Origin of the sequence: Luteolibacter sp. Y139 (assembly GCF_038066715.1) — a bacterium.
In the GTDB taxonomy this organism is placed as follows: domain Bacteria; phylum Verrucomicrobiota; class Verrucomicrobiia; order Verrucomicrobiales; family Akkermansiaceae; genus Haloferula; species Haloferula soli.
This window is the reverse complement of record NZ_JBBUKT010000004.1, coordinates 1-115343: the sequence shown is the minus strand read 5'-3', so window position 1 is coordinate 115343 and position 115343 is coordinate 1. Positions and strand designations below refer to the sequence as shown.

General features: G+C 62.6%; 82 protein-coding genes (1 of these 82 running past the window's edge). 42 read left to right on the top strand and 40 right to left on the bottom strand.

Annotated features, from left to right (window positions below; all coding sequences use genetic code 11):
• Together WKV53_RS11640 and WKV53_RS11635 are read right to left on the bottom strand one after the other, a co-directional pair.
• On the bottom strand, window positions 1–243 hold the start of the coding sequence (locus tag WKV53_RS11640) for a FecR domain-containing protein (RefSeq protein WP_341404763.1). The gene continues 1098 nt to the left of window position 1, outside the view; only the first 243 of its 1341 coding nucleotides appear in the window; the start codon lies at window positions 241–243; its stop codon lies off the left edge, out of view.
• Window positions 240–773 carry a sigma-70 family RNA polymerase sigma factor gene (locus tag WKV53_RS11635; protein WP_341404762.1) on the bottom strand — a complete coding sequence of 178 codons (534 nt, stop codon included), beginning with the start codon at window positions 771–773 and terminating at the stop codon, window positions 240–242. Before WKV53_RS11635 ends, WKV53_RS11640 begins: the two co-directional genes overlap by 4 nt.
• A 129-nt stretch (window positions 774–902) precedes the next feature.
• Between WKV53_RS11635 and WKV53_RS11630 the strand changes: the two genes are divergently transcribed.
• From WKV53_RS11630 to WKV53_RS11600, 7 genes are all read left to right on the top strand, one after another.
• Window positions 903–2147, top strand: coding sequence for a GNAT family N-acetyltransferase (locus WKV53_RS11630; protein ID WP_341404761.1), 1245 nt, complete (start codon window positions 903–905; stop codon window positions 2145–2147).
• Between the two features lie 150 nt (window positions 2148–2297).
• Window positions 2298–3512 (top strand): M29 family metallopeptidase, encoded by a 1215-nt coding sequence (locus tag WKV53_RS11625; RefSeq protein WP_341404760.1) that lies wholly within the window; start codon window positions 2298–2300, stop codon window positions 3510–3512.
• A 64-nt stretch (window positions 3513–3576) separates the two neighbouring features.
• Window positions 3577–4071 (top strand): rhodanese-like domain-containing protein, encoded by a 495-nt coding sequence (locus WKV53_RS11620; protein WP_341404759.1) that lies wholly within the window; start codon window positions 3577–3579, stop codon window positions 4069–4071.
• Window positions 4072–4084: 13 nt separating this feature from the next.
• Window positions 4085–4783 carry a response regulator transcription factor gene (locus WKV53_RS11615; RefSeq protein WP_341404758.1) on the top strand — a complete coding sequence of 233 codons (699 nt, stop codon included), beginning with the start codon at window positions 4085–4087 and terminating at the stop codon, window positions 4781–4783.
• Window positions 4780–6669: a sensor histidine kinase gene (locus WKV53_RS11610; RefSeq protein WP_341404757.1), complete on the top strand. Its 1890-nt coding sequence runs from the start codon at window positions 4780–4782 to the stop codon at window positions 6667–6669. Before WKV53_RS11615 ends, WKV53_RS11610 begins: the two co-directional genes overlap by 4 nt.
• A 58-nt stretch (window positions 6670–6727) precedes the next feature.
• Window positions 6728–8455 carry an ABC transporter ATP-binding protein/permease gene (locus tag WKV53_RS11605; protein ID WP_341404756.1) on the top strand — a complete coding sequence of 576 codons (1728 nt, stop codon included), beginning with the start codon at window positions 6728–6730 and terminating at the stop codon, window positions 8453–8455.
• Between the two features lie 44 nt (window positions 8456–8499).
• A complete protein-coding gene (locus WKV53_RS11600) occupies window positions 8500–9498 on the top strand; it encodes a D-2-hydroxyacid dehydrogenase (protein ID WP_341404755.1) in 999 nt (332 codons plus the stop codon).
• A 7-nt stretch (window positions 9499–9505) separates the two neighbouring features.
• On the opposite strand, the gene WKV53_RS11595 is transcribed toward WKV53_RS11600, so the two are convergent.
• Complete coding sequence (locus tag WKV53_RS11595; RefSeq protein WP_341404754.1) at window positions 9506–10042, bottom strand: helix-turn-helix transcriptional regulator; 537 nt, start codon at window positions 10040–10042, stop codon at window positions 9506–9508.
• Between the two features lie 148 nt (window positions 10043–10190).
• Between WKV53_RS11595 and WKV53_RS11590 the strand changes: the two genes are divergently transcribed.
• From WKV53_RS11590 to WKV53_RS11575, 4 genes are read left to right on the top strand one after another with little or no spacing between them, the layout of a single operon-like run.
• Window positions 10191–11360, top strand: coding sequence for an ABC transporter substrate-binding protein (locus WKV53_RS11590; protein ID WP_341404753.1), 1170 nt, complete (start codon window positions 10191–10193; stop codon window positions 11358–11360).
• A gap of 1 nt (window position 11361) precedes the next feature.
• Window positions 11362–12372: an ABC transporter permease gene (locus WKV53_RS11585; RefSeq protein ID WP_341404752.1), complete on the top strand. Its 1011-nt coding sequence runs from the start codon at window positions 11362–11364 to the stop codon at window positions 12370–12372.
• A complete protein-coding gene (locus WKV53_RS11580) occupies window positions 12366–13163 on the top strand; it encodes an ABC transporter ATP-binding protein (protein WP_341404751.1) in 798 nt (265 codons plus the stop codon). Before WKV53_RS11585 ends, WKV53_RS11580 begins: the two co-directional genes overlap by 7 nt.
• Window positions 13164–13178: 15 nt before the next feature.
• Entirely contained in the window at window positions 13179–13439 is a 261-nt protein-coding gene (locus WKV53_RS11575) for a biotin/lipoyl-containing protein (RefSeq protein WP_341404750.1), read from the top strand.
• 4 nt (window positions 13440–13443) lie between these two features.
• Here WKV53_RS11575 and WKV53_RS11570 read toward each other — a convergent pair whose 3' ends face one another.
• Complete coding sequence (locus tag WKV53_RS11570; RefSeq protein WP_341404749.1) at window positions 13444–14109, bottom strand: hypothetical protein; 666 nt, start codon at window positions 14107–14109, stop codon at window positions 13444–13446.
• 18 nt (window positions 14110–14127) lie between these two features.
• Complete coding sequence (locus WKV53_RS11565; RefSeq protein ID WP_341404748.1) at window positions 14128–14589, bottom strand: hypothetical protein; 462 nt, start codon at window positions 14587–14589, stop codon at window positions 14128–14130.
• 77 nt (window positions 14590–14666) lie between these two features.
• Here WKV53_RS11565 and WKV53_RS11560 point away from each other — a divergent pair, with 77 nt between their 5' ends.
• Window positions 14667–15110, top strand: coding sequence for a pyridoxamine 5'-phosphate oxidase family protein (locus tag WKV53_RS11560; protein ID WP_341404747.1), 444 nt, complete (start codon window positions 14667–14669; stop codon window positions 15108–15110).
• Here the strand turns inward: WKV53_RS11560 and WKV53_RS11555 are convergent.
• Together WKV53_RS11555 and WKV53_RS11550 are read right to left on the bottom strand one after the other, a co-directional pair.
• Window positions 15107–15508 carry a tellurite resistance TerB family protein gene (locus WKV53_RS11555; RefSeq protein ID WP_341404746.1) on the bottom strand — a complete coding sequence of 134 codons (402 nt, stop codon included), beginning with the start codon at window positions 15506–15508 and terminating at the stop codon, window positions 15107–15109. The genes WKV53_RS11560 and WKV53_RS11555 overlap by 4 nt on opposite strands.
• A 52-nt stretch (window positions 15509–15560) precedes the next feature.
• Window positions 15561–17285, bottom strand: coding sequence for a hypothetical protein (locus tag WKV53_RS11550; protein WP_341404745.1), 1725 nt, complete (start codon window positions 17283–17285; stop codon window positions 15561–15563).
• 167 nt (window positions 17286–17452) lie between these two features.
• Here WKV53_RS11550 and WKV53_RS11545 point away from each other — a divergent pair, with 167 nt between their 5' ends.
• From WKV53_RS11545 to WKV53_RS11505, 9 genes are all read left to right on the top strand, one after another.
• Window positions 17453–18073 (top strand): pilus assembly FimT family protein, encoded by a 621-nt coding sequence (locus WKV53_RS11545; RefSeq protein WP_341404744.1) that lies wholly within the window; start codon window positions 17453–17455, stop codon window positions 18071–18073.
• Window positions 18073–18582, top strand: coding sequence for a type IV pilus modification PilV family protein (locus WKV53_RS11540; RefSeq protein WP_341404743.1), 510 nt, complete (start codon window positions 18073–18075; stop codon window positions 18580–18582). The genes WKV53_RS11545 and WKV53_RS11540 overlap by 1 nt, the downstream gene beginning before the upstream one ends.
• On the top strand, window positions 18579–19349 hold the full coding sequence (locus WKV53_RS11535) for a PulJ/GspJ family protein (RefSeq protein ID WP_341404742.1): 771 nt from the start codon (window positions 18579–18581) through the stop codon (window positions 19347–19349). Before WKV53_RS11540 ends, WKV53_RS11535 begins: the two co-directional genes overlap by 4 nt.
• Window positions 19342–22317 (top strand): type IV pilus modification PilV family protein, encoded by a 2976-nt coding sequence (locus tag WKV53_RS11530; RefSeq protein WP_341404741.1) that lies wholly within the window; start codon window positions 19342–19344, stop codon window positions 22315–22317. The genes WKV53_RS11535 and WKV53_RS11530 overlap by 8 nt, the downstream gene beginning before the upstream one ends.
• On the top strand, window positions 22301–23005 hold the full coding sequence (locus WKV53_RS11525; RefSeq protein ID WP_341404740.1) for a hypothetical protein: 705 nt from the start codon (window positions 22301–22303) through the stop codon (window positions 23003–23005). Before WKV53_RS11530 ends, WKV53_RS11525 begins: the two co-directional genes overlap by 17 nt.
• A gap of 71 nt (window positions 23006–23076) precedes the next feature.
• Entirely contained in the window at window positions 23077–23895 is an 819-nt protein-coding gene (locus WKV53_RS11520) for a hypothetical protein (protein ID WP_341404739.1), read from the top strand.
• Between the two features lie 15 nt (window positions 23896–23910).
• Window positions 23911–24675, top strand: a complete 765-nt coding sequence (locus WKV53_RS11515; protein WP_341404738.1) for a hypothetical protein — start codon at window positions 23911–23913, stop codon at window positions 24673–24675.
• Window positions 24672–26240, top strand: a complete 1569-nt coding sequence (locus tag WKV53_RS11510) for a sensor histidine kinase (RefSeq protein ID WP_341404737.1) — start codon at window positions 24672–24674, stop codon at window positions 26238–26240. The genes WKV53_RS11515 and WKV53_RS11510 overlap by 4 nt, the downstream gene beginning before the upstream one ends.
• Window positions 26237–26911: a response regulator transcription factor gene (locus WKV53_RS11505; protein WP_341404736.1), complete on the top strand. Its 675-nt coding sequence runs from the start codon at window positions 26237–26239 to the stop codon at window positions 26909–26911. Before WKV53_RS11510 ends, WKV53_RS11505 begins: the two co-directional genes overlap by 4 nt.
• Before the next feature lie 39 nt (window positions 26912–26950).
• On the opposite strand, the gene WKV53_RS11500 is transcribed toward WKV53_RS11505, so the two are convergent.
• From WKV53_RS11500 to WKV53_RS11480, 5 genes are all read right to left on the bottom strand, one after another.
• Window positions 26951–28906 carry a hypothetical protein gene (locus WKV53_RS11500; protein WP_341404735.1) on the bottom strand — a complete coding sequence of 652 codons (1956 nt, stop codon included), beginning with the start codon at window positions 28904–28906 and terminating at the stop codon, window positions 26951–26953.
• 14 nt (window positions 28907–28920) lie between these two features.
• Window positions 28921–29322, bottom strand: coding sequence for a hypothetical protein (locus WKV53_RS11495; protein ID WP_341404734.1), 402 nt, complete (start codon window positions 29320–29322; stop codon window positions 28921–28923).
• Window positions 29323–29466: 144 nt separating this feature from the next.
• Window positions 29467–31263 (bottom strand): ABC transporter ATP-binding protein/permease, encoded by a 1797-nt coding sequence (locus WKV53_RS11490; protein WP_341404733.1) that lies wholly within the window; start codon window positions 31261–31263, stop codon window positions 29467–29469.
• Window positions 31264–31359: 96 nt separating this feature from the next.
• Entirely contained in the window at window positions 31360–31767 is a 408-nt protein-coding gene (locus tag WKV53_RS11485) for a hypothetical protein (RefSeq protein WP_341404732.1), read from the bottom strand.
• Window positions 31768–31836: 69 nt separating this feature from the next.
• Window positions 31837–32295, bottom strand: a complete 459-nt coding sequence (locus WKV53_RS11480; RefSeq protein ID WP_341404731.1) for an iron-sulfur cluster assembly scaffold protein — start codon at window positions 32293–32295, stop codon at window positions 31837–31839.
• Window positions 32296–32469: 174 nt separating this feature from the next.
• Between WKV53_RS11480 and WKV53_RS11475 the strand changes: the two genes are divergently transcribed.
• The 3 genes from WKV53_RS11475 to folD are packed head-to-tail and all read left to right on the top strand — an operon-like array spanning window position 32470 to window position 35515.
• Window positions 32470–33963 carry an FGGY family carbohydrate kinase gene (locus tag WKV53_RS11475; RefSeq protein ID WP_341404730.1) on the top strand — a complete coding sequence of 498 codons (1494 nt, stop codon included), beginning with the start codon at window positions 32470–32472 and terminating at the stop codon, window positions 33961–33963.
• On the top strand, window positions 33963–34646 hold the full coding sequence (locus tag WKV53_RS11470; RefSeq protein ID WP_341404729.1) for a lysophospholipid acyltransferase family protein: 684 nt from the start codon (window positions 33963–33965) through the stop codon (window positions 34644–34646). The genes WKV53_RS11475 and WKV53_RS11470 overlap by 1 nt, the downstream gene beginning before the upstream one ends.
• Window positions 34643–35515, top strand: a complete 873-nt coding sequence (gene folD, locus WKV53_RS11465; protein WP_341404728.1) for a bifunctional methylenetetrahydrofolate dehydrogenase/methenyltetrahydrofolate cyclohydrolase FolD — start codon at window positions 34643–34645, stop codon at window positions 35513–35515. Before WKV53_RS11470 ends, folD begins: the two co-directional genes overlap by 4 nt.
• 48 nt (window positions 35516–35563) lie before the next feature.
• Here folD and WKV53_RS11460 read toward each other — a convergent pair whose 3' ends face one another.
• Window positions 35564–36628 (bottom strand): efflux RND transporter periplasmic adaptor subunit, encoded by a 1065-nt coding sequence (locus WKV53_RS11460; protein WP_341404727.1) that lies wholly within the window; start codon window positions 36626–36628, stop codon window positions 35564–35566.
• Window positions 36629–36689: 61 nt separating this feature from the next.
• Window positions 36690–39890 (bottom strand): efflux RND transporter permease subunit, encoded by a 3201-nt coding sequence (locus WKV53_RS11455; RefSeq protein WP_341404726.1) that lies wholly within the window; start codon window positions 39888–39890, stop codon window positions 36690–36692.
• Between the two features lie 198 nt (window positions 39891–40088).
• On the opposite strand from WKV53_RS11455, the gene WKV53_RS11450 reads away from it, so the two are divergent.
• Window positions 40089–40757, top strand: coding sequence for a 3-keto-disaccharide hydrolase (locus WKV53_RS11450; RefSeq protein ID WP_341404725.1), 669 nt, complete (start codon window positions 40089–40091; stop codon window positions 40755–40757).
• Between the two features lie 167 nt (window positions 40758–40924).
• Here the strand turns inward: WKV53_RS11450 and WKV53_RS11445 are convergent, their stop codons facing one another.
• The 8 genes from WKV53_RS11445 to WKV53_RS11410 all read right to left on the bottom strand — a co-directional run bounded on the left by WKV53_RS11445 (window position 40925) and on the right by WKV53_RS11410 (window position 59728).
• Window positions 40925–43432, bottom strand: a complete 2508-nt coding sequence (locus tag WKV53_RS11445; RefSeq protein ID WP_341404724.1) for a VWA domain-containing protein — start codon at window positions 43430–43432, stop codon at window positions 40925–40927.
• Between the two features lie 6 nt (window positions 43433–43438).
• Window positions 43439–45181, bottom strand: a complete 1743-nt coding sequence (locus WKV53_RS11440; RefSeq protein ID WP_341404723.1) for a BatA domain-containing protein — start codon at window positions 45179–45181, stop codon at window positions 43439–43441.
• An 88-nt stretch (window positions 45182–45269) separates the two neighbouring features.
• Window positions 45270–46166, bottom strand: coding sequence for a DUF58 domain-containing protein (locus WKV53_RS11435; RefSeq protein ID WP_341404722.1), 897 nt, complete (start codon window positions 46164–46166; stop codon window positions 45270–45272).
• 102 nt (window positions 46167–46268) lie between these two features.
• Entirely contained in the window at window positions 46269–47249 is a 981-nt protein-coding gene (locus WKV53_RS11430; RefSeq protein WP_341404721.1) for an AAA family ATPase, read from the bottom strand.
• 48 nt (window positions 47250–47297) lie between these two features.
• Window positions 47298–48920 (bottom strand): hypothetical protein, encoded by a 1623-nt coding sequence (locus WKV53_RS11425; RefSeq protein WP_341404720.1) that lies wholly within the window; start codon window positions 48918–48920, stop codon window positions 47298–47300.
• A gap of 127 nt (window positions 48921–49047) precedes the next feature.
• A complete protein-coding gene (locus WKV53_RS11420; protein ID WP_341404719.1) occupies window positions 49048–57867 on the bottom strand; it encodes a tetratricopeptide repeat protein in 8820 nt (2939 codons plus the stop codon).
• Window positions 57868–58238: 371 nt separating this feature from the next.
• Window positions 58239–58637, bottom strand: coding sequence for a hypothetical protein (locus WKV53_RS11415; protein ID WP_341404718.1), 399 nt, complete (start codon window positions 58635–58637; stop codon window positions 58239–58241).
• Between the two features lie 281 nt (window positions 58638–58918).
• Entirely contained in the window at window positions 58919–59728 is an 810-nt protein-coding gene (locus WKV53_RS11410; RefSeq protein ID WP_341404717.1) for a hypothetical protein, read from the bottom strand.
• Window positions 59729–59892: 164 nt separating this feature from the next.
• On the opposite strand from WKV53_RS11410, the gene WKV53_RS11405 reads away from it, so the two are divergent.
• Window positions 59893–60624, top strand: coding sequence for a hypothetical protein (locus WKV53_RS11405; RefSeq protein WP_341404716.1), 732 nt, complete (start codon window positions 59893–59895; stop codon window positions 60622–60624).
• Window positions 60625–60654: 30 nt separating this feature from the next.
• Here the strand turns inward: WKV53_RS11405 and hrpA are convergent, their stop codons facing one another.
• The 5 genes from hrpA to WKV53_RS11380 form a co-directional block, all read right to left on the bottom strand.
• Window positions 60655–64317, bottom strand: coding sequence for an ATP-dependent RNA helicase HrpA (gene hrpA / locus WKV53_RS11400; RefSeq protein WP_341404715.1), 3663 nt, complete (start codon window positions 64315–64317; stop codon window positions 60655–60657).
• Between the two features lie 35 nt (window positions 64318–64352).
• The gene (locus WKV53_RS11395; RefSeq protein ID WP_341404714.1) at window positions 64353–64802 is read right to left on the bottom strand and encodes a nucleotidyl transferase AbiEii/AbiGii toxin family protein; all 450 of its coding nucleotides are present in this window, start codon (window positions 64800–64802) and stop codon (window positions 64353–64355) included.
• Window positions 64803–65287: 485 nt separating this feature from the next.
• The gene (locus tag WKV53_RS11390) at window positions 65288–69142 is read right to left on the bottom strand and encodes a beta strand repeat-containing protein (RefSeq protein ID WP_341404713.1); all 3855 of its coding nucleotides are present in this window, start codon (window positions 69140–69142) and stop codon (window positions 65288–65290) included.
• A 200-nt stretch (window positions 69143–69342) separates the two neighbouring features.
• Window positions 69343–70212 (bottom strand): hypothetical protein, encoded by an 870-nt coding sequence (locus tag WKV53_RS11385; protein ID WP_341404712.1) that lies wholly within the window; start codon window positions 70210–70212, stop codon window positions 69343–69345.
• Complete coding sequence (locus WKV53_RS11380) at window positions 70209–73034, bottom strand: glycoside hydrolase family 32 protein (RefSeq protein ID WP_341404711.1); 2826 nt, start codon at window positions 73032–73034, stop codon at window positions 70209–70211. The genes WKV53_RS11385 and WKV53_RS11380 overlap by 4 nt, the downstream gene beginning before the upstream one ends.
• A gap of 355 nt (window positions 73035–73389) precedes the next feature.
• Here WKV53_RS11380 and WKV53_RS11375 point away from each other — a divergent pair, with 355 nt between their 5' ends.
• Window positions 73390–74508: a substrate-binding domain-containing protein gene (locus WKV53_RS11375; RefSeq protein ID WP_341404710.1), complete on the top strand. Its 1119-nt coding sequence runs from the start codon at window positions 73390–73392 to the stop codon at window positions 74506–74508.
• Window positions 74509–74559: 51 nt separating this feature from the next.
• On the opposite strand, the gene WKV53_RS11370 is transcribed toward WKV53_RS11375, so the two are convergent.
• The 6 genes from WKV53_RS11370 to WKV53_RS11345 form a co-directional block, all read right to left on the bottom strand.
• Window positions 74560–76692: a glycoside hydrolase family 32 protein gene (locus WKV53_RS11370; protein ID WP_341404709.1), complete on the bottom strand. Its 2133-nt coding sequence runs from the start codon at window positions 76690–76692 to the stop codon at window positions 74560–74562.
• Window positions 76693–76707: 15 nt separating this feature from the next.
• Window positions 76708–77694: an ROK family protein gene (locus tag WKV53_RS11365; RefSeq protein WP_341404708.1), complete on the bottom strand. Its 987-nt coding sequence runs from the start codon at window positions 77692–77694 to the stop codon at window positions 76708–76710.
• Between the two features lie 37 nt (window positions 77695–77731).
• Window positions 77732–79831: a DUF2961 domain-containing protein gene (locus WKV53_RS11360; protein WP_341404707.1), complete on the bottom strand. Its 2100-nt coding sequence runs from the start codon at window positions 79829–79831 to the stop codon at window positions 77732–77734.
• Window positions 79828–81396 (bottom strand): sugar porter family MFS transporter, encoded by a 1569-nt coding sequence (locus tag WKV53_RS11355; RefSeq protein ID WP_341404706.1) that lies wholly within the window; start codon window positions 81394–81396, stop codon window positions 79828–79830. The genes WKV53_RS11360 and WKV53_RS11355 overlap by 4 nt, the downstream gene beginning before the upstream one ends.
• A 129-nt stretch (window positions 81397–81525) precedes the next feature.
• On the bottom strand, window positions 81526–82374 hold the full coding sequence (locus tag WKV53_RS11350; RefSeq protein ID WP_341404705.1) for a fructosamine kinase family protein: 849 nt from the start codon (window positions 82372–82374) through the stop codon (window positions 81526–81528).
• A complete protein-coding gene (locus WKV53_RS11345) occupies window positions 82371–83075 on the bottom strand; it encodes a hypothetical protein (RefSeq protein WP_341404704.1) in 705 nt (234 codons plus the stop codon). The genes WKV53_RS11350 and WKV53_RS11345 overlap by 4 nt, the downstream gene beginning before the upstream one ends.
• 127 nt (window positions 83076–83202) lie before the next feature.
• Between WKV53_RS11345 and WKV53_RS11340 the strand changes: the two genes are divergently transcribed.
• A complete protein-coding gene (locus WKV53_RS11340) occupies window positions 83203–83637 on the top strand; it encodes a hypothetical protein (protein ID WP_341404703.1) in 435 nt (144 codons plus the stop codon).
• Between the two features lie 16 nt (window positions 83638–83653).
• Here WKV53_RS11340 and WKV53_RS11335 read toward each other — a convergent pair whose 3' ends face one another.
• A complete protein-coding gene (locus WKV53_RS11335; RefSeq protein ID WP_341404702.1) occupies window positions 83654–84649 on the bottom strand; it encodes an MBL fold metallo-hydrolase in 996 nt (331 codons plus the stop codon).
• Between the two features lie 208 nt (window positions 84650–84857).
• On the opposite strand from WKV53_RS11335, the gene WKV53_RS11330 reads away from it, so the two are divergent.
• From WKV53_RS11330 to WKV53_RS11310, 5 genes are all read left to right on the top strand, one after another.
• Window positions 84858–89033 carry a beta strand repeat-containing protein gene (locus tag WKV53_RS11330; RefSeq protein WP_341404701.1) on the top strand — a complete coding sequence of 1392 codons (4176 nt, stop codon included), beginning with the start codon at window positions 84858–84860 and terminating at the stop codon, window positions 89031–89033.
• Between the two features lie 89 nt (window positions 89034–89122).
• Window positions 89123–89884, top strand: a complete 762-nt coding sequence (locus tag WKV53_RS11325) for a class I SAM-dependent methyltransferase (protein ID WP_341404700.1) — start codon at window positions 89123–89125, stop codon at window positions 89882–89884.
• A 50-nt stretch (window positions 89885–89934) separates the two neighbouring features.
• A complete protein-coding gene (locus WKV53_RS11320) occupies window positions 89935–90486 on the top strand; it encodes a GNAT family N-acetyltransferase (protein WP_341404699.1) in 552 nt (183 codons plus the stop codon).
• 52 nt (window positions 90487–90538) lie between these two features.
• Window positions 90539–91684 (top strand): metabolite traffic protein EboE, encoded by a 1146-nt coding sequence (gene eboE, locus WKV53_RS11315; RefSeq protein WP_341404698.1) that lies wholly within the window; start codon window positions 90539–90541, stop codon window positions 91682–91684.
• Between the two features lie 168 nt (window positions 91685–91852).
• On the top strand, window positions 91853–94294 hold the full coding sequence (locus tag WKV53_RS11310; protein WP_341404697.1) for a LamG-like jellyroll fold domain-containing protein: 2442 nt from the start codon (window positions 91853–91855) through the stop codon (window positions 94292–94294).
• Between the two features lie 29 nt (window positions 94295–94323).
• On the opposite strand, the gene WKV53_RS11305 is transcribed toward WKV53_RS11310, so the two are convergent.
• The 4 genes from WKV53_RS11305 to WKV53_RS11290 all read right to left on the bottom strand — a co-directional run bounded on the left by WKV53_RS11305 (window position 94324) and on the right by WKV53_RS11290 (window position 102080).
• Window positions 94324–96180: an alpha-L-fucosidase gene (locus tag WKV53_RS11305; RefSeq protein WP_341404696.1), complete on the bottom strand. Its 1857-nt coding sequence runs from the start codon at window positions 96178–96180 to the stop codon at window positions 94324–94326.
• 81 nt (window positions 96181–96261) lie between these two features.
• Window positions 96262–99186 carry a beta strand repeat-containing protein gene (locus tag WKV53_RS11300; protein WP_341404695.1) on the bottom strand — a complete coding sequence of 975 codons (2925 nt, stop codon included), beginning with the start codon at window positions 99184–99186 and terminating at the stop codon, window positions 96262–96264.
• Between the two features lie 147 nt (window positions 99187–99333).
• The gene (locus WKV53_RS11295; protein ID WP_341404694.1) at window positions 99334–99972 is read right to left on the bottom strand and encodes a response regulator transcription factor; all 639 of its coding nucleotides are present in this window, start codon (window positions 99970–99972) and stop codon (window positions 99334–99336) included.
• Window positions 99969–102080: an ATP-binding protein gene (locus tag WKV53_RS11290; protein WP_341404693.1), complete on the bottom strand. Its 2112-nt coding sequence runs from the start codon at window positions 102078–102080 to the stop codon at window positions 99969–99971. The genes WKV53_RS11295 and WKV53_RS11290 overlap by 4 nt, the downstream gene beginning before the upstream one ends.
• Window positions 102081–102353: 273 nt before the next feature.
• Between WKV53_RS11290 and WKV53_RS11285 the strand changes: the two genes are divergently transcribed.
• A complete protein-coding gene (locus WKV53_RS11285) occupies window positions 102354–102572 on the top strand; it encodes a hypothetical protein (protein WP_341404692.1) in 219 nt (72 codons plus the stop codon).
• 144 nt (window positions 102573–102716) lie between these two features.
• Entirely contained in the window at window positions 102717–103703 is a 987-nt protein-coding gene (locus WKV53_RS11280; RefSeq protein ID WP_341404691.1) for a UbiA family prenyltransferase, read from the top strand.
• A gap of 23 nt (window positions 103704–103726) precedes the next feature.
• Here the strand turns inward: WKV53_RS11280 and WKV53_RS11275 are convergent, their stop codons facing one another.
• Both WKV53_RS11275 and WKV53_RS11270 read right to left on the bottom strand, forming a co-directional pair.
• Complete coding sequence (locus WKV53_RS11275; RefSeq protein WP_341404690.1) at window positions 103727–104206, bottom strand: asparaginase domain-containing protein; 480 nt, start codon at window positions 104204–104206, stop codon at window positions 103727–103729.
• A gap of 15 nt (window positions 104207–104221) precedes the next feature.
• Window positions 104222–105103 carry a uracil-DNA glycosylase gene (locus WKV53_RS11270; RefSeq protein ID WP_341404689.1) on the bottom strand — a complete coding sequence of 294 codons (882 nt, stop codon included), beginning with the start codon at window positions 105101–105103 and terminating at the stop codon, window positions 104222–104224.
• A 154-nt stretch (window positions 105104–105257) separates the two neighbouring features.
• Here WKV53_RS11270 and WKV53_RS11265 point away from each other — a divergent pair, with 154 nt between their 5' ends.
• The 7 genes from WKV53_RS11265 (at window position 105258) to WKV53_RS11235 (ending at window position 115015) form a co-directional block, all read left to right on the top strand.
• The gene (locus WKV53_RS11265; protein WP_341404688.1) at window positions 105258–106001 is read left to right on the top strand and encodes a PspA/IM30 family protein; all 744 of its coding nucleotides are present in this window, start codon (window positions 105258–105260) and stop codon (window positions 105999–106001) included.
• 43 nt (window positions 106002–106044) lie between these two features.
• Entirely contained in the window at window positions 106045–106410 is a 366-nt protein-coding gene (locus WKV53_RS11260) for a YkvA family protein (RefSeq protein ID WP_341404687.1), read from the top strand.
• 96 nt (window positions 106411–106506) lie between these two features.
• Window positions 106507–107034, top strand: a complete 528-nt coding sequence (locus WKV53_RS11255; RefSeq protein ID WP_341404686.1) for a sigma-70 family RNA polymerase sigma factor — start codon at window positions 106507–106509, stop codon at window positions 107032–107034.
• The gene (locus WKV53_RS11250) at window positions 107024–108484 is read left to right on the top strand and encodes a FecR family protein (RefSeq protein ID WP_341404685.1); all 1461 of its coding nucleotides are present in this window, start codon (window positions 107024–107026) and stop codon (window positions 108482–108484) included. Before WKV53_RS11255 ends, WKV53_RS11250 begins: the two co-directional genes overlap by 11 nt.
• A 155-nt stretch (window positions 108485–108639) precedes the next feature.
• On the top strand, window positions 108640–112503 hold the full coding sequence (locus WKV53_RS11245; protein ID WP_341404684.1) for a sulfatase-like hydrolase/transferase: 3864 nt from the start codon (window positions 108640–108642) through the stop codon (window positions 112501–112503).
• 43 nt (window positions 112504–112546) lie between these two features.
• The gene (locus WKV53_RS11240) at window positions 112547–114022 is read left to right on the top strand and encodes a sulfatase (protein ID WP_341404683.1); all 1476 of its coding nucleotides are present in this window, start codon (window positions 112547–112549) and stop codon (window positions 114020–114022) included.
• Between the two features lie 180 nt (window positions 114023–114202).
• Entirely contained in the window at window positions 114203–115015 is an 813-nt protein-coding gene (locus tag WKV53_RS11235) for a protein-disulfide reductase DsbD domain-containing protein (protein WP_341404682.1), read from the top strand.
• Window positions 115016–115343: the final 328 nt, after the last annotated feature.

The following is a 115343-nucleotide window of genomic DNA, read 5'->3' as shown; positions in this document are numbered from 1 at the left end:
CAGCCACACCGGCCTCCGCCCGCGACTCCCGGCCTTCTCACTCGCCGCTGACGCCACCGCCCACTGCTCAAGATGTTGCCGCTTCAGCGAACGGCGCAGATCCGCCTGCAGCAGCGCACGGTCCGCCAGATAGCCAACCGCTTCCGGATCACCATCGATCCGTTCCATCAGCCGTGCGGCCTCCTCATCCGGCAGCTCTCCATCCAGATACAGGTCCACCAATTGCCGGTCGGCGTCGTTCATCGCGCCTCCTTCCCGAGTTCGGTCTGAATGCACCCCGCCAGCAGGTTGCGAATCCGGAACAACATCACCCGCACCGCCGCCGCCGTGGAATCCACCGCCGCCGCCACCCGCTCCATGGAGGAACCTTCTTCATAGCGCAGCTCCAGCAACTGCCGCGACTTCTCTGGCAGTTTCGCGATGCACCGCTCCATCGCCGCCTGCCGCGCGCTGCCCTCCGGCTGCCGCTGCACCAGCGCGTCCGCCATTTGATCCAGCAAGGTCTCGGAAAACACCAGCCGGTCCCGGCCCTGCTTCCGGAAATGATCAATCACCCGCGATTTCGCCAGCCACAGCGCCCACCCCACGAAAGGCCGCTTCTCGTCGTATTCTTCGAACCTCCGCGCCACCGTCAGCGCCACCTGCTGCACCACGTCCTCCGCGTCATGAAACGCGCGCACCGCCGCGAACACATACGCCCGCACCGCCGGCTCCGACTCCAGCCAGTGCCGGGTCAGCCGCTCGCGCGCGTCGAGTTCAGAATCGTGGTTCACACCCCTATGCCGCGCGAGGCGGCAGGACGTTAACAGGAAAAATCGATTTGTTCCTCCATCCGGCGGATCGCTCCGGACACTGCAAGCCGGGGGTTGAGTCCGCCAGAGGCATCTGTCAGAAAGACCTCCATGAAACTCATCCGCAAGGCGCTCGAGGTCCGGGACATGCTGGCCGAGCGCAAGCGCCTTCGCGGCCCGGCGGAGCTCCAGTATGCCATCGCCGACCGCATCGGGATGTTGGATGCGGGCACATGGAATTCATTGGCGGAGAGCGCGGGGTTTTTCATGTCGCGCGACTACCTGCTGGCCCTCGAACGCGTGCTGCCCGCCAACATCCAGCCGCGTTACGCCCTCATTTACGACGCCGGACACCGGCCGGTCGCTGCGGTTTGCATGCAGCTCGTCGACATCAGCGTCGGCCAGGTGCGGAAACCAAAGGAGCCTGCGCCGGAAGCGTGTTCATGTGCGGCGCTGGAAAAGCTGGCGGGCAAGGTGAGCCAGCGGGTGCTGATCTGCGGGAACCTGCTGAGCTACGGCCAGCACGGCGTCGCTTTCGTGCCTGATTTCCCGGAGGAAACCATCTGGCATGGAGTGGCCGAGGTCCTCTACCGCGTCCGCACGGCGGACAAGCTGCGCGGCACCACCCACTTCGTCATGATCAAGGACGTCCACGAGCCTTTCCACAAGGGAGTCTCGTCGCTCGCCAACCTGAGCTACCGCTACGTCGAAACGGAGCCCAACATGGTTCTCACCCTTGATGCCGCGTGGAAATCCCATGACGACTACCTCGCCAGCCTTTCGTCGAAATACCGCGCCGGGATCCGCAACAATGTCCTCAAGCCCATCGAACAGGCGGGCTGCAGGGTCGGGCTCCTCCCGGAAATCGATTCCCTCCAAGACCGCGTGCACGAACTCTATCGTGCGGTCCAAAATAATGCGGACTTCCGGCCCTACGAGCTGAGACCGGAGTATTTCCCTGCCTTGCAGCAGGCCTCCGGCGACCGCCTGCGCTGCAGTGGGATCTGGCGGGGAGACGAGCTGCTGGGATTCCTGATCACCCTCGCAGACGGGGAAACCGCGTTCGCCTACCACATCGGATTCGACCGCGAGGCCGCGGCCGGGCTGCCGGTCTACCTGCGGCTGCTGCATGCCGGCATCGCCGATGCCATCGCACTGGGGTGCAGGCGGATTTCCTTTGGCCGCACGGCGCTGGAGCCGAAGGCCGCGCTCGGCGCGAAGCCGGAACCCTTCGGCGTCATGCTTCGCCACCGGCAACCGGTGCTTAACAAGTTGATCAAGAGGCTGCTGCTCTGCGTGGAGCACGACGAGGCGCCGGAGCGGAATCCCTTCAAGAGCGCGGCGAAGGCCGGTTGACGCCAAGCGTCAAAGGCTTGGCCCTCGTTCCGTGGGGACTTTTCCTGCCACCCCGCGCATTTTCCCCGGTCCGGTGCCGGAGACGCCACTGATTTTCATGCCAGAAATCCCCCCTTGCGCGGTCCGGCACCAATCCTAGTTTCTGGCCCTATGCCTCCTTGCGCCAACCTCCCCGCCTACCTGTCCGAGGAAATCCTCCTCCATCCGGAGAATCGAGATTTCCCGCCCTTCGACCTCGTCCGCCTGCTCGGCACCGTCTTCAAGCCGACCCAGGGCTGTCGCGTCTGTATCCTGACCGACTTCGACGAACCCGCCGGCCTCATCAAGGACTTCAACTTCCTCCAACAGCCCGGCTTCCCGGTGCAGAAGAAGGCCCACGAAGCCTTCTACCAGGGCCTGAAAAACGGCGCGATGAAGTCCCTCGGCATGTCCGGCGGCGAAATGTTCGCCTACAAGACCACCCACGGCTCAAACCTCGATCTCGAGGACGAGGTCTGGGACACCAACGGCAAGCAACTCTCCCTGGATGCGGACATCTATCAGAAGTACGACCTCATCCTCTGCATCTCCACCTTCTCCGCCACCGCGCCTCTAACGGCGAAGGCGAAGGAGTTCGGCTTCCGCGGCGCCACGCTGCACGGCCTCAATGACATCATCCTCGGCTCCGGCCTCGCGGTCGACTATGAGGACGTCTCGAAGGACGCCGAAAAGCTGCGCCTCGCCCTGACCAAGGCCGACGACATCGAGATCGATTTCGCCCTCGAAGACGGCCGCGTCCTCACCGCCTGGCTCGGCCTCGGCGGCCAGGAAGCGCAGAAGTCCCATGGCCTCTGCCAAGGCGAGAAGCCGGACATCGCGAACCTGCCAGCCGGCGAAGTCTACTTTGTGCCGAAGGACGCCCGCGGTCACTTCCCGATGAAGTACGAGGACGGCACCCTCGGTGTGCTGACGGTGGAAAACCGCAACATCATCAAGTCCGAGCTGATCTCCGGCAATCAGGCCACCATCGACGCCCACAATGCCCGTCTTGCCGACGACCCGATGACCGGCACGCTCGGCGAACTCGGCTTCGGCACCCAGGTGCTGCCGGTTTCCGGCGCGGACATTCAGGACGAGAAGGTGCTCGGCACCTGCCACCTCGCCACCGGCCGCGATGACCATCTCGGCGGCGACATCGTCCCGGACATGTTCAAGAAGCACGAGAACTCGACCCACGACGACATCCTCTTCGCGCCGCACAAGACCCCGAACTTCAACATCAAGCAGGTCCGCATGAAGCGCGGCAACCAGCGCGAAGTCCTCATCGAGAACTTCCGCCCCGCCCGCTACCTGATGGACGCCCTGGCGGGAAACGGCGGGTGCTGAATTGACCTGAATTTACGTGCCGTTGACGGACAGCGGCACGATTCCGGGATAGGAGGTTTTCGAGATGAAAACCTCCTTTCTTTATGTCCTCACGGCCGGCCTTGCCTTCGCCGCCGAACCACCGAACCCGAAAATCGACTTTGATCGCTTCAGGGCCATTTCCCTGGAAGTCGCGAAGCTACGAGAAACCCGCCGGATCTCCGAGGATGACTTCCTGCGCCTCGCCGCAGAGCCAGGAACCGTTGTTCTCGATGCCCGCAGCCGTGAGAAATACGATCAGCTTCACATCAAGGGAGCCGTCCACCTGAATCTCTCTGACTTCAGCGAGGTCGCGCTGAAGGAAGTGATCCCGGCGAAGGACACCCGCGTGCTGATCTATTGCAATAACAACTTCGAGGGTGAGGAGCGCTTCTTCGTGAGTAAGGCAGCCCCCGCCGCTCTGAACATCCCGACTTTCATTTCGCTACACAGCTACGGTTACACAAACGTCCACGAACTCGGGCCGTTGCTGGACATCAAGACGACAAAGATTCCCTTCGCCGGAAAATCGGTTAAATAAATTCGTTAGCAACATGCCCGATACCACCATCCTCGTGATCGAAGACGACGCCGCCATCCGCCGCGGCGTGGTCGATGCACTGGAGTACGGCGGCTATCGTACCTTGGAAGCCGGCGAAGGCCACGGCGGTCTCGATCTCGCACTCCGCGCAAACTACCGCCTCCTCCTGCTGGACCTCGTACTCCCCGGCCGCGACGGCTTCTCCATCCTCTCCGAGCTGAAGAAAAAGCGCCCCGGCCAAGCCGTCATCATCCTCTCCGCCCGCGGCGAGGAAAACGACCGCGTCCGCGGCCTCGGCCTCGGCGCGGACGACTACGTCATGAAGCCCTTCAGCGTCCGCGAACTATTGGCCCGCGTCGAAGCCGTGCTCCGCCGCACCTGCGAACGCCCCGCGCCCTCCGAAGAACGCGAACTTCCCGGCGGCAAGGTCGACCTCACCTCCGGCAAGATCGCCTTCCACGATGGCGATGGCGTCGAGCTCTCCGAACGCGAGGCCGGCCTCCTGCGCTACCTGTTAGACGCCGCTGGCCGGGTCGTCTCGCGCGATGAAATCCTCCGCCACGTCTGGGGCCTCGATCCCGAGCGCACCGAGACCCGCACGCTGGACATGCACATCATGCACCTGCGGACCAAGCTGCGCGACCGCGACCAACAAATCCTCGTGACCGTCCGCGGCAAGGGATGGAGATTCCACGGGATTCCCGTATCATGAAGCGTTCCTCAGGCCTGCTGATTTGCGACCTGCTCGGAAAAATTTCACAGGAGTGCCGTGACATGAAGCGTTCCCGCAGCCTGCTCGTCTGGGCCCTCCTCGGCCTCTGCGCCGCCACGGTGCTGGGGGCCATGACCGCCCTGACCCGCAGCGTGCTCGATGCCGGAAAAACCCGCGCCGAAGCCGAAGCCAAAGCTGACCTGGAAGAACGCACCCGCCTCGCCCTGTGGCGTCTCGACTCCGAAGGCGCTTCCGTGCTGCTCGCCGAAAACCGCGCCGCCCCCGGCGACTATCAATCGGGTGCCGTCGTCGCGAACCGCGACCCGGCGATCTACCTCCACTTCAGCGGTTCTAACAACGACCCCCTGTCCTCGCCGGAACTCCACCCACCCGCCGAACCGGGAGCGCGGGAGAAATTCGAGCGCTTGAAATTCCTGCTGCGGGTGCACCCGCTGCCACTCGAAAATGGTGAAGTCCTCACCTGCGCGCTCGCAGAAGGCGAAGCCTCATGGAACGCCATTCCCAAAGAGGCGCTTTCCCAGAAAAACTTCAATACCAACATTCTCCAGAGCAAGGGGGGCGTCGAAGCCCGCAAGGAGCAGGTCTATTTGGAGAATGCCAACGGAACGGAGCGTGCCCAACGGGCGAAGGTCGTCGATCAGGCGTTGGAGAATACCAAACAGTCCGGCCAGGCTAGAATCCAGCAGCAAGAGACGCCACAACCCGCGCCGCAGGAATTACAGCAAGTAGTTCCACTGAATGAGATCACCATCCCGATTACTCCCGCCCGCGCCGAAATCGTCGACATCGGCCAGATGCGCGCGGTTTGGATCGGCGGTGAATTGTTCCTGCTGCGCCAGATCCGCCAGACCTTGCCCGGCCTGCCTTCCCAAATCCGTGTCGTCCAGGGAGCATGGGTCGATGCCGCGGTTCTGCGCACTCGATTGTTAGACGAAGTGCGGGATCTCTTGCCGGCCGGAAATCTCGTCCCGGTGGCCGGCGCAGACAGCATGGCCGCCGCGTCTGCGGAAGACCCGCTCGCCTTGGTCTCGTTTCCCTTTCGCTTGGAGCGCAATGAATCGCCACCCCCGCTAACAGTCGGAATCGGACGCCCTCTGGCCGTCGCGTGGGCCGCGGTGATCATGGCACTCGCAGCCTCGGCCGTGCTGGTCGGCGGCATCCTGCGGCTGAGTGAGCGCCGCGCCTCCTTCGTTTCCGCGGTCACCCACGAGCTGCGCACACCGCTGACCACCTTCCAGCTCTACTCCGACATGCTGCACAGCGGTGCCGTGAAGGAAGAGAAGCGCGGCGACTACTTCCGCACCCTCCAGCGCGAAGCCAGCCGACTTTCCCACCTCGTGGAAAACGTCCTCGCCTTCTCACGCATCGAACGCGGCAGCGCTCGCGCGACTCCGCGTGAGGTCGCAGTGGGCCGCCTGGTAGAGCCAATGCTCCAGCGCTTCGGCGAGCGTTTGTTAGACGCCGGGCTCTCGCTCCAGGCCGATCTCTCCGCCCCCGCATGGCAAGCCATCGTGAAGGCGGATGTCGCCGCGACCGAGCACGTGCTGTTCAACCTCATCGACAACGCCGCCAAGTACGCCGCCGGCTCCTCGCCGCCGGAAGTACATCTCGAAGCCGCCATCACCGGCCGCTACCTCGAACTGCGGGTGCGCGACCACGGCACCGGCATTTCCGCGAACGAGCGTCGCCGCGTCTTCCGCGCCTTCCACAAGTCCGCAGCCGCAGCCGCCGAAAGCCGCCCCGGCGTCGGCCTCGGGCTTTCCCTCTCCCGCCGCCTCGCCCGCGCCAATGGCGGCGACTTGCAGTTGGCGGACACGGAAGGCGGCGCCTGCTTCATCCTGACGCTCCCACTGGCGGTAAAATGACCCTCAAGATTTTCGCTCGCTAAATTCACTATCGTGGACGACTGGGTGGGAATTATTCATGGATGAGGCCCCCAAGTTCACCCGCCACGTTTGGAAACAGCTCTGGCGGCTAATCCGACCCTATTTCTTCGGCAAAACCTGGGGACGCGCATGGGCCCAGCTCGGCACCCTGATCACCCTCTCCATCGCGGTGACCTGGGTGTCGATCTTCTCGCTGCGGGTCATGCGCGACGTCATGACCGCGCTGGAGAAGCAGGACACGGACGCCTTCCACCGCGCCATCTGGTTCTACATCGGCACCTTCGCCGCGAGCATTCCGTTAGCCGCATTCTATCGATACGTCGAGGAACGCCTCGCCCTGAACTGGCGGGACTTCCTCGCCCGCACCTTCATGATCCGGTACTTCTCCAACCGGGCCTACTATCGCCTTCAGGGAAACGAGGAGATCGACAACCCCGACCAACGTATCTCGGAAGACGCCAAGAACTTCACCGTCACCTCGCTGTCGTTCTCGCTGTTAGTCATTAATTCCGTGATCCAGATCCTCGGCTTCGCCCGTGAGCTGTGGATGATCTCCGGCACGCTGGTCGCCGTCCTGATCAGCTATGCCGTCATCGGCACTGTGGTTGCCTTTCTCATCGGCCGCCGCTTGATCGGATTGAATTACCTCCAGTACGAGCGCGAGGCGAACCTGCGCTACGGACTGGTTCGCGTGCGCGACAACGCGGAATCGATCGCATTCTTCCGCGGAGAGCGGAAGGAACTCCGCGACCTGCGCAAGCGCCTCGGCGGCGTGGTGGGAAACATGATGGTGCTCATCAAGTGGAACCGGAATCTCGCCTTCTTCTCCACCGGCTACAACTCGCTCGCCATGATCCTGCCGCTGATGATCGTCGCACCCCTCTTCCTCCAGGGAAAGGTCGAGTTCGGCACCATCACCCAGGCCATGGGCGCCTTCGCCGCCTTCCTCGCCGCGGTCTCGCTCTTCATCACCCAGTTCGAACGCCTCAGCGCCTTCGCCGCCGGAGTCACCCGCTTGGGATCACTGTGGGAGTTCCTCGATGAACGCGACGCGGAAGACAACCTGGAAGTCGATACCGAAGAACAGATCGAAATCAGCGAGGAAGAAAAGACGGTCGCCTTGGAAAACCTCACCGTGGCTACGCCCGGCGGCGAGCGGACCTTGCTGCGCGACGTGAGCTTCCGCCTCCCACCCGGAAAGAGCCTCCTCATCATGGGCGAAAGCGGCTCGGGCAAGAGTTCGCTCCTGCGCACCATCGCCGGCCTCTGGAATTCGGGCGATGGCAAGATCGGCCGCCCTCCCTATCGCAACATGATGTTCCTCCCCCAGCGTCCCTATATGGTGCCGGGCAGCTTGCGGACACAGCTCGACTATCCCGAGGCGCGGCGCGACACCGATCCCACCGCCCTACAAGAGGTGCTCGAAACCGTGAACCTCCCCGATCTCGCCGACCGCGTGGAAGGCGATTTCGACCGCGAGGCCGATTGGGCGAACATGCTCTCACTGGGCGAGCAGCAGCGGCTTTCGTTCGCCCGCCTGCTCATGAAGAAACCTGCGGTTGCCTTCCTCGACGAATCCACCAGCGCGCTCGACGAGCCGAATGAGGAACACCTCTACGAATACTTGAAGGAGCACCGCTACACCTACGTCAGCGTCGGCCATCGCTCCACCTTGCTGAAATACCACGACTGGCTGATGCGGATCGGCAAGGACGGTTCGTGGGAGGTCATCGAGACCGCCAACCTGGAAGACGCCCCCTCGTGATTCCTTGTTTCGTGGCGGCTGCCATTCGCGTATAGGACCGGATCATGAAAGCCGTCCTCGCCTTCGCCTGTCTGCTAGGCGCCGCGTCCGCCCAATCCGTGCTGCTGCCGGACTCGATGAAGGAAGAGGTCGCCCAAGTGGCCAAGGAGAACCCCTCGCTCAAGCTCGAGTTCTATTCAAACTCCCGCGACGCGAGGGAAAAGATCGCCACCGCGGAAGGCTACATCGGCTCACCGGATGAAGGCCTGCTGGAAGCCGGTGCCAAGCTGCGCTGGGTCCACGTCCACGGCGCGGGCGTCGAACGCTATGCCAGCTTCGCGAAGATCAAGGACGGCTCGGTCACCCTCACGAATTTCAAGATCCAGCAGGGCCCGGAAATCGCCGATCACGCCTTCGCCCTGCTGCTGTCCCTCACCCGCAACATGGCCGCTTTCCATCGCGCCCAGGAAAAAGGCGCGTGGGGTCAGAACGACGCGAGGCTCCCGATGATCGAACTCCGTGGCCGCACCCTGATGGTCATCGGCTACGGCGGCATCGGCACTCAGGTCGCCGAGCGCGCGAAGGCCTTCGGCATGAAAGTCATCGCCATCGATCCCAAGGACCTGCCGATTTCCCAGACCCTCGATAAAACCGGCAAGCCCGATGAGCTGAACGAACTCCTCCCCGAAGCCGACGTCGTCGTGAGCTGCGTTCCTCTCACGCCTCAAACCGAAAAGATGCTCAGCACCGCCCAATTCGCCGCGATGAAGAAAGGTTCCTACGTCATCAACGTCTCTCGCGGCAAAGTCGTCGATACGGACGCCCTCGTGAAGGCCCTCCAGGAAAAGAAGCTCGGCGGAGCCGGCCTCGACGTCACCGATCCCGAGCCCCTGCCGCAGGACCATCCGCTGTGGAAAATGCAAAACGTCGTCATCACGCCCCACCTGGCGTGGGCCTCCGACCAGCGGGACGACCGGCAGGATGACCTCATTCTAACAAATCTCTCCCGCTTCGCCCACGGCGTGACCCTGAAGAACCGCGTGGACCCGGCCAAGGGTTACTGAACGCGGTTCAGTCGGCGAATGCATTCCCGTCCTGCCAGCGCTTGCCGCGTTTGGCACGGCGCGGCTGAACCGGTTCGACCCGCGCGGGCACCAATTGCCCGGACCCATACGAAAGCTCCGGCGGCACCTCACCGACAGTTGCCTGGACGAATGTCAGCCCCGGAGGCGGCAGGCTGCCAGCCGTCCCCGGGATGGAGACGATCCGTGGCCGGCTTTTCCAGACGCTGGGAAGCTGTCCCGTTTCCTCCACGAAAGCCTTGGTGAAATGGCTCACGCTGCCGTAACCCACTGCCTTCGCGACATCTCCTACCTTCTTGGTCCCGCTGGAGAGCAGCTTGGTCGCGTGATGAATCCGGATTTCCCGCTGCTTGAGCCGGATCGTCGTGCCGGAACGCTCGCTATAGAGACGGCAGAGGAGAAAACGGGTGATACCGATTTCCTTCGCCAGTCCCGGTAGGTCGATCGGCTCCCGGAAATTTTTCTTCAGCCACCGGTCGACGGTGGCGGTCAGGTGGGCGTGTTGGTCTTTCGAGAGGCGAGGCATCGCTAAACGGAATCGGCGGAACGCAGGGATTGTAACCCAGAGGCTCAACAACAAGCAAGTCGCGGGCCACCAAAAAGTGCAATCCAGCGCTACCCCTGTCGTTATAAAAAAATTGCAAACCCAAGGCCGCTGCGGTTCCTTCCCGTCCATGTGGAACACTCGCTCCCTCCTGCGATTCCTGGGCTCGGTCGCCATCGGCTCCTTCTTGCTGGCCGGTTGTAACAAGAAGACTGCCCAAGCGGAAAAGACCTCGGACGGCCTCACCAAGATCAAGGTCGGCTACATCGGTCTGACCTGCGAGGCACCACTCTACGTCGCTTACGAGAAGGGCTACTTCAAGGAGCAGGGCATCGATGCGGAACTCGTGAAATGCGAGTGGGGCGTGTTCAAGGATCTCGTCGGCATGGGAACCATCCACGTGGTCCAGCAGCCGATCATGGCCTTCCTCAAGCCAATCGAGGAAGGGCTGGATGTGAAACTCACCGCTGGCATTCACCGCGGCTGCCTCCGCGTCCAAGTGCCGCTGGGTAGCAGCATGAAGACCGTTCAGGACCTCAAGGGCAAACGCATCGGCGTCCCCGGCATGGGCACCCCGCCCTTCATCTTCGCCAACCGCGTCCTCGGCGACAATGGCCTCGATCCCCGCAATGACGTCCAGTGGAAGGTCTTCCCCTCGGCTGAGCTCGGACTGGCGCTCGAAAAGGGTGAAATCGATGCTCTCGCCTGCTCCGAGCCGATCGGCCTGCTCCTGCTCTCCGAGAAGAAGGTCCAGAACATCGTCGATCAGACCACCGACGAGCCCTACGCCTCGGAATATTGCTGCGACGTGATCGTGAACGGCAAATTCGCCGACACCAATCCCGAAGCCACCGCGGCGCTGACCAAGGCCATCATGAAGGGCGCCAAGTGGGTCGAGACCAATCCCCGCGCAGCCGCCATCATGTCGGTCGAGAAGAAGTACATCGCCTCCAATCCCGAGCTGAATGCCGACGCGATCAGCCGCCTCCGCTACGTGCCGAGCATCGAAGGCGGCAAGGTCGCCATCCGCCGCGCCGCGGAAGGCATGAAGCGTGCTGGCATCCTCAAGCCGGACATGGACATCGATAGCTCCATCAAGAAAATCTACCGCGAGTATCCAGGCGTGAACGACGAATGGATCAAGAGCCTCGTCGTCGAAGAAGTCGCCATGGGCCAGGTCCAGCCGAACCAAGGGCAACTCGTCCAACAGGAACTGATGACCATCGGCAGCCCGACCGAGATCAGGACCTGCTGCAACCCGGCCAGCAAGGCCATGGCAGCCAAGACCACCACCCCGTAAGATGGCTGAGTCATCCTCCTCCGTCGCCCCCGCCAGCGCCGAGTCCATTACCGTCGCTCCCGCCCTCCACAAGGGCTGGCTGGCCAAGATCGGTTTCCCGCTGGCCGTGGCCATCGCCTATGGCATCCACGCCGCGATTTCCAAGGAAGAGCCGGCGCTGGAGACCCGGAATTATTCGACCTTCCTGGCCATCCTGGGTGGCCTCGGGCTCTTCGCCGGGGTATTGCAGTTTTTCCTGACCGGCTTCCGCCGCTGGATGCAGGACATGTGGCCGATCCTTTCGGCTGCCGTTCTGGTCTTCGCCACGATTGAATTCGTCACGACCGGTGTGCGGTTGCTCCCCCTGCCCTATTTCCCCAGCCCGCCGAAGGTCCTGCAGAGCGCCATCAATGATCGCGTGCTGATCTGGGAAAGCACCTACCACTCGCTGTTCCTGCTGCTCCGCGGCTATCTGCTCGGCGGCCTGCTGGGGGTCATCACCGGTGTCTGCATCGGCTGGTTCAAGACGGCCCGCTATTGGGGCATGCCGGTGATGAAAATCGTCGGCCCCATCCCCGCCACCGCGTGGATTCCCCTGGCCCTGATCCTCTCGCCTTCCGCCACGCTTTCGGCCATCTGCCTCATCGCCATCGCCGTGTGGTTCCCGGTGACCATGCTCACCGCTTCCGGCATCGCGAACACCCGTTCGTCTTATCTGGACGTGGCCAAGACCCTCGGCGCAGGCCCCTCCTACCTGATCTTCCGCGTGGCGATTCCTGCCGCGATGCCGAATATCTTCCTCGGCCTCTTCATGGGTCTCGGTGCCGCCTTCCTCACCCTCGTGGTCGCGGAAACGGTCGGCGTGAAATCCGGCCTCGGCTGGTATCTCGGTTGGTCACGCGAGTGGGCCGAGTATGGCAAGGTCTTCGCCGCGCTGGGCATCATGGCCATCTTCTTCTCCACGATCATGACCGGGCTCTTCGCCCTGCGTGACCGGGTACTGGTTTGGCAGAAAGGAACACTCAAATGGTAACTGCCATCCCCAGTCCCAGCCATATTTCGGAAGGTGCCGCACTGCGCGTCAATGGCGTCAGCAAGCGCTTCATCTCGCCGGACCGCAGCGAATTCACCGCGCTCGACAATGTCTCCCTGTCGGTGCGTCCGGGCCAGTTGGTCTCGCTCGTCGGCCCCAGCGGCTGCGGCAAGTCCACCTTGCTGCGGATGATCGCCGGCCTCGAAACTCCCGACAGCGGCGAGCTGTTGGTCGGCAGTGAAAAGATCACTGGACCCAATGCCAGCCGCGGCCTCGTCTTCCAGGACCCCAATCTCTTCCCGTGGCTCACCGTCCGGAAGAACGTCGAAGCCGGCCCTCTCGCCCGCGGCGTGCGCAAGGACACCCGCAAGGAGGTGGAAGAGTTCATTCGCCTCGTCGGCCTGGAGAACTTCGCCGATGCCTTCCCGCATCACCTCTCCGGCGGCATGGCCCAGCGCGTCGCCCTCGCCCGCGCGCTGATCAATCACCCGCAGATCCTCTTGTTAGACGAGCCGCTCGGCGCACTCGACGCCTTCACCCGCATGCGCATGCAGGATGAGGTGCTCCGCCTCTGGCAGGCCCGCGGCACCACGATGATCTTCGTCACCCACGACATCGACGAGGCCATCTACATGAGCGACTCGATCGTCATCATGACTCCCCGCCCGGGAAAAATCGAAGAGATCATCCCCGTTGAACTCGAACGCCCCCGCGACCGCAGCTCCGAGGAGTTCCTCGCCCTGCGCGCGCGCATCCTCAAGATGCTGCACTTCGCGGGTGACGAGCATTGAGCAATAAGTCTCCGCATGAGCACGGCCATCCCCGGCGAGCTATGCTTCCATCATCTGGACGGTCCACCGGAGACCTACATTCTCAAGAAGTGGTTTGTCCAACCCGGGGATCCAGTTGACGCGCCACAGATAGTCGCCGCCATTGAATCCGCTTCGTTCTCCCTCGAAATCGAAGCCTTCGATAGCGGCACTATTTCCGAACAATGCTTCCGCGAAGGCCAAGTAATCCCTGACGGGGTGATCATCGCCCGCATTCACCTTTCAAGATCTCGCTAGGACCTCACCCCTTCGACGTCTCCGCCACCAGCTTCTGCAGCAGCCCCGCAGCCGCATGAATCAAGGGCCCGGCCATGCCATCGCGCGAAAACGTCTCCATCGGCCCTTCGCCGAAATAGAGCCCGTCGGAAACCAGGAAGTTGAGCCGCACCATCTCCGGCCTTGGCGGCGGACGTCGCTCCTGATCCCAAGGCCCGATCGCTTGCACGATCGGCTTCGATGCCGCAAGCACCGCAGCGGTCTCCACTTCAAAAAGCGCCGTCTTCCCTTCCACCACCGACATCCGCTCGGTGTGGTTGATGTAGCGCACGCTGTGGTCGCCAAAGACCGCCATCACATCGAGTCCCTCGTTCAAGCCGACTTCCACGATCGTCGCCAAATGGATCTTGGGCGTCACCGGTTTCCCGGCAGCTCTCAGTCGATTGAACGCCAGCACACGCAAGCGCGACTCCGCCGTTTCATCCATCGCCAGCTTCTCAAGCGCCGCCCAATCGGGCTCCTCCGCAAATAGCACCGCCCAAGCCCCTCCGGATTCCGCCTGTTTCGCGAACATCTCCGGCCGGTCACAAAAGAGCAGCTGATAGATGAAGTTCGTCGCCGGATCGCGATACGGCCCTTGCTCCGCAGGTGAGGGAGTAGGAGATCCTGAGCCAAAGAGTTTCTTGAACATGGCGTCGAATGGGTTGGCTCACTCCCCTCCCGCTTTCTTCTTCAGAAAGCCCAGCACCTTCGAGAAATCGATCTTCGGCTTCGCATCCGGCGCAGCGACCGTGAAGACGATGCGCGAGGTCTTGTTCTCCGCCACCACGTTGGCGAGGTAAGTCCCCGGCTTCAGCTTCTTCTTGTCCATCGTCGCATCGAGTTTCACCTCCTTGACGTTGTTCGCGAAGATGATCGCGGCGGCCTGCGTGTCCTCCACCGTGCCGTCCTCCTTACAGGGGAAAGCATTGATGATGAGCATCGGCACCTGCTTCTCCAGCGCGAGCACCGCGTCATCCGTCACCGGCTTGGAAACTTCGGCGAAGAGCTCGTTGCCAGCCTTCATCTCCGCCTTGGTCCCGCCGAGCGTGATGTCGAAAGGGTAAAAGGTCGACCGGTCTTCCGCGAGCAACGGCGCGGCGAGGCAAAACAGGATGGCGAGGGATTTCATCAATGACATTCCATCACCCCGGCGGGCAGTCGGCAAGTTCCGCTTCCCAAGTCCGCCCGCGCGTGGATCTTGAAATCATGCCCAAGCCCCAGCCTGAGCCTGTCGATCCCGCCCAGCTTCCCGAACTCGCGCTCGCCACCATGAAGTCGGCCAAGTTCCCGATGCTCGCCACCATCGATGCGAACCAGCCTCGCCTCCGCCCGGTCTCCCCAGTCAAAACCGAGCGCTTCACCGTCTGGGTCGCGAACCTCCGCAGCTACCACAAGACCGGCGAGATCGCCGCCAACCCGCGCGTGGAACTCTGCTATCTCGACGAACACCACCACCAGGTCCGCATCACCGGCGTCGCCATGCCAGAAACGGACGCCGCCCTGTTAGACTCGATCTGGGAAAAGAACCCGCTCCTCCGGATGTATCTCGGCACCCCGGACAATCCCGAGCTGGTCATGTATCGCATCGAACCCAACCGCGTCCGCTTCATGAAGGAGTGGGCGCTGGAGTATCACGAGGTGCCCCTTTAACGACCCGGAAGGCCGTTCAGCCACTCCGCCGCAGCATCGGGATCGGTATAGGCCCACGTGGCAACAACGCCTGAAACCACTGCCGGATTCGCACTCCTGGCAACTTGGGTCTGCAAACGGATCCACGACAACAAGTAGCGAAGCCGGTTGTGTGGCGGCACCGAACGCAGGAAGCGGTTGATCTCCCGCCGCTCGGAAGGGTCCAGTGCCCCATCGGCATAAGCAGCCAAAACCCTCGCCTTCCATTCCGAAAACGAAGGCTCCGGGGTAGTCCCTCCAGTCGTACCGCCGCCCGTGTCTGACGGAGGGACTGTCGGAGGACCGCCATCACCCCGCCCGGCGACCGCCGTGAGCGTCATACCCACGAACGTCGCCACCACCATGCCAAGCGCCTTCATGGCAGAGATAACTGCCGGTCCACCATGTTAGCGTCAAGTTGATAGCCTCTCTTCACCGGAACAACGTCTCCACCCCCATCGCCGACTTGCGCAGGAACTTCGGCACCGCCTTGCTCTTGCCTGGCCGGAACAGCCGGAAGACCAGTCCCAGCAAGTTCAGCGTGAACACATGGTCGAAGAGCCGGTAGCCACGCTGCCGCCGCAGCAACAGCGATGAAAGCCAGCCCAACGTCTGCCGCTTCACCTTGAACGGCTCGAAGTTCACCTTGATCCGGTAGCGCTGCCGTTTCTCGCTCGGCCACGCCTTCTTGTAGGCCTTCTTCGAAGCCCGGATCCGCTCGGCCAATTCCGGCTCAAACGGCAGGAAGTAGTACCGCCGCGCCAGCCGCACCAAGTGGCAGAAATCCCGCCAGTGCTCGATGTCCGCAACCGGCAGTTCCGCCGACCGCGCCAGCTCCACCATCCGCGGAAAAAGCGCATACGCCGCCTCGCCCTCCCGCAGCGCCCGCTCCGGGTCCGTCACGAAATGCCGCAGCACTTTTCTAACAGCATGGTTGATGAACAGGCAGTCCCAATAAACATGCAAAAGTGGCGGAATCCTGACCCGCCGGAAGAACAACTTCTGCGACGCGAACTCACCGATGTAGTGCAGCTCCTTCACCACCGTCTCCGAGTGGCGGAGCAGCTCCAGCACCGCCGGTGCCTTCTCCGTCCCGACCACATGCGCCACCGCATCCTCCACCGATTCCCGGTATCGGAAAATCCGCAGCGCCACCTGCGTGTTCAGCCGCAGCCAGAAATCCCGCCCATCGTTCTCCAGAAACGCCAGCCGCCGGAAGCGGTGCCACCCGCCGGTCTGACACCACACCGAGATGCCGGCCAGATTCGCGTCCCCCTGCAATTCCCGGGCATACTGCTCGCAGTCCCACCCGATGAAGCTCGGAAACTCCCCCGCTCCCTCATACTCGCGCCGCGCCTGTAGCTCCACGATCTTGCGGTGCGGCGTGCGGAAGAAGGCGCGGTTCAGGGGCAGATAGCGGAAGAAATCGCTCTCGCCGTACTTCATCGAGAGGATGAAGGCCGCCGAATCGATCCCCTTCAGCGCATCCGCCAGCGTCCGGCGGTGCCAGATCAGGTCACCGATCCGGTGCGCCCCCACCGTCCACGTTCGCAGGATTAGCGTCCGCCCGTGCTTCTCGAAAATCGGTAGCAGCTCGTGTAGCAGGCGGTTCGTCTCCTTCGAATTGCGGACGTGCAGCCGCGTTCGCAGCGGATCCTTCACATCCACGCCATCGCTTTCGCCGATCCGGAGCACGATGCCGGAGATCTGCGGAAAATCGCCCAGCAACCCGTCGACCAGCTCTTGGTAATAAACCTCCAGCTTCTCCCGGACATTCCCAATCGCAGCCTCGACCCCCGGCGACACCGGCAAGACATCGGAGGTCAGGTAGAGTTCCAGCCCTGCCTCGCGGATGATCCCGAAAAGCACGCCAAACTCCTCCCGCAGCACCTCGATCCGTCCGGCGGTCTCCTCATCATGGAGCCGGTGGGCCGCCAGGTGCGCCAGATCGTCCAGCGTCACGGCCGTGAATCCGGCCGCAGCCACCTCGCGGGTGAATTTACGCAGGTCCTCCCGGATGCCGCTCCACTGCATTTCGCGCTCCGGACCGCTTGTCGCGAGGCGGGTGAAGGGAATTTTCGACCAGTTGATACGGCGACCTTCGCAGCCGCGGAAAAACGGCCCGATCGCATCGATGAGAAAAATCCCCGGCGGCATGATTCGTGCAACGCTGGCGTCACATGAAAGGAGGGCAAAGGACGTGAATATGACAGGATCGTCGCAATCGCCGGTTTGTGACCGGACGCTTGGCGGGCGACGCCTTGCGTGTTTACTTCGTGATGGCTTCCAGCCATCGTTCCGATTGCTTGCTCCGATTTGACCCTGTGAATCTCCACGTCGCCCATCATCGCCGCGGCTTCAGCCTCATCGAGATGCTGGTGGTCATGGTCATTGTCGGCGCGCTCATGACCCTCGGGCTCAATATTTTCGGGAAGTCGGCGAACAGCGCCCGCCGCACGGGCACGGACCAATTTACCGCCGCGGTCGAGCAGGCCCGCACCGCGGCCATCACCCGCCGCAAGCCGGTCATCCTCGCGGTGGCCCCGCCCATCACCGGCGGCCCGGACCAAATCACCCGCTACGGACTCTTCGAGGTGGATTCCCTGCCCGAGGATCCGGGCTCTATCAAGGCCCGCCAGGTCCAGCGCTGGAACCTGATGCCGGACGGCGTTCACTTTTTCGGAGGCAAGATCGAGGGCCTGCGCAATCTCCTCGATGAAGACCCCTCCCAGCTCTCGTGGAAAAATGGCGACAGCCAGGCCACGGTCTACGTCCTCGCTTTCAATTCCCGGGGTGGTCTCGCATGGCCCACCGGCTCCGATCCGGTCGCGGTGAAAATCGGCACCGGCACCATCCAGAATGGCAAGGCCATCGAAACCAGTGAAGGCGGCCACAACTCGCTGCGCATCGGCCGCGTGGTCGCCCGCCCTTGGAGACTCGACTGATGAAACACTCCCTTCCAAAGCGCGGCTGGCTGCGCGGTGTGTCGCTGGTAGAGACCATGATCGCCATCGGCATCCTCGCCGTGGTCGGCCCTTTGGCTGTGGCCACTCTTTTGAAATCCGGCGAGGGCGGTGTCACGGCCCGCGCCGAGACGCGTTCCGTCGCCATCGTCGAGCGTTGCCTCTCCGAGCTCAAGACCGCTCGCGATGGACCTTCCCAATATTTGCCCAAGCTTGAGCCCGGCGCGAACTTCGGGAAGGACCGCGTCGTCTGCCTCGCTTTCGCTGGCGACGGCACCCTGCTCGGAAAGGTCGACGAAGGATCCTACAGCAGCGGCAGCGGCAAGGTCGACAGCCAGGACGCCGTCTATCTCGCGAAGCTGCAAGGCGACCTTCAGACCCAGCGGACCGGCTTCCCGCCGCTGCTGACCGTCACCGTCACGGTGGAATACCCCGCCGTCGCGCCGCAGAACAAACGCAACCACACGGAGTTTCACACTCAGTTGCCATGACCGCGCGCCCGTCCCATCGCCGTGGCTTCACGCTGCTGGAAGTGCTGCTCACGATGGGCATCGGCTCCATCCTGCTGTTCGTGGCGGTCACCATGCTCAGCCAAGCGGGGAATGGCTATGACCGCGGCTCCGGCAGCGTCGCCGCCGAGCGCGAGGCCCGTGCCGTGCTCACCCAGATGGGCGAGGATTTCGCCAAGGCCGAGTGGCACAAGGACACCATCCTCGAAAACGACGGCGAGGGCTGGAAGCGCGCCCGCCTCGGCTTCCTCTCCCTCCAGCCGGACGATGCCCAATCCGAGGACGGCCGCAATGGCGACCTCTGCGCCATCCACTACTACGTGAAGGACATCAAGGTCGGCAACGCCACCGTACGCTGCCTCATGCGCGGCTTCCGCGAGAGTGGCAAGGTCTTCCCTGCCCTCGCGAAAGGCACCTTCTCCACCCTCTTCGACGAGCAGGATATCGATGAGCCGGTGGCCTTCGGCGTGCTTTCCTTTTCAGAAGAACCCTTGGTTCGCGACGAATCGGGAAAGTGGCAAACATGGCACCAGACGGCACCCACCGATGGATCCACGTCCGCCAGCTCCTCGGACCATCCGCAGGCCGTGCGCCTTCGCCTCATCATCGCCCGCCGCGAACTGCTCGGGAAACTTTCCACCACTCAGGATTGGGACGGCAGCTCGCTGCGGGGCGACCCGAAGCAGGCCTCCAACAATCCCAATCTCGAAAGCTACGAAGTGATCCAGCGATTCGGCACCAATGACTAATCAACGCCGTAGCCCCCGCCTGGCCCCCGCATTCACCCTGCCCGCCGTGATGGTCGTCTCGGCGGCCATGCTGATTCTTGCCGTCGGCCTGCTGGCCATCATGGGCATCGAGAAAAAGACCGCCCGCTCGTTCACCGATTCCAAGCGCGCCGAGCTCGCCGCCCGTGCCGGCCTGGAAGACTTCCGCGCCGTGCTCCGCACCGAGACCGCGAACGATGACTACCTCGTCATCGCCGGCACGCCGCCGAACCTCCCCACCGAAGACCGCCAGGCGAACAAGCACCTCTTCATCGCCCGCGGCTCCGGCGGCGGCGACAATGTCGAGTACCGCTACCTGCCCCTCTTCAGCACCAGCACCCTGCCCGACAAGAGCGCCAAGCTGGCAGCCCCGAAGATCACCGACGGGGAAGAAGGCAAAGGCTACACCTACATCAAGGGCCCGCCATGGCTCGAGCCGGCCCACGTCGAGTGGATCCCGGTGCGCGATGAGAAGGGCAACATGGTCTCCCGCTACGCCTACTGGGTGGAAGACCTCCAGTCCAAGGTCGACGCCACCACCGCCGGCAACAACGAAGGCGAGGCCGGCGGCAATGATCGCAATGCCTGGCCCTTCCCTGCCCCGGGCATCAATCCCAAGCCCCCCGCCAAGGACGAGCCGAAGCTCGACCGCGTGGCCGTCCACGTGCTCGACCCCGCCACCACCACCACCGAGGACGGCGATGGCAAGCTCTTCGGCAAGATCTCCAAAGGCCGTCCTGCCATGCTCTCGCCGGACTCGGTGGCCGCCGCCGTCGGCTACGATGCCCCGCTCAAGCGCAAGGATAACGGCCAGCTCGAAGATCCACTCGCCGCCGCCCTGGAAAAGAGCGCCAGCGCGGTCAACGAGCCCTACAAGGAGCATCCCGTGGTTCCTTTCGCCGCGGGCATTTCCGCCGATGCCGCTGGCAAGCCGAAGCGCAACCTCAACAAGATGCTCGGAAGCCCGCGGGCCTCCGCCATCGATGAGTTTGCCGCTTGGATCGATACCGCCCTGCCGAACTTCAAGAACCGCAAGGGCGGCTTCCCGGATGACTACCTCCGCACGCTTGCCGCGAATGCCTTCGACTACGTCGACACGGACAATGACCCGAGCATCAAGGTGGGCAGCTACCGCGGCCTCGATGGCTACCCCTTGGTCAGCGAGTTCGTGATGAGCTTCCGCTGGGAAAATACCGCCCGTGAAAACGGCCGCCTTTATCTGGTGCTGGAGATCGGCACCTTCATCGAGCTCTGGAACATGACGGACCAGCCGGTGTCCGGCCAAGGACAGGTCACCTTCGAATCCAAGTTCTCCTTTGCCACGGGGGCCAACCCGGGAATGGAGCTTGAGGAAGTCGCCGGGGAGAAGGACGTGGCCCAGCCGACGCTCGAGAAAAAGGATGGCTACCTCTGGTATCCCCCTTTCGCCGTCACGCTGCTGCCAAACGAGTACCGCGTGTATCCCTCGCGCGTCCGCCTGAAGATCGACGTGGGGGCCGCCTCCGGCTTCATCGCCAGCCCCTTGGACCTGGGTGCCACTCAGCAGGACAATGCCAGCGGCTATCGCTTCCGCTGGAACAACGTCATCGTGGACCAGTCCCGCGCCAATACCTGGAAGCAGGGACGGAACGTGGAATTCCCGAATGGAGTCCGCCAATTCTCCCGCGCCACCGTGCCGGCTCACAGCCACTCGCTCGGGCCGTTGAATGGTGGCCCCTTCCAGAACAACATGGGCGACCCGCGGATGGCGATGTACCTGTCCACCCCACAGGCGTCGAATGCCTATCCGGGCAACTACAGCCCGAACCGCCGTAACATCCGCTGGACCAGCATTTATTCCAGCGACACCACCAAGCGCCGCTACTACGGCCGCGTGCTTCCCGCCGAGTGGCCGGACGGCGGGCACAACTCCGCCTTCGGCTCCAGCAGCTTCATCTCCAGCGACGAGCAGATCAAACCGGACGATCCGAAGTTCTACACCGGCGTGCCGGCACCGAGACAGGATCAGGCGCCCATGCGTCTCTCGAACAAGGGACGCTTCTACAGCGCCACCGAACTGGGTCGCGTCTACGACCCCATCATGTGGTATCCCGTTTATGCCGACATCACCGGCAAGCCCGGCACCGGAAAACGCGATACCGACACGCTGAATGCCGCCTCCACGCCCAGTCTGCCGACCGAGCGCGCGTCCTTCCCCGATCTCGCGGTCGGCTCCACCGCCAATCCGGCCTACGGCGGCGGCAATACCCTGCGCGTCGGTCGCTTCGAGCACCCGCTCCTGGAGCGCCCCGGCATGCATGCCACCCATCTGCTGGATATCTTCCATGCCGGCGAGGCCACCTCTGACAGCGCCTCCGAGCGCGAGGGCAACCTCATCACGATGCAGGGCAACGTGAACCTCAACACCGCCGATACCGATGCCATCCGGGCCTTGGTCGCCGGGACATTGAAACAGGACCCCGCGCTGTGCCAGGTCACCTCCACCAGCCACCAGACCACCAGCCTGATGGCCCCTCCGACCAATCCGCTGAAGCTGGGCTCGCCGATGCGCACCAAGATCGCCGACCGCGTGGCTGAGGCCATCATCCGCAAGCGCCCCTTTGCCTCCGCCGCGGACATCGCCTACGCCCGCGACAACGAGGAAAAGCCGGTCTTCGGCAATCGCGAGGTTTACACGCAAAACACCCGCATCGAGTGGACCGACTCCGCCGCGGAGGAAGTCTTCCACCGCCTCTACGACGCCTCCACCCTGCGCTCGCGGAATTTCCGCGTCTGGGTCATCGGACAAGCGGTCGCGCCCCTTTCCAAGAACTCCACCGCCGAGCCCGAAGTTCTCTCCGAGTGCAAGAAGTCCTTCACCGTCTTCGCCGATCCCGGCAAGCGGAAGGACGACGACACCATTGATACAGCCACCTATCGTCCCCGAGTGACCCATGAAAACGACTTTTAAGTCTTGGTCGCGGCGCGTGATCGCCGGACTCCTGATCGCCCTTCCCCTCGCCGCCCGTGCCCAGGACGAGGAAAAGCCGAAGGTCGGCTTCATCCGTCTGGTCAACGCCGTCGGCGCTGGCACCGGCAATGTCCACCTTGAAATCGATGGCGAGGACCAGTTCCCGAAAGGCTACAAGCTCGGCCAGCGCACCGGCGGCATCGGCCTCAAGGCCGGCGCCAAGAAGGTCAAGATCACCCGCGAGGGCGTCACCGAAGGCTCCACCAGCATCCCCATCGGCGTCGGCGAGACGATGAACATCGTCTCCTTCGCGGAGAAGATGCCGGCCGAAGGCGACAAGCCGGAGCACTGGGAAATGCGCATCCTGAAGCTGAAGCAGCGCGACGTGGAAAGCGGCTATCGTCTCACCGTGCTGAGCGTCTGCAAGGAGCCCGAAACCTTGTTCTCCACCATGCGCGAGGGCGAAGAGAAGAAGACTCCTAACAGCGCCAAGCGACTGATGACCACCAGCATCGATCTCGGATCCGCCCCGCGCGACCTCTACGTCTATGCCCGGAACAACGATGTCCCGCTCGCCGTTTTCCGCCCCGAGGCAAAGGGCAACTACGTGGTCGTCCTCTACGATGATCCGGACGGCAGCGTGAAAGCCGTCTCCTTCTTCGATCCGAAGTTCGTGATCGCGGGCTGAGAAAAGCCACGCCGCGTTTTTGACATCCATTTGACCTGCCAGCGTCGTCGACCTGCGATGCTGGCGGGGTCATGAAGAAGTCCATCCGCATCTTCCCCGCCCTGCTGCTGGCGGGCGTCCTGTCGGTCACGGCGAAATCCGCCCAGGAATCGGTCGATCCCTTCGCCCCGGGTCAGGGTGAGGAAATTCCCCAAAGGGACAATAGCCCCAAGTTCATCTCGATCACCTTCGAGACCTTCTCGGTGAGCTTGGCCGACGCCGTTTCACTCTACAACGGCCAGCCGAGCGATACCGCTCTCTACAAGGAGATCACCTCCCGCGTCGCCAAGGGCAAGGCGAAGCAGGAGAACTTCGTCGTCCTGCGGGCTCGCTCGGGAGAGCGGGCCGCGCTCAAGAATACCTCTGAGTTCATCTATCCGGCTTCCTACCTGCCGGACACCACCCCCGCCGTAAAACCGCAGCCCGCCGGTGGTGTCGCGCCCAAGCCCTCCAATCCCGCCGCCGCACCTGCCCCTGCCGCCCCCGTTCCGGCAGTCGCGGCACCCACCAGCGCCCTCCCTTTCCCGACCGACTTCAAGACCCGCGATCTCGGACTCAGCCTGGTGATCGAACCCACCATCGGCGGGAACGACAGCATCATCGATCTCCGCATCGAACCCATCATCGTCACCCTGGCCGACCGCACCAAGTGGGGCCCCGCGGACTCAGGAATCGAAACCCCTGTGTTCGAGGTCCAGTCGCTGTCCACGGCGAATACCATGCTGACCGGCCAGACCCAACTCCTGGGAACCATGAGCCGTCCGCCGGCGTCGAAAGCCGATGCCGAGGCAACGGGCCGCATCTGGTTTGCCTTCGTAACCCCGAAAATCCTCTCCGTCCCCCGGCACTAAGATTCCAGCAGAGCCATGAAAACATTCATCCACATCTTCCCTGCCCTGCTGCTGGCAGGCATACTCTCCGGCACCGTGCAACCGTCCTTGGGCGCTGACGATCCGTTCGTCCGAGGCCAAGCAAACCTGACGCCGCAAGGAGACGACATCCCGAGACTCATTTCGGTTTGCTTCGAAACCTTCTCGATCGAAAAGTCCGAGGCCGCCGCCCTCTATCAGGGCCAGCCAGACGATCCCGCGCTCTACAAGGAACTCACTGCTCGCGTCACCAAGAACAAGGCCAAGCAAGAAGGCTTCGCCGTCCTCCGCGCTCGCTCGGGAGAAAAATCCGTCCTCAAAGGGACCAGCGAATTCATCTACCCCGCCTCCTATCTGCCCGCGCCAAACCCGGGCGAGAAGCAATCGCCATCTGCTTCCGACACCGCCCTAACCACCACTGCCAAGGCACTGCCAGCCGATTTCAAAACCCGCGACCTGGGGTTCACCTTGGAAATCGAACCCACGCTGGCGATGGATAACCGGATCATCGACCTTCGGATCGCGCCTGCCTTCGTCAGCCTCGCCGATCGTTCCAAATGGGGAGCAACGGCGTCCGCGACGGAAACGCCAGTCTTCGAGTCCCAAGAGTTGCGCTCGGCCTACACTCTTCGGGGAGGTCAACCACAGCTGCTGAGCACGCTGAGCCGCCCGCCGGTGTCGAAAGTCGATGCTGACTCCGCCAACCGCGTCTGGTTTGCTTTCGTAACGGCCAAAGTCGTCGCCGTCACTCCGGAGAAATGAGGAGCTTCTGGATCACGCTTGGTCCCCTGCTTGCCGCCGCTGCCCTGATTCTCTGGGGCGGCGAGCGGCTGGCCCGTCGCAACGTGGAGGAGCGCATCCCCGCCGACCGCGGCCGCCTGTTCGACTTCGCCGCCCACTGGCGCAGCGAACTCGACCGGCTCGACTCCCTGTACGCCGAACATCTCGCAAGCGTCGCGAGCTACAGCACCTACCTCCCCCGCGACCAAACGATCAAGAGCTGCGAGAACCTCTTCGGACTCCGCACCCTCTACCTGTTCAAAGGGGGCCGCAGGGACGCCGAGTTTCCGGGGAAGAGACCTTTGTTCCGCCCCGGTGGCAGCATTCCCGAAGTGGTGGCGGAAGGCGAAGAAGGCCAATTGCCCCCTCGCAATGCGATCATGTTGCCACGCGGAGTCCTGCTGGGCCAGGCCGGCAATCGAGGTTGGCTGCCGGCCCCCAAACCCGGGTACCGGGCCCACTGGGTCCGCGTTGATCCATCGACCTTCGCCGCCTTCGTCATCGATGAAGAGGAGCTGGGACAAGCACTCGCCAAGCACCTCACCGATTGGCAGGAGAATCCCCTGAAGCCGCTGCGCGAAGCGGACGAGCGTGTCGCCATCGAGGGCCCGGGCGGAAAAACCGTCCTCACCCTGCAAGGCGAACACTCCGGCCCCGCCGCCTTGGTCTTGCCTCACCGCACCGGCCTCGGCGAGTGGCAGGTCCTCGCCTGGGACAAGCTCAAGACCAGCACTACGCACGATACCGCCACGCTCATTCTCGCCGGAGCCATCGCCTGCACGCTCTTGCTCACCGGCATCTACCTCCAGATCCAGCAAGGCCGCGCCCTTCGCTTGGCCGAGGAACGCGTCTCCTTCGTCAATCGCGTCTCTCACGAACTCGGCACACCGCTCACGAACATCCTGCTCAATCTCGACCTCGCCGGCCGCTCGCTTGAACCACGGCCCGCCGAAGCGAAAAAGAGGCTCACCCTGGTGCACGAGGAAGTCCGGCGCCTTGGCCGCCTCGTCTCGAATGTCCTCACCTTCTCTCGCAGCGAGCGCAAGACCCTCGAACTCGCACCAACCGCCTGCATCCCCGATCAAGTGGTGGAAGACATGCTCGCCCAATTCCAGCCATCGCTCGATCGCCGGAAGGTGAGCGTTGAATGGCAACGCGGCGCCTCTAACAGCACCCGGCTCGACCCCGACGCCCTCGCCCAGATCGCCGGCAACCTGTTCTCCAACGTCGAGAAGTACGCCAGCAGCGGTGGCTGGCTCGGCCTGACCACCTCGATGGAGAACGACCGCCTTAAGCTGCGTGTGAGCGACCGCGGGCCCGGCATCCCCGCTCGTTCGCGTGAGAAAATCTTCGAGCCCTTCGAGCGGGTCCACGGCGGCGTGAGCGAAGGTGCCAGCGGTACCGGCCTCGGCCTCGCCATCGCCCGCGACCTCGCCCGCCGCATGGGCGGCGATTTGCTACTATGTTCATCGGAGACGGGCTCCGTGTTCGAGCTCGATCTGCCCGCTCCTCCCCATCTCGCCATCGTTCACTCCGAAGTCGCATGACCATCCTTCTCGCCGAAGACGATCCGCTGACGCTCGATGCCCTCGCCGCCTGCATCGAGGACGAAGGCTTCCACACCTTGTCCGCCGTCGATGGCAAGCAGGCCCTGGAGCTATGGGCACAGCACCGACCGCAGCTGCTCTGCCTGGACATCATGATGCCCGGCGTGGATGGCTTCGAAGTCTGTCGTCGCATCCGCGCCACCGATCCCTCGGTGCCGATCCTATTCCTCTCCGCGAAGAATGAGGAAGCCGACGTGGTTGTCGGACTGGGCCTTGGCGCGGACGATTTCATCCGCAAGCCTTTCACCCGTGCCGAAGTCATCGCCCGCATTCGCGCCGCCCTCCGTCGGGTAGCGCCTCAAAATGGCCGCTCCTTCGAAATGAGGGATCTCAACGTCCGCCCCGATGCCCTCGTCGCGGTACGGAAGGGCAAGACAATCGAACTGTCCCGCCGCGAGGTCTCGATGTTGGAACTGCTCCACCGCCACGCCGGCAAGCCGGTCAGCCGCGATGCCTTCCTCGACGCCTGTTGGGGCCTCGACTACTTCCCCGACTCCCGCACGCTCGACCAGCACGTGCTGATGCTGCGCAAGAAGATCGAAGCCGACCCCGCGCGCCCCGAAATCATCGAGACCGTCCGCGGCACCGGCTATCGCTACAAGGGGCCTTGACCTTCGGTCAACGCGGCGTGGACGCAAGGTCCACACCCCTTACTCCTTCCCATCCCTATCCCTCTTGGCCTCGTCTTTCGAGCCATTGTCGGGCAGGATCTCACGGAGCATCCGCTGGATGCCGGCTTCCGCCATCTCACTGCGCGGATAAATCGAGCGCGCCTTGAGATACCAGGAGAGCGCGGCTCCCACCTGCTTGTCGCGACGCTCCTCGAATTCGCGGGCGCGATTCAACGCTTGGGTAAAGTTTGCCACATCTTTGCCGTTGGACACCAGCTTCTCGATCTCAACTCCGAGATTCGGATCATCCGGGAATTCCTTGCGCAGCGCCGCGAGCTGTTCCCACGCCGCCACATTCTGCTCCATCTTGCTGAACTCCTTCGCCTTGCCGAGCGCACCCTCGATGCGGGTCAGGTTGGTGATGATCTGCTTGAAGGCATCCTCGCGCGCGGCATCGCCCGCGATTGCCGGTGCCAGTTCATACTGGCGGCGGAAGACCTCGCGGTAGTTCTTCTCGCTGAGCAAGCGGTCGAAATCGTTCTTCGCCACCGCCATGCCGCCGCCCGCTTCCACGAGCTTGTCGAACTCGGCCAGCTTGGGATTCTGCGGCCATACCTCCATGGCGTTCTTGATCTCCAGCGCGGCCTTCTCGTTGTCGCCCTTGGAGGCAGCGAGCTTGGCGGCATCGATGTGCATGCTGCTGACCCGCGTGTAGGTCGCGATCGCGGCCTCCGGCTTGGTCGCATCGAAGTCACCGGACATCGCCTTGAGCTTCTTCGTCAACTCACCCGCGGTCGTGTAGTCCTTCGAATCGATCGCCGCGAGCAGCTTGTAAGACTCACGCACGAACTCGAGCACCTTGCGCTTCTGCTCGCGCGGCAGCGTGCCGATGGCCGGCATGAACTCGCCCACCATGTAGGCTTCGCTCAGGCGCTTGGCCGCACTCTGATACTCCTGCTTCTCCAGCAGGAACGTGAAAGCTTCCACGCCTTGGTCCACATCGCGGATGGCCTCGCTAGCGAGCGAATCGAGCACCGACACCGTCGGGCTGGTGCCAAGGCTCTCGCTGAAGAGCTTCGACATGTCCGACTTCCTGTCGATGTGCAGGTTGCTGTCCCCGTCGTTGAAAATCTGATAGTAGAACCTCGACGCCATCAGCACGTGCTCGAAGCGGCGCTGCACGAAAAATTGCAGGATCAGTGTCTGGTACTCAACCTTCGCCTGCAGCAGCTGCACCTCGCCCTTGGCTTGGTTCGCCTTGCGCATCGCCTCGATCTCCACGACCCGGCGAACGCTTTCTTTATACTCCACCGACTCGGTGCCAGTCCCGGGCTTGGGCTGTGCTCCGCCGCGGGTCTGGTTCTGGTTATTGCCACCACCGCCGCCACCACCGCCGGTTTTCTGGACCGCGCTGAGTTCGGTGCCCTCCGCAATGACATCCGCGTTGTGAATGAGCCGCTTCTTCTCCGTCTCCAGAGCCTCAAGAATCTCCTTGGTCATCTTGACGTCCTTCTTCGACAGCACCGCCGCGTAGATCGCTTGGGACAGCGAATCGCAGAGCTTCGCATCGCCTGGGAAAGTGGACGCCTTCGGCAGCAGCTTCAGCGCCGACGGGAAATCCGGGCCACCTTCATGGTGCGGCGATACCAGTGCCAGGATGTCATCGATCGTCTTCCGATATTCCTGAGCCTTCTCCGAATTATCCTCCGGCTGGTTGAGGTAGCGCTCGAAGCGTGCGGAGAACAGCCGGTTGTCGGAGGCCGCCCACGTGTGGCCATTCCACGAAACGGTCTCCGCGGACGGATCGAAGAACGGCAGGTCGTTCCCCATCGGACTCGACTGCTTTTTCTCCTCCGGCTGGCGCTGGATCACCGTGTCATCCGACTTCTGCGGCGCCGGAGGATTGGTCACTTTCTCGCGGGCATCAGGATGCAGCACCTGGCCCGGCGCAATGACGGTGGTGGCGAGCAGGGCAAGGGATAGGAAGGATTTCATGGCGGGACGATCCATCAGAGGGGGTTGATGCCGGTGGCGACCGCGATGCCGGCTTCGCGGATGCGGACTTTCATGCGGTAGCGCTGCGCACGCTCGATGTTGAACTTCGTCAGGTTGGCCGGAATCTCGACGGGGAGGAACTGGTCCCCCGTGCGGTCGTTGACCTTCAGGCTCACCACTTGGTTTGGACTGTCGCCATGGTAGAATTTCTCATCCACGGTTCCCTCCACCACATATTCGTTATCCCGCAGGGACACGCCGTCCATCACATCTGACATGTTGATGGTGGCCATGTTCGGGTAGCTGTCGTTCCGCTTCCCGAGGAGGGCCTTGCCGCCGAAGAAGGCGACAGCCACAGCAGCAGCGATCCCGATCAAAAGACCGGGCTTGATTCCAGAACTGGCGCGTCGAGCCATGATACAGTGGTGGGTTTCGTTAAAAGCTCAGTCCTTAACGTTCCCGGTAAGCGCAAGTTTCCACGATTTTCCGGGCGTTTCACGACTTTTTACAAATTACGACTGGCCCCCGGCGAAAGACCCGGACGATCTACGCAAAATCCCTCAATCCCACTGGTGCCGTCGGGTGCCAATCCAAGCCGCGATCAGGCCCGCAGCCACATGGAAACCAAGGGTATAAATGCACGTCTGCTGGGCGGAAATCGAGGTGCTGATCACCGTCTTGACCGCCTCCAGCACCTTCGGCTCCAGCGCCCCCACGCTACCCGACCATGCCCAATAAGCGGAAATGAATGGCCGCGTGATCCCCTCGATCGAGGACGGCAAGGCCAGCACCGCGCCCGACAGCGGAAGCTGGAACCCGACGAGATAAATCGACAGCAGCGATGCCTGCTCTGCCGTCCGCATCAGCGCTGAGATCCCGAGACAAATCGCGGTCATGCCCCCATTCACCAACAGCAGGAAGATGATATGGCTCTCGAACCCTCCCGCGCCTCCTCGAAACGGCGCGAACAAGTTGACGAAGACCGCCATCCATAGCGACTGCGCCAGTACCAGACAGGCGAGGAAGGTGATCTTGCTGGCCAGATAGGCGGTGGGCCTCAAGCCCCCGAACTTCTCCTTCTCAAAGATCGGTCGCTCGCCGGCGATCTCGCGGGCCGAGTTGTTCGAGGCCATCAGCGACAGCAGGATCACCTGGAACATGATGATCCCCGAGACCGCGGAGCCGACCTTCACCTGATCTTGCTTCACCGTTGCCGACTCCCTGATATCAGCCTCGATATTGGTCTTCCGCGTGTCCGAAAGGTTCGCAATCTGCCCGTTGGCATTGTCCTTGAACAGGGTCACCAGCACTGGAAAGCACAGGATGATGGCTAGCTGGAGAAACAGCTGCCCCCGGTCCCGGAAAAAGATCCGCCACCGCCGCGACAGCAGCGTGGTGAACTGCGCGAAGAACCCCGGAGTGCGGATCTTCTCCCCCTGAGGCTTCTCCTTTTCCTGCTCCTTGTCCTTCTCCTGATCCCTCTCTTCTTCCGCCGTCGGCACCAGCTCGGGAACCACCGGCAAGTGCAGCCCGCCGGAATCGACCAGCTTGGTCCGGTTCCGGTCCAGCTTCGAGTAGTACGGCCCGCGATGCTTCATCCACGAGCTCTGCCAGCGCTCGGAGGTCTGGGTGGCGAGCTTGGGATAAACCTCCTCGGTGTCGTGGACCGAGAAATAGTGGTTCAGCTGGTCCGGCGGGCCGTGGTAGGCCACCCGCCCCTCGTGCAGCACCAGGATGGAATCGTAGAGTTCAAGATGCGCCAGCGAGTGCGTGACCGACAGCACGATCCGCCCCTCCCGGCGTGACAGGTCATGCAACAGCCGCACGATCTCCCGCTCCGACCTTGGATCGAGACCGCTCGTCACCTCGTCGCAAAGCAGCAGCTTCGGATCGGACACCAGCTCCATCGCCAGCCCCAGACGGCGCTTTTGGCCACCGGAAAGCACCTTCACCTGACGATCCGCGATCGCCGTCAGCCCGGTCTCCTCCAGCACCCGGTCGATCCGGCCGTCGAGCTCTTCCGTATCCCGCGTCCTTACCCGCAGGCGGGTTGCGGCCTCCACCGACTCGTCCACCGTGAGCGGATCGTAGGCGATCGAGAATTGCGGCACGTAGCCGATCTCGGACGGATCAAGGTCACCCTCCTCCGAGAGATTCCGCCCCTCCCAGAACAGCGCCCCGGCAGACTCCGGGTTCAGGCCCGCGATGGTCTTCAGCAGGGTCGTCTTGCCGCAACCCGAGGGCCCGACGATTGCCATGAAGTGCCCGCGGGGGACATTGATGGAGACCTTGTCGACGAGGTTCACGTCCTCGCCGTCCTTTTTGATGGTGAAACTAACTTCCTTGAGCTCGAGCACGGGGCCAGTCGGGTGAATGAATTTGAATGGCTACGGAAGAAAGCTGCACTTTTACGCAAGGGCGAGAAAGAAACCGCAAACCGGATTTCCCGCCGCTCAGGCCAGGTGATCCTCAAAGGACGGCGTGTAGAGCGTCCAGTGCAAGAGCAGCACTACCCCCAGCAGCATCAAGGACCCGGCGGCATACACGCCATAGCCTGCCCGGCTGCCATTGATCGCAATGTCGATCACGCCCGCCTGGAGCAGCGGAGCCACCAACATCGCGGCACACGCCAGATAGCCGACCGCGAATGCTGCCACCGCCACGGTCCGGCCGAGCCGATAGCCCATGATCATTCCGATCCCCGCCGGCAGGCACAGGAAGCCTCCTAGCAGGAGCAGCATCGGCCACCATCCTCCCGGGTGCCTGTAGCCACCGGTCAGCAGCAGGCCGCCAAGGCCCCAGCCAAAGACACATCCCACCAGGCAGAGGGACAGGCAAATGATCACAACCCGTTTCGACACGGCGGGAAAACTAACAAAATCCGCCCCCTGCGTCTCCGGGAAAATCAGCCGCCTGGTGGAACCCGGGAATCACTCGACAGGCACGATCCGGATCTTCCCCGCCGGCTGCTTCATCGTCTCGGAAAGCGTCGTCCCCACCGCCCTCGGCGCTTCCGCCGGGGTCTGGTCCAGCGCGTTCTTGAGCGCCCCTTCCACCAGCTGTCCGCAATGGATCTTCATCGGCGGCAGCGGCCCAAGGTCACCGGTCAGCTCATTCGCCGACAGCTCGCGCGCTTCCTCCGCCGTCTTCCCTTTCAGCAACTCCGTCGCCATCGACGCCACCGCGATCGCCGTCTGGCAGCCGAAGGACTGGAACGACGCCCGGTCGATCACCTTCTTCCCGTCCTTCTCGGTGAATTTCAGCCACATCCGCAGCATGTCCCCGCAATCCGGCGAACCGACCGTCCCGACCGCATCCGCGTCAGCCAGCTCGCCCTGGTTCTTCGGTGACGAAAGTGCCTCGCGGACTTTTTCTTCGAAATCGCTCACGGAGTGACGATGCACCGGAAAGGCAAAATGCCGAATGCAGAATTTCCGGATGCCGGAATCGCCTTCCTCCACCTTCGGAAATTCCACATTCGGCATTCCCAACCTTGCCAAGCCCCGCCCCACCGGAAAATCTAACGCAACCCCCACCGAGTTCCCTCGCCCGAGCAACGAGGCATGCACTTCCTAGGAATCGAAATCGGCCACGCCGCCACCCGCGTGGTGGCATTGGACCTCGAAGCCGCCACCGTCGCGGCCGAAGCCGTGGCCGCCCATACCTGGGTCGAGGGGCTGCCGGACGGCTATCGCGAGCAGGACCCGGCATCGTGGATCGCCGCCGCCGACCAGGCGATGCGCCAGGTCCTCGAAACCCTCGGCGATGCCCGCGGCGCAGTCGCCGGCATCGGCATCACCGCCCCCACCGGCGGGATGGTCGTCCTCGACGAAAACAACCGCATCGTCCGCCCTGCCAAGCTCGGCATCGACCGCTCCGCCCAGCGCCAGGCCGACGAAATCGCCCGCGCCTTCGGCGGTGCCCCCGGCCTCATCGAGCTCTGCGGCAATCCCATTGACGCCGGCTCGCTTGCCGCCCAGTGCCTCTGGCTGAAGCAGCACGAGCCCTACCATTTCCAACGCGCGGCGCGGCTGATGACGCCGCAGGATTTCATCGGCTACTGGCTGACTGGCGAGGCCGGCATTGAGGCTGGCTCCGCCGCCACCACCGGCCTCTTCAATGTCCCGCAGCGGAAATGGAGCGGCGAGCTAATGGAGTTCATCGACTCGCGCGTGTTCGACATGCTGCCGCCCGGCATTTCGCCGATGCAGCCACGCGGCCAACTTCGTCCCGCCCTCTGCCGCTCGTGGGGACTGCCGGATAGCGTCATCGTCGCTCCGGGTTCCGGAGCCGCCGCCCTCGCCGCCCTCGCGGTCGGTGCCGCGGGAAATGGCGCCGTGGTCGCCGATCTTTCCGCCGATGGCTCGCTTTCCGCCGTTTCCGATCGCCCGACCGTGGATTTTCAAGGCGAGGCCTCCATCCTCTGCGATGCCTCCGGCCGCTGGCTGACCCGCATGGGCATGGCCAATGCCGTCTCCGCCCTCGAACTCGTTCGCCGCCACTACGGCTGGTCCGCCGCCGAATTCGAAAAAGCCCTCGCCAGCACCGAAGCGGGAGCAGACGGCCTGCTCTTCCTCCCCTACCTCCGCGGCGAAATCACCCCGCGCCTGCCGGATGCCTCCGGCGTCCTCCACGGCGTCACGCTGGACAATTTCACTCCCGGAAATCTCGCCCGCGCCTCTGCGGAAGGCCTCGCCCTCGGCTTCGGCTACGGCTTCAGCCGCCTCCGCGACCTCGGCTTCGAGCCCGCCGGAGTCCGCGTCAGCCGCGATGCAGGACCAGCCTTCCACCAGCTTCTCGCGGACGTCTTTGGCGTTCCCGTCGCCTCCGTGGCGGTCAGTGGCGGCTCCCTGCTCGGCGCCGCCATGCAAGCGGCGGTCGTCTATTTCCGCCTCAATGGCGAGTCCCTCGGCTTCGACGAAATCGCCGGCTACATCGTCACCATGGACGATTCCACCCGCCGCGATCCCGATCCGCAGCGGCACGAGTTCTACCAGGACCTGCTGGCCCGCCAGCAGTACCTCGTCGAGACCCTCCACGCGGGAGGTTTCCTGTAATGGCTGGCGACCGCTCCGAGGTTCGCGAAAGCGACAAGGCCACCAAGCTCGGCACCTTCGCCGGCCGGTTGATGCAAGCGTGGTGCTCCACCCTGCGCTTCGAGATCACCGACCGCTGTGAACTCACCCGCCCCGGCGGCATCCCCGGCCCGGTGATCTATTGCCTCTGGCACAACCGCATCTTCACGATGCCCGCCGCCTGGAAGAAATCCTGCGGCAGCCATCGCCAGGCGGTCGTCCTCACCAGCGCCAGCCATGATGGAGCCGCCCTCGCCCGCGCCGTCGGCGTCTTCGGCATCGGCTCAGTCCGCGGTTCCTCTTCCCGCCGCGGCGTCGCCGCCCTCGTCGCCATGCGAAAGGCGCTCCGGGAAAACACCGACGTCTGCATCACTCCCGATGGCCCCCGCGGCCCCAAGCACATCATCCAGCCCGGCATCATCAAGCTCGCCGAAGCCAGCGGAGCCCCGATCGTCCCGATCCACGTTGAGTATTCCTCCTGCCGCGAGCTGAAAACCTGGGACCGCTTCGCCGTCCCCGCCCCCGGCAGCAAGGTGCGCGTCATTTTCGATGAGACGCTTGCCGTGCCCGAGGGGCTCTCCGAAGATGATTTCGAAACGTGGCGCCTCCGCCTCGAGCAGATCATGCTCCGCGGCGCCAAACCTGATTCCGACCACCTACGATGAGTTCCGTAATTGATGGCAAGGCCGTGGCCGCCGCCGTGCTCGAAGAGTGCCGCAGCGAAGTCGCCGAACTGAAAGCCAAGGGCATCACCCCCGGCCTCTCCGTCGTGCTCGTGGGCGACGATCCGGCATCACACGTCTACGTCGGCTCCAAGGTCCGCACCTGCGGCGACCTCGGCATCTATTCTCGCAAGATCGTTCTCCCCGCCGAGACCACCCAGGAAGAACTCCTCGCCGTCGTCCAGGAACTCAATGCCGATCCCGCCATCCACGGCATCCTCGTGCAAAGCCCGCCGCCGAAGCACATCGACGAGGAAGCCATCATCCGCGCGCTCGACCCGCGCAAGGACGTGGACGGCTTCCATCCCGAGAACGTCGCCAAGCTTGCCCTCGAAGATAAGACCGGCTTCGTCCCCTGCACCCCCGCTGGCAGCATGCGCCTGCTCGCCGCCGCTGGCGTGAAAACCGCCGGTGCCGAAGCCGTCGTCATCGGCCGCAGCATGATCGTCGGCAAGCCGATGGCCCTGCTCCTCATGGCCAAGGGCTCGGACGCCACCGTCACTGTCGCCCATTCACGCAGCAAGGACATCGCCGCCATCTGCCGCCGCGCCGACATCATCGTTGCCGCCGTCGGCCGCCCCGAAATGGTCAAGGCCGATTGGGTCAAGGAAGGCGCCGTCGTCATCGACGTCGGCATCAACCGTATCGAAGACGCGACCAAAAAGAGCGGCTACCGCCTCGTAGGCGACGTCGCCTACGACGAAGTCGCTCCCAAGTGCTCTGCCATCACGCCCGTCCCCGGCGGCGTCGGTCCCATGACCATCGCCATGCTGATGAAGAACACCCTGCAAGCAGCGCGGCAGATCGGATAAGGGGTGTCGACGTTCCGTCGACACGGTGTGGACGCAAGTCCACACTCCTCACTTCCCCGCCACCAACGGACTGGCCGTAACCGCATCACCCGGCCGCAGCATCGCATTCGGGCTCACGATCACCTGGCTCTCCGCCTTCAGCGCCGCGGAAGTCACCTCCATCTGTGGACCGAGATTTCGACCAGGCAGCACGTCGATGAGCTTCACCTTTCCGTCCTCTACCACGGACACGAACGACTTGCCATCGCGCAGCACCAACGTGTTGTTCGGCAACAGGTAGGTCCCCGGCGCAGGCGGCAGCTTGAACGCCACCGTGCCAGTGAGGCCCGCCGGCAAGGTGAAGTCCGGATTCTCCAGCAGGAGCTCCACACGCATCGTCCCGGTAGCCGTGTCGAAAAGCTTGCTCGACCGGCTGACCTTCGCCGGAAAATTCCGACCAGGTAGCTCCGCAAACTTCACCGTGGCCTCACTTTCCGGCGTAAGCCGCAGCGCCACATCAGGCGTAGCCGCCACCGCAAATCGCAACTGGTTCAGCCGCACGATGTGAAACATCCACTCGCTCGTGGTGGCCGAATCACCGCGCACGAAATCGCCGCGGTCAATCCGCCGCGCGGCGATGGTCGCCTGGAAAGGCGCCTTCACCACCGCGAAGTTCTTCAGCTCCTCCAACCGGCCCACCTCGGCCTTGGCCGCTCGCACCCCAGCCTCAAGTTCCGCAGCCGAAGCCTGACGCTGCTCCGCCTCCTCCTTCGACACCGCCTGCGAATTCAGCAAACCGGTCGTGCGGTTGGAAGTACTGCGAGCGATGTCCGCCTTGGCAACCGCTTGATCCACCGAAGCCTTTGCGGCCTCCAGCTCGCGATCGATGTCGGGAATATCGATCACCGCCAGCGTGTCGCCCTCCTTCACGCGGTCGCCGATATCCACCGGTCGCTCCTTCACCGTGCCCGTGGCCCGGGAAAAGATGCGCGCCTGCTCCACCGGCTCGGTACGCCCCGGCAGGTCAAACGTGCGTGCCTCCGTTGCCGGAGCCGGAGCTACCGTGCGCACCGTGACAGCCTCCTGGGCAAATGCGGTGGCAACGAAAAGGAAGGGAAGCGTTCGAGCGATCATGGCAAAATTCAAGGGGTGTCGACCTTCGGTCGACGCGATGTGGACCTGCCGTCCACGTTCATCAGGAGGTCGGGGCAGCAAGCACGGCATCATCGAGAGCCTCCTCGCTCTCGTCCTTCTTCGGATAAAATCTGGCGCGCACGAAGGCGAATGCAACCGGCACGATAAACAGCGAAGCCATCGTCCCGAAAAGAAGTCCACCAATCACCGCGCGACCCAGCGGCGCATTCTGCTCGCCACCTTCCGCGTGGCCCAGCGCCATCGGAATCACGCCGAGGATCATCGCCAGCGCCGTCATCATCACCGGCCGCAAGCGCGTCGTCGCCGCTTCGATCGCAGCATCCATCGCGGACTCCCCTTGGTCGAAACGGTCACGGGCGAAGCTGCTCACCAGCACGCTGTTCGCCGTGGACACACCCACCACCATGATGATGCCCATCAGCGCCGGCACGCTCAGCGGGGTGCCCGTCACCCACAGCCCGAACAGCGCTCCCGACACCGCGACCGGCAAGCCGCTGATCGCCACGAACGGCAGCGTCCACGACTGGAAGTTCACCACCATCACCAAGAACACCAGCACCGCGGCAAGGCCGAGGCCACCGATCAGCTCGGAGTAGGCGGACTTCATCAGCGCCGCTTGGCCGGTCAGCTCGATCTTGTTCCCTGGCTTCTGTTGCTTCCGCAGATTGGCCAGCATGCCCTCGAGCTCATTGGTCAAACTGCCGAGATCACGGCCGGATGCATTGGCCACGAGGGTAAAGGTCGGCTGCAAGGTGGTGCGCGAGACACTCGCGGGAGCCTTCTTTTCAATGACCGTGGCGAAGGCACGCAAGGGCACCGGCGCACTCGTTCCGGCAGACGCACGGATAGGCAGGTTGAGCAGCTGCTCGACGCTGTTCAGGTTCGTCGGTGGAGCGATGACTTGCACATCGTAAGCCGCACCCGTCGATGGATCCGACCAGTAGTTCGGGGCCACCGAGCCGCCGCTACCGAGCGCGGCAAGCATCGCATTGGCGACATCCTGCTGCGCAATGCCAAAGGTCGCGGCGCGCGCACGGTCGACGCGGATCGCGTAGCCCGGTTGATCCAGCACCTCGCGCAAGGTCACGTCCACCGCACCGCGAACCTTGGAGAAATCATCGCGCAGCTTCTTCGCAAGCACCAGATTTCCCGGAACATCGCGGCCCATGAAACGGACTTCGAACGTGGTGGGCGCTCCCGATGCAAGCGTCTGGCTGGTCGCATCCGCAGGCCGGAAGAACGACTGAACATCCGGAAACTTCGCCGCGAGCATCTCGCGGATCTTCTCTTCATAGCCAGCGCTCGGCCCGTGCTCCCCATGCAGCTGCACCAGAATCTCGCCATCGGCAGAGGTGACCGAAGTCGTCTCGACGTAGGCTTGGTTGATCGACGATGGCGCACCGATGTTTTCCACGATGAACTGCAATTCATTCGCCGGGATCACCGTGCGGATCTCACGCTGGATGTCAGCCATCGCCCGTGCCGTGTCCTCGACCCGGATCCCGCTGGGAATTCTAACAAACAAGCGGATCAGTCCCGCGTCCGTCTTCGGGAAGAACTCACGGCCTGACTTCCATGCGGAGAAAACACCGATCGACGCGGCGATCAGCACCGGGATCAGGATCACGATCTTCCAGCGCATCAGGAAACGCAGGATGCCGCCTTGGAATTCGGCCAGGCGATCCACACCACTTTCAATGCCGTGATGGATCATTCCCAAGCCCCGCGCAGGCTTGCCCTCGCGCTTCTTCTCCGCCGCCGCTTCCGCAGGCAGGATGATCGAGGCCAGCGTCGGCACCAGCGTGCGTGCCAGCAGGTAGCTCGCAATCATCGCGAACACCACCGCCAGCGCGAGCGGCCGGAACACATACGACGCCGTGCCGCTCAGCAGGAAGATCGGAAGGAAGACGATACAGATCGAAATCGTGGAAACGAATTCCGGGAACGCAACCTCTCGCGCTCCATCCACGATCGCCTGCTTCACCGTCTTTCCGAGCGAGATCTGTCGCTTGATGTTCTCGATCTCGACCAGTGCATTATCCACGAGAATACCGATCGCCAGCGCGAGGCCGCCGAGGGTCATCAGGTTGAAGGTCGCTCCAACCAGCGAGAGGCCGATGATCGAGCACAGCAATGCGAGCGGGATCGAGGTCAGCACGATCAGCGTGGACCGCCATGAACCGAGGAACAGCAGCACCACTGCGGCCACCAGGCCACCCACCAGCATGATCTCATGCTCCACGCCATGCACCGCCGCGCGGACGAAGACGGATTGATCGAAGATCGGCTCGACGCTCATTCCCGGCGGAGCCGACGCGCGGATCTCCGGCATGCGCTGCATGATCCCGTCGATGATGTCCACAGTGGATGCATTGCCGAGTTTCAGGATGGAAATCATCACGGCGTTCTGGCCGTTGAGGCGGGCAACATTCGAGCTCACCGCCTCGCCATCGCGGACGTTGGCGAGGTCGCGCAGCAGGATCGTGCGGCCATCCACCGAGCGAATCGGCAGGTCCAGGAAGCCTTGGATATTCTCCGGGCTGGCGTTCAGCTCGACCGGCAGCTCGCGCCCTCCTTCACGGATGGATCCGGATGGCAGCGTGAGATTCTGGCGTCCCACGGCGGCATTCACTTCAGCCGCCGAGATATCGAAGGCATTGAGCGCCTCGGGGTTAAGATCGACCATCACCTGTCGCGCAGCGCCACCATAGGGCAGCGAGATCCGCATCCCGGGCACGCTTTGCAATGCCGCTCGCAAGGTGAGCCGCGCGTAGTCGAAGAGCTGGCCGCCAGTCATCGTGTCCGACGAAATAACCATCTGCAGGATCGGCACGCTTGAGGGACTCGTTCGAATAATCAGCGGCGGCGTGGTCCCCGCCGGCATCCGCCGGATGATCGTTTGTGACACCGAGGTCGCCTGGGCCAGCGCCGTATTGATATCGACGTAGGCTTGGAACTTCAGCTTCACCAGGCCAACGCCATTCGAGGTCTCGGAGCGCACCTCAAGCAGGTCATCCACGCTGTTGAGCGTCGCGATTTCGGAGAAGGACGAGATCTTCGACGCCATCTCCGCCGCGCTCAGGCCGTTGTAGCTCCATACGATGGTGATCTCCGGGCTATCCACCCGCGGCAGGATGTCGGTGGACATGCGGCGCGCCGACAGCACACCGAAGAGCAGGATCAGGATACCGAGAACGCCGATGGTGTACTTGTAACGAAGGGCAAAAAGAACGATCCACATGACCTGTGAAAGCCTCGGCGGCTAGAGCTGGAATTGACGTTGACCAAGATGCCGCGGATCCGGGCGGTATTCCCGATTTCCCCTTGGGGAGTGACCCCGTGGCAGCGAGATCGAAGCCACCTTCGTTCGATCATGATCAAACGTCTTGTGATTTTTTAGTTTGAAACGACTTTTGGTCAAAATCCGTAGAAGAAGCCCATGAAATCCCTCGCACTCCTTTGCCTCCTCTCCGCCTCCGCCCTCGCCGAGCCCGTGTCCCTCTTCAATGGCAAGGACCTCGCCGGCTGGACCGCCGACGTGCCGGAGGCCGACAAGAAACCGGACATCCAGCCCAGCTTCATCGTCCGCGATGGCAATCTCGTCTCGCTCGGCAAGCCGCTCGGACATCTGGTGACTGACAAGGAATACGAGAACTACCGCCTCACCGTGGAGTATCGCTTTCCCGGCAAGGGCGGCAATTGCGGCGTGCTCGTCCACGCGTCGAAGCCCCGCGCGCTCTACGGCATGTTCCCGCAGTCGATCGAGGTGCAGATGGAGTCGGGCAATGCCGGCGACTTCTGGTGCATCGAGGAAAACATCGAGGTCCCTGACATGGAGAAGCGCCGCCCGATCAAGGGAGACCAGAAGTTCGGCGGCGGCCCCAAGGATGCGCGCAACATCAAGAACCTGACCGACGACTCCGAAAAACCGCTCGGCGAGTGGAATACCATGGTCATCACCTGCAAGGGCGACACCGTGACTGTGAGCGTGAATGGCACCGAGGTGAACGCAGGCACCAAATGCACCGCCTCCAAGGGCAAGATCGCCCTGCAAGCCGAAGGCACCGAGGTTGAATTCCGGAAAGTGGAGCTCGAGTTGGTGCGGTAACTCACGGAAATCTCGCCCAAAGCGACAGCGCCGCTCCGGAATAAGGGGTGTCGACGTTCCGTCGACGCGGCATTGGAGGGACCCACACTTCCCAAGGGCCTGTTCCACGCTTCAGCCACTGGGAGCGCGGAATTCATTCCGCCCGAACTACCCATCCCACCACCAAATCACACCCTCCGCAGCACGATCCCCGCGATCATGAACACGATCGCCGCGAGTCCAGCCCACGGCAACGCACTGGTCCGGATCCGCACCACCGGAATCCCATCCCGCGGCGCTGCTGACGTGAAGCTCTCGACCTTGGCCAACGTCGCATCCGGCTGCCCGGAAAGCCGGTACTCCGCCGGATACCCACGCTCCCAACGCAAGGTCTTCACCTTACCGCGTTCCGGATCATGCAAGCGCAAGGTCAGCCGCTGTGAATCCCCGGGATCAACCCGCACGCGATAACGCCCGATCCCGCTCTCCTCGATCGTCACGGGGAACTCCTTGCCCGTGTCATCCAGCGCGTGCCCGGTCCACGGCACCGAAGAAAGCGCGCGGCCTGCATCATCGGTGGCACGGACATCAATGTCCCAACGACCCCGCTCCTGATGGGAAGCGGTCTCAATCCCCACCGACTCCTCCTTCCGCAATGCCCCACGGAACACCTGCGCCCAGAACTTCCCGCAGCCTTGCCACGCCAGCCACTCGCTGCCCCAGCGCTCGGTCAGATCGCCGGTGAAGGCGATGCCCGTCCCGAGACCGAAGCGCCCCACCGCCAGCAGCGGATCACCCGACTCGACGGCCAAAAGCACCTGCGCCGTCGGCTTCGGCCGCGCCATCACATAGCCGAGCACCGGTGGAAAGGCCGCGTTTTCAAAGCCCGCCATGATCGGATGCTCGGTGACACCCGCCGGCTCGTAGAGGTCCTCTTTGATCGCCGAGCGCGAAGCCTGCATCGTCTCACGCGTGAAGATCTGCGGCACATTCTCCGGCGCATCCGCCTGATAGAAACGACCTCGCCCCGCTTCAGCCATTTGCGACAGCAAGTCGCCAGCCGCACCATTTCCCATCGCCACCGTCGACACGGTCATGCCGGAGTCGGACATCTCCCGGCACAGCTCCACGATGTTCATCGGATCGAACTGGCCGTCCGTCAGGCCGATCACGTGCTTCAGCTTGGCACTCGCACCACGCAGGATATCGCGCGCCTGCACGATGCTCGGCTGCATGTTCGTCCCCCCTCCTTCCGCGATCGAATCAATCGCCGCCGCGACCTGCGCGCGATTCGCCGCCGACGTCAGGTCGAGCACCAGCTGTGGCTGATCATCGAAAGCGATCACCGCGATTTGGTCCTGATTGCCCAATAATTCCGCCGCATTCCGTGCTGCCTGCCGGGCGAGCGCCAGTGGCGTCCCCGACATCGAGCCCGACTTGTCGATCACCAGCACCATCGCCAGCGAGGGCTTCTCCTTGTCCTTCTCGAAACGCGAGACCAGCGGCAGCACCTCTTCCACCGGCGTCTTGAAATAGCCACCGATGCCGAAGGTATTCTCCGAGCCCGTCATGATCAGGCCCCCGCCGAAGTCGGTCACGTATCGCTTGAGCGATGCCATCTGCTTCGGCGAGATCGCCGTCGCCGGCACATCCGCCAGCATGATCGCATCGAAGGCGAGGATCTCTTCAAAGGAATCCGGCAAGCCGCGCGCACCACGGGTTTCCAGCGTCACATCCTGCTCGCGCATCAGTCGCTCGAAGGGCCGCATCTGCGCCGGCTTTTCATGAATCACCAGGATACGCGGCTTGCCGCGGACCGGCAGCGTCATCGACAGGTGATTGTTCGCCGGAAACCAGTCATCATCGGGAACGAGTTCCGCATCCCACACGGTGTCCCCGGAAGTCACCATCCGCACTTCGGCATGACAGGCCGTCTCTTCCTTGGCCGTGAGCTTGATCGACTGCTCGGCGACCGCCACGCCACGGTGAATCAACCGCAGCTTGGCATTCATGTCGCGATTGGACGCCACCTTCACCGTGAAGCGCACCATCTCGCCTTCGAAGGCGAGCGGCGTTCCGGCCTCAATCGAAGTCACCGCCGCTTCCGGCTTGTCGAGCGAACCGAGCTTCACAAAGCGCAGGTCGGTCTTCTCCGACGCAAGCCGTTCGGCGGACTCCGCCACCGGAGTCTCTAACAAACCATCCGAAAGCACCACGATCCGCCGCCCGCGATTCGCCGGCAGGTCAAACCTCGCACCAGCCAAGGCGCCGGCCAAATCCGTGGATGAGCGAAACGCCGCATCACCACGCCCCGCCTCGCATTCCGCGATGAATTTCTCCGCATCCTCGAGACTGCTCCGCTTCAGCTCCCTCCCGAACAGGAACAGCGACCAGGTGTCGCCGGATTTGAGACCTTCGACCGACTTCTTGATCTCCGCCACCCCGCGCCGCATCTCCCCGGGATCCACGGACTCCGAGGCATCTAACAAGAACGCCACGTGCACGTCATCGCTCTTGCGGGTGAAGAAGGGCCGGCACAGCGCCAGCAGCAACAGCAGCAACGCGATGAACCGGCAAATCGTCGCCGCCAGCTTCATCGCAGGCGGCCGGTCCACCAGCGAGCGCCGGTAGACGATAAAGAATAGCGGCAAGGCAATCGCCAGGCCGAGGAGGGGCATCCAGGTGAGCAGTTCCATGCGAGGTCAGCCGGCCTTGCGGCGATGATAGAGAAGGAATTCGACGACCAGCAGCGCGATGGCCACCACCAGCAGCCAGAATGAGATCGGATAGCCGCGCTCGACCGAGGCCCCACTGTCCGCCGGACCAGTGCCATCGAGCACGGTCTCCGCACGCTCGAACAAGGCACCACCAAACCAGCGCGCTCCCGCGGTGGTCGTCGCGAGATAGTGCCCGAGCTTCGCCACGGTGAAATCACCCGCCGGGATCGGAGTGCCATCCGGCTTGGTCACGGGACCGCCGGCATTCACGCGCGAACCCGTGGGATGTGCCGAGCGCAAGACCGGCCCGCGACCGCTGAGATCAAGCGCGGCCCCGTGAACCAGCGCGGGAAAGGCCGGTGAAAAGAAGAACTCACCTTTCGCCGGATCCAGATTCACCACCAGCGCATCCTTCCCCTCCACACGGGCCTTCCACATCAGCGGCTTGCCCGTTTCCGAGGTCGCGAGAATCAAGGCACCCGCCACCGGTGCAAGATCACGCGCGCCCTCAAATCGCATTGCCTCAAGATCGAGGTGCTTCGTCACCGGATGCCCCGGGATCTTCGTCTCGGCGGCCAGGACCTCGATCTCCCCGCCACCACCGCTCCAAAACGGCGACTCACCGGATGGCGCGAAGATGATCTGCTGCGGGTCAGTGGTGGCACTACCTTGTGCGATGGTCACGTCCGCGTCCTTCTCGGCAAGGGACAGCATCCCGCCTGTCAGAGAGAACGCCTCGACGCAGCGCTGGAAGAACGTCGCCTGCGGCGCCACGACTTTCACGGTCACCGGCTTCGGCTCGGCCAAGCCCAGCGCCACGACATTGTCCGTCGCCAAGGCATCGGGGAATTTCAACTCGGCAGTCCACTTCCCGGCAGCGGCATCATCGATATCGAGCGTGTCGCTGGTTTCTTCGCCGGGCTTGAGCGTGATTGGCACCAGACGGGCGAGCCCCATTTCATCGTGGCGAAGTTCGAGCTCGGCACTCGTCTCCTGCTTCACCGAGGAAGCGATCCGATAGAAAAACACCGCACCCCGCGTGGTGCCCGGCTTCCGATCCAGATCGGCGGCGATAAAGCCCGCATTCACTGCGGACGGAGCCAAGCGCATGATCTCCACGCTTGGATCAAGCCCCTCCCAACCGCGGTTGCCATCGGTAATGAGCAGCACGCGACCCGCGCTGCCGGCACCCTTCGCGCAGGAGTTCATGGCAGCCACCGTCTGCGGACCCACCGGAACGTCTGCCACCTGCAAGCGCGCGATGGCATCCGTGAGGTCCTTCGGCGAATCGCTGGCGTGACTCAGGAAATCAAGCTCGCCCGCAGCGGTCGCCAATGCGGCACGCCGCGTCCCATTCAGAGCACGGATGATCTCACGGGCCCGCTCCTTCGCGGTCTCGATCCCATCCTTCCCACCCGCAGTCGTCTTCGCGCGCATCGACGGCGAAGTATCGATCACGATAAGCAAATCGCGCTTGTCCTGCGAAGCCGGACGAGGTCCCGCGGCAGCGAGAGCAATCGCACCAAGAGCCAGCGCCAACATTAGCAGCGAGAACAAATCACGCAGCCGCTGGAAGAGCGATGAAGCCTTCTTCTCCTGGAAGATCTTTTCCCACAGGAACAGCGCATTCACCGGAAAGCGCCGCGGACGCACCTTCAGGAAATAGGCCGCGATCAACGGCGCAAGCGCCGCGAGCATCCACAGGAATGCGGGGGAGATGAAGTTCATGGCCTTTCGGACGTCATGGCGTTCGTAGCGGAACGACTGCGTCGTTCCGGCAGGGAGCGGCCCGACTCACAGATCGAGAGTTGCGACATCACGCGGCGAGCCCTCCTCTCTGCAAAATCGCGCGGATCACCTCATCAAAGGCCTCGCTATCGAGTGTGCGCGTGAAGCCAATCCCACGCCGCGCGCATTCGACGCGCAGCTTCTCATTCCAGTCTGCCACCGCAGCGGCATAGGCATCGAGCTCACGGCTCGTCACCGTCACCTTGCGACGCTTGCCGGACTCAACGCACTCCAGTTCCAAGTCACCCTTGCGGTCACACTTCAAGTCCTCCTCCGAAAGCACCTGGATCGCATGCACATCATGACCCAGACCGGACAAGCGCTTCAGACCTTCCTCGAAACCCGTCGGATAGAAGAAGTCCGAGATCACCACCACCAGACCCTTCTTCCGGTGCCGCGCCTGCAACGTCTTCACACAGGTGGAGAAATCCGTATCCTTCCCGAAACAAGTCGCGCTCTCCAGCGAACGCAAGAACGGCAATACCTTCCCCCGTCCCCGCGAAGCCTCAAGCAAGGGCCGCAATTCATCCGCCATGCCATAGCAAGCGACGCGATCCTGACAATTCAGCCCGATGTATCCCAGCGCCGCCGCCAGCTTCCGCGCCATCGCCGTCTTCGTCTGCATCGACCGGCTCATGTCTAGCAAGAGGTAAACGGTCGCGTCTTCCTCGAGCTCGAAAAGCTTGATCACAAGCTCGTCGAAACGCGCATAAACGCGCCAGTCGATCGCACGGTAGTCGTCTCCGTGGCGATACTCCGCATAGTCCGCGAAGGTAATACCGGTCCCCTTGCGGGTGCTCTTGCGATCCGCCTGCATCGACCCGCCGAGCACACGCCGGACGAGAAGGAACAGAGTCTCCAAGCGGCGAATGAACGCCGCTCCAGTCAACTCACCGGGTGGAAGTGCTTCAATGGATTCGGCCATCGGTGGAAATCGGGATGGTTCAAGATCGGATAGATAAGGAGCAGCGACACTCTTGTCGCCAGCAGGAGCAGGAATGTCCCTGCTCCTTGCCAATCGTCGTCTTCAATACGCCCCACGAATCGCCGCGCGCACCAGATCGACCGGCTTGATTCCCTCCGCCTCACCTTCAAACGAAAGAATCATGCGGTGGCAAAGCGCCGGCGGCGCGACGGCATCGACATCCTCGCGCGCCACATGGAATCGGCCATCCAGCAAGGCCCTCACCCGCGCGGAGGAAAGCATCGCCTGCGCAGCACGCGGGCTCGCTCCATGCCGGACGTACTTCTTCACCTTCTCCGGCGACTTGTCGTTCTCGGGGTGGGTATTGCGGACCACTTTGATGAGATGATCCTGCACATCCTTCGCCACGGGAATCTCGCGCAGTGTCTGTCCCATGCGCAGGATGTCCGCGCCATGGGCGACCGGCTTGATCTCCGGCGTGCTGTTGCCCCCGGTTCGATTGAGGATCTCCGCGAACTCGTCGTGATCCGGCAAGCTGACGTTCAACTTGAAGAAGAAGCGGTCGAGCTGCGCCTCGGGCAGCGGATAGGTGCCGTCGTTCTCGATCGGGTTCTGCGTCGCGAGCACGAAGAACGGCAGATCCAGCGGGTGACTGATACCTGCCACCGTGACGCGCTTTTCCTGCATCGTCTCAAGCAACGCGCTCTGCGTCTTCGGCGTGGCGCGGTTGATTTCGTCGGCGAGCAGGATGTTGCAGAAGACCGGCCCGGGCTGGAAGACAAGCTCGCGACTTCCTCCTCTATCCGAGAGGACCTGGGTGCCGACGACGTCGCTGGGCAGCAAGTCCGGCGTGAACTGAATGCGGCCGAACTTCAGGTCGAGCGCTTTGGCCAGCGTGTTGACCAGCGCGGTCTTGCCAAGGCCGGGCACGCCTTCAAGCAGGACGTGACCGCCGCAGCAGATGGCCGTGAGGACATTCTCCACGATGTCCTTCTGGCCGACGATGAACTTGCCGACCTCATCGCGGATGCGATTGAAGGTTTCGGCGAACTGGACCGTTTCGTTTTCGAGTGTCGCGGGCATGGGATGAGGGAAAGTGCCGGGTGATCAGTGATCGGTGGAAAGACAGGTTTATTCGGAGGGCGTATCGCCGGTTTCGTGGACGCGTTCGAAGTATTCGCGGACGCCGAGCTTGAGCTCCTCCGGGATGTCATCGCGGCGGACTAGTGACTCCATCTGGCGGCGGAATTCGCGCGCTTTGTCCACGCCGGCACGACCGGCGATGCCGGTGCCGCTCTCGGCGGATTCGACCGAGTTGGAAGACGGGCCCTCGCCATCCGGATTGCCCTTGAGCTGGGCGAGGTTCTTGTTGTCCTTGAGTTCGTCGCGCTCGTTGCGCCGGTTTTGCTCGCTGCCCGTGCCGGCCTTTTTCCCGCCGGGCTGCTGCGATTGTGCCATGGATTGGGCGAGTCCCAGCACCTGGCTCTGTCCTTGGGCGAATTGACGAGCTTCGCCCATACCGGCGCGCAGCTTGTTGAGCTTGTCCTTCGCCTTCTGGCGGGCACCCAGCTGTCCGAGACGGTCTCCCAGCTTGCCCATCTTCTCGCCGAGCTTCATCGCCATGGCCTCGGCATCGGGATCAAATTCACCCTGCTCCATTTTCGCGCCGAGCTGGCGGGCATCCGCATCCATGTCCTCCAGCATCTCTTGCATCGGCTGCTGGTTGCCATTGTTCATCTGCATCTGCTCGCCATCCATCTTGTCGCCCGGCTTCTGCATCTTGCCGAAGTTCCGCTGGCGGGCTCCGTCGGCCATCCGCTTCGCCATCTCCTTGGCCTTGGCAGCATTCTTCTTCAGCTGCTCCAGCTCCTCCGGCGTCATCTTGTTCTTCGCCTCGGGCTTCATTTCGCCGAGTTCCTGCTGGGCCTTCTCGAAATCCTTCGCATCGAGCTGCTTGCCCAGCTGGCGGGCATCGGCGAGCGATGACTTGGCAAGCTCCTCCGCGGACAGCTTCAGCACGGCTTCATCCTGGCGGGCCTCCAGCCCCTGCATGGCCTTCGCAAGCTCCTGCTCGAATTTGGCGATCTGCTTCTCCGCCTCGCGCTGGTCCTTGGTCTCGGCGAGCTGCTTGGCAAGCTCCCGCAGCTTGGACGGATCCAGCACCTTCTTCTCATCTTCGCCCAGATCCTTGATCAATTCTTCCACCGCCTCCTCGACCTGCTTCTTCACCTCCGCGCTCCGCTCGGCCGTCATCTCCTCGCGCGCAAGCCGGTCCCGCACCGCCTGACTGTGCGGCAGCAGCGCCAGCCCTCCGGCGATCACCGCGAACAATACACCGATCCCATACGCGCGCTTCGGATGGACCAGCGGAACCCCGGCCGGATCGAGCGATGAAACCTTCGCGACCAGCATCTTTTCCTGCAGCTGGTACACCTCACCCTCACCGCCCTTGGCGCGGAAGCCGAGCCACGACAGAAGGCCATCCTTCAGCCCGAAGGTCTCGTCAGCCACCAGGGCCGCATCCGTCGAGTTCCTGCGGGAAGCCACCAGAGCGATGGCAAACACCAGCAAGGCCGAGCCGGTCGCAATCGCGTAGCCGATCCGCGGCGCGGCGTAGCCAAAGATCCGCCACGCCACCGCCCAGGCGAGACAAGCTCCCGCACCAGCCAGCAGGCAACGCGCTCCGATGCGCGAGGCAACGCCGCGGTCAAGCCGATGGCGGACGGCATCCAGGAATGAAGTGAGCGAGGTCATGGCGTTGAATTTTAGACCGTGGATGATGCGGAAGGCGTGGGATGGGACAAATCAAGCACGAGACAGGCCTCGCCGGCCCATCCTGCGGAATAAATTCCGCACTCCCGGTGACATGAGCGGTCCGTGATCATTTCTTCGTCTCTGCCTTCTTGATCAGATCTTCCATCCACTTGCGCTCTTTTTCGTCAAGATCGTCGGGTTTGATCTCCTTGGCGATGGCCGCGGCTTCAGCCGTCTTCTGCTGGCGGTCCTCGAGGTACTTCGCCCGGTAGGCCCGTGCATAGGCGGCCGACTTCGCATCGCCGCTCGCCTTCGCGGCAGCGTCGGCGGCATCGAAGCCCTTGATCGCGTTCTCCTTCTCATCCGAGCGCCACCCGATGATACCGGCCTTTTCCGTCAGGAATTTCGCCTTCATCGGGTGATCCGCGGGAAGAGCGTCCACCACCGCGAAGATGTCCTCGCGGGTGAACGCCTTGGAGTCCAGCAGTCCGGACAGCACCGTCGGGTGAGTGATCTCGCGCTTCAGGGTCGCGGGGTCGGTCAGCATCGCGGCGAGAAGGTCCCGGCGCGGCTTCTCGTACGCCGCATCGGTGAGAGGGGGCTCGTGGATGGTCGGAAACGCCTGGGCCAGCGAGTGCTGCTTGCGGACTTGGTCGTAGCGCTTGCGCGTGTCCGGGGGAAGCCCGTCCAGCCAGCGATCAAAGGCCGAGCCATCACCGCCCGCAAGCTGCGACATGATCCCGAGCGCGATCGCATCGCGCTGCATATCCCGCTGGTCGAAGCCGAGCAGCACCTCGCACAGCTTCAGCGCCTGCGCCGCGGCGGCCTTCTTCTTGTCTCCCTCCAGCTCATAGATGCGACGGATCAGCAGCGTGGCCTGGGGATCGAAGAAGCGATCCATCTGCTGCCCGGCGTAGTACTCGTTGTTTCCGCCGGAAATCACCTGGATCGACTCCACCTGCTTGATCAGGCGCGAGGCATCGCCCGATTGCTCCAGCTGGGCTTGGATGCTGCGACGCAGGAGAATCTCCATCACCGCCTGTTCCTCACGGTCGATCGGGCCACCATTGTAGTTCGAATGGGTGGTCGTCATCACCAAGGCACCGAGGTCGGTGCCGCGGGTCACCGCTTCGATCTCTGAGTCGAGGATGCTGGCGCAGGCTGGCTCCACGGCCAGCGCGGCGAGCGATTCCAAGCGCGAGACCCGCGGCTTCGGCGCTTCCGCGGCGAAGCGCTTGGCCAGCGACACGAGGCGGTCCGAACGTTTCACCGAGGGAGCTGCCGCATCTTTCGCATCCGGCAGGGCGGAAATGAGGCACTCCACGCGGAAGCCCTGCGCGGGGTCTTCGATCACCTTGAGCCACCCGGGCAGCGCCGCTTCGCTCTCCTTCGAGAAAGGCGGCAATTGCTGTCCCTCGATCTTCTCACCGAGCACCACCGCTCTCATCGCCTGATGATATTCACCGGGCCGCGCAATCAACATCTTGGCGGAATCTCCCAGGCCCCCCTGCCAGAGTCTGACGGCGAGATCCAGGCGACCCCGTACTCCCGAGCCGGTGCGAGCGGCTCGGGCGATCCCCTCCGCATCGCCGGCACCCAGGGCCAGCGACAGGTTCAGCGCCGTGATCAATCCGTGCGCCTTGTCCTCTTCGCCACTGCCATTGGCGAAATCAACTCGGCTCTTCTGGAAAGCATCCAGCAAGCGCTTCGCATCCTCCTTGGAAATGCTCTTCCAGCTCGCGAAGTTGTTCAGCGCCGGCACCGACTGGTAGCCAGCCCACGTGCGATCCGGCGTCAGGTAGCTGCACAGGAAATCCGCCATCGCCTTGGCACAGGCCGGATCGTCCAGCTGCGAGGACGGACGTTCGTAGAGAAGTCCCACCACCGTATCGAATTTCAGCTCGATGGGGATCTTCGCTTCCGCCACGAAAGCGGCGAAGCTCGCCTTGAAATCCGCCTTGGCCGCATCGTTGGGCCGATCGCCAGCGCCAGCGAGCACGGCCAGCTTCACGGCATTGGCGAAGACCGGATCCGTCTTCTTCAGGTCGGCGGTCCATGCAGACAGCTTCTCCTGCCAGCCGTTCGGATAATTCCACGGGCTCTGGTTCCGAATCCGGTTGATCACCAGCGCTCCCATGATCCCGCGGAGTTCGGCGGGCGTGTCCTTGATGAGCAGGGTGTAGAGACCCGCACTCGTCGGCAGGCCATCGGCCAGCTTGAGCTTCTTGATCTCCGCGTCACGCCGCTTGATCTCGTCCTGGAAAATACGATCCAGGTAGTAGCTGAAATTGCTCTCATACTCGCCGAGCTTGGACGCCGATGGCTGCTTGCTGAAGGCCGCAAGAAACTCGCACAAGTCCTTCAGGGGAATCTTGCGATTGAGCAGGAGGTCCATCAGCTGGGCGTGGGCATAGGTATCCTGCGTGTTCGTAAAGCCGCCGCTGCTGGAAGACCAGCCCTGCGAGCTCCCGCGCATTTGCTCCAGGGCCTTGTCCCACAGCTTGGCTGCCAACTCCGCATTCCCGCTGACAAGCCGGCTGACAAGCTGCTGGATCTCACTGTCGGAAGAATAGGAAGAACGCCCGTCTTGGGGGATCCCGTCCTTGAGATACTGCTCCGCTTTCTTCTTTGCCTCGCCATCGCCCTGCTTGAGGTTTTCCGTCAATTGCTTGCGCACGGATGCAGACGCCTTCGTTGGCGCCTCCGGCAGCCACGTGGCGATGAAACCCCACAAGTCCTGGCGCGCTTCGGCCGACCACTTGGCGATGGTAGCGGACTCACGATCCAGCTCGGCATAGGCGACCTCCGGTTTGTTCGCGAGGATCGCACCGAAGATTCTCGCCCAGAAGCGATCCGCCCCTTCGACCTTCATCAGCTCCTCTCCCAGCTTCGGCGCTCCGTCCCGCTGCTTCAGCCGGTTCAGGCCGTAGTCGAGCATGCTCTTGCCATTGCCATCCTTCGGATCCGCCACCACCTCCGGGCCGGGTGCGAAGTAGCCGGCATTCAGCATCCGTGACGCCGCCGGCACGTTGCCATTCGAATTCTCGAGGATCTGGTACCAATTCAGCGATCCACCTCCCGTCAGCCCATAGCCGGCCGCGAAACGCATGGCGCACACTGCCGTCACCTCATTGCCGTTGAATGACGACCAGATGTTCTGGAAGGCATTCATCCGCTGGTTCGGCCCCTGCATGTAGTACCCGCCATTCCGGAGTTCCGCGTAGAGCGGCCACGCTTCCTCAGGCCCCAGGATTTTGGTGGTGAGCCGGCGCAGCGCCGCCATGCGCGCCGCTGGGTCTCTCGCATCCTCCACCGACTGCGCGAGCTCCTGGGCGAAGGACTGCGAATCATAGGTCCCCTGGCGGAGCCCCTCACACATGAAGTCCTCGATCGCGCCCTTCAAGTCGTCGCGTTTCGCCGCAGCCGCCGTCCGAGAAATCCACTCCAGCTCCACGGTGCTCTGCTGGGAGCGTTCGGCTGCCGTTTTCTTCCACTCCTCGAACTTTGCCAAGCCGGGTGCCGCCACGATCGCCTCGCAGGTTTCGATCGTCTTCGCCCAATCGCCCCCTTCCTTCGCGAGACCGAGGATGAACTCCTTGTCGTAAGGCTCCATCACCTTGCCCTGCGTCGCCCGCTGCGCCAGCCATGCCGAGGGCATCAGCCCCTGGGGACGATTGCCACCGGATGACGAATTGCCCCGCACCCATGACCACAGGTAGCCCCGCCGATTCGAGTAGTAGCGCCGGCTCACCGGCGGCGGCTCGATGCGGATCACCAGGCGCATCGCGGACAATGCGGCGGCATCCAGTTCCTCCGGGGTCGCGCCAAGCACCTCGCGCGTCCCGGAGAGCAGCACGAATCCCTGCTCGGCGGTCTGCGGGTGCCGGACCATCGCGCGGAACATCCGCTTGCACAGCTCTTCCCGGCGCTGCGACTGCTCCTTGTTATATTGTTCCCCATTCCCCTCCTGCTTTTTGAAGAGCGAGGTCAACTGCACGTCCATCGAGTCGTCGGACACGAGCTGGGCCATCAGGTAGTTCACCCAAGACAGGTTGCGGTCGTTCTTGAAACTCGGCTCCAGGTTCTCAAGCAGGCCGGTCATGGCCTCCAGACCATCGAACTTCTTGGCCGCGGTATTGCCACGCATCCACGTCGCGAAGAGGGAAGAAATCATCTCCTCGTCGAAGTTGCCCTTGGCCAGTTCCTTCGCCTGCTTGAGCTGTTCCTCCGGCTTCAGCACCGAGTAGAGTGCGGTCTTCACCATCACGTCATCCGGCTTCTCTTCCGCCAGCTTGCGCAGCAGTGGCTCCGCGTCCGCCTTCTGCTCCAGCGAGATCAATAGCAGCGCGTGATCACGGCGACGATTGTAACTCGCCTCACCCACCGGGGCGCTGAGCCGCACCATTTCCTTCTCCAGCTTGAGCGACTTCACGTTGCTCATCAGGCGTTCCGTCTCGTAGCTGGCGTTGGGGTTGGTCGCCATCTGGCGCAAGCTCGCGAGCAGCAGGCGGGCAGCGGCCTCGCGCTTGCCATCCTTCGCGAGCCGGCCGGCATCCTCAGCGGTTTTTTGCCTGCTCGGGGAACTGCGGGAGATACCGTAGCGATTCCTCATCGCGCGGTTGACGAAGCCATTGGCCGGGCCGCTCACGAAGCGCTTCGATTCGTCCTCCATGCCCAGCTCCTTCATCCAGCCGGCGAGCTGCCCCTTCATTTCCTGATTGAAGGAAACCGACTTGCGCATGCGCAGTGCCGCCCGCCGCGCCGGCTCCAGATCCACATCCTTCGCCTGCGCCTTGGCCAGGGCCACGCCGGTAGTCACCAGCTCCTGCTCCACTCGCTCGCGCCACGGACTGTTGTCCCCCAAGTCGCGTGCCTTCAGTAGCAGCGCGTAGGATTTCTCAGGCGACTTCTTCGCATAAAAGTACGATGCCAATAGGAGTTCCTCGAGCTTGGCATCCGGAGCCGCCTCGATCGCCGCGATCTCGCGCTCGACCTCCTTGGTCTTCCCCGCCGGCTCGTAGATACAAATCCTCTGCACCCGGTCCTCCACCTTGCTGGCCAAAGCGGCCAACCCCTCGATATCCACCGGCTTCTGCGGGGTCTGGCCGGGGTAGTTCGTTTCGGTGTCGCCTAACAATTTCAGCAACTGCCGGTTCTTCTCCGTCATCTGGCCGCCGTTATTGTTGCGGTTCCCCAGCAATCCATACACCTGCGGCGAGATCTCTGCCAACACCTGTGGGTAAGCCTGTCGATTGCCCGAGCCGCCCATGTAGCCGTAGTAATTCATCCGGTAGCGGTTGGCCGCTTGCTGGGCCTTCACCGGATCGCGCTTCATTTCGGCGTTCATCCGGTTCAGCCACTCGATCCCCCGCTCCAGCTGGCCGTCCCTGATCCAGCGGCCTGCCAACTCCATGGCGTAGTAGTTTCCCGTCAGTCCGCCGTCCATCTTCTCGAGTCCGGCGAGGAAAAGCTTCTCCGCCTCCGCCTTCACCTCGGCCGGCACCTTGTCACCGCCGAAGGCAACGCTCTGGATCTGATAGAAATTGTTCTTCTGCTTCTCTTCATCGAGCCGCTTGAAAAGCTCGATCCGTTGCCGCGCTCCCTTTTCGCCGACGCCATCATCACCATCCAGCGGCAACCGGTTCGCCATCCAGAAGGCAAGTTCCGGATCATCCTTCGAAACTAGGTCGATGCCACGCTGGATCACCGCGTTGAAGTCCTTGTCCGGTTTGCTCCGGTTCGGCTGCGAGGAGGAGAGCTGGAAGTACCAGCGGAAATCATCGGGCTTCGCCTTGTCGCTCAGCACCAGCGCTTTCAACTCTTCCGCATCGAGGAAGAAGACGCGCTTGAAGGAATCCAAGTCCTCGAAGTGGCTGGACGCGACCTTCGCGAGGATCGCCGGCCGCTTCTCCTTGTCATCCTTCGCTGCCTGGAAGAGCTGCGCCAGCGCCATCCGCCGCAGCGCATCCGCGGACACCGGCAGCGGCACGTCGCCCGGCTGCGTCCCGCCATAGTATCCATAGCGGTCCGGGTCCTTGAAGCTCATCACCTGCGACTGATACTGGTAGAACTCCGGCATCGCCTTGTGGGAAACCACTGGCTTCTTCGCCGTGGGATTCATCCCGGGGTAGTTGTATCGATTCTGGGGAACCGCCGGCACCGGGGTCTTGAGATCTCCGTCGGCCTCCAGCAGCGCGGCAAAGCGACCGAGCGCCTCGTCCTTCTTCCCACCTTCTAACAAAACCACCGCATACAAGTAGGCGAGCCGCCAATCATCCGGATACGCGACCGTCTCGCGCGCCAGCACGGTGGCTGCCGCTTCCCATTCCTTCGCACGCGCCAGCGGCATCACCAGCTTCTCGACCGCGCGCGCGTCGGAAGACTTCCCGCTCTCCGCCAGCTCGCGCAGGGCACGCTCGGTCTCTCCCTGGCGAATCCAGAAGGAGGAAAGCCGGCGCCGCGCCTCGGGTGCATCCGCACCACCCAGCATCCCGCGCAGGATATCCGCCGAAGCATCCGCATTCCCCGACGTCTCCTGCAGATCCGCCATGCGGAACTTCAGCTGGGAATCGTCCGGCTTGCGACGCGAGGCTTCCGCCACGCACTTCTGCTCTTCATCCGGAAGCTGCCATTCGCGATACATGTCGGCCAGTGCCAGCAAGGGCAGCGGCGACGAAGGATTGTCACGGGCGCGACGCCGGAAGTCGGAAATGAGTTCTTCCTCCTTGCCCTCGGTCTCCGCCATCCGCGCCAAACCCGCGGCCCATTTCAACTTCGATGCAGGCGACTCCGCCTCGTCATAAAGTGCCGTGAAACTCCGCCACGCCTCCTCCATCATCCCGGCCTCGCGCTGCGCATCCGCAAGCTTCTCGCGCAGCTCCTCCTCGCCACCGAATTTCGCCAGCGCACGCCGCAGCTCCGCCACCGCTTCCGCCGGCCGCCCGTCGCCCAGTAAAAGCTCGGCACGCTTGGTCCACGCCGCCTTGTCACCCGGTGCGAGCTTCAGCCATTCATTGGTCGCCTCCAGCGCCTTTGCGGAATCCCCGTCCCGCTCTAACAGTTCCACCAGCTTCTTCACGTGCGCGGTCTTCATCCCGCCGGGCAGCGCCATCATCTCGCGCATCGCCGCGATCGCCTTGTCCATGTCACCGCGGATTTCGTGAAGCCGCACCCGCTGCGTCGCCGCCAACAGGCTGTCATCCCCGGCCATCGCATCCTTCAGGACTTTCTCCGCCGCGATGCTGTCGCCCAGCGTCTCGTGGATCTCGGAAAGCAAGCACCGCTCCGGCAGCGTGAGATCCTGCTTGGACGCCAATTCATCCAGCCACTTCTTCGGCTCTTCCGCCCGTGCGATCAGCGAACTTGCAAGCCGCAAGGCCGTGTCCAGATCCGTCGGGGATTTCGCCTGCCTCACCAGCTCCATCGCCTGGGGAATCGCGGACTCCGGCTTGTCGCTGAGCTGCGCCGCCTGGCACAGCGCCGCGAGCAAAAGCGGATCATTCGGGAAATCCTTCACCCGCGGCTGCAGCATCGCGAAGGCCTCGCTCGACTTGCCATTCGCCGCCAGCGAGCGCGCGATCCGCAACAGCCCCTCGCGGTCCGCCGCCGCGGCCATTTCTTTCCAAAGCGCCACGGCATCATCGCCCTTCTCGCGAGCCACCAGGAATGTCGCCAGCGCTTCGCCCGCCTCACCTCCCTTGCCGTGCTTCGCGATCGCCTCGCGCAAGATCTTCTCCGCGTCGCCGAACTTCTCGAACCGCTCTAACAAACGCGCCCGCGCCACCTGCCCGGCCTCGTCATCCGGCGTCAGCGCGATCGCCTTGTCGAGCGCGTCCTTCAGCCCTGCGTCATCCTTCAGTGCCTTCTTGAGCGCCGCCATCCGCTCCCAGAGGGCGACGTCGCCCTTCGCTGTTTCGAGCAAGGCCGCCAACTCCTCCGAGGCTTCCTTCGGCCGCTCCGCTCCTTCTAACAAGCCGATGAATTCCTCCCGCACCTCGCGGTCGCCGGGCATCACCTTGAGCACCTCGCGGAACATCGCGATCGCCTCGTCCTCCTCACCCCCGGCCAGCATCGCCTTCGCCGCTTCCTTCTTCACCGCCACGCGACGCGGATAAGCCTCGCGCAAGCCGCCGAGGAATTCCTTCAAGCCCGCCGAGTCATCCTCGCGCGAAAACAGTGCACCCGCACGAGCCAATACCTCGCGTTCGAGCCACGATCCTTCCGCCGAAACGGCGAAGACATCGCGATATTCCTTCAGCGAGTCTTCCTTCTTTCCCGCCTGAGCCAGGATCTCCGCGACTTGCAGGTGCCGCAGCGCCTTCTTGTAGGGATCATCCGTTTTCTCCGCCAGCTCGCGGGCTGCGGTCACCGCTTCCTCGAGCATGCCTTCGCCGATCTCGAGCTCTACCAAATCCTCCTTCAGTCCCTCGTCGGCCGGATTCGCGGCGATGAGTTCCTTCCACGCCTTCACCGCCTCCGCGGGTCGGCCGGCGCGCGCGAGGATCTTGCCGCGCAAGGTTCCTGCTTCGACACCGAGTTCCTTGTCCTTCGCCGCCACAGCCAGGTCTTCCAGCGCGGCATCGAACCGCAGCGCCACTCCGAGCGCCTTGCCGCGTGCTAACCGGGTCGCCGCATCCTGAGGAGCCAGCTTCACCGCTTCATCGAGCGCTTTCAACGCCGCCGCCTCGTCGCCCGAATGCTCATGATAAACCGCCAGCAAACGCCAGTCCGCCGCCGCACCCGCCTTCGCCCGCTCCTCCAACTCCGGCTTCAGCGCCTCGAGTTCCTTCTCCTCAAGCCACGCATCCAACATGCGGCCGAACAGCACCGGGTTTTCCGGCTTCTTGAGCAGCATCGTCCGGTAGCGCTCCGCCTTTTCCGGAATCTCACCAGCGCTCAGGGGGAAGACGCACGCAGCCAGAATGAGGATAACTTTCCGGTTTATCATGGGGCGCAGATTGAACGGACAACCGTGCGAAGCAATTCGAATTCTTTACTACTTTTTGTAGTCGAAAGTCGCCTTTCCTACCGGCCACAATTCAACGCAACGGAAACACCGGGTGGACCGATTCATGTCTCCGGAATCCCCGTCTTTACGCTGAATTTACAGCTTCCTACCTTCGCAGAAGCCTTCAAGAAGCCTCACGCTCCCGTCGTATCCTGCGTGCTCGCAATCACGACGGCAAAACCTTCTCCACCACCATGTCTATACATGGCATGTTCGGTGAAAAATCAGTGAACCGTTCTTCCTGATTTCTTCACAAATCCTTATCTCCCGCGGAGGCATGGTCCAGCGTTCGCAACGCGAACGCGACAAGCTCACGACCGGCGGACCGTTTCCTTCAGTTCCAGCATCGTCGGCTCGTTGCAGTACGGACAGCGGAAGTGCCCCTTGAAGAGCACCCCGTAAGCCACCGGGAAGCGATGGCTTCCCGCCACGCACCGCGCGTTTCGATGCTTGGAGCAGCCCTTGCGGGAAAGCACCGGCATCATGCACAGCGGGCACTTCCCTCCAGAGGCGAAGATCCATTGCAGGATCGCCAACACCGCCGCAGCCCCTCCGAGCGCTAGGGCGATTTTCGAATGGCCCGCCTCTCCCGAAAACACGGCCATGATCGCCATCACCAAGGCGGCCGGAATCAACAATCGACTGAGGCACAACAAGATGGCCGCCAGTTGCAGCTTGACGATCACTTGGGCATGTCTCGGACGATGCATGGTGGGTTCCTCGGGAAGCGCTTCTATCGACTCGCTCCCATGATTTCGCAAATCCGAAGATCACGAAATCTTTTCAAGATGGGAGATTTTCCCATATTCTTCCTTGGCCTTACGCCGTGGAGGAACCACGCCTTTCCAAAATGACGCCCGTTCATGGCCAGCTTCCACTGTCGGCCAACTTCCCGCCCCAGCCGGAACCCGTCATACCACCCGCTCGCAATTGCGTGTCACGTTCCAGCCGGAAGGCGTCGAACGGTGGATAACTCCAGACAGGGAAACCATCACTCCGATGCCTCTGCCTTCACCTGAATCAAGGCGACGAAATTCTTCCCTACCGATTCCGCGCTGCCGCCCTTCCAAGACGAAAACCGAGCATCCTTCACCGCCTCGTCAGGCATCATCCCGCCCATCGCGATGAAGTCGCCATCGTTCACCAGCACGCTGGAACTCATCTTCTTCACGTCAAAGACCGGCATCTCGATCCGGTTTTCCGTAAGCACCACATCCACATCACGTCCGAAGATCCCTTTGCCCTTGGTCTTGATCGGCGTGCCGTAGTTCACGAAGCCGAGGAAGCTCCCGCGCTTGAGATCCAGTTCCACCTGAATCTTACCTCCCGCCGATCGCGTGGCGCGGTAGCCCAGCTCCACGCCGAGATTCTTCTTTTCAAAGGACGTAGGGGTCGCCGGGGTTACCGACTGGATCTGCCCGTCCACCACTTTGCCAACCACCGGCGGCTTGTACTCCGTCGGATAGACGAACTCCCGCGTCACCTTCAGCTCGCGCTTTTCACCCAGCTTCGCCGAGGAAACCTGCGGCTTGCCCTGCAATAACTCGAAGCCTTTCCGCCGCGACAAGGAAGCGACCAGTGCCTCACCGGCTTCCGCATCATAAGTTCCCGCCACACCGGGCTGCTGCTGGCCCTTCACAAAGGCAAAGCTGTCCGGAGCCGTGAAAAAATAAGCCTTCACTGCCATGCCCGGCTTCGCCGCCTGACGCGCCACCGGCACGCTCACCCGTTCCATGCCGCCATTCGGCATCCCGCACGAAGCCAGCCCGCTGGCGCATGCAATGCCCGTCAAAGCAAGCATCCAAGAAGTCCGGCGGGACGATTCATGAGGGGAGTCATTCATCCCATGACTCCATGTGGCCCCCTTGTTTTCGTCAAGACACCAGTTCGTCCCGGCCAAGGACTCGCCATTCATTACCCGAAGATTGAATACTTTCGCGTGAATTCCCGTCTTCACTCATCGCCATGAAGCTATTCCCACCCCTCATCACCGCCGCATGCGCCGTGCTGTGCATTTCCAGCCTCTCGGCGCAGGAGCCTCCCGTCCTGTCCCTCGACAAGCGCCCCACCTACCAAACCCTCACCGCGGCTGGCTTCAAGCTCCTCAACCGGGATCCCTCCTACGGCAATCAGCTCCAGGCAACCGAGTACAGCGTCGAGGCAGGCCGCTTTCTTCTAAACGCGGGTGACTCGCGATCGATTCCTTTCGAGAGCGATGATGTCGGCGTCGGATTCGCCAAACATGAGCTTACCCCACCGGGAGCACACTATCCGCCCGCTCTTCCGGTTCAGGATTCGACCCCCATTTCACGGTTTTCTTTCTCCTGCACTTACCCTGACCTCGCTGCCGCCCGTGCCGCCCTGGCATCGCTGGAAAAACCGCTCCAGCTCGACATGACCAAGGTCGATGCCTGGATTCAGCACCGGCTCTGGGAATCAGCGCCCGGTCTCAAGCTTGCCGCCACCGTTCCCGACGCAAAAGCCACGGTCTCCCTCTACTATCAGCCGGAGGACCAAGGAAACGGTCGAAAGGTGGAAACCCGGTTGAGTTTCCAATTCCAGTGGAATGTGCTCCCGCCCAAGGAAGGTCAGCCGGGTGGCGCCCGCCCACCGCGCCTCCGCACGATCCCACCACCGCAGGGCCAGCAAGGCCAACCCGCCCAGCCCCCACAGCCGGTCCCCGGTCAGCCTCAATAAGCCAGGGCAGCCCCGATCAGCGCAATACAGTCAAAACCCCTCCGCAAGCCGCTTCTCCGAAACCTTCATCTCAACACCGATATCCGGGGCGAAGAGCGACAATCGGAACTCCTCTAACAGCCACCCATATTCCCAGAGCGCCGGATCATCCGGTCTCGCCGTCCACGCGATGAACCACGGCTGCCAGAACTTCCGAACCCGCTCCATCTTCTCCAGATCCTTCACCAGCGGCAGGCTCGTAAGACGGCCGAGGCGCGAGCGAATTCCGCGCAGGTAGCGATCGTGGCTTCTCATCCGTGCAAATCCGGAACGCCACACGAAGCGTGGACGTAGCAGCCACGCGAGTTCTTCCTCCAGATCCGCAGCGACGGCCGAAAGGTTGCGGTCCTTCGCGTTCTCATGGATCCACTGCCGCACCGGCCCAATCGCATCGAAGGTGGCATCCAGTGACTTGCCAATCGCGTTGGCCGCTTCGAACCACTTGCCCTTCCCGTCCTTCGACTTCGCCGCAAATTGGGCCGGCGTGGTGAAACGCTTGGCACCCAGCGCCCCTTCACCAGCAAGCGCGATCAGATCATCCAGCGTGATTCCCATCCGCGGCAGCTCCACCTTCGCCATCAGCCCGAGCGGATATTTCTTCTTCAGGTAGGCCACTTGATCCGGCTGCGCGAGCATCAGCAGCCGCACCTGCCCGGCGCGGTGCGATTGTTCCGCCTCGGACTGTCTCGAAAAGGCACGCACCCCGACCGATGAGCCTTCATCCACCAGCGCCGGAAAGGCGGGACCCGCGGACGTCTCGATCCGCTCCGGCACATCGCCTTCCGTCCACGCCTTCATGCCGCCGCGTTCCCACTCGGCATTCGCCGCGGCCTCGAACCGATCCTTCACGACCTTCCCGAGCTTGGCCCGCAGCGTCTTCACCTCCTTGCCAAAGGCGATCTCGTTTTCCTCGTCGTCACAGACCCAGATCTTGGTGATCAATTCTTCCGGCAAGCGCTCCAGATCAAAGTCGCGCGGCTCCACGGTGAAGCCCGAAAACTTCGTCAAGTACTGCGCGAGCCGTACTTCGAGCGGCGCGTCCTTTTCCCGATAGCGCCATTCATCGGCAAAGCCATTCGAGGCCTCAGCCACCGGCTGGCATTCGCGACGCAAGTCCTTCGGCAACGAGCGGATCAACCACTCGGCACGCCACGCAAGATCGCCCGGCACGCCCCACGAAGGCAGCCAATCCGGCAGGTTCGGAAGCTGGTCGATGTGCACGCCCATCGTTACCCCATCATCACGCTCACCCGGCGCGGCGCGATAGTAGAGCGCATATTCCTGACCCGCGTGCTCGATCCAATCCGGATGCCCTTCAAGGTCGAGCGCATCCAGATCCTCCAGCACCACGTCCTGCCGGTTCGCGAGGATCTGCTCCTCATGCTTGCCACGCCAGTCGTGGAAGGCCTTCGCCGTGCACATTCCCTCCGGCAAACGGCTTTCGAAGAACTCAAGCACCGCTTCCTCGCTCCACAGCCCGCCGGGCCGGCGCAGCTTGTGCTCGATCCCTTCGATCTCTTCCTTCAAGGCGGCAAGCCGCTCGGCAGCCCGGGACTTCCCCTTCACGCCGCCCTGCATCAGTCCTTCCCTGACAAAAATCTTCCGCGCACCCTCGGGATCGATGCGCCCGTAGTGCACACGCCGGCCCGCGACGATGGGTAGCCCACCGCACAGGACGGTCTCCTTCGCATACACCGCGCCATGCTGCTCATCCCAATGCCCGTCACCATAGCGTTTCGTGCACAGGTGCGATGCCACCTGCTCCACCCAGGCCGGATCGATGCGAGCGATCCGCCGCGCCCACAGCCGCGTCGTCTCGACCAGCTCCATCGCCATCACCCAATCCCAGCGCTTCCCCCCGAACAGGCCGGATCCCGGAAACACCGCGAAGTGTCCACCGGAAGCGCTGCGATACGCCCTCTCCTCCCGGTCCCACAGCCCGAACTGCCGCGGTACCCCGGCAAGCAGCGAGCGATGGAATGCTTCGTATGAAGCCCCCTTCTCGACCGTCTCCGGCGCCGGCTTCAGATGCCAGCGCAGCTCGCGATCCAGGAGTTCCTTCAGCTCATCATGAACGTTCGCCCACTCGGTGACGCGGCGATAGCTGAGGAAAGCATCACCGCAGAACTTGCGAAGCTGATTGCGCTTCCAGCCACGCCCTTCACGGAAACGCTGCAGATCGAGCCACAGCCGCAGGATCGACCGGAAGTCCGAATCGACATCCTTCCAGCGCGCATGCGCCGCATCCGCCTGCTTAATCTTCTCCGCCGGGCGCTCCTTGGGATCGCTCGATTCAAGAAGCGCCACCACCGGCAAAATTTCTCCGAGGCAATGCTCATGCCGCGCCTCTAACAAGATCCGCGACAGCCGCGGATCCACCGGCATCCGCGCCATCGTGCGACCGGATTCGGTGAGATTCTTCTCTTTGTCCAGCGCCCCGACTTCCCGCAATGTCCGGTATCCCTCGGCGATCGCCTTCGGAGCCGGCGGATCGAGAAACGGAAAGTCCTCGATGTCCGGCAGCCCCAGCGACTTCATCCGTAGGATCACCCCGGCGAGCGAACTGCGCCGGATCTCCGGATCGGTGAACTCTGCGCGCTCGTTGAGGTTCTCCTCAGAATAAAGCCGGACACACACGCCCTCCCGCACACGCCCGCAACGCCCTTTCCTCTGGCGGGCGCTCGCTTGCGAGACTTCCTCGATCTGCAAGCGCTGCACCCCGCGAGCCGGGCTCCAGCGACTGACCCGTGCCACCCCGCTATCCACCACGCTGACAATCCGCGGAATGGTCAGCGAGGTCTCCGCAACATTCGTCGCGAGGATGATCCGGCGCTTCGAGCCCGGCGAAAAGATCCGCTGCTGGTCGCCAAGGCCGAGGCGCGCGAAGAGCGGCAGCACCTCGGTATTGCGATATCTCCTGCCATCGAGCGCATCGGCACAATCGCGGATCTCGCGCTCGCCCGGCAGGAACACCAGCACATCGCCCATCGGATCTACATCCGTCAACCAATCGACCGCACGCGGCACATGGCGGATCAGCTCTTCCTCTTCATCAGGCGGCAGGAAGAACTCCTCCACCCCGAAGGTGCGCCCCTCCGCCTGAAGCACCGGCGCACCATTGAAGAAGGCGGAGAATGACCCCGCATCCAGCGTCGCGGAGGAAATCACCAGCTTGAGATCCTTGCGCCGGCCTAACAGCCGCTTCAGGTAGCCGAGCAGGAAGTCGATGTTCAGCGAGCGCTCATGAGCCTCGTCGAGAATCAGCGCGTCATACTGCTTCAAGTCCGGATCGCCCTGCGTCTCGGCCAGCAGGATCCCGTCCGTCATGAACTTGATCCGCGTCTCCTTGGTCGTCTTGTCCTCGAACCGCACCTGATAGCCGACAAATCCGCCCAGCGGTCCCTTCAGCTCCTCCGCCACCCGCTTCGCCACACTCGCCGCCGCAATCCGCCGCGGCTGGGTGCACCCGATCTTCCGCTTGGACCCCGCCAAGGCCTCGGCCACCATTTTCGGCAGCTGCGTCGTCTTCCCCGACCCCGTCTCGCTGACCACAACCACCACCGGATTCCCCTGAATCGCAGCAACGATCTCCCGCCGCATGCCGACAACCGGCAGGCTTTCAGGGTAGTTCAGCGGCGGCAGGGCGTCCGTCATCGCGCGGGGGGACATAGACGGCCCAGCGCCCCACCTCAAGCCCGGCCACGCAAACGGGCCAAGTCCGCCAAATCCTGAGGCCTTCCCGTAGCAGCCTTGTTAGCTTCCAGAGCTGCTTTCCCGATGACAAAAACCTTCAAATCATCGAGTTCCACTTCAATTCTCGATTCGCACGCCATCTCCCAAGTCACACCGCTGATCCCGGTCAAAAGGTCGATCCTGTGGGGAGCCCGGCCGAGTTGAATCACTTGATCCGGCACGAGGAAGTCGGCAGTACTGAGGCCAAGTTCGCCAAAGCCAAACTCTTCGATCACCCCAGCCATCTTCGAAGCATTCTCGGGTGAAACGAACACGAACAAGTCGATATCTTCCGTGAACCGGGGTGCTCCGTGAAACGCAAGCGCATAGCCGCCAACCAGAAGGAACTCAACTTTCCGCGAGAGCAACAACGCGACAAACTCGTGGATGTCCTTTTGTAGCTTCATCGGCATCGGGATAAAAGGAGGCTCCGCGCTCCAGGATCGTGGCAAAGACTTCAAGGGCCTCAAGGGGGTCCTCAATCAATGGAGGAATTCCCTCGGACGCCAAGGATCGCTTGATGACCACCTTTTGCACCCCGAAAGCTTAACACCCCTCTCGCACCTGTCGAGAGATTGACCACTCCCTCCTCCACCGCCCCGGACGGAACGTCCCGGTAACAAATCATCCAAGTCAGCTACAGCGCTCCTATCGGGGCTGGCTGCCTCGTTTCCAAAACTCGACTGCGACGTCAAATAGCCGCAGCACTCAAAAAAGTAAGGCCCTCTTCCTCGGAAAGCATCCACCCGCCCGGGAACCCATCCGGAATCAGGTGGCAGCGCCTTACCAGCACCGCTTTCGAAGAAGAGGACCCTGTGGTCCTAGACCCACAGCTTGATAAAACCAGAAGGCCGCCGTCGCCCCGAACGGCGAACGGCGGCTCGGATCTGACTTACGGCGAAGTCACACGCACCCGTGCGAACAGCCCGCCACCCGCGGCGTTGGAGGCGGGGATATTGACGGACACATGGTCCGGCGTGGCCTCCTGATCGACAGAGACGGTCACGCCATTGGCATAGGACCCGCCGGCTTGCGTGACCGGCACATCGGTCCAAGTCGCGCTCAGATTGGTGTTCCATTGGACGACCAAGGTGGTCTGCCCGATGGAATTCTCCTCGCGGTTGAATTCAAGGGTGAGTCCACCCGTGGCATCGGCGCTGGAAGTGAGCAGCGATCCACCGTCGCCAGCAAGCGGATCACCACCGAGCACCCACTCGAGGCCGTTGGCGATGCCGTCGCCTTCCGGATCGGCGTCGAAGGCCGGATCCTTGCCAGGAGAGCCATCGAGACCATGGGCAGTTGCCCACGTGACATACGGATTCTCCACGGAGGTGGAAGTCAGCTTCACCTGGTTCGCAGTGTAGTGGATGACGAAGGTATTGAGCCCGGTGTCCAACGCCGCGCCTTCCGGCAAGCCAGCGAAGGTGCCCGTCCGTCCGCTGGAGGCATCGACGATCACCAGATCTTCTCCGGCCGGGATGACACCGGCACCCATCTCGCTGAAGGTGAGATTCACACCCGAGATGTTCACCGTGCCCAGCGACTGGAGCTGGTCGGCGGAATCTTCCTCGTTGTCGATCTTCACGTGGAAGGTCGAGCCACTGGCCAGAACGGCCGACGGAACGAGGAAGATATCCGTGAGCAGGTCACCCGGGGCCAGCGTGGCACCGGAAGCGACGGTAAGCGCCGAGTTGTCACTCGTGCCGCGTCCCCCGATGGTGCCCGCATTGACCTGCGTCGCTCCACTGTAGGAATTGAAGCCGGTGAGGATCAAGGTGCCGGTGCCGTTCTTCACCAGACCACCCGTGCCATCGATGGCCCCCGCGAGCCGGACCGTATTGTTGGCCGTGTCGAAGGTGGTGTTGCCATTGGTGCCGGTAAGCGTGATATCCAGCGCCGAATTCCAGCTCGCCGCGGCATTCACGGTGCCACCGCCGAGATCGATCGTATACAGGTTGCTGGCAGTGGTGATCCCCGCCTCACCGATAGTGATCGAACCGCCCGAGAGCGTGTAGGTCGCATTGCCAAAGCCCAGGTTCGCACCCATGTCGAGCTGGCGAACTAGGACGGAGCCGCCGGTCTGGGTGAAGGCTGCGGTGACACCCGCACCATTTCCGCCGAGCGCGATGCCGAGGCGCTTGTTGCTCATGTCGAGCACGCCGCCGTTCATCTGATAGGTGGGATTGGTTCCGGTATTGACTCCGCTGGCACCGAGGAAGGCTTCACCGCGATTCGCCGGATTGTAGGTCAAGGTGCCGCCGTTCTGGATCACCGACGCGTTGCCGCCGTCGCGACCGAATACCAGCGCATCGTTGTAGTTGCCGGTGATGTTGATGACTGCACCCGGTTGGATGGTCACCGAAGCATTCGCTCCCGTGAAATTGCCAAACCAGATCACGGCACCGGCACCGGTGAAGTTCGTGGTCCCGCTGAAGGTCAGGTTCCCGTTCAGCGTGGACAGGCCGGTGAAGGTATTGGTCCCGCTGAAGGTCCGGTTGCCAGTGGTCGCCGAGTCGAGCAGGCTGCCATTGAAGGTATTGGTTCCCCCGAGGGTAAGTGCTCCCGAGCCAGTCCCAAGCGAGAGATTGCCTGAGGTGGTGGAAGTGCCATTGAGCGCGAGGTCCCCGGCATTCACCGTCACCGAACTACCGAAGGAAGTCGGCGCCGTGATCGTGAGCGAAGCGCTACCCGTCTTGGTCAAGCCGCCCGAGGCGGTGACCGTGTTGGTGCCTCCGATCGTATACGCGTTCACCGAATTCGCGACGTTGAGCGACGCAGTGGCCACATTGGTCGCGACATTCACCGCAGGCGTTGCCGAACCAGTGTCATCGAAGGTGACCGGATCGCCATCCACGAAGGCGGTGGGAGTCACTCCGACTTTCCAGTTGTTGGAAACGAAATCCCAGTTGTTGGTGGTCCCATTGCCCGCCCAAACAAGGTCGCGGCGGCTGGTCCCAAAGACCACGTCCGACCAGTTCTGACCAATCCGGATCTCATCGTGCTTCACGGTGCGGCCATTGACGAAAGCGGCCACGGAAAGACCGTTGAACGAAAAGTCTCCGCCATTCGTCTTAAGCAAGGTCGGCACCGCTGGCTCAGTCGCGGAAACAGGATTCTGATAAACCCTGATCTCATCTTGGTTCCCCGCCTTGAAATCGATCCTCATCACGTAGAAGTTCACACCGGTGCTACCAGGACCGATCAACGTCGGCGTGTTGGAAGGAGTCCTCAGGTTGACAACCGCATTGGACGTATCATTGCCGACGCCGCCGATACGACCGGGATCGCCGAGATTGCCCTTGTGAAACTCGAACTCGTAGAAGAGCGAGGTGCCGTCCGGCTGCTGCAGGAAGCTCAGATAAAGGGTCTTCCCATCCGCGCCGACATTGCCGTTGCCGTCGATGTAGCCCGCGGCACCGAGACGTCCGCCCAGCGAGGTGTCCAGCAGGCGTCCGTCACGCTTCGCATTCGGGATGAAGGAGCTGTTGGCCAGTGATTGCGCATCGTAGCCATTGGGCGCATTGGTGCCTGCCGCAAGATTGCCGCTTTGGACATTGCCACCGCCGCCGTCCACAGCCGTCCAAGGAGCCGCCCAGCCGAGGCCGCCCGCTTTCCCGTTCATGTTCGAGCTGCCTGCGTCGTAGTCGAAACCCTCATAAACCATCAGGCCCGCTGGCGTGCTTTGCACCACTACGGTTCCATTCGAACTCGAAGGCGCACCCTGCGAATTGGTAGCGACCACGTGATAAGCACCCGCATCACCAGCCTGCACATTGCTCAGAGTGAGCACCGGGCTGGTTTTCCCGGGAAGAAGGTCCACCCCGTGATACCACTGGTAAGTCGGAGCTGGATAACCACCGGCCGTTGCAACCAAGCTCACGGAGCCGCCGGCAAAGACCGTCGTGGAAGCCCGCGGCTGCGTGGCGAAAACCGGCGCCGACAGCGTCGGAATCGTGACATCCGACCAGCTCTGCCCGAAACGCACCTCGTCGTGCGCCACGGTACGTGCGATGCCGCCAACAAACGCCCCGAAGGAAACGCCATTGAACGACATGTCCGCAGCACCGAGCTTGGTCAGCGTCGGCACACCGGGCTCCGTCGCGGAAGTCGGATTCTGATAGACGCGGACGTCGTCATTGCCCGCCTTGAAATCAATCCGCACCACGTAGAAGTTCACATTGGTGCTGCCCGCTCCGATGAAGGTGTGGGTACCATTGGGAGCGCGGAGGTTCACATTGCCTCCGGGCTGGTCATTGCCAATCCCGCCAATGCGACCGGGATCTCCCAGATTGTCGCGGTGGAATTCGAACTCGTAGTAGGAGTCCGTGCCATTCGGCTGCTGCATGAAGCTCAGGTAAAGCGTCGTGCCATCGGCACCGATCCGGCCATTGACGTCGCGATAGCCCTGCTGGCCGAATGGACCGTTCGTGGAGGTATCGAGCAGACGGCCGACCCGCCTGCCGTTGGGCAGGAAGGCGCCTTTGCCAATGGAAAGCGCGTCGTAGCCGGAAGGCGAACTCGCACCGGCGGCCAGGCTGGCGAGGGTCACATCGGCGCTGCCGTTGTTGACCGTCAGCCAGTTTCCATTCCAGCCGAAGCCGCCGCCCAATCCTGTTAGATTGCCGGCACCGCTCGAATAGTCGAACCCCTCGTAGGCCAGCTGCGCGGCCTGCGATCCGAGAGGTGCCAACCATCCCGCAAAAATCAGGGCACAATTCCTGACGATAGAGGAGTAGGGTCGTTTCATGGGTTTATAACCAGGGGTTTCTCACTTGGGAGAGAGTTCGAGCGGCCGGTGTGATCGAAGCGGATCTGCCGTTTCGCCATTCGAGTAAATCATTCGCTATCCAGTCCTAAGGTGAGCACCAACGGGAAAGCCGCGCCGCCTGCTCATTCCTGTCTTGTCATCTTTTGCCAGTCATCATTACCGATTACCGCCAATGAGTTTCATTCTTCAACTGCACGCAGCCGGGCAAACAACTTGCCTTGGCTCGCGTTGTAACCGGGCACGTGAACCGTGACCGCGTTTCCATTGGATTGAACGACGACACCATTCGCATAGGTGCCACCACCTTGTTGAATAGGCACGTCAGTCCAGGTGCCACTGAGAGTCTTCGACCACTGGAGAAATAGTCCGGCGTGACTGATTGCATCCGGATTGATGTGGAACGTGAGCGTCAGTCCGTCCGCGGCATTGGCGGACCACACTGACGCTGCATCAAAGACAAGCGGGTTTCCGCCAAGCAGCCACTCGAGTCCATTGGGAATGGCGTCGCGATCGGGATCAGCATCGAAGCCCGTGTTGCTTCCACCCGCTCCTTGCAGGCCGCTTTCCCTCACCCAGGTGACATAGGGATCTTCCCCGATCGCATCAGCCCATGAGGTACCCACGCGGATCTCGTCATGCATCACCGTGCGACCATTGACAAAGGCACCGAACGAGATGCCGTCGAAGGACATGTCCGCAGCTCCCAGCTTGGTCAACGTCGGCACTCCGGGTTCGGTGACCGATGTCGGATTCCTGTAAATGCGAACGTCGTCATTGCCCGCTTTGAAGTCGATCCGCACGACGTAGAAGTTCACATTCGTATCCCCCGCCCCGATCAAGGTGTGGGTATTGTTGGGCGCGCGGAGATTCACATTGTCTCCCGGCCGGTCATTTCCAATGCCGGCGATGCGTCCCGGGTCACCGAGATCACCACGATGGAATTCGAATTCGTAGAAGAGACTCGTCCCGTTCGGCTGCTGGAGAAACGAAAGATACAGGCTCGTCCCATCCTTCCCGATCCGTCCGTTGGCATCGACCAGGCCATTCACTCCGAAGGGCCCGTTCGGACTCGTATCAAGAAGTCTCCCCCCCGACGGCCGTTGGGGAGGTTGCACCTGTTCCCAGCGGACGCGGCATCGAAGCCAGCTGGCACCCTGGCTCCTCCCGCGAGGCTGCCGGCCACAACATCAGCGCTGCCATTGTCCACGGTCACCCATGGCGCCGCCCAGCCACGCCCACCCGCACCACCGCTCAGCGAAGCATTGCCGCTCGCATAGTCGAATCCCTCATAAGCCAACACCCCCGAAGGCAGCGGAGGAACCACCGCCGACAAGGTCACATTGTCGGCGATGTATTGCTTCTCACCATTCGTCGCGCTCGCACTCGAGGAAACATTCTTCAGATCGATCACTGCAAACACCTCCGTCCCGACATCCTCAATGCCGGGCGTGAATGCCGCCGTGTATCTCACCGGCACCACGCTCGCCAACGAGGGCAAGACCGCATCATTCGCGGTGACCGTGCGCGTGCCCGCCGTCCCTAACAATGTCCCGCCGTCACCCGGCACGCCGCTCGTCAGCCCCTTTCGGAAGGAAACGGTCAGCTCACCGGTGTGCGAATAGTTTCCCGCTCCATCCGTGATTCTCGCACCCAGATCTGCACCCAGCGTGAAGGTCTTGCCAATGTCCGCGAGCGCGACGCGGCCGAGTGATTGGAAAAGCCCCGCTCGGTTCTCGTTGGCCGCGTTTCGTGCCTTCAGCGAGGCCGCGCCCAAGCCGGTGAAGTCGGGATAGCCCGCCGCCTGTGTCAGTGCATTACCACTGTCATCCCAGCGCCCTGCCGCACCCGCCCAATCGCCGAATGTCGTCCAACCCGGCACCGTGCTTTGAAAAGAACCACCACTCGGAATGCCGTCATCAAATCCGGGATTGATGATCGTCGTGGATAGCGGCGTTTCCGGCGTCCACGCCGACGCCAGCTTCTTCACCGAAAGCGAATTCACCCAACCCTGTCCACCCACCGCATAGATTGCGGGAGTCGTGGTGCCGTTGCTTGGACTGACATATTGCGACCCGAACTTCTCGCCGTCGAACGTGTAGCCCTCAAGACTCAAGCGATCGAGCAGCAGCCGCAGCTTGACCCGCCCCGCACGCTGGGTAACGGCGCCATCGACCAACGAGATCGCATTCCCATTCACATCCGTGAAAGTCAGCGTACTGCTGGAGACATTGTAGCGGACGGTCGTGCGCGGCAGATCGATGACCACCTGCGTCGCCGTCCTCGGCTCGAATTCCATCGACAAATCAACCAGATCCAATCCACCGATCCCCGCCAGCAGGTTGGTTGCATTCAACGGCTGATCGGCGGCCTGGTAGGTCGAGGTGACGAGCGACGAAATCTCAGAAACCGGATTCGCACAGAGCCGCACACCATCAGGCGTCGTGCGCAAGCTCAGCTCGCAGGGAAACGACATCTGCTGGTTGAAAGGCACACCATACGCCGACGCGGAATCCGGCCCGCCATTCATCCAGCCAATCTGCACCACACGGCCGTTCGGAGCCTGATTGAAACTCTGCGCCGCATAGAAACTCCCGCTGCTTGCATGAAACGGCCCCGCCTCCGTCTGGAAGGTGGTGCCATTGAAGCTGCCGATCTCGTAGTCGTAGCTGGCATCGCAGATCACCCACTTCGTCTGCGCCGGATTGCCATCCACCTTCAGCGGGAACATGTCCATACACTCGAAGGCCCAGTCGCGCATCAGATCGGATGCGAAATTCCAGTCCTTCAAATTGGTAGAAGTGAAGAAGCGCACCCGCCCGGGACCATTGTGCACCCACAGCACCATCACCCACTTCTGCGATGCCTCGTGCCAGAAGACCTTGGGATCGCGCTCACCGTCATCGAAGCCCTGGTTCGGCACCACCGCCTTGCCATCGTTGTGATAGTTCCACGTCACACCGCCGTCGGTGCTATAGGCCAGCGCCTGATAGAACGGGCTATGGGCATACGTGAAAAAGGCCGCCAGCGTATTCCGCGAACTCACCTGCACGCCGAGGCTGTTGTTGAAATCCCTCACCGCGCTGCCCGAGAAGATCGTGCCGCTGCGACCTTCGACTTGGTAGGGCCGCAAGGCGTGATTCAACTGCCGCCAGTGGATCATGTCCGTGCTCACCGCGTGCCCCCACGTCATGTTCCCCCAGCCGGTGCCGAGCGGATTGTGTTGGAAAAAGAAGTGATACTTCTCCCCGTCGAAGACCATCCCGTTCGGGTCGTTCAGCCAGTTGCGGCGTGACGTGAAGTGAAACTGCGGCCGCTGCGCCTGATCGTAGCCGATCGTCGGTGAATCCGCGGCGGGAATCCCCGGCGTAAGACGAAAGCCGGTCGGCGCGGGCTCGTCACTCGCTTGGAAATTGTCCGCATTGATGTGCCCCCAGCCGCCGGTCTCCTGGTCGAAGATCACCAGCGTCGCGGATTTCCCCGCCAATGCCTGCGCATCGAAGGTAACGGGGGCCATCGCCTCGCTGTCGAAACCTGTCGACATCGGATACTCCACCCCTTCGCACACCAGCTTCACTCCGGTGCCCCCCGCATGGTTTCCCCCTCCCATCAGGAAGGTGATGTAGCGCTTCTGGATGGCGAAGGACTGCGAAGTCAGCGTACCGACCGGAGTGTCACCGCGGGTATCACCCGGCGCTCCCGTGACGCCATCGTAATTCTCATACGTGCCGATCCAGTAGTTGCCCTGAAGCCCGCAGGGGATATTCCCGCGCGCCGCCGTGTTGTCATGATAGGTCGGCTGACGGGTAAAGGCGGCACCTGCAGCCGTCCAGTTCGCCAAGGTACCGGCTTCGAAGTCCGAATTGGGAAACAAGGTTACCGGTTCCGCCGCGACACACGGGAGCGCAGAGAGGCAAAGGAAACTGAAGACGGAACGGCAAATCATCCGGCAGGATCAAGGGTTTCCCGTGAAGGAGCCGCGGACCATGCAATGCCGCAACCGGCAAGCCCCCGCCCACAGGGGATACCTGTCTTGGCAGGTCGGTAAGCCGTCATGACCGCTTGTTCCGAAAACTCTCCTTTTGGAGAGATTCTTCAATTGCAGCGTGTTTGAAGCATCTCCGCGCTGGCACTCACAAAGCTGCCATGGCAGGTTGCCGCCAGTAAATTGACAGGCTCCGACCCAGCGGTGACTCTTCTGTCAAAACCAAACCCAAACAGGTTCTACTATGAGCACTCGCGCTCCTGCCAAGCATGAGGACATTTCCGCCGAACTGCGGAAGGAAATCGCTGCCGGCAAATATGGCGAGGAAGGCCGCCTGCCCAGCGACTCGAAGCTGATGGAGCGCTTCGGCGTATCGCGCCCGACCGTCGCCCAGGCCATGCGGACTCTCACCACCGAAGGCCTGGTGGTTCGCAAGACCGGCTCCGGCACCTACGCGCGGCCACCGAGCCAATCGTCCGTGCCGATCTCGACCCATCGCCTCGCGTTGTTGATGCCCCACTTCGGGCACACCGAGATTTTCCAGCTCATCGCCGGTCACCTTGCCAGCCTCGCACGCCATCACGAATACAGCTTGGTTTGGGGTGGCTCGACGCTTCCCCAGCTTGATGCCGATACCCGGCTCGAGCATGGCGACGAGCTCTGCCAGCAGTTTATCGAGAACCGCGTCGATGGTGTCTTCTTCGCGCCTTACGAATTCGTCAAAGGCGGCTACGAGGCGAATCTCCGGATGGTAAAGCGCTTCCGTGAAGCCGGCATCCCGGTGGTGCTCGTCGATCACGACATCGTCGTCTACCCCGAGCGCAGTGAATACGACCTCGTCGGCGTGGACAATGCCGGCGGCGGCTTCTCCATCGGCCGGCATTTGATCAAGCTCGGTTGCACCCGCTTCGTCCATGTCGCGAAGCCGCTTTCAGCCTCTACGGTCGACGCTCGCTATACCGGCCTGTGGACCGCGGTCAGCCAGTGCGGTAGTGCCGAGTGCTTCATCAAGGCGGAGCGCGGCGAAGCAGGCGATCCTGTTTTCGCCAACAAGGTCATGGGATCGCGCCCAGACGCCATCGTCTGCGGCAATGATCACACCGCCGCGCTGCTCGTGCGGACGCTGGGGAAGATTGGCGTGTCCGTCCCCGGCGACGTGCGCGTCGTCGGCTTCGATGACGCAGGCTTCGCCAGCCTCGTCAGCCCTCCGCTCACCACCTACCGCCAACCCTGCCAGGAGATCGCGATCTCCGCATTCCGCGCCATGCTGGATCGACTCCAGGACCCATCGCTTCCCGCACGCAGCATCCGCCTCAATGGCAGCCTGATCGTGCGGGAATCCTGTGGGGCCTATGTGAAGTAAGGATGAAGTGAGGAGGGCCGGCGTTCCACCAGCCCTCTCTCAAGAACCTCCTTACTTCGTCTTCCACGCCGAGCGCAGCTCGTGCACTTCCAGCGAAGCGATCTTCGCCGCACCACCACGCGTCTCAAGATAAAGCCGGCGGTTCTCGCCCTTGAGATTGATCGGCATCGGGATGAAGCACAGACCGTCGCTGGCGAATGCCTCGACCCCGGTGCGGTCGCAGAAGATCGTGATGCGCTGCTTGCCATCGATGAGCGGCGCCGGCGCACGGTGTCCGTTCACGCTGAACTCCTGCTTCTTCGCATCGTAGACAACCATCACGTCGCGGATATTGAAGATCACCTCGTCAGCTTCACCCGGCTCGAATTCCGCGCGGACTTCCACCAGCTCGGCACGGATATCATCGAGCGGATTCTTGTCACCCGGCTTGAGCGACTGCGGTGCGATGCGATGGGACTTGGCACGCAGCGCTTCGAGTTCCTTCACCGGCGTGTAGGTCAAGCGCGGCCCCTCCGCCGTCTGGACGAGACGCAGGTCCAGCGGGATGGACATCGACTGATTGAAAGGCATGCCACGCGTCTCCGTGCGCCACCATCCGATCAGGATATGTCGCCCGTCGGGTTGATCGCTGAATGCCTGCGCAGCATAGAAGTCCTTGCCCCGCTGTCCGGGCAGCATCGACGTCTCCGGCGTGAAGGTCTTCCCGTCAAAGCTGCCGATCCGATAGTCGCTGCTGGCTCCTGACAGCACCCATTTCTTCTTCGTGGCATCGCCATCCACCGGTGCCTCGAAGAATTCGGGACACTCGAAGAACCCGTCGATCTTGCTGGCAAAGGTCCACTCCTTGAGGTTTGGCGAGGTGAAGAAGTGCATCGTGTGCACGCCACCGAGCTCGACGTAGAAGACCAGCACCCAGCTCTTGGTTGGCTCATGCCAGACCACCTTCGGGTCGCGGTTGCCGCCACTGATTTCCTTGATGATGGGATTGCCCTCGTACTTCGTGAAGTGTCGGCCATCGTTGCTGTAGGCCATGCACTGCACGGTCGGGTTCCCCGCCGCGGTGTAGAAGACGACCATCGGCGGCTTGCCGTCCTTGCCGAAGCCGCTGGTGTTCTTCCAGTCCACGACAGCGCCGCCGCTGAACATCGGCCCCATTTCATCCGGCAGTAGCGCGGAAGGGAGTTCCTCCCAGTGCACCATGTCTTTGCTCACCGCATGGCCCCAGGTCATGTTTCCCCAGGCCCAGCCATAGGGATTGTGCTGGAAGAACAGGTGATACTCGCCGTTGTAGAATACCATCCCGTTCGGGTCGTTGTTCCAGCCGCGCATCGGCGAGAAGTGGAACTGCCCGCGCAAGGGTTCTTCGTAAAGGTTGTCCGCATTCTTGATCTCGTTTCCCGGATCAACCGCAGCGAGCGCCTTCGAGTCCTCGTGAAGCTTGTCCACGCGCAGCGTGAGCTTCTTGCCCTTCCACGCGCTCACGTCCATCGGCGCCCACCAGTCGGCAGGACCATCGGCGAGCTCGATGTCGTTTCTAACAATGACCTTGCCGTCCACCAGCAGCGTGACCACGCGGTGGGGCGCGCCGTTCTTGATTGGAATGTTCAGGTAACGCGTCGTCGCCGTGAAGGATCGCTCGACTCCGCTCACCACGCCCTTCGGCTTGGTATCCGTCTGGACGATTTGGTCCACGGTGAGGTGCCCCCAGCCGCCCTTCGCATCGTCCACGATCTTCAGCACCGCCTTCTTGCCTGCGAGATCGGAAACATCCCATGACTCTTGCTGAAGCTCCTCGCTGCCACCAGGCCGGTCGTTGTTGCCGGTGGCGCTTCGCACCACCTTGCCATCCACCAGCAGCTGCAGCGCGAGTCCCTGCTCGTTCTTTCCGCCACCGATGAGGAAGCCAATGAACTTCCGATCAATCCGGAACTCCGGCGAGGTCAGCGTTCCGATCGTATCATCACCATTGAAGAAGGTGTTCACCAAGCCCTTGCCGCGAAAGCCGTCGACTCCCATCTGTCCAGGCAATGCACCCTGCGCCGGTCCGGGGCCGAAGGCTTCGCCCGTCACCGTCCACGGTTCGTAGGTGCTCTTTTCAAAATCAGCGAGGACGATCTCGGGAGCCGCGAAGCCCGTGGAAGAGAACGCCGCAAAGAGGGCAGTGGTCTTGAGCAAGGTATTCATGAGGTCAGGAGCTGTTCAGCCAACGGACGTGCCGATCGACCCTCTGCGGGATCGTTCAGCATTGGGGGTGGTCTTCGCGACCGATTGTGCCAAGGCAATGGCACCGCAAACACCCGCATCGTCGCCGAGCACCGGTGGAACGATGTAGTCCCCGATGCCTCTTTCATCCAAGGAGGGAGAAGCGATATAACCTGCAAGTACATCCCTGAAAGCAGTACGGACTTTCGCGAAGAACGCCTCTTCGCCCAAGCGACCCGCCTTCCGCACGCTGCCACCGAGGATGATCCGCCGTGGCGAAAGCACGCACGTGAGATTGACCAGTGCATGCGCCATGTAGCGCGCCGTTAGATCCCACGCCGGATGATCGGGCGGCAACGATTCCGCCGGCATCCCGACGCGCTTGGCGATCGCCGGCCCGGAACACAGGCCTTCCCAGCAGCGTCCGTGAAACGGACACGCGCCTTCGAAGTCATCACCATCGATGCACGGCAGCCCCATGTGACCCATCTCCGGATGCACCAGGCCGTGCAGCAATCGCCCCCGCGCCATACCGCCGCCGCCGATGCCGGTGCCTGCGGTGACATAGACGAAATCCTCAAGGTCCGCGGCTGCCCCCCAGCGAGCCTCGCCGAGGGCCGCGCCATTGACATCGGTGTCGACGATCGTCGGCACGCCCGGGAAGGCACGGCGGAGAGGACCCACGAGATCGGCATGCTGCCAGCCCTTCTTCGGCGTGGTCGTGATGTATCCGTACGTGGGGGAATCCTCCTCAAGGTCCAGCGGACCGAAGGAAGCGAAGCCGAGTCCGGCTAGTTCGCCGTGCTGGTCCTGCTGTTCGAGGAACCAGTCCACCACCTCGCGCATCAGCCGCGCCGGGTTGTCACCGCTGTCAAAGCGCGCACGGGCAAGGATCCCCTCGCCCGGGCCACTGCCGACGGCGCATACGAACTTGGTGCCACCGGCTTCGATGGCTCCGACAATGGGTGAAGGCATGCTGCTCATGACTGTGGATCGTGATGATCCGGAACGGGTGCGATGGTCATTGCTTCGCTTCTTTGATCCTGACGTAGTCCAAGCCGAACACGTGTGCGCCCGTGGCACCGGGCCGCGATTTCGGATTCCGGCCAACGGCCTTCGCCGTCAGCACGTGCTTGCCTGCGGTCAGGTTGAAGTCTCCTAGCGAAATCTCTCCGGTGCTGGTCACCTTGTCGTCGAAGAAGTCGAACTCCTTTCCAAGCGGTTGACCATCCACGGAAATCGTGAAGACGCCATAGTCAGGAGCCTTCGAGAAAGCCACGACAAGTTCCTGCCGACCCGACTTGCCCACCGGAAACTCAATCTCGATCTCATCGCCGGCCTTGCCCTCGGTCCAGATGAGATGCGCGTCGCCACTCCAGGTGCCATCAGGAAAGCCGCCCATGTCCTGCACCCAATGGCGTCCCGACCCAGTGCGAAGCACATTCATACTCTCGCCTTCAATCAATCCCGGCCCCGGCTTGATGATCTCGAAAGTGGACGGCAGCACGTGACTCATCTCACGGGACGGGCGCAAGTGGCGACGCTGTGCAATCGGCACGGCAGCATACGGATTCGCACTACTAGAATCTCCGTACCAATACACGCACGCCTCGTAAATCGCCGGCCGGCAATCGCGGTTCGGCATCACCTCCATAAAACCTTGGAAGCCCTTTTCGAAAGGAACGTCATCGCAAAGATGAAAGCGGCACACCGAAGTGTCCTGCTGCGCATCGGGGTTGATCCGCGACACCGAAGCCGAGGGACTGTTGAAAGTGATGAAGGGCGGATCCGCAGCCCACGCATAGCCGATGTAGTCCTCGCTACCGGTGCCGATCGTCGAAGGAAACGCCTCGCCATCCACGAAGAACTTCTCGTCCCCCTCACCCCACCAGCCGCCGAACTTCCACACGTGCTCGGACATGCCGACATAGCGGCCGCGTCCATTCACCACCAGCAGTGGCCAGTCCGGCCAACGGTCGCCGCGCTTGTAGACAAAGCGTTTCGAATCGAGCCCCGTGAAATCATCGCCATGCCACGCAGCGCGGAAGCGCAGCGACTTGCCCGCCACAGCGGCATCGACGCTCACCGTCTCCAGCTCGATAGCCACCTTCCGTGACGCATCACCATCGTTCCCGATCACAAGCCGCATGCCATCCGAAAACGGCATGTAGAAGTAGGAATAGAACTCGCCGTCCACGCAGCCCATCGGCCGCGTCTCGAAGGAATTCATCCCCGGGGAGGTCGCGAAGAAGTCGCCAAGAGGCGCCCACACGCTCGGCTTCTTCTCTCCATCCCAGGAAATCGAAAGTGTCAGCTCGCGAAGGATGTCTTCCTGCTTGATGTGATCATCCGGCAGCCCGAGCGGCTTCACCTTCAGAACCCGCAAGGCACCCGCTCCAGCCCGCGTGATCTCCCGCGTCTTGCCCGGGGCAATCTCCAAGGTCTCAACTTTCTTCGACGCCTTCTCTCCCGAGTAAGGGCTGCTGCCCGTCTTACTCCAAGCCTCGCTTGCCTTCTTCAGCACAGCGGCGACCTCCGGCGTGAAGCCTGCGAAAGTTTCAACCTTCGTGTCCTTTGAAAACTGCGTGTGGGTGGCATGAAAGTAAGCCCCCCATCCCTCGCTCATCACCACCTTGCACGACTTCGCAAAAGGGATCGGCACGAATTCATTCCTGCCTCGCGACAAGGTCATCGCCAGCCCGGGATACTCCTTTTCGAGATCGTCAGAGAAACTGCGGAACGACTTGTCCACGACGGGCGTCGTACTTCCATCCAGAAAGATGCGGATATGCCCCTGCTCAGGCTTGGCCGACCACACCCGCCACAGCACGCCCGGACCTTCGAGGTCCACCATCACTTGATCACTGCCTTCTTTCCGGATGAAACCCAACCCGTCATCGTTGGCCGACCAATTTCGATAGGTGCCGCTAGCGGCGTCATACGCCGAGCCGCGATCGTGACTCGTCGAAGCACCGGTTCGCTCGCCCAGAATGACTGGCGACGCCAGCCGCTCAAGACTGGTGAGCCGATCAACCACTTGCCCGTAAGAAAGCGTCTCCGCCCGTGAGCTGGCGACCAGCCCGACCATCAGGAGCGCGGAGAATGGACGGAAAGCGATCATCGGATCCCCAGCTTTTGCTCCATTTCCTCCAGCGGCACGCCCTTGGTCTCGGGCACCATGAACTTCACCCAGATCAATTGAAGCACCATCATTCCGGTGAAGATCAGGAACACCACACCCGGCGCGAGCTTCGCCATCATCAGGGGGAAGACGGTGGTCAGACCCGCCGCAAAAACCCAATGCGTCGCACTGCCGAGAGCCTGACCCGCGGCACGGTAGCGATCCGGGAAAATTTCCGAAATGAACACCCAGATCACAGCTCCCTGGCCAATGGCATGCGAAGCGATGAACGCGAAGATGCAGATCAAGACCATCATGCCGCCGGAACCAGCAGCTTTCGAGGACTGCGAAAGCACTTCGTTTGCCACAGCTTTCACCGAAGCAGGAGAAGCATCGTCTGCCAGCGTGACCGGCGTCGCTCCCGACTTTGGCTCAGCAGTTGCGGCCACCAGCGCGCTCTTCTTCTTCGCCAGATCCTCTTGCATTTTTGCCACGCGAGCCGGATTCGCCGTCTCTAACGAATCGACCGCACCCTTCACATCGACCGCAGAGGATGCCGCGCGGAATTGAGGAGCCCACGTGAAGAAGGCCGTCGCGCACAAGCCGAGTGAGAGGATGTAGCCGAATGACCCGATGTAGAGCAGTGTCCGGCGGCCGAGCCGGTCAATCAGCCAAAGCCCCACGAAGGTGAAAATCAGATTGGTAATCCCGATTCCGATCGACTGCGCGAGCGCGTTCTCGCTGCCGGTCATCCCGAAGATGCGGGGGGCGAAGTAGAGGATCGCATTGATCCCGGAGAGCTGGTTGAAGAAAGCGATCAGGAACGCCAGCAGGATCGGCGTCTTCAGGCGCGAACTCCAAAACCCTCCCGCCGTTTGCCGGGGTCCCTCGGGCTTCATCGAATCCGCCAGAACGCCGATCTCCGCAGCGGAGGCGCCAGGATGAATGAGCTTCAGCACCGCTTCCCCCTGCGCGCGATCACCCTTGCGAGCGATCAGCCAACGCGGGCTTTCCGGAATGACGAGACAGGCCAGCGTGTAGATCACCGATGGCACTGCCATCACGCCCAGCATCCAGCGCCAGGAGTTCTCACCGAGACCCGCGAGCAGGTAATTCGACCCGAAGGCGACCAAGATGCCGAAGACGATGTTGAACTGGAACATCCCCGCAAGCCGACCGCGGTGAGCCGGCGGTGAGATCTCCGAGATGTAGAGCGGTGCCGCGACCGTCGAAATGCCGATCGCAATGCCGCCGATGAACCGGGCGACCATGAAGGAATAGACCTCGTTCGTGAGGGCCGACCACAGCGAGCCGATCAGGAACAGCGACCCCACCCACAGCAGAGTCTTCTTCCGCCCGAAGTGATCGGTCGGCCAGCCGCCAACCATCGATCCCAGCACGGTCCCCCACAGCGCCGACCCCATCGCCAGTCCATGCATCACGGCACTCAAATCCCAGAGGCTTTGCAGCTTCTTCTCCGCGCCAGAAATGACGACGGTATCGAAGCCGAAGAGGAAGCCGGCAAGCGCGGCGACGATGGACCAAAGAAAGAGGCGCCTATCCATGTTCAAGGGTTACTGCTAGGGTTTACTGATGGCCAACGTGACGACCCCGCCCCCCAGCCTGCAATCCATCCCTGTTTACCTTTTGCACAAAGGTGCCCTTACAGATTCAAAATCTGTAAAAATCAATTGCTAGCTACCCATCTCGTCCAAACAGCGCCGAACCATCGATAGGTAGCTGGTCCCGAAGAGGTTCAGGTGGTTGAGCGCGTGGTAGAGGTCGTAGAGCCTCCGGCGGCGGCGATCGGGCGTGCCACTCAGCCATTGGTAGCCTCGATAGAAGGCCGCGGGCAAAGCACCACTGAAAAGCTGTAGCATGGCGATGTCCGTCTCCGCATCGCCGAAGTAGGGAGCAGGATCGAAGACCACGCCGGCACCATCCGGCAGCGCCGCAGCATTGCCGCTCCAGAGATCGCCGTGAAGCAAGGACGGCACCGGATGGTGATCCGCCAGCAAACGCTCCGCAGCCGCTACGATCTCCCGCTCCGGCAGGTGATGCTTGCGGGCCAGCCGGAGCTGCGGCTTGAGCCTGCGCTCGATGAAGAACTCGCACCACGAACGCAGCGGCCCGTTTTCCTGAGGGGTGCCGCCGATGAAGTTGTCCTGCTCGAGTCCGCACATCGGCCGCGTGACCCGATGAAGTCCGTCCAGCGCCCGCCCGAAATTTTCCCACGTCCATGCATCAAGCGGACGGAGATCCAGCCACTCCATCGCGAGCCAATGGACCCCACCCATCTCCCCCTTCGCCAGCAATTGCGGCACGCGAATGTGAGGCGCGAGCAGCTCCAATCCCCGCGCCTCCGCCTCAAGCATGGCAGCTGCCTGCCCTGCCCCGGACTTCACGAAGACCCGCCTTCCATCCGCGAGTTCCAGCCGCCGTGCGTGATGAATGCAGCCACCGCCAACCGGCGACGCCTCGCAAACCGCCGAACCGAGTGATTCCGCGATGCCCTCATCCACCGGCGTGGCCCCGGTGCTCATGCCGCAGCACGTCGTGCCTGATCCTCGCTCATCCACGCATACAGAATCGCCCACAGCGATAGCGCCAGTGAGAACAGCGGGATCTGCACCGGCTCCGGCAGCAGATAAAGCACCGTCACCACCGGAATCCACACGCCCCACGTCGCGAACAAAGCCGGCACGACGTGATCCCGGTAGTAGCGCACGGTAAAGAAATCACGAGTCATCCGGTAGCCGCGATTCTTCCAATCGAACAGCCACACGGTGACCGGCGCCGCGTAGAGCGGATTATAGAGAAACTGGTCCACCAGCACCTGCGGGATCACCACCGAGGGCACCGGCTCGTCTCCAAACCACTGCGCCTGGCAGCGGTAAAAGACATCCACGATGAAGCCCATCCCTCCCCAGAACGGCACCGTGAATAGCAACTCCCGGAGGTTCTTCACCAGCACCCGCCCGCGCTGGTTGATCAGCACGCGCAGCAGCTCCGGCACCACCGCTCCCGCGATCGCTGCCGCCAGAATGCTGTAGCCGAATCCCCAAGCTTCCTTCGTCTTCGCCAGCCGCAGAAACACGCCCTGCGCCGGCGGATAGAAGTAGTAGAGCACCAACAGCACCACCATCGCACCCTGCACGATCAGTCCGGGCAGCACGTTGGCCCGCACCGCACGCAGGCCGGCCCGCCACGGGGCCTCGCGCGTCACTCCAGTCGGCTCGCTCACGCCGCGGACACTGACGCCCGTTGAATGAACTTCAAGGCCCTCTCGTCTCAAGGTCATGATCTTCTCTCGCATCGCGCCCCTGTTTCTTTCGGCGCTAGCCCCGTTTTCGGCGGCCCATTTTCCTCTAGTGCCTCCATCCGACCGCGTGCTCACCGTGGAGCAGGTGAAAACCTTCTGGGTCAGCCGCCTGCGCTCGGAGGCCCTACCGTCGAAGTCCACGGCGCTCCATCCCGAAAAAGACGCCGCCCGCCGCTCCGAAATCCACCGCCGCCGCGGCCTCATGGAGGAAATCCGCGCGGGCCATCACGACCTCGCCGCCCGCCTCGTCTGCCTCAGCCACAATGTCGAAGCGTGGTCGCGCCTCGGCGACGAACCGAAGTCCGATGCCGCCGAACAGCGCCTGATCCGCCTGCGCGAGCATGTCGCCAAGCTGGCCACCCTCGAAGCCCAGCGCGAGGCCGCCGTGAAAGTCGGCGAAGCCGCCGACCGCATGATCGCGAGGAGCGAGGAAATCCAGCAACTCAAGGTACTGCTCGCCCGACAGGATGAGCTCTGCGGCTAAGGAGTGTCCACGCTCCTCACATCCACCCCTCCGGAAACCGAGCCCCGGGAAACACCTCCCGCGCCTCTTCTAACAGCGCCGCCCGTTCCTCGGCCACATAGCGCCCGGACACGTGAAATAGCACGAGTTCCTTCACCCCTGCATCCCGCGCCAGCGTCGCCACCTGGGCAGACGTCATGTGATAGTTCTTCTGCGCCAGCTCCACATCCGCCACGCGGTACTGGGACTCGCACACCACGTGACCGCACCCGCTCAGCCACGGCACCAATTTCGCCGCCGCCGCCTCATCCAAAAGGAAGTCCGTCAAATACGCCACCGAGTCCCCCGGCGTCGCGACCAATAGCTCCGCCCGCAGCTCCCCCGCCCGCCGCCCTTCCACCATTGCATCATCCGGCAGGGCCACCGGATCCTTCAACGACTTCAGCCACGCACCCGGCCTCATCCCGAGCGCGGCCAGCCGCTCCGGATCAATGTTCCACCGGGTCTTCTCCGTGACCTTGTAGGCCATGCTCACCGTCAGGTGATCCAGCGCCATCGCCTCCACGATGAAATCCTCTTCCTCCAGAATTACCCGCCCTTCCCGCACCATCGCAGCTTCCTCGTGAGCGGTTTCGAACGCCTCCGGCAGCTCATGACGCCACGTCTGGACCTCTGTCTCTCCGATCTCCGAGACGCGCCAGGTCGCGCCGAGATTCTCGTGGAGATTCCACAGGTAGCTGCGGAAGCGGTGATGCAAGATCTTCCCGGTCCCCGGCGGCCCCCAGATTCGGTTGTTGTTCCCCTCGCGGGCGAAATTCATCCGGAAAAACCCGTCAAAGCCCGCCACATGATCCATGTGGAAGTGCGAGAAAAAGACGTGATCGATCGCCAGCACATCCGACGGCGCCAGTGCTCCTAGACAACCCTCCCCGCAGTCGAAGAGCAGACGGCTCACCGCATGCCCGCTATCGATCTCCACGTGCAGCGCGTTGTCAGACCCGGCCGCGCCGAGCACCCGGAAGCGGATGGCCATGCGGCAGGCAAGGAACCGGGCCCCTCCCTGTCAAGCGGGCTTCCGCCCTTAAAAGGCGACAGGCGTACGAAACGATCTCTTTTGGCAGACAACGAGTTGTCATACAAAAACCTCCCGTTTCAGCTAGACACGACCGGCTGCAAAGATTTGCATGCAAGAGATTGGAAAAAGGAAACCCAATTCCCTTTTTCCAGAACGCAAAAGACCCATGAAAACCCCATTGTACCCAAACTACACCTATTGCCTCCTTTTCTGCCTTCAGGCCATCTCCCAAGGCGCAGAACTGCCAAAGCTCTTCAACAATACCGCCCTGAATCTCGGCGGCGCATGGGATGCCGCCGGCGCCGTCCCCGGAACCAGCGACGTGATGCTCTGGAATAGCACCTTCGCGGACACGGCATCTGCCGCAACCGCACTCTCTCAAATGGGCGCAGATCTCAGTGTCCAAGGAATCAAAATCACCAATGTCGGAGGCACCAGGAACCAAGCCACTCGTTTTGTCGGATTTCAGAACACCAGTTCCGCCAACACCTTGACGATCGGAGCCGGAGGCATCGATGCCTCGACCGCTTTCCAGACGTTCTACGGCCAGTCCAAGCTGACGCTCGGAGCCAGCCAGACCTGGAACGTAGCCAACGCCAACACCAACGTGAATCCGACCGGGTCCAACAACGGGGAAGACATCGTTTTCATCGCTCAGGCGGCGGCGGTCCCGGTCAATCTCAACGGCAACACCCTGACCACCACCGGAGCCGGTCAGATCACAATCACCAGCGGCTACACGATCAGCAACGGAACGATCAATTCCGGGAATGACTTCTTCACCATTCAAGGCGGTTCCAGCCGGGTCACCACGATCAATAACAACGTCAACCTGATCGTCAGCAGCGGCACGCTGCGGATCCAGGCGAACAGCGGCACGGGGGGAGTATCCATGGCATGCGCCGCCCCGGTCACCGTGAATGGCGGCATCTTCAGCATCCGGACCAATACCGATGGCCTTTCCGCTACCCAGAGCGGCAATATCACCCTCAATGCCAATTCCGGCCTCAGCTTCCAGACCGACTCCACCGGCCCGAACAACACCACCGGCAACATCTCGGTCAATGGAGCGACTACCGTCCGGGTCGCGGGCGGCGGCAATCCAGCCAACGGCGCAAACCTCACCGGCACCCTGACAGGCTCCGGCAACATCACCTATCTCAACACCGCCACCGGCGCCAATGGCTACTGGCGGCTTGCCGGTGACAGCAGCGGCTACTCCGGGACGATCACGCTGAACGGTGCCAGCGGCAACCGCAGCCTGCGACTCGGCACTGCCAACTCAGGCAGCGCCGCCGCGACTTGGAACGTCGGCGACCTCAATGTCCTTCAAGTCAACGGCGTCGGCGTCCAGCTCGGGAAACTCCAAGGCTCTGGAACCGTGACCAATTCCAGCACCACCGCCGCCGCAACCATCACAGTGGGTGCCGGCGAATTCTCCGGTGCGATCACGAATGGGACCACACTGCCAGCCGCCGTCACCAACGTCACCAAGACCGGCCCCGGCCTGCTCCGCCTGACCGGATTCAACAACTACACCGGTGCCACCACGGTCAGCGGCGGCACTCTGGTAGCCACCCCCGATCAAACCGGCGTCACCGCGGTCACTGTCGCCGACGGAGCCACCTACGGGGCCCTCTACGAAGGCAGCGGCCCTACCTTGATCACGGGAAATGTCACCGTCGGTTCCACCACGGGCGGCACCCTTCAGTTCGACTACGGCACCTCGGGCAATCCACTCAGCCCCTTGCTTTCGGTCGGCGCACTGACCTTCAATGGACCGTCCACCATCAAGATCGCCGGTAGCAATCTTACCCCTGGAACATTCGCGCTCGCCGACTACACGGGCTATGCGGGCACAGCGGTCTCCGGTCTCAATCTCGTCCTGCCGACCCGCACCGCCGGTTCGCTGACCAATTCCGGATCGCAAATCAGCCTCACGATCTCCTCCTCCGAAGAGGTAAAGTGGAATGGCAACCTCTCCGACAATTGGGACATCGATCCCGATGGCTTGGGAGGCTCAGGCACCGCGAACTGGAAGACAACGGTCACCAATGCCTCCACGCGCTACATTCAGGGCACCTCCGCCGCCGACTCCGTCAACTTCGATGACACCGCCACTGGCACCGGCACGGTCAACCTCACCACTACCCTTTCCCCCACGGAGGTGGTCGTGGACAACACGGCAAAGGACTACACGTTCAATGGCAGCGGCAAGCTGACCGGCTTCGCCCGCCTCTCCAAGAAAGGCACCGGCACGCTCACTCTCGCCAATACCACCCCCAATGACTACTCCGGGGGCACCGTCATCGAGGCTGGCACCCTTCGTCTCGGCGACGGCGTCACTGCCGGCGCGGGTCAGGTTGCCGGTAACATCGACAACTCCGGCAGGCTCTTGCTCAACCGGCCGGACAACTACGACTTCTCGAATACGCTCTCCGGTCTAGGCATCCTGGAGAAGGCGCAAGCAGGCACCATGAGCTTCCCGGTCTCCACCTCGATCAACGGGCCCTTGGCGATCACCGGCGGCAAGGTGCGCTTCCCCGCCGGCGGGTCTATCAACGACGCGGTCTCCGGCAGCGGCGAACTGGAAGCAGCCGGGGGCACGGTCATCATCTCGGGCAGCGCGATCGCCAATACCAACACCGGCCTCACCACCGTCAGCAACGGCACGCTGCAGCTCTCCAAGTCGGCCTCGGTCAATGCCGTGGGCGGCAATGTCGCCATCACCGGAACCGGCGTGCTGAACATCCTCGCCGACGAGCAGATCCCTGACACCGCCACGATCAGTGCTCTGGGCAGCAGCGCCGACTCCATCCCCGGCACGCCGGGCAAGGAAACCTTCGCCAATGCCATCGTCAACGGCTCGGTCGCGACCACCCAGCTCATCCTGAGAAACAACGCCACCGTCACCAATACCGGCACCATCAACCAAGGCATTCTCGGCGTCGCCAGCAACAACACCGCCAACGTCAACGCCGTGGTGATGACCTCTCCGACCGCGATCCTGCGCGTGGCGGCCGGTTCCAATACCTCCATCATGAACGTCGGAGCCGGCGGCATCACCGCCAGCGCCGGCGATGTTCAGGTGAAATTCAACACCGCGGAATTCGATGCCATCCTCAACCTCTCCGGCGACGTCACCACCACGGGCAACATGTCCTTCAGCAATGGCGGCTACACCGGGACGAAGCTGAACGTCGTCCGCCTCAATGGCACCCGCACGTTTAACATCGGCGCCGGCACCATCACCACGGTCGCTCCGGACCTCGCGAACTACATCAACAGCGACCCGGCCGAAGTCGTCGGCACTCTGATCAAGAACGGCGACGGCGCTCTGGTGCTTGACGCCGCTTGCACTGCCACCCACACCGGCGGCACCACGATCAATGCCGGCGCGATGCGTGTCCACGGCAACCTCGGCGGCACGCTGCTGGTGAATGCCAATGGCTCCATCGGCGGCTTCGGCACCATCGGCAACACCACCGTCAATGGCACCGTTAACCCCGGTGGCGTCAACCCTCTGACCGGGAACCTGACCTCCAGCGGCACCGTGACCTTCACACCCGACTCCGACTACGTGGTCGAGATTGCCAATTGGGCCGGCACCACCCTCGGCACCGACTGGGATCACCTGACGGCCAATTCCCTGGTGATCACCGCCACGCCCTTGAACAAGCTGGTCATCCATCCCACCGGCACACCCACCGGCTTCACCGAAACGAACAAGACCCTGACCATCGCCACCTCCACCTCGCCCATCACCGGCTTCGATCCCGCGGCCATCCAGATCGATGCCACCGGCTTCCCCGGAACCGGCACCTGGGCAGTCCAGATGAGCGCAAACACCATCCAGCTCGTCTACACCGCTGGCGCGGTGTCCGCATACAGCTCGTGGGCCACCGCCGAAGGACTGACTCCGGCGAACAATGACCCGACCGCCGATCCCGACAAGGACGGCCAGATCAACCTCATGGAGTTCGCATTGAACAGCACCGCCTTGTCCGGAACCTCCTCCGGCAAAGTGGTCGGCAAGGTCGGAACCGTCGGCGGCCAGCAGGCGCTCACGATCACCCTGCCGGTGCGCACCGGAGTGAGCTTCACCGGCACCACCGAATTGACCGGCACAGCCGATGGCGTCCTCTACCACATCCAGGCCAGCGATGACACCGGCACTTGGAACCTTCAGGTGAGCGAAGTCACCGGCGCAGACGCCACCACCATCCAAACCGGGCTTCCCGCCCTGCAAACCGGCTGGACCTACCGCACCTTCCGCAGCCCCGGCCCGATCACCGGTGATCCGCGGGAATACATGCGCGTGGTGATCGATCCCGCCAGCTGATCGTTTGGTAACGATCCGCTTCACAGCCCGCACCGCCACCGCGCGGTGCGGGCTTTTCTTTTCCCAGTTCCCACCGCCAAGCTCCGCCCGTGAGCGCCTACACCTCTCTCGAAGCCCTGCTGCACGATGCCTTCTGGGCGGATGAAGGCGAACCGGTCGAGCTCGCCATGCTGGATGAATTGCTGCGCGGCCATCCCGGCACGTCGCTGGAGATTGGCTGCGGCTCCGGCAGGCTGCTCCTGCCCCTGCTGCAAAAGGGCCACATCGTGGAAGGTCTGGAGCTCTCCCGTGAGATGCTAGATCTCTGCAAGAAATCCGCGGAAGCCCTTGCGCTCGATCCGATCCTCCACGAGGGCGACATGACCGTCTTCGACCCCGGCAAGAAGTATCACTCGCTGTTGCTACCTGCCTTCACCTTCCAGCTCGCACCGGATCCCGCCGCGGCACTCGCCCACTTCCACCGGTTGTTGGAAAAAGACGGCCTCCTCTACCTGAGCGTCTTCATCCCGATGGCCGAGCTCCATCGCGAGCTCCCGGAGGGAGAATGGTACGAGGATCATCGTACCAACCTGCCGGATGGCCGCAGCGCTGCCGTGCACACCTGTCACAAGCTCGACCGCAAGAACCGCGTTCTCATCCGCGAGCACCGCTACGAACTCCTCGACGCCGGCGGCTCGGTTGCGGCTGAGCACCTCTCCACGCAGGCCCTCCGTTGGTTCACCCCACGCCAGCTCCGGGGTCTGCTCGAAAAGTCCGGCTTCGAAGCCGTCCACGCCCTCGCCGACTTCGACCCCGAACTTCCGGTCGATGATGAAGCGCAGATCGTCACCGTCGTAGCCCGGGCAAGGTAACGGCAGCTTTCCTCTGGCAGAGCATGGAGAGACCACCCAAGCTCCCCACGATGGCTCCTCCGCCCAAAAAGAGCAGGCCGAAACTCATGCTACCCTCGGCACGTTTCCAACGGTCCTTCATCGCGGCGATGGAGGAATTCGCCGCCGAAGGACGTTGCGGGGACGACAGCATGATCGGCAAGGACATGGAGCGCTTCGGCCCCTCGTGGAGGACCCCTGAAGGCTTCGCGGCCTTCCTCGCGAAGCTGGCGGCAGTGCGCCACACACCACCCCATGAAAAGTTCGTCTGCTCCACCACGTGGTGGTGGACGGAGGGCGATGAATTCATCGGCCGCATCGCGGTGCGACACGAGCTGAATGCCAGGCTTCTGGAGGCAGGCGGACACATTGGCTATGACGTGAGGCGCTCCCGGCGGCGCGAGGGTCATGCCACGCGGATGCTCGCGGCGGTGCTCCCCAAGGCACGCAAGCTCGGCATCGGCAGGGTTTTGATTACCTGCCACCCGGAAAACGTGGCCTCGCGCCGGGTGATCGAGGCGAATGGCGGCGTCTTTGAGGATCAACGGGCGGACCTGTTGAGGTTCTGGATTCCTGAGGGCTGAGCCTGCAGCCTTCCCCCCTTGCAGCATCCCGGAAATCGCCCATTCTTCCCCCATGCGCTTTCCTCACGGTCACCTCGCCTACTGCACGAACATTCACCCCGCCGAGGACTGGGCGAGTACCTTCCGGGCCCTCGATCTTCACGCGCTGCGCGTCCGTGATTTGTTGTCTCCGGGCCAACCCTACGCCATCGGCCTGCGTCTCTCCGCCAAGGCCGCCGCCGAATTGCTAACAGGCGACTATCTTCTTGGCTTCAAGGATTGGCTCGCCGCGGAAAATGCCTATGTCTGCAGCCTGAATGGCTTCCCTTACGGCGACTTCCGCGCCGGCACCCCGGTGAAGCGCAATGTCTTCCGCCCGGATTGGACCGATCCTGCCCGCCTGGAATACACCAAGGAACTTTTCACCATCATCTCCGAGCTGGTGCCAGAAGGCATCGAAGGCTCCGTCTCCACCCTGCCCGGCTCCTTCAAGGAATTCGAAGCGGATGAGTCGCTCATCCACGGCCAACTCATCGAGCTCGCCGCCTTCCTCGATGCCCTCAGCGACGTCTCCGGCCGCGACCTCCATCTCGGCATGGAGCCCGAGCCGCGTGGGCATTTCGAAAACACCGAGGAAACCCTGCGCTTCTTCGATCGACTGCTCGATGCCGCACCGGACCACGAGCAGATCAAGCGACGCATCGGCATCAACTACGACTGCTGCCACTTCGCCCTCCAGTACGAGGATGCTCGTACTTCGCTCAATGCCCTGCGCGGCGAAGGCCTGCGGCTCTCGAAGATCCACCTCTCCGCCGCCCTCGCGCTCGACCCCCGCATCCCGGAAGCAGTGTCGGCCATCAGCGCCTTCGACGAGCCGACCTTCCTCCACCAGGTGCTCGCCCGCCACCCCGACGGCCGCATCGAGCGCTTCACCGATCTTCCCTACGGCCTCGCTTCGCTCGAGACTCCCGACGGCCGCGATGCCGAACAATGGCGCGTCCACTTCCACATCCCGCTCGATGCCGAGCCGGCCGAACCGCTCAAGTCCACCCGCCAACACTCCCGCGACGCACTGAAGCTCGCCGAAGAAGTGCCGGACCTCTGCTCCCACTGGGAAATCGAAACCTACACCTGGGGAGTGCTGCCCACAGAGATGCAACGGCCAGTAGAGGAACAAATCGCCGCGGAGTATCGCTGGGTGCTCGGCTCGGACGCCTGATCCGACCGGACGAGGTCTAGCCATGATCGGACCTCAGGCGAGGGCGCATGACAGATTGTTGAGCCCCGCGAGAAAATTGCTGTCGGGTTAGAGGAGGTGGAATCGCCTCCCGTAACGAGAGGATTCCCCGAAGACCCCGGGCTGCTCGTCCTCCTCTCCCGCAAACCCATGCAAGCCCCTCGCTGCCTCCTCGCGTCCCTGCTGCTCGCAAGCCCTGTCTCCGCGAGCATCTGGGCGCACTATTCGTTCGACACGAATTACAACGACGTCTCGGGCAATGCTCGCAACGGGACGCTGACCGACGTCGGGACCGCGGGAAACAGCGGCGTCACCAACACCGCCGGCAATTTCAAATTCGGCACCGGCGCGCTGAACCTCGCCGCGGATCGCGACTACGTGGCCATCCCGTCGAATACCTTCGCCAACGGAAGCACCTACACCATCGCCTTCTGGGCCCGAAAAAACTCAGGCGATACCGGACAGGCCGCGGACTGGGACATGGTCATCGGTCAAAGGGACAATTCGAATCACTTCATCGCGCTGAATGATTCCACCGGCACCGGCTTTCGCTGGCGCGGCACGGCAAACTCGACGGCAACCCAAGCGGACTTCGCCGTCACCAAGGATTACGTTTGGCACCACTACGCCTTCGTCGCCTCCGGGACCACCGTCACCCTGTATGTGGATGGCCAACTCTTCAACAGCGCCACCGGCAAGACGACCGAGTTCAACATCGATACCATCGGCGAAGCTTACGTGTCTTCGAGCGACTACGACTTCAATGGCCAGATCGATGAGGTCTGGATCTACGATGAGGCACTCACTGCCACTGCGGTGCAATCCCTCTTCCAATCCAACGACACCGGTGCGCCTCCCCCTTACGCCGGCTTCCATCATCGCTACGATGGCAACTTCACCGATAGCGGCTCAGGCGGAAACAATGGCACGGCTGCGGGCGCAGCCGCAATCACCACCGATCCTGCCGCAATTGCTGCCGGCAGCGGAGCACTGGCACTCGATGGCGCCGACACTTCCTTTGTGACCCTTCCCGCCACCGGCAGCTACAGCGCCACCCAACCGTGGTCGGCCACCTGGTGGGCACGCCGTCAGGCAATCGGGAACGACAAGGGCATGGTGATGGGGAACTCCGACAACACCACCGACTTCATCTGGCTCAACGACGCCAACACCGGACTGCGCTTCCGCTCTTCCAATAATACCACCATCGACTTCACCGTGGCGAAGGACAGCAATCTCCACCACTACGCGCTGGTGGCGGACGGAGCTGGAAGCCTCGCACTCTACGTGGATGGCCAAGCGACCCAAACTCTGAGCGGAAACACAGCCTTCTCCATCAACGCCATCGGCAAGGCTTATCCGACCACCACGCTCCACTACAATTTCCAAGGCACGCTGGATGAGGTCCACCTCACACCCGTCGCATTGAATGCCACTCAGGTGGCAGATCTCCATGCCGCCGAAAAACCTGCAGGCCCTCCCGTCACGCGAGTCCGGGTGATTCTGATCGGAGGGCAGTCAAATGCCGATGGCCGCGCAGTCGTCACCGATCTACCCGCTGCCTTCCAATCACCGCAAAACGACGTCGACTTCTACTACCGCATTGAAGGAGGCGCAGGCACTCTCACCACCCTGCGCCCCGGCCTGAGCGAGACTTCGCAATTCGGCCCCGAAATCCTTCTCGGCAGCCGCTTGGCGGATCTCTACGCAAACGAGTCCGGCACTCGCGTGGCGATCATCAAATACGCCAATGGTGGCACCAATCTCTACTCGCAGTGGAAGGCCGGCGGCAACGCCACCACCACCGGTGACGGCCCGGAATACGTGACCTTCCAGCAAACGGTCGCCACCGGCCGCGCAGCCCTCGCAGCAAAGTATCCAGCCGCCACGCTCGAGTTGGATTCCATGGTCTGGATGCAGGGGGAATCGGATGTTGACGCAGGAGCGTCCGCGACCTCGGCCTATCAAGCGAATCTCACCACCTTCATCGCCGACGTCCGGGCCACCTACGATTCGTCGCTTCCTTTCATCATCGGACGCCTCTCCAGTTCACAAACGGCTCTCGACGCCACTGGCCTGGCCACCGTGCGTGTTGCCCAGAACGCAATCGCCGCAGGCGACCCGCGGACAGCTGTTATCTCCTCCGATGGGTTCAGCATGAAGAGCGACAACCTCCACTTCTCCGCCACCGGCCAACAATCTTTGGGCAACGCCTTCGCCGAAGAAGCCGCCTACTACGCGTGGATGGTCGAGACCTTCTCCGCCGCCGACATCAGCGCCGGGCTCGCCGAACCCGATGCCGATCAAGACAGCGACGGCCAGAGCAACCGCAGCGAATTTCTCGGAGCGAGCAATCCCAAGTCCGGCGAGTCGGCATTCATCGCATCGATAAGTGTCAGCAGTCCCACCAGCGGAAGCATCACCTACCCTTCCACTCCATCGCGGCTCTATGCCGTGGAAGGCTACAATGAAGGCACAGGCCTCTGGACAACGATCCTACCCTATACGCAGGGCGGAGCAGGACAAACCAGCCGGGCCCTAAGTCTCTCGGGAGCCCGGGCGAGGTTCCGGGTGAATTCGAAGCTGCCGTAGCAAATACGCGCGGGGAAAATACCTCCGCCCTACGACCCGGCCCCGGCAGAAACGGGCACCAGCTTGATCGATCGCAGGTTCATTAGCCCGATTCCCGTGATGGAAAGCGGGCGCACATGAAGCGTCAGCAAGCCCGCTTGCGATAGAGTGACCGTTCCAATCTTCGTCGTACGGAAATCCCGCCAGTGAGCCGTCGGCTGCAGGCGATGGCGCAGGATCTGGTCTAACAAACGCACCTCGATCTCGCCGCCACTGTCGGGCCCGATGGCGTCTTCAATCATGACGTCGTAGCGCCCGGGCACTTTCTCCCCGGACTCCGTCACCGCAAACGGCTTCTTCACCACAAACGGAAACCAGACGCTGTCTCCCAGATCCGACCAGAATCCGATGTGACTTTCCTCCAGCCGTGCCGGCTGGGGAGAAGTGGGAGACGCGGCGATGACCGCCTGCGAGGCCAGCAAGGTGACCGAGCCATCGGCGGCTTGCCGGGGATAGGGCGCGGTATCGAAGACCGGCGGCCCCGCGAGCTTCAGCGCCACTACTGGCACCGGATCGCTGGGGTCCGGCGGCTGCGCCGGGAGCCGCACGGCAGTCGCCGCGTTTGGCGACGTTTGCAACTCGACCGGACCTCCGCCTAACAGCCTCGCCGAAGTGCACGCCGTCTCAAGCCCGTCCAACGACAGCAAGCCGCCACCAGGCCACTCGTGAAGATGGCAGTAGAGCGTGTGCCCGTCCTTATCCGAAGAGAGCGTGATCCTCCCGGCAAACGGCGGATAGCGCAGCGGCGAACCGGTGGTGCCATAAATGGCTTCACCGTGGACCTCCAGCCACTTGCCGACGGCACGCAAGGTCTGCACCGATTCTTCCGGGATGCGCCCGTGGGCATCGGGACCGACATTGAGCAGCAGGTTCCCCCCCTTGCTCGCGATGTCGGAGAGCAGCTTGATGACCTCCGCCGGGCTCTTCCACTTCTTGTCGTGGTAGCTGAAGCCGAAGCTCTCGTTGAGCGTGTGGCACACTTCAAAGATGCGGCCGGGATAGCCCGCCGGTGGCACGTACTTCTCCGGCGTGAAGAAGTCCGCATTGGGATTCTCCATGCCGTTCCAGAAGCGATTGTTGAAGATCGCGGTGGGCTGGTTCGCGCGCCACGTATCGAGGATCGTGCGGGTTCCCCAGTGGGATCCTTCGTTGCCCGCGGAGGAATAGTCCGCCCATAGGATTCCGATCGGCCCGTAGTGGGTCGCCAGCTCCGTCAGATGATGATGCAGGTAGCTGCGATAGCGGGAAGGGTCAGGATACTGCCAGTCGATAAGCGAGTAGTAGGCTCCCGGCACTAGGCCCTGCTTGCGGAAGCTCTCGACGTATTCGCCGAACAGGTCGCGCCCCGCCGGGGAAATGTTGGTGCTGCCGGTGACCGGATTATTCACCGAATAATCGGCGGTGCTATTGAAGAGCGTATAGCCCTCGTGATGCTTCGTGGTCAGGACCGCATACCGCATGCCCGCCTCCTTCGCGAGCTTCGCCCATGCCTCCGTGCAACCGGGATCCGGCTGGAACAGCGGCTTGAGCGTGCGCCCATACTCCGGCTCGGGCACCGAGGCCCACGTGCGAATCCACTCGGCATATTGCTGGTCATAGCGACGGCCACTCTGCGGATCAGGTGGCCAAAAGCCACCGGCCGCCGAGTAGAGCCCCCAGTGAATGAACATCCCGAAGCGGGCTTCACGGAACCACTTCACCCGCTGCTCATGATCCTTCTGCCAATCCGTATTCCCCGCAAACGGGGTCATCTCCGGATCGCCGGTCGACTGCCCCGTGGCCGGCAGTGCACCAGCCGCGGCGAGAATGCAGCACGGGAGAAGATGGCGGGCGAAGCGAAGGTTCATCCGGGGACTTTAGCAGAACTGGCCGCGATGGTAGGCGAAAAGCGACGCCGTCCCCCCCATGGGGACGGCGCCGCCCGGGACTCACGGGATATCAACGGCAAGTCTCGCGAAGAGCTTGCCGCCAACCGCGAGGCCCACAGGCAACTTCACCGTAACCCGATCGGTGCCAGTGCCATAAAAGTCGTTCGCCTCCTCGATCACCACGCCATTGACCCCGTTCTGGGCCGTCGTCCAACCGCTCAAGTTGGAACCATACTGGACCGCCGGCGAGTTGGCTGCCGAGGCATCGGTGCGACGGAACGTGATGACCAGCTGGGTGGCCGTCTTGGCCCCCGTTGGAAGCAAGCTGCTGGAATCCGAGCCCGGCCCGCTGGGATCACCGCCAATCACAAACTCGATACCATTCGCAATGCCATCGCTATCGGAGTCCGCCGTGCCACTCGCTCCGTCGATCCCATTGCTGGTCGCCCACGATTGGTAAGCTGTGGCCGTCGGGCCAGTAGTCACCGTCAAGGTTCCCGTTCCAGCAAACCGCCCGCTGGGGTGAGACGAACCATAAACGCCTGCGGCTTGCTGCACGCCATTGATGAAGAGTGCATTCACCGTGTCCGTCCCCGCGAAGTTGAGCTTCAGCGTGGAGGCCACGCCGACGAATACCGTGGCTCCATCTGCCAAGCCAGGGGCTGCCAGCGACAGGGTGCCATCCCAGATCGTCGTGTTTCCCGCATACGAAGACCCTCCCGTCAGGGCCAGCGTGCCGACTCCGGTCTTGTGCAGCGAACCACTGCCGGAAACCGCACCCGCCAGCGTGATCGTGGCGGAGCCTTGCACATTGATCGTATTGTCCACCGCCGCCAGTCCCACGGTCGCGGCAATCGTCGCGCTGCCTTGATCGTCACCCCAGGTGGTGTTCATCCCACCGCCATTGAGCACGATCGGCTTGGTGCAGCTCACCGGATTGCCGAAGCTCCCGAAGCCAAGCGTGCCTCCATTCACGGTGATGGTGCCGGCATTGCTGTTGTTCACGTTCGTGCCGTATTCGAAGGACAGCATGCCCGAGTTCACCTCGATGTCCTTCACCGAGACCGTGGTGAAAACGAGGCTGATCTGGTTATTCGCGATCTTGGTGAACTTGAAGTTGCCATCCAGCGTCGATCCTTCGCCGCGGATGTCCCAGCGACCGGGACCACCCACCGTGGTATCACCTAGCAAGGTCAAATGCTGCATGCCGTCGAGGTTGCCCGCGACTGTTGTGTTGATGACAGCACCCGCACCATCCACGCCTGTGCCCTGGATGAAAATCGGCTCGTCACCGAAACCACCGGTGAAAACATCCAGCGTGGCACCCGCCGCCACGGTGGTGCTGCCCGCAATGTCACCGAGGCAGTTCGAATTGGCCGAAGCGATGATGCCCTCCGTAAGCGTCACCGCCCCCGAGAATGAGCTGTTGCCACCGAGAGTGACTTTGCCAGAGCCCAGCTTTTGTAGGGAGCCGGTGCCACTGATGGCATTGAGCATTTCCAGCGTCCCGGTGCGATTGATCACCAGCGTGGCATTGTTGATCACCGCCCCCGTTCCCAGCGCTCCCGAGCCGCCGCCGTTCCCGATCCGGACCGTGCCGGCATCGAAATAGTTCTCTCCGGAGTGGCTGTTAGGATTGGTGAAGGTCAGCGTACCGGTCCCAAACTTCTCCAGGCTCGCAGAGCCACTGATTGCCGATCCACTGAAAGTGTAGTTCTTCGTGGTATTGTTGATCGAGAGGGTGGATGGCGTGACGGCTTGCGCTACCGTGATGGTGGAAGTGGCGGCGGAGTCATCCATTCGGACGTAGTCACCGGCATAGAAGGCAGTGGGTGTGGAGGTGCCGCTGAAGACAAAGTTGGTCGTGCCTTCGACATTCCACGTCCCACCCCCGGAACCCGTCCATGTAATGTCGCCGGGTTCCGAACCCGTGATCACCAGATCAATGGTGGAGTCCACGGTATTGTTCACCAGCGTGCCGGTGATCCGGCCGGGAAGCGGAGCCAACTGCAAACCGGCGAATCCCAAGCCACCAATGGTGCCGTTGTAGTCGATGAGAGGATAGGTCCCCACCGGAATCTCACCCTCCTGCACGATGTGAATGAGATGCTTCGGCGCCGTGCCAGCCACGACCGAGAGGCTCCCGGTGATCGAGGCAAGATCCTCCACCGCTCCGCCGAGCCGGAAGTAGGACTCTTCATCGGTGGAGAGATTTGCCGAGTTGAACATCGCGTTGAAGCCGACGTTCACCAGGCTCGTCGGGATCACACCTTGCTGCAGTGCCGCCAGGATCTTCGCCGTGGGCTCGCCGGGGCTGAAGGTGACCACCCGGGCTTCATCGAGGTAGCCATCGAAGTAGGCGCCGCCGCCTGGTTGAACCGAAACATGCGGCGACGAGTTGACCGGCGTGCCACTGTAAGTTCCGGCCTGCGCGACGCCATCGATGTAAAACGTGGAGACCCCGCCAGAGCGGATGATCGCAAGGTGAACCCAGGTATTGGCCACAAAGGAACCGCCGCCGCCGGGCCCGATCCACGCCACATTGTGGCAGCTGCCAGCCCACCCGTTGCCTTCGAGCGAAAGCTTCAGCGCACCGGTGGAGTTGCCAACCGTGAAAATATCTCCGTTCGGTTCTCCGATGCCCGTCGCGCGGGCGAAGACGCCAAATGCGAAATTGTCAGTCTGGAGGTTGTTGAAGGTTCCACCCGAATACCAACCCTGGTTGCCATTCATCGACGTATCGAGATAGGCCGTCGAGCCGGTGGCATTGGGATGAAAGGAAGCGTTACCAGTGGTTGCTTCGCCACCATTGATGTCGTCGCTGATGTGGCGGTTGTTTCCGGAGGAATCCTGCGGCTTGTTGCTGCCGCCTAGGCTGCCAGCTTCGCCGAGATGATATTCCGCGTACGGAACGATGGTCGCATGGGACGCCGCCACGCCTAACAGCGTGGCCACCATGGTGGAGGTCAGGATCGGGGTTCTCATGGGTTTGGTGGGAGCGGGGACAGAGGTTCCCCGATTTGGGTTCGGTTCGGAAAAACCAGTCGGCCGGGTCGCGCCATGGCTTTTCGAACCAATTGCATCCCAAACGAAAGCCGCGTGCTCCGGCAGTCGCATGTTTGGGTGACGACCCTACCGCCGGTGTCCCAAGTACCTAACCACCGCCTCCGTGCGGGTATGCACGTGGAACTTGTCATAGATCCGCCGCAGGTGAGTCCGCACCGTATCCAGGCTGATTCCCAGTGATCCAGCGATCTCCTTGTAAAGCGCCCCATTCGCCAGGAGCCCCAGGATCTCTTCCTCGCGCGGCGAAAGCGGCACCGCATCCGGATCAGGCACGCTCGGTGGAGTGCGAAAGGATTGCACCACCTTGCGCGCAATACTCGGCGACATCGGCGCTCCCCCGCGCTGCACCTGCCTCACGGCGTCGCACAGCTCATCCCCCGCCGCTCGTTTGAGCAGGTAGCCTGAGGCACCCGCTTTCAATGCATCGAAGATCAGGTCGCTTTCATCATACATCGTCAGCACCAGGATCGGCAGATCCGGAAAGGCGGGCTTGAGCGCGGCGATCAATTCCACGCCATTCATTCCGGGCAGGCGGATGTCCACCACCAGCATCTCCGGCGTCCTGGCGGGCAGGCGTTCCAGCGCGATCTCCGCGGAGGGAAACACATCGAGCACCTCCATGTCCGGCTGGCTGGCGAATAGTTCCTGCAGTTCCTCCGCAAGTGGGAGATTATCTTCTACTAGGCTTATAGTGCAGGTTTTCATGATGCAGGTTTCCAAGGAACTGACAGTGTGACAAGGGTGCCGCCCGAAGGCGAACGCCCGATTTCGCAAGTACCACCGATCTCGGCAAGCCGGCCGGCCATATTGCCGAGACCGTCGCCAGAGGCCGGATTGCTCACGCCCGTGTCGATGCCCTTGCCGTCGTCGCCCACGGTCAACTTGATGGCATCCGCGGTGGTCGCCAGCGAAAGGGCGACGCGACTCGCGGCCGCATGCTTGACCACGTTCTGCAGCGCTTCCTTCACGGCCATCAGCAGCGGATGACGGATCGCGAAAGGAAGCAATGCCTCGCGACCCTCCTGAGGCATCTCAAACTGGCAGCTCAAGCCGGCATCCGCGAGATAGCTGGTCGCGTGATTGCACAAGTAGTCCGCCAAGCTTCCCACCGTATCGTGACGTGGATTGACGGCCCACACGATCTGATCGAGCGCTCCCACCGTGTCGCGCGCCTCGCCCGCGAGCTTGGTGAGGAGCTCCGGCGTGGGAGTTTGCGTCCGCTTCAAGCGATCGGCCAAGAGGGCCATGTGAGTTAGCCTCGCGCCAATGTCATCGTGCATGTCCCGCGCGATCCGCAGCCTGTCCTGCTCCATGGCGCGGGCCGCTTGGGCGAGCCCCAGCTTGCGCCGCAGCCGGCGGACCGAGATCCACCACGCGAGTCCCGTCCCAGCGACCAGCGATGAAATGGCCAACACGCCGAGTCGCAGCGGGCTCTTCCACCAAGGCGCCGGAACCACAAAGAAATGACTCTGCACCTGATGGCTCCAGCGACCATCCGTGTGGCGAGCTTGGAACTCGATGGGATAGATTCCCGCCTTCTCACAGGCAATGCTCACCCGCTGACCGTTGTGACACTCCACCCATGACGAGCCCGTGATGTCCGGGCGCCGCCAACGAAAATCTAACAGATCAGGTGAAGGATCAAGGGGCCCAGCCACCAGGGCGAATGCCAGCTGCTTGATCCCCGGTGGGATTCTTTCCTCGGGATCGATGTTGTGGCCATCGGCACTCACCATGGCGATCTGCGGATGGAGCACCGGATACACCTCCACCTCGCCCACCTGGGGACGACAGGGTGCTTCCGTCGGATTGACGATACGCAGAAAGCGCCCCGAAAAACTCTCGCCAGTCCCATCCTCGGCTTGGATCACATCACGACCGCCCGGCGGCACGTGGGAGCCATCCTGCCGCATCCGCGCGCGCCACCGGAGCTCCCCGGGATGGCCGGTGCCATCGTCGTCGTAGAGCTGCAGCTCGTAGTTCCCCAGACGCTCCGCCGCCAGATCATCGAGCCGGCTTCGCAGGACCACGTAGTCGAGCATCCGGGAAGTCCCCAGATCGACCTCGAAGTGGAAATTGAGCGCCGGGTAATTGTCCGCGGGATGGGAGAACGAGGCCGGCACGCCATCTGTTAGATAGTGGGGATAGAGCCCGTCGTACACCGGACCCGACGCCCGCACCGGCCGCCCCAGCGCCAGATTCGATGAGCGAAGGGGATCCGGCTGCACTTGGAACTCGTTCACCACGCAGTTGCCATTGCTACTCCGGCCGATCACCCGCTGGCCGCTGATATGGCCCGTGTCCACTGCGAGCAGACGAAGTCGGAAACCCGTCACACCCGTCAGGGTATTGGGCGCGCGAACTGTTAGGACGGCGTGCTCCAAGCCCGGCCCCATGAAGATCGTATCCTCGATCGGCTTCACCAGGTCGGGATTGCGGGGAAAGGTATCCGTGATCACCAGACTCGCCTTGAGCGGCTTCCAATTTCCCGCACGGGTCGGCCGGTCGTCCGACGTCACCGCAAACTCCAGCGCGGCAGGATACGCCCCCTTCTCCTTCGACACGTGCCAGGTCGTGAACTGGAAGACCTGCGCTGAGACCGGCGCATCCGTCGCGAAAATGATCGCCTGCTCCTGGAGCTGGCCGCGCTCCATATCGAGGCCATTGCCCGGATTCACGTCGCCATCCACCAGCTCGGACAGCGGATGCCCGAAGTTCATTTGCGAAGACTCCACCACGTGCAATGGCAACAGTGGAGCGGCGCCCAGCACGCTGCACTGGAGGGCAATGAGAATGGCCGTTCGGAAATGCATTGCCTCGCGCGGACACGAGCAGCCCTTGGTAGCAGTCGCCCCCGCTACGCCATCGTGACACGCCCAGCGGACGGCGCAAGAGTCGCATGTTCATGCGACTTACCAGGCTCCATTCCTCGCAGCTGGAAGGATTGCGGGGCAGCCCGGAGGCGGACTTTGTCACAATTGCGCAGTTGGCGGTCTCGGCAAAAGTGACAGACTCGTCGCCCTTCAAATCTTGCCGGCCACTCCCTCCCGAACGGGAGCAGCGCCGACCTTTCCGGCCACGAGCACATGAACAACGACGACAACACCCCGCAAACGCCAGCCCCCGAACAGCCCGCAACCGACGACAAGAAGGTGCAAATCAAGGAGGCGAAAGCCAAACTCAAGGTCGCCAAGGCCGCGGTGAAGACCGCGAAGAAGGAAGCCGGCAAGGCCAAGAAGGAGCTGAAGGGTCTCAAGAAGGAAAAGAAGAAGGCCGCCACCAAGGCCAAAAAGACCAAGAAGTAACCTGCGGCGGCTCGACCGCCCTTTTACTGACAGTCAATTCCGGCAGCCCCCGATTCCTAGCGGTTCGGGGGCTTCGTCGTTCTTGCAAGCAGCATCCCGCCGGAACTCTTGCGACGCCGAAAAGCCGCCGCTACAACGCCCGCGATGTCTCGCCTCCGTTCGCTGCTAGCCACCCTGCGCATCGCCAACGCCCCGAGCGTGGTGAGCAATGTGTGGCTGGGTTACATCACGGGCTGGTATATCTGTTTCGGCTCATGGATCCCGTTCAATACCGGGATGATCCATTGGCAGAATGTGCCCCTTCTCTGTGCCTCTGGACTGCTGATCTACTTCGCCGGCAATCTGGCCAACGACTGGTACGATTGGGAATGGGACAAGGAGCGGCGACCGGAAAGAGCCCTGCCTTCGGGACTCTTCCGTCGATCCAGCTATCTGGTCGCCGCAAGCCTTGCCGCCATGTTGGGCGTCGCGTGCGCGTTCGTGAAAAATCCTTACTGCGGTGGATGCGCGATCGGGATCGTGGTCATGGTCGCGGTTTACACCTACTTTCACAAGCGAGCCATCTGGGCGGTGATTCCGATGGGATTGTGTCGCGCCGGCCTCTACCTGATGGGATTCGCTGCCTTCGCTCCCGTATTCAGATCTTACCCTGATGCGGGAATGACCTGGCAATCGGTTGTCGCACCAGTGCTCGTCATCTTGACGATGGCTGTCGGGCTCGTTGCCTACATCGCCGGCCTCTCTCTCTCTGCGCGATACGAAGGCATGGGCGATGCTCCTCCCGGTCCGCGTATGGTCTCCAAGGCGCTTCTCTATCTTCCCATGCTCGCCATGCCATGCTGGTTCTCGATCAGAGCCCCGCAATTCGGACTCGCCGGCATCCTCCCCTACGCCGCGTGGCTAACGCTGTGCTTCACGAAGTTCAAGAAGCCCATCCCTCGTTATGTCTCGGGACTGTTGGCCGGGATTCCGCTGGTGGATGCTGCCGCCGCGATTCCTCTCGCCCTACTGCTCGCCTTCGTCCCAGGTAACGGCGCCGTCAATGTTCCCTTGGCATGGGGAGTTGCAGCCGCACCACTGATCGCCTTCGTCCTCGGTCGTGCCCTGCAAAAGCTGGCACCGGCGACGTGAAGCCACTGGGAGAATCCCCCTCGCTAAACTGCTTCAAACCGTCCCGCCTCGCGATTCTTCCTCACCTTCCCCGCCGGAAAGATCGTCCCGTTCATCGCCAGATAAACACCGGGCGGCAGCGATTGCACCGCACCGAGCGCCAGCCCGAGATTGAAGATCGCATCCGTCACCCGGAAACGCGCGGGAGCCAGAGCCCCGGTGAGCATGATCGTCTTGTTAGGCAGCCCTGCTAGAGCCTCCGCCGTGAGGCTCATCGTATCCGTCCCGTGCGTGATGAGAATCCTCTCCTCCGCCGCCTCCGCACAAGCCCGTCGGATCTCCGCGCGATCAGCATCCGTCATCTCCAAGCTATCCTTCCTCAGCAAAGGCTCCAGCCGCCACTCCAGCGTCACGCCCGCTTCGCGAAAGACCGTCGGCACCGTGGGCTCACCGATTTCATACTCGGAGGAAGCATCGAAATACACCTTGTCGATGGTGCCGCCAGTGGTGAGGACGAGAAGCATGGCAGGAGACAATGGCTACTTCGTCTGGAAAAAGGCCCTCTGCCTTTCGGAGATCGGCATGTCGAGCTTCTCCATCGCCTCCATCATGTCTTCCCAGACCGCACGCTTGTCGCGGACCGATGTACTGCGGAGCAGGTAGGAGGGGTGATAGGTCACCCGCACCGGGATGCCATTGAACTCGTACCACTTCCCGCGCATCGCACTGACGGAGCCGGTCAGCCCGAGCAACCCTTCCGCCGCCGTGCCGCCGAGGGCAACGATGCAGCGAGGCTTCACGATCTCGACTTCGGCACGCACGAAGGACAGGCAAGACGCCATCTCCTCCAAGGTCGGCTTGCGGTTGTTCGTCGTCTGGCCAGCCGTGGCGGGACGGAATTTGACGATGTTGGAAATGTAGGCCTGCTCGCGGGCCAGCCCCATCGCCTTGAGGATGTCATTGAGCTTCTGCCCGGCAGGACCCACGAAGGGCTCCCTCTGGAGCTCTTCTTGGTAACCGGGCGCTTCCCCGACGAGCATCAGGTCCGCCTCCGGATTCCCCGTGGAGAAAACCATCGTGGTCCGCAGGGTGCCGAGCTTCCGGGCAGGATCCCAATTCTCGGCCTGCGCCGCGAGCGCGGCGATCTTCTCGCCTGCGCTGGCACCAGACGGCGCGGAAACAGCCGGGACAAAAGCAGGAGTGGGCTGGGGAGCCGAGGAAGCCAGGGTAGAGTCAGGAGCGGAAGTCGAGGTTTCGGCCACGACAGAAGCCGGTCGCGCGGGATCCCCTTTCGGTGCCCGGGCACGACGGTGGAGTTCGCGGAGAAGCTCCTTCGCCTGATCATCGAGATGGATGTGCGTGACCCCGCGGGCTTCCTCGCTGCGGAGAAAATCAAGGAGGGCATCGACCGGGCGGCTCACGGGCAGTAGGCTAGCCACCCACCCCTCGGGGGCGCAATGCCGGTTTCGGAAGAACCGCCGGACACGCCCGATTCCATTCCCCCGGCAGGCTTGTACTTGCTCCTGCCCCGTAATTTCCCCCATCGTGCGACCGCGTTAAACGCATTTGCCGACCATGTTCCGCCGCATTGCCAACCTGTTCAAAGGATTCCTCGGCCTCTTCATCGGAGGAATCGAGAAGAAGAACCCCGAAGCCCTGCTGGAGGTGGAGAAGGAAAACCTCCGCAAGCAGATCAGCGAGTTCAACCAAGGGCTGGCCGCGCACGCCGGATTGGTCGAGCGCCTGATGGGACAGGTGAAAAAGCTCAATACCGAGGAAACCGAGCTGAAGGCCAGAACTAAGGCTCTCCTTCAAGCCGGCCAGCGTGATGCAGCCGCTGAGACGGCCCTTCGCTACCAGACCGTGGACAAGCAGCACGACGAGCTCGCCCTCCAGATGGAGGCGGCCGAAACGCGCTACAAGGAACTCGTCCGCGCCCGTGACGTGGCGGTCAAGGCCGCCCGCGACAAGATCGAGTCCCTCCGCCGCGGCATCGATGACATGAAGGTCCAGAAAGCCATGGCCGAACTCAATGAAATGGCCGCCGGCATGGTCGGCTCGCTCGGCGGTTCCGGCGACACGCTCAACCGCCTGGAAGAGATGGTGGAAGAAGAGCGTAGCAAGGCCGCCGGCCGCGCCCGCGTGGCCCGCGACAGCGTCGACATGAGCGGTACCGTGATCAAGGAAGCCGAGCAGAAGGCCGTCGCCGACATGGCGCTCGCCGACTTCGCCGCTGCGGAAGGCATCGAGCTGGAGCCAAAGCAAGGTGCCACCGAAGCCCCGCCGGCACAGGGCACCATGGGTCCGGTGAGCCAGTAATGTGCCGGTGGCGGCACTCATCGATCGACGCTAGGTTCCACTAATGAATTCTGAGCTACCGTCGCGCTACCAAGCCGACCGCTGGTATTCCCCGGAAAACCTCTGGCGGAAGCTTTCCCGCTACGGCCTCGTCGCCGGTCGGAAGCTCGTGCTCTCCGCCATCACTCTCTACCACTGCCTGCGCGACAAGGACACGCCGGCTTGGGCGAAGGGCGTGATCGTCGGCGCACTGGGATACCTCATCCTGCCGGTGGACCTCGTGCCGGACATCATTCCCGGCGCGGGCTATGGTGACGATTGGGCCGCGCTGGTTGCCGCGCTCGGGACCGTGGCGGCCTATGTGAAGGACGAGCACAAGGTCCGCGCCGCGGTCCAGACGGAGAAGATCTTCGGCCGGAAAGGGCATTGAGCGGCGTCGACCGAACGTCGGCACCCCTTATATTGGAGAAATCCGGCAATCGCGGGGAACACCCCGCTTGTCCGCGACACTCCTGTCTGCGAGGCCATGCCCGACCTGAAGGAATTCACCCGCGTCATCAGCGACCACCACTCGAGCCTGAGATATTTCATCCAGGGCCTCGGCGTGAATGCGTCGTGGGTGGATGACGTGGCACAGGACGCCTTCCTCGTCGCCTACCGTCGCTGGGAAGAGTTCGACGAAGTGGAAAATCCCGGCGCATGGCTCCGGTCGATCGCGCGGAATCTGGTGCTGAACGAGACCGCGAAGCTCCATCGCCGCCAGCGCTTGCTCGATGAGAACCTCACGACGCTCCTGCTGGATGCGGAGAATGACGCCCCAGCCGCCGGCGAACTTTCCGATTTCACTCATCGCCAGGATGCCCTGCGGCTATGCCTCAGCCGCCTGACCCTGAAGGCCCGCGGCGTAATCGAGGCTCGCTACTTCAATGACCGGAACTCCTCCGAGATCGGCGAGCAGTTCTCCATGAAGCCGGTGGCAGTGCGAAAAATGCTCTTCCATGCCCGCCAGACCCTGGCCGATTGTTTAAAGACCCGAGTTGCAGATGCAGGCTGAGATTCCAGACGAGTTGATCGACTTGCTAGAGCGGCTTTCCGAGGGCGACCTCGACGAGAGCGGCCGCGTTCAGCTCGCCGATATGCTGCGCAAAAAGCCGGAGCTGCGCACGGTAGTGACAGAGCACTTCCTGATGGCGCGGGCGCTCTCACAACTCGAGCGGACCGAAACGGACTTCGCCGAGAAAACCGCCACCCACGTCGCCAAGATCGCCGGAGAGAGCGAGTTCGGCTTCGCGAAAAAGGTCGCCGGCAAGATCGTCCGGCGACGCGTCGCAAAAGCCTTCGCTGCTGCGGCAGCCATCGCTCTCGTGGCAGTGCCGGTCACCCTCCTCTTGCGGCAGCCGAATCAGCCGGAGGTTGTGAAAGACGAGCCGGTGAAGCCTGAGCAGAGCGCGACTCCTCCGCCACCCGTGGAGCCGGTTGAGAAACTGGAAGTCGCCACACTGGTGCGGATGAATTCCGAGCAAGGCGTGGTTTCTTCCTCACGACCGGTGACCGAAGGCGAAAAGCTGGAGGAACTCACCGGCCTGATCCGTCTCGATTTCAAGAATGGCGCCGTGATCGCCGTCGAGGCACCGGCTGAACTCACAGTGGTTTCCGCGATGGAGATCAATCTGAAGACCGGCAAGCTGAACGGCTGGTGCCCGGACACCGCCCACGGCTTCAAGGTGACCACCGATTCCGCCGACCTTAAGGATCTCGGAACCTCCTTCGGCATCACCGCCACTCAGGACGGTAAGGCGCAGTTCATGGTCTTGGACGGCGAGGTTGAGGTCCAGAAGGGCAAGGAGACGATGCGGCTGATCCAAGGCGACGCCGTGAAAGCGAGCATCCAGGACAACCTGTCGAACACCCCATTCGATCCTTCCGGCTTCAAGAACACCTGGCCCCTCGCTCAAGGAATTTACGCCACAAAGGGTGCCGTCGTTCCCGCAGATCCGGATGTGCCGGACAAGGTCTCCTTGATGGAAAGCGACGATCACGTGCTGGTCATCCCCGAACGCCGCGCCGTCCCTTTCGTACTGCCGCTGCGGGTTGACATCGTTGATACCGGCACCCTTCCGGGCTCCATCCCCGACGTGGAGCACCTTCTCCAGCCAACACCAGGCAAGCACTTCAGCAGCTTCCTCATTCGCTTTGATCCGGTAGGCACCTTCAAGCCAAACGTCTTCAAAACATTCGAAGGCGAGGTGACTTTTGATCGCGCAGTCATGGCGATCATCACGAAGAAGGACACGTTGAAAGCAAGCGATTCCGTCTTCGCAATGGGCAAGTGGACGTCGATTTACCGCGGCATCGAATTGGACCAGGAAGACGCGGCGGGAAACAAGATCTCGGACAGCGTGACGCTGACTCCGGACCGCCGCACCGTGAAGGTGAGCTTTTACGCGGGCGCTTCCACCGACGATATCCGCGTAGTTCTCGAGGATCAGAAGAAGGATTGGTGATGCCATGGGAACACCCTGCCGGATCGCGAAACGAATAGGGTGAATCCACTGCACTCCACGTCTCCGGAGCGCGGAGTGACCACAAGACCCGGCCGATGAACCCCGTGGCCGCTCTCGTTGCTCGCCGGTGATGCCTTCATCCACTGACCCAGCCGATGCGTCTTACCCTTGCCTTGCTCTTCGCGGGTATCCTCACCGGACATGCCCAGCAGGTCCTCTTCCGCGATACTTTCAACCGGCCGGACAATCGGAACATCGATGCCGTCCTGACCGGCATCACCAACAACACCGGCACCTCGTTGCCGGTCGATGGCGTTTATACTCAGCCATTCCTCGACCCCAATAGCAGGCACCCGACCTACGGCGCGCCTGACAACGATGCAGGAAATGGCGGCGGCTCGCAGATCCTGTCGAATGCCTTCCAAGTGAAGTATGGCACCGGCACCGCCAACGCGTATGTGAATCACAATTTCACTAACGCCGCGATCCTCGCCGATGGCGGCTTCTCGGTATCGCTCGATGTCACCGCCTACAGCCAGTCGGGCGCTAGTGGCCAGGGCGGTGGCTTTGCCATCGGCATGTCACAGGCGGAAGCCAATGCCACCACCGACGCCTCCGTGGGAACCAGCCGGATGACGGGAGCATTCGGCAGCGCCATCGGCGACCCGGTGGCCTCCCAAGTGATGAGCGACTTCTGGATCGGCATTCGCGGCAACAACTCCTTGGCCTGGGGCGGCAAGAGCGGCGTCATCTCCGGCGTCACCGGCCTCGCCGCAAAGACCGGCACCCTCTCCGTTAACTTCACCGCCACCAGCTTCAATGCCGGCTCCACCGTCGGCTATGAGGTCTTCCTCAACGGCGTCTCAAAGGGCATCGGCACCTTCACCTGGAGCGAGACCAACCAGAACTACATCGGCATCGATGGCCGCGACAGCTCCGCCGTCACCGTCGACAATTTCACCATCTCCACCTTGGCGGCCAATCCCACCGTCAACCTCACCGCGGCTCCAGCGATCGTACAGCCCGACGACACCGCCGAAACCATCACGCTGAACTGGACCGCCACCGGCCTCCCACCGGGAGCCACCTATCAAATCACCGCTGACAAAGCCGTGAGCTTCCCCAGCGGCGGCAATACGGGATCCGCCGTCAATGGCAGCGGCTCCGTGCAAGCCATCGTCAACGGCACGCTCGGCAGCACCACCTTCACCTTCTCCGTTTCCAATGGCCTTCCCGCGGTGATCGCCACCGGCACCGCTACCGTAAGCCAAGCGGCACCGCCATCACCTCGCCCGAACGTCATCGTCATCCTCGCGGACGACATGGGCTGGGGCGACCTCGGATGCTACGGCAGCGAGATCCCCACGCCGAACATCGACGCACTCGCCGCGAATGGCGTGCGCTTCCGCCAGTTCTATCAGAGCGCGCGCTGCAGCCCCACCCGATGCTCCATCCTCACCGGCCTCTATCCGCAGCAGGCGGCAGTCGATCCCTCCGCAGCCCTGCCGAACCTCCGCAACGATAACAACGTGACCTTCGCCGAAATGCTCGGCTCCCAGGGTTATCGTACCTACCACGCCGGCAAGTGGCACCTCGGCAGTGGCAACCTGCTGCCGGAAAGCCGCGGCTTCCAGCACACCTGGCGCTTCGCCAATGGCACCGCCCACAGCGCGGATTGCTGGAACCAATCGCTCTACACCTTCGTCTCGCAGGGCAACGAGATTCCCACCCGCACCTACGGCAGCGAGTTCCACCAGACAAACGCCATCGGCGACTACGCCGTCGATTTCATCAACCACAACTACAACAAGGGCGACGGCAAGCCCTTCGCGATGTACCTCGCCTTCGGCGCGCCGCACTTCCCCCTCTCTGCTCCTGCCGAAGACGCGGATTTCTTCATGGATACCTACGCGCAGGGCTGGGACGTCATCCGGCAACAGCGCTACAATCGCCAGCTCGCCACCGGCGTGATCGATAGCCGCTATCCATTTCCCGCCCTCGGCGGCTCCGGCCCCCATCAGACGGAACCCATCGTTCCAATCCCGGCATGGGACACGCTCGGTGCCACTCGCAAGGCCGATCTCACCCGCCGCATGGCGCTCTATGCCGCGATGATCAGGAACGTCGACCGGAACGTCGGCAAGGTGGTCACCCGCCTCCAACAGATCGGTCGCCTCAACAACACGATGATCCTCTTCGTCTCCGACAACGGTGCCAACCTCGAAGGCGGCGTATATGGAGCGAACACTGCTCTAACAGGTGGCGATCTGACCAATATGGGCCAGCCCGGACAAAATGATGGCATCCACTACGGCGGCGGCTGGGCCCACGTTAGCAATACCCCGCTCAAGCTCTTCAAGCACTTCACCCACGAAGGCGGCATCCGCGCTCCGGCCATCCTTCACTGGCCGGATGGCTTCTCCGCCAAGGGAACCTGGGTGGAAACACCAGCTCACATGATCGATGTGATGGGCTCCATCGTCGCTGCCACCGGCGCCACCTATCCCACCACGTTCAATAGCCATCCCGTGCTCCCCTTGGAAGGCACCAGCCTGATCTCCATGATCAATGGCACCGCGCCGAACCGCACGCTCTCCGTGGAGCACGAGTCGAACCGCATGATCCGGAAGGGAAAGTGGAAGCTCGTCACCGAGGACTTCACCGCCTACGACAACGAATTCACCACCAATCAAAAGCTGCTCTACGACATGGACGCGGATCCGGGCGAATCCACCGATCTCGCCGCCCAGCAACCGGCAAAGGTCGTGGAACTCGTCGATGAATGGAATGCGTGGAGCACCCGTGTCGGCCTGCCCGCTTCACGTTTGATCGTGCCAGCACCACTCAATGTGACTCCGGCCGCCACACCCGCCGACCTCTTCCTCGATACCTTCAACCGCGCCAACTCAACGGACATCGACGCCTCTAACAGCGGCATGTCCGGCAGCCGCACTCCCCCGCTCGGCACCGGCACTACTTGGTTTGAGGGCTTCGAAGGCAGCGGCTCCGCGGACTCGATCCAAGTCGCCGACAATGTCCTCTCGATGGCGAATGGAGTCGGCATGAGCGAAAACGGCCTGAATCACAATTTCATCGGCCAGGACATCACGGATGCAGGCGGCTTCTCCGTTTCCCTGCGCGTCCTTTCGATCAATACCGATGCCACCGACACCGCCAACCGCTTCGCAGGCTTCGGCGTGGGACTGAATGCCACCCAAGCCGCCGGCGGCAATGACATCGGCTCGGCATCGCCCCCTCCGATCCGCGGCAACACCGGCAATCCCGGCACCGCGGACTGCTTCCTAGAGCTCGACTTCAATGGCAACGTGAAGCTGTGGAGCGATGGCGTACTCCGTGCCACCGTACCAGTCGGCAAGACATCCGGCACTCTAACAGCATCTTTCGCCTGCAATAGCTTCGCCGCCGGAGCCACGGTGACAGTCTCTGCCTACTTCGACGGCACCCGCCTCGACCTCGACTCGGGAAGTGCCTCGATGAATCGCACCTTCACCTGGGACGAAGCGAACGCCAATTACCTCGCCCTGAGCGCTCGCGCATCGAACTACGTGCAGATGGATAACTTCGCCGTCCGCAAGCTTCCGCTCTCCACGGCGATGTCAATCGAGGGAGCGCTCAAGGCCGGCCTCGACGGAACCGATACCTCGCTCACCGCGGACCCCGATGGCGATGGACTCGATAACTTCGGCGAGTGGGCCTTCGGCACCAATCCCGCGAAAGCGGATGGCCAGGTTGCCGCAACCTCCCTCGTGCTCGTTCAGCCCGAGGCTGGAAATTTCCGTTTCGCTCACCGGCGGCTCGCCGGTTTCGCCGGTGCAGGCCTCGGCTATGCCTACCAGGCAAGCGACAATCTTTCCTCATGGAGCCCGGTGACCGTCACCGAAGAGTCGGCCACGCCGCTCCCGGCAAGCCCCGGATATGAGGTCGTGACCCTCTCGCTTTCCCCGTCGGATTTGCTAAACAGGGATCGTTTGTTCCTCAAAATCGTGGCGGCGCCCTGAGTCCGCTTTACCCTGCCGCACGCACCTCCGCGTACCTGCTCTCATGAAAAGACTGCTACCCATCCTGCTCGCCTTCGTCTCCTCGCTCTCGGCCGCGGAGAAGCCGAACGTGCTGCTCATCTGCGTGGATGACCTCAAGCCGGTGCTCGGCTGCTACGGCGACCAGCTGGCGAAGACACCGAACCTCGACCGTCTCGCCGCACGCGGCATGCGCTTCGATCTCGCCTACTGCAATCAAGCGGTTTGTGCAGCTTCGCGGAATAACCTGCTGCTGGGATCGCGTTCGACCTCGCTCGGCATCTACGACCTCGGCACGAATTTCCGCAAGGCAGTCCCGGATGCGGTGACGCTGCCACAATACTTCATGAAGAACGGCTACCGCGCGGAAGCGGTGGGCAAGATCCTTCACACCGGCCACGGCAATGTGGACGACACCGCCTCATGGAGTGTTCCAACAGTGATCCCCAAGGTCATCGAGTATCTCGATCCGAAGGACTCCGCGAATGGCCAGCTCACCCGTGAGGAAGCGTTCTTCACCAACCAGAAGCTCGGCGAGATCGGCAAGCTTCCGCGCGGCAATGCCTGGGAGTCGATGGAAGTGAGTGACGAGGGCTACTCCGATGGCCGGACCGCGACCGAAATCATCAAGCGCCTGCAGGCCGCGAAGGAACGCAAGGACACGCCCTTCTTCATCGGCTGCGGCTTCGTAAAGCCACACCTGCCTTTCTGCGCGCCGCAGAAATACTGGGACCTCTTTGACCCTTCGAAGTTCCAGCTCGCCACCAATCAGAAGCCGCCGGAAGACGCGCCGCCCTACGCCGGCAAGCGCGGTGGCGAGATCTCCAACTTCGAGCCCGTAAAGCCGAATGGCGACGTGGATGATGAGCTCGCACGCAAGTTGATCCACGGCTACTATGCCGCCACCAGTTACATGGACGCACAGCTCGGACGAGTGATCGAAGAGCTCGACCGCCTGGACCTTTCCAAGAACACCATAATCGTGCTGTGGGGCGATCACGGCTGGCACCTCGGCGACCACGGGATCTGGACGAAGCACACCAATTACGAGCAAGCCAATCACATCCCGCTCTTCATCATTGCGCCCGGCATGAAACCCGGCTCGACGAAGCAGCTCGCCGAAACCGTGGACATCTACCCGACGCTCACCGAACTCGCCGGCTTGCCGAAGCCGGAAGTTCCGCAGCCGATCGACGGCCTGAGCCTGGTCCCCGTGCTAAAGGATCCTTCGGTTAGAATCCGCGACTGTGCCACCCATGCCTTCCCTCGCGGTGAAGGCCGCATCGGCCGCGCCATCCGCACCGAGCGCTATCGCCTCGTCGAATGGAAGAAACCCGGCACGCCATCCGACGACGCCGACTTCGAGCTCTACGACTACCAGACCGATCCCACCGAAACCAGGAACCTCGCCAAGAGCCAACCCGAGGTGGTGAAGGAACTCCGCGCCATGCTCGCCCGCCAGCCTGAGGCTGAGCCAAATCCCACCAGCCGGCGCAAGTAAGCAGGGCGATCCAGTTTCGCTCGCATCATTCCCGCGGTGCCAATGGAGTCCCCGGACTTCATTGGCATCCGCCCGGAAATCAGGCTCTTTAGTTCAAGCCTGACCGTTGCCAGCCTGGCCAAGTTCAGACTCTCGCAAAAGCCCGATGACTTTCCATCGGCCGCTCCGTAACATGCCTTCGTGAGATCCCTGTTCGCCGCCCTCCTCCTCGCAGCCTCTGCTGCTGCAGCGGAAAACCCGCTGTCGGTGGAGCTGATTTCAGAGGTAAAGGCCGTCGCGCCAGGCGAAACCTTCACGGTCGGCCTGCATCTCAAGCCACCGGCCGGATTTCACACCTACTGGAAGCACCCCGGCATCGTCGGCGTGGCCACGAGCGTCGAGTGGACCCTCCCCCCCGGCTTCTCCGCCGGCGAAATCCAATGGCCCGCTCCACAAGCAGTGAAGATGGCTCGATACGCGGCGCAGGGGTATCGCGATGAAACGCTCCTGATCGTGCCACTCACGGCACCGAAAGAGCTCCACGACTCTCAAGTCACCTTGACCGCCCGAGCGTCGTGGATGTGCTGCGGCGACCAGTGCCATCCGGCAAACAAGGTTCCCTTCTCAATCACTCTCCCCATCACCTCCACCGCGACTGCAGATCCGGCCACCAAACCGCTGTTCGATCGCTTTCGTGAAAAGGTTCCGCAACAGGACGATGCCTGGAGCGTGGAAATGATCCGCCAGCCCAAGTCCATCCTGCTGACTCTCACCTCGAAGCAGCCAACACTCACCCGTGACGTTACCGATCTTGGGTCACTTCACTTCTTCACCGCAGACGGCCAAATCGATTCCAACGGCGAACAGAAAATCACCCGCGGTCCCGGGCAGCAGCTCTGCATCGAACTCCCCATCTCCGACGAATCTCCGACGAGTGCTCACTTGAAAGGAGTAATCGTCGCAGACCAAAGCTGGCACAAAGACGGCAAGTCCACCGCACTCGAGCTTCCCTAACAACCGCAGTCCAGACAGCTCCACTGGGAGCGCGGGATTCATCCCGCCAGCGCGGGTCCAGTAACCCGAACCCTCTGAAGTGCGCCGCTTTCCGGTGTGCAGAGGCAATAGCAGTGCAGCCGATGCGCCAGCTGCCAAGGTAGTTCAGGCCGGCTGAAGGCGGGATTACGTACAACAGCTCGAATCGCGGTGCCGGGTAGTCCGCCTGGCCAGTAGGCCCCGCCAGGATCGCTCCACGCGTACAAAAAAGAGCCCGTCTCCTTCATTGCTGAAGAAGACGGGCAAATACCTGGCGGCGACCTACTCTCACAGGACCTGTCGTCCCAAT

Bases quoted from the DNA above. Each gene is read 5' to 3' on its own strand.
- hrpA (WP_341404715.1), bottom strand. From the start codon at position 64,317: ATGACGGACGCCCTGCCGCCGCTGAACTACCCTGAAAGCCTGCCGGTT.
- WKV53_RS11280 (WP_341404691.1), top strand. From the start codon at position 102,717: ATGTCTCGCCTCCGTTCGCTGCTAGCCACCCTGCGCATCGCCAACGCC.
- WKV53_RS11445 (WP_341404724.1), bottom strand. From the start codon at position 43,432: ATGGAACTGCTCACCTGGATGCCCCTCCTCGGCCTGGCGATTGCCTTG.
- WKV53_RS11245 (WP_341404684.1), top strand. From the start codon at position 108,640: ATGCGTCTTACCCTTGCCTTGCTCTTCGCGGGTATCCTCACCGGACAT.
- eboE (WP_341404698.1), top strand. From the start codon at position 90,539: ATGCGCTTTCCTCACGGTCACCTCGCCTACTGCACGAACATTCACCCC.
- WKV53_RS11530 (WP_341404741.1), top strand. From the start codon at position 19,342: ATGACTAATCAACGCCGTAGCCCCCGCCTGGCCCCCGCATTCACCCTG.
- WKV53_RS11515 (WP_341404738.1), top strand. From the start codon at position 23,911: ATGAAAACATTCATCCACATCTTCCCTGCCCTGCTGCTGGCAGGCATA.
- WKV53_RS11255 (WP_341404686.1), top strand. From the start codon at position 106,507: ATGCCCGACCTGAAGGAATTCACCCGCGTCATCAGCGACCACCACTCG.
- WKV53_RS11415 (WP_341404718.1), bottom strand. From the start codon at position 58,637: ATGCATCGTCCGAGACATGCCCAAGTGATCGTCAAGCTGCAACTGGCG.
- WKV53_RS11290 (WP_341404693.1), bottom strand. From the start codon at position 102,080: ATGCATTTCCGAACGGCCATTCTCATTGCCCTCCAGTGCAGCGTGCTG.
- WKV53_RS11615 (WP_341404758.1), top strand. From the start codon at position 4,085: ATGCCCGATACCACCATCCTCGTGATCGAAGACGACGCCGCCATCCGC.
- WKV53_RS11475 (WP_341404730.1), top strand. From the start codon at position 32,470: ATGCACTTCCTAGGAATCGAAATCGGCCACGCCGCCACCCGCGTGGTG.
- WKV53_RS11460 (WP_341404727.1), bottom strand. From the start codon at position 36,628: ATGATCGCTCGAACGCTTCCCTTCCTTTTCGTTGCCACCGCATTTGCC.
- WKV53_RS11590 (WP_341404753.1), top strand. From the start codon at position 10,191: ATGTGGAACACTCGCTCCCTCCTGCGATTCCTGGGCTCGGTCGCCATC.
- WKV53_RS11450 (WP_341404725.1), top strand. From the start codon at position 40,089: ATGAAATCCCTCGCACTCCTTTGCCTCCTCTCCGCCTCCGCCCTCGCC.
- WKV53_RS11580 (WP_341404751.1), top strand. From the start codon at position 12,366: ATGGTAACTGCCATCCCCAGTCCCAGCCATATTTCGGAAGGTGCCGCA.
- WKV53_RS11355 (WP_341404706.1), bottom strand. From the start codon at position 81,396: ATGGATAGGCGCCTCTTTCTTTGGTCCATCGTCGCCGCGCTTGCCGGC.
- WKV53_RS11330 (WP_341404701.1), top strand. From the start codon at position 84,858: ATGAAAACCCCATTGTACCCAAACTACACCTATTGCCTCCTTTTCTGC.
- WKV53_RS11420 (WP_341404719.1), bottom strand. From the start codon at position 57,867: ATGATAAACCGGAAAGTTATCCTCATTCTGGCTGCGTGCGTCTTCCCC.
- WKV53_RS11625 (WP_341404760.1), top strand. From the start codon at position 2,298: ATGCCTCCTTGCGCCAACCTCCCCGCCTACCTGTCCGAGGAAATCCTC.
- WKV53_RS11300 (WP_341404695.1), bottom strand. From the start codon at position 99,186: ATGAGAACCCCGATCCTGACCTCCACCATGGTGGCCACGCTGTTAGGC.
- WKV53_RS11335 (WP_341404702.1), bottom strand. From the start codon at position 84,649: ATGGCCATCCGCTTCCGGGTGCTCGGCGCGGCCGGGTCTGACAACGCG.
- WKV53_RS11265 (WP_341404688.1), top strand. From the start codon at position 105,258: ATGTTCCGCCGCATTGCCAACCTGTTCAAAGGATTCCTCGGCCTCTTC.
- WKV53_RS11575 (WP_341404750.1), top strand. From the start codon at position 13,179: ATGAGCACGGCCATCCCCGGCGAGCTATGCTTCCATCATCTGGACGGT.
- WKV53_RS11365 (WP_341404708.1), bottom strand. From the start codon at position 77,694: ATGAGCAGCATGCCTTCACCCATTGTCGGAGCCATCGAAGCCGGTGGC.
- WKV53_RS11570 (WP_341404749.1), bottom strand. From the start codon at position 14,109: ATGTTCAAGAAACTCTTTGGCTCAGGATCTCCTACTCCCTCACCTGCG.
- WKV53_RS11350 (WP_341404705.1), bottom strand. From the start codon at position 82,374: ATGAGCACCGGGGCCACGCCGGTGGATGAGGGCATCGCGGAATCACTC.
- WKV53_RS11520 (WP_341404739.1), top strand. From the start codon at position 23,077: ATGAAGAAGTCCATCCGCATCTTCCCCGCCCTGCTGCTGGCGGGCGTC.
- WKV53_RS11470 (WP_341404729.1), top strand. From the start codon at position 33,963: ATGGCTGGCGACCGCTCCGAGGTTCGCGAAAGCGACAAGGCCACCAAG.
- WKV53_RS11550 (WP_341404745.1), bottom strand. From the start codon at position 17,285: ATGCCGCCGGGGATTTTTCTCATCGATGCGATCGGGCCGTTTTTCCGC.
- WKV53_RS11360 (WP_341404707.1), bottom strand. From the start codon at position 79,831: ATGATCGCTTTCCGTCCATTCTCCGCGCTCCTGATGGTCGGGCTGGTC.
- WKV53_RS11425 (WP_341404720.1), bottom strand. From the start codon at position 48,920: ATGACCTCGCTCACTTCATTCCTGGATGCCGTCCGCCATCGGCTTGAC.
- WKV53_RS11555 (WP_341404746.1), bottom strand. From the start codon at position 15,508: ATGAAGGCGCTTGGCATGGTGGTGGCGACGTTCGTGGGTATGACGCTC.
- WKV53_RS11310 (WP_341404697.1), top strand. From the start codon at position 91,853: ATGCAAGCCCCTCGCTGCCTCCTCGCGTCCCTGCTGCTCGCAAGCCCT.
- WKV53_RS11600 (WP_341404755.1), top strand. From the start codon at position 8,500: ATGAAAGCCGTCCTCGCCTTCGCCTGTCTGCTAGGCGCCGCGTCCGCC.
- WKV53_RS11535 (WP_341404742.1), top strand. From the start codon at position 18,579: ATGACCGCGCGCCCGTCCCATCGCCGTGGCTTCACGCTGCTGGAAGTG.
- WKV53_RS11260 (WP_341404687.1), top strand. From the start codon at position 106,045: ATGAATTCTGAGCTACCGTCGCGCTACCAAGCCGACCGCTGGTATTCC.
- WKV53_RS11585 (WP_341404752.1), top strand. From the start codon at position 11,362: ATGGCTGAGTCATCCTCCTCCGTCGCCCCCGCCAGCGCCGAGTCCATT.
- WKV53_RS11250 (WP_341404685.1), top strand. From the start codon at position 107,024: ATGCAGGCTGAGATTCCAGACGAGTTGATCGACTTGCTAGAGCGGCTT.
- WKV53_RS11510 (WP_341404737.1), top strand. From the start codon at position 24,672: ATGAGGAGCTTCTGGATCACGCTTGGTCCCCTGCTTGCCGCCGCTGCC.
- WKV53_RS11395 (WP_341404714.1), bottom strand. From the start codon at position 64,802: ATGAAGCTACAAAAGGACATCCACGAGTTTGTCGCGTTGTTGCTCTCG.
- WKV53_RS11375 (WP_341404710.1), top strand. From the start codon at position 73,390: ATGAGCACTCGCGCTCCTGCCAAGCATGAGGACATTTCCGCCGAACTG.
- WKV53_RS11370 (WP_341404709.1), bottom strand. From the start codon at position 76,692: ATGAATACCTTGCTCAAGACCACTGCCCTCTTTGCGGCGTTCTCTTCC.
- WKV53_RS11240 (WP_341404683.1), top strand. From the start codon at position 112,547: ATGAAAAGACTGCTACCCATCCTGCTCGCCTTCGTCTCCTCGCTCTCG.
- WKV53_RS11435 (WP_341404722.1), bottom strand. From the start codon at position 46,166: ATGGCCGAATCCATTGAAGCACTTCCACCCGGTGAGTTGACTGGAGCG.
- WKV53_RS11410 (WP_341404717.1), bottom strand. From the start codon at position 59,728: ATGCTTGCTTTGACGGGCATTGCATGCGCCAGCGGGCTGGCTTCGTGC.
- WKV53_RS11440 (WP_341404723.1), bottom strand. From the start codon at position 45,181: ATGAACTTCATCTCCCCCGCATTCCTGTGGATGCTCGCGGCGCTTGCG.
- folD (WP_341404728.1), top strand. From the start codon at position 34,643: ATGAGTTCCGTAATTGATGGCAAGGCCGTGGCCGCCGCCGTGCTCGAA.
- WKV53_RS11525 (WP_341404740.1), top strand. From the start codon at position 22,301: ATGAAAACGACTTTTAAGTCTTGGTCGCGGCGCGTGATCGCCGGACTC.
- WKV53_RS11275 (WP_341404690.1), bottom strand. From the start codon at position 104,206: ATGCTTCTCGTCCTCACCACTGGCGGCACCATCGACAAGGTGTATTTC.
- WKV53_RS11505 (WP_341404736.1), top strand. From the start codon at position 26,237: ATGACCATCCTTCTCGCCGAAGACGATCCGCTGACGCTCGATGCCCTC.
- WKV53_RS11500 (WP_341404735.1), bottom strand. From the start codon at position 28,906: ATGAAATCCTTCCTATCCCTTGCCCTGCTCGCCACCACCGTCATTGCG.
- WKV53_RS11540 (WP_341404743.1), top strand. From the start codon at position 18,073: ATGAAACACTCCCTTCCAAAGCGCGGCTGGCTGCGCGGTGTGTCGCTG.
- WKV53_RS11305 (WP_341404696.1), bottom strand. From the start codon at position 96,180: ATGAACCTTCGCTTCGCCCGCCATCTTCTCCCGTGCTGCATTCTCGCC.
- WKV53_RS11620 (WP_341404759.1), top strand. From the start codon at position 3,577: ATGAAAACCTCCTTTCTTTATGTCCTCACGGCCGGCCTTGCCTTCGCC.
- WKV53_RS11285 (WP_341404692.1), top strand. From the start codon at position 102,354: ATGAACAACGACGACAACACCCCGCAAACGCCAGCCCCCGAACAGCCC.
- WKV53_RS11610 (WP_341404757.1), top strand. From the start codon at position 4,780: ATGAAGCGTTCCTCAGGCCTGCTGATTTGCGACCTGCTCGGAAAAATT.
- WKV53_RS11295 (WP_341404694.1), bottom strand. From the start codon at position 99,972: ATGAAAACCTGCACTATAAGCCTAGTAGAAGATAATCTCCCACTTGCG.
- WKV53_RS11455 (WP_341404726.1), bottom strand. From the start codon at position 39,890: ATGTGGATCGTTCTTTTTGCCCTTCGTTACAAGTACACCATCGGCGTT.
- WKV53_RS11595 (WP_341404754.1), bottom strand. From the start codon at position 10,042: ATGCCTCGCCTCTCGAAAGACCAACACGCCCACCTGACCGCCACCGTC.
- WKV53_RS11565 (WP_341404748.1), bottom strand. From the start codon at position 14,589: ATGAAATCCCTCGCCATCCTGTTTTGCCTCGCCGCGCCGTTGCTCGCG.
- WKV53_RS11605 (WP_341404756.1), top strand. From the start codon at position 6,728: ATGGATGAGGCCCCCAAGTTCACCCGCCACGTTTGGAAACAGCTCTGG.
- WKV53_RS11390 (WP_341404713.1), bottom strand. From the start codon at position 69,142: ATGAAACGACCCTACTCCTCTATCGTCAGGAATTGTGCCCTGATTTTT.
- WKV53_RS11630 (WP_341404761.1), top strand. From the start codon at position 903: ATGAAACTCATCCGCAAGGCGCTCGAGGTCCGGGACATGCTGGCCGAG.
- WKV53_RS11430 (WP_341404721.1), bottom strand. From the start codon at position 47,249: ATGCCCGCGACACTCGAAAACGAAACGGTCCAGTTCGCCGAAACCTTC.
- WKV53_RS11560 (WP_341404747.1), top strand. From the start codon at position 14,667: ATGCCCAAGCCCCAGCCTGAGCCTGTCGATCCCGCCCAGCTTCCCGAA.
- WKV53_RS11495 (WP_341404734.1), bottom strand. From the start codon at position 29,322: ATGGCTCGACGCGCCAGTTCTGGAATCAAGCCCGGTCTTTTGATCGGG.
- WKV53_RS11320 (WP_341404699.1), top strand. From the start codon at position 89,935: ATGGCTCCTCCGCCCAAAAAGAGCAGGCCGAAACTCATGCTACCCTCG.
- WKV53_RS11405 (WP_341404716.1), top strand. From the start codon at position 59,893: ATGAAGCTATTCCCACCCCTCATCACCGCCGCATGCGCCGTGCTGTGC.